General features: G+C 55.0%; 108 protein-coding genes, 12 tRNA genes, 1 other RNA gene and 1 riboswitch (2 of these 122 only partly in view). Of the genes, 65 read left to right on the forward strand and 56 right to left on the reverse strand.

What is annotated here, in order from left to right:
• From lipB to leuS, 12 genes are all read right to left on the reverse strand, one after another.
• Positions 1–491 carry the 5' portion of a lipoyl(octanoyl) transferase LipB gene (gene lipB, locus NYE92_RS20645; RefSeq protein WP_041930726.1) on the reverse strand. It extends 163 nt beyond the left edge of the window, so the window shows 491 of its 654 coding nt (coding positions 1–491); its start codon is at positions 489–491; its stop codon lies beyond the left edge, outside the window.
• A gap of 168 nt (positions 492–659) precedes the next feature.
• The gene (gene ybeD, locus NYE92_RS20650; protein WP_006118404.1) at positions 660–923 is read right to left on the reverse strand and encodes a DUF493 family protein YbeD; all 264 of its coding nucleotides are present in this window, start codon (positions 921–923) and stop codon (positions 660–662) included.
• Positions 924–1,023: 100 nt separating this feature from the next.
• Positions 1,024–2,235, reverse strand: coding sequence for a D-alanyl-D-alanine carboxypeptidase DacA (gene dacA, locus NYE92_RS20655; protein ID WP_116584320.1), 1,212 nt, complete (start codon positions 2,233–2,235; stop codon positions 1,024–1,026).
• 132 nt (positions 2,236–2,367) lie between these two features.
• Positions 2,368–3,531, reverse strand: coding sequence for an endolytic peptidoglycan transglycosylase RlpA (gene rlpA, locus NYE92_RS20660; RefSeq protein WP_029569790.1), 1,164 nt, complete (start codon positions 3,529–3,531; stop codon positions 2,368–2,370).
• A gap of 10 nt (positions 3,532–3,541) precedes the next feature.
• Positions 3,542–4,654: a peptidoglycan glycosyltransferase MrdB gene (gene mrdB, locus NYE92_RS20665; RefSeq protein ID WP_024471157.1), complete on the reverse strand. Its 1,113-nt coding sequence runs from the start codon at positions 4,652–4,654 to the stop codon at positions 3,542–3,544.
• A gap of 8 nt (positions 4,655–4,662) precedes the next feature.
• Entirely contained in the window at positions 4,663–6,567 is a 1,905-nt protein-coding gene (gene mrdA, locus NYE92_RS20670) for a peptidoglycan DD-transpeptidase MrdA (RefSeq protein ID WP_013025013.1), read from the reverse strand.
• A gap of 34 nt (positions 6,568–6,601) precedes the next feature.
• Entirely contained in the window at positions 6,602–7,072 is a 471-nt protein-coding gene (gene rlmH / locus NYE92_RS20675; RefSeq protein ID WP_013025014.1) for a 23S rRNA (pseudouridine(1915)-N(3))-methyltransferase RlmH, read from the reverse strand.
• 3 nt (positions 7,073–7,075) lie between these two features.
• Positions 7,076–7,393 carry a ribosome silencing factor gene (gene rsfS / locus NYE92_RS20680; RefSeq protein ID WP_014606314.1) on the reverse strand — a complete coding sequence of 106 codons (318 nt, stop codon included), beginning with the start codon at positions 7,391–7,393 and terminating at the stop codon, positions 7,076–7,078.
• Positions 7,394–7,482: 89 nt separating this feature from the next.
• Positions 7,483–8,124, reverse strand: coding sequence for a nicotinate-nucleotide adenylyltransferase (nadD, locus tag NYE92_RS20685; protein ID WP_014593165.1), 642 nt, complete (start codon positions 8,122–8,124; stop codon positions 7,483–7,485).
• The gene (gene holA, locus NYE92_RS20690) at positions 8,117–9,148 is read right to left on the reverse strand and encodes a DNA polymerase III subunit delta (RefSeq protein WP_259019408.1); all 1,032 of its coding nucleotides are present in this window, start codon (positions 9,146–9,148) and stop codon (positions 8,117–8,119) included. The genes nadD and holA overlap by 8 nt, the downstream gene beginning before the upstream one ends.
• Positions 9,145–9,744 carry an LPS assembly lipoprotein LptE gene (lptE, locus tag NYE92_RS20695; RefSeq protein WP_013025018.1) on the reverse strand — a complete coding sequence of 200 codons (600 nt, stop codon included), beginning with the start codon at positions 9,742–9,744 and terminating at the stop codon, positions 9,145–9,147. Before lptE ends, holA begins: the two co-directional genes overlap by 4 nt.
• Positions 9,745–9,758: 14 nt before the next feature.
• Positions 9,759–12,341, reverse strand: coding sequence for a leucine--tRNA ligase (gene leuS / locus NYE92_RS20700; RefSeq protein WP_259019409.1), 2,583 nt, complete (start codon positions 12,339–12,341; stop codon positions 9,759–9,761).
• Positions 12,342–12,563: 222 nt separating this feature from the next.
• On the opposite strand from leuS, the gene NYE92_RS20705 reads away from it, so the two are divergent.
• On the forward strand, positions 12,564–13,046 hold the full coding sequence (locus NYE92_RS20705) for a zinc ribbon-containing protein (protein WP_014606311.1): 483 nt from the start codon (positions 12,564–12,566) through the stop codon (positions 13,044–13,046).
• 33 nt (positions 13,047–13,079) lie between these two features.
• Here NYE92_RS20705 and NYE92_RS20710 read toward each other — a convergent pair whose 3' ends face one another.
• From NYE92_RS20710 to miaB, 9 genes are all read right to left on the reverse strand, one after another.
• Positions 13,080–13,805, reverse strand: a complete 726-nt coding sequence (locus NYE92_RS20710; protein WP_013025021.1) for an amino acid ABC transporter ATP-binding protein — start codon at positions 13,803–13,805, stop codon at positions 13,080–13,082.
• Positions 13,806–14,483, reverse strand: coding sequence for a glutamate/aspartate ABC transporter permease GltK (gene gltK, locus NYE92_RS20715; RefSeq protein WP_013025022.1), 678 nt, complete (start codon positions 14,481–14,483; stop codon positions 13,806–13,808).
• Entirely contained in the window at positions 14,483–15,223 is a 741-nt protein-coding gene (locus NYE92_RS20720) for an amino acid ABC transporter permease (RefSeq protein WP_013025023.1), read from the reverse strand. The genes gltK and NYE92_RS20720 overlap by 1 nt, the downstream gene beginning before the upstream one ends.
• 153 nt (positions 15,224–15,376) lie before the next feature.
• A complete protein-coding gene (locus NYE92_RS20725) occupies positions 15,377–16,273 on the reverse strand; it encodes an amino acid ABC transporter substrate-binding protein (RefSeq protein ID WP_013025024.1) in 897 nt (298 codons plus the stop codon).
• Between the two features lie 463 nt (positions 16,274–16,736).
• The gene (gene lnt, locus NYE92_RS20730) at positions 16,737–18,260 is read right to left on the reverse strand and encodes an apolipoprotein N-acyltransferase (RefSeq protein WP_064374275.1); all 1,524 of its coding nucleotides are present in this window, start codon (positions 18,258–18,260) and stop codon (positions 16,737–16,739) included.
• Between the two features lie 4 nt (positions 18,261–18,264).
• The gene (corC, locus tag NYE92_RS20735; protein ID WP_014593173.1) at positions 18,265–19,146 is read right to left on the reverse strand and encodes a CNNM family magnesium/cobalt transport protein CorC; all 882 of its coding nucleotides are present in this window, start codon (positions 19,144–19,146) and stop codon (positions 18,265–18,267) included.
• 81 nt (positions 19,147–19,227) lie between these two features.
• Positions 19,228–19,701, reverse strand: coding sequence for an rRNA maturation RNase YbeY (ybeY, locus tag NYE92_RS20740; RefSeq protein WP_013025028.1), 474 nt, complete (start codon positions 19,699–19,701; stop codon positions 19,228–19,230).
• Positions 19,698–20,759: a PhoH family protein gene (locus NYE92_RS20745; protein ID WP_014606308.1), complete on the reverse strand. Its 1,062-nt coding sequence runs from the start codon at positions 20,757–20,759 to the stop codon at positions 19,698–19,700. The genes ybeY and NYE92_RS20745 overlap by 4 nt, the downstream gene beginning before the upstream one ends.
• Positions 20,760–20,966: 207 nt before the next feature.
• Complete coding sequence (miaB, locus tag NYE92_RS20750; RefSeq protein WP_014606307.1) at positions 20,967–22,391, reverse strand: tRNA (N6-isopentenyl adenosine(37)-C2)-methylthiotransferase MiaB; 1,425 nt, start codon at positions 22,389–22,391, stop codon at positions 20,967–20,969.
• A 168-nt stretch (positions 22,392–22,559) separates the two neighbouring features.
• On the opposite strand from miaB, the gene ubiF reads away from it, so the two are divergent.
• Positions 22,560–23,732: a 3-demethoxyubiquinol 3-hydroxylase gene (gene ubiF, locus NYE92_RS20755; protein WP_019106258.1), complete on the forward strand. Its 1,173-nt coding sequence runs from the start codon at positions 22,560–22,562 to the stop codon at positions 23,730–23,732.
• Between the two features lie 95 nt (positions 23,733–23,827).
• On the opposite strand, the gene NYE92_RS20760 is transcribed toward ubiF, so the two are convergent.
• From NYE92_RS20760 to nagB, 12 genes are all read right to left on the reverse strand, one after another.
• Positions 23,828–23,902, reverse strand: a tRNA-Gln gene (locus tag NYE92_RS20760).
• Between the two features lie 27 nt (positions 23,903–23,929).
• Positions 23,930–24,004: transfer RNA gene (locus NYE92_RS20765), tRNA-Gln, on the reverse strand.
• Between the two features lie 6 nt (positions 24,005–24,010).
• Positions 24,011–24,087 (reverse strand) — tRNA-Met (locus NYE92_RS20770).
• Positions 24,088–24,109: 22 nt separating this feature from the next.
• Positions 24,110–24,184 (reverse strand) — tRNA-Gln (locus NYE92_RS20775).
• A 34-nt stretch (positions 24,185–24,218) separates the two neighbouring features.
• Positions 24,219–24,293, reverse strand: a tRNA-Gln gene (locus tag NYE92_RS20780).
• 22 nt (positions 24,294–24,315) lie between these two features.
• A tRNA-Leu gene (locus NYE92_RS20785) sits at positions 24,316–24,400 on the reverse strand.
• 10 nt (positions 24,401–24,410) lie between these two features.
• A tRNA-Met gene (locus NYE92_RS20790) sits at positions 24,411–24,487 on the reverse strand.
• Between the two features lie 218 nt (positions 24,488–24,705).
• A complete protein-coding gene (gene asnB, locus NYE92_RS20795) occupies positions 24,706–26,373 on the reverse strand; it encodes an asparagine synthase B (protein ID WP_013025032.1) in 1,668 nt (555 codons plus the stop codon).
• Positions 26,374–26,677: 304 nt separating this feature from the next.
• A complete protein-coding gene (locus NYE92_RS20800; protein ID WP_013025033.1) occupies positions 26,678–27,430 on the reverse strand; it encodes an HAD-IIA family hydrolase in 753 nt (250 codons plus the stop codon).
• Positions 27,431–27,470: 40 nt separating this feature from the next.
• Positions 27,471–28,691, reverse strand: a complete 1,221-nt coding sequence (locus NYE92_RS20805) for an N-acetylglucosamine repressor (RefSeq protein ID WP_029569793.1) — start codon at positions 28,689–28,691, stop codon at positions 27,471–27,473.
• A 7-nt stretch (positions 28,692–28,698) separates the two neighbouring features.
• Positions 28,699–29,847, reverse strand: coding sequence for an N-acetylglucosamine-6-phosphate deacetylase (gene nagA, locus NYE92_RS20810; RefSeq protein WP_013025035.1), 1,149 nt, complete (start codon positions 29,845–29,847; stop codon positions 28,699–28,701).
• A 60-nt stretch (positions 29,848–29,907) separates the two neighbouring features.
• Positions 29,908–30,708, reverse strand: coding sequence for a glucosamine-6-phosphate deaminase (gene nagB / locus NYE92_RS20815; RefSeq protein ID WP_014593179.1), 801 nt, complete (start codon positions 30,706–30,708; stop codon positions 29,908–29,910).
• Positions 30,709–31,033: 325 nt separating this feature from the next.
• Here nagB and nagE point away from each other — a divergent pair, with 325 nt between their 5' ends.
• The 3 genes from nagE (at position 31,034) to NYE92_RS20830 (ending at position 35,516) form a co-directional block, all read left to right on the forward strand.
• Positions 31,034–33,070, forward strand: a complete 2,037-nt coding sequence (nagE, locus tag NYE92_RS20820) for an N-acetylglucosamine-specific PTS transporter subunit IIBC (RefSeq protein WP_014593180.1) — start codon at positions 31,034–31,036, stop codon at positions 33,068–33,070.
• Positions 33,071–33,221: 151 nt separating this feature from the next.
• The gene (gene glnS / locus NYE92_RS20825; protein WP_028714941.1) at positions 33,222–34,889 is read left to right on the forward strand and encodes a glutamine--tRNA ligase; all 1,668 of its coding nucleotides are present in this window, start codon (positions 33,222–33,224) and stop codon (positions 34,887–34,889) included.
• 231 nt (positions 34,890–35,120) lie between these two features.
• The gene (locus tag NYE92_RS20830; RefSeq protein ID WP_013025039.1) at positions 35,121–35,516 is read left to right on the forward strand and encodes a hypothetical protein; all 396 of its coding nucleotides are present in this window, start codon (positions 35,121–35,123) and stop codon (positions 35,514–35,516) included.
• A 60-nt stretch (positions 35,517–35,576) separates the two neighbouring features.
• On the opposite strand, the gene fur is transcribed toward NYE92_RS20830, so the two are convergent.
• From fur to ybfF, 4 genes are all read right to left on the reverse strand, one after another.
• Positions 35,577–36,020: a ferric iron uptake transcriptional regulator gene (fur, locus tag NYE92_RS20835; protein WP_013025040.1), complete on the reverse strand. Its 444-nt coding sequence runs from the start codon at positions 36,018–36,020 to the stop codon at positions 35,577–35,579.
• Between the two features lie 335 nt (positions 36,021–36,355).
• Positions 36,356–36,886 (reverse strand): flavodoxin FldA, encoded by a 531-nt coding sequence (fldA, locus tag NYE92_RS20840; RefSeq protein WP_006118431.1) that lies wholly within the window; start codon positions 36,884–36,886, stop codon positions 36,356–36,358.
• 122 nt (positions 36,887–37,008) lie between these two features.
• A complete protein-coding gene (ybfE, locus tag NYE92_RS20845) occupies positions 37,009–37,293 on the reverse strand; it encodes a LexA regulated protein (RefSeq protein ID WP_013025041.1) in 285 nt (94 codons plus the stop codon).
• A 166-nt stretch (positions 37,294–37,459) separates the two neighbouring features.
• Positions 37,460–38,224, reverse strand: a complete 765-nt coding sequence (gene ybfF / locus NYE92_RS20850; RefSeq protein ID WP_015700746.1) for an esterase — start codon at positions 38,222–38,224, stop codon at positions 37,460–37,462.
• A gap of 252 nt (positions 38,225–38,476) precedes the next feature.
• Between ybfF and seqA the strand changes: the two genes are divergently transcribed.
• Positions 38,477–39,028, forward strand: a complete 552-nt coding sequence (gene seqA / locus NYE92_RS20855; protein ID WP_019104980.1) for a replication initiation negative regulator SeqA — start codon at positions 38,477–38,479, stop codon at positions 39,026–39,028.
• 25 nt (positions 39,029–39,053) lie between these two features.
• Positions 39,054–40,694: a phosphoglucomutase (alpha-D-glucose-1,6-bisphosphate-dependent) gene (gene pgm, locus NYE92_RS20860; RefSeq protein ID WP_013025044.1), complete on the forward strand. Its 1,641-nt coding sequence runs from the start codon at positions 39,054–39,056 to the stop codon at positions 40,692–40,694.
• A gap of 41 nt (positions 40,695–40,735) precedes the next feature.
• Here the strand turns inward: pgm and kdpE are convergent, their stop codons facing one another.
• On the reverse strand, positions 40,736–41,410 hold the full coding sequence (gene kdpE / locus NYE92_RS20865) for a two-component system response regulator KdpE (RefSeq protein WP_014606301.1): 675 nt from the start codon (positions 41,408–41,410) through the stop codon (positions 40,736–40,738).
• Between the two features lie 254 nt (positions 41,411–41,664).
• Here kdpE and NYE92_RS20870 point away from each other — a divergent pair, with 254 nt between their 5' ends.
• The 12 genes from NYE92_RS20870 to NYE92_RS20925 all read left to right on the forward strand — a co-directional run bounded on the left by NYE92_RS20870 (position 41,665) and on the right by NYE92_RS20925 (position 51,562).
• Positions 41,665–41,865, forward strand: a complete 201-nt coding sequence (locus NYE92_RS20870) for a DUF2517 family protein (protein ID WP_013025046.1) — start codon at positions 41,665–41,667, stop codon at positions 41,863–41,865.
• A 174-nt stretch (positions 41,866–42,039) separates the two neighbouring features.
• On the forward strand, positions 42,040–42,999 hold the full coding sequence (locus NYE92_RS20875; RefSeq protein WP_013025047.1) for a 2-thiouracil desulfurase family protein: 960 nt from the start codon (positions 42,040–42,042) through the stop codon (positions 42,997–42,999).
• Positions 43,000–43,011: 12 nt separating this feature from the next.
• On the forward strand, positions 43,012–44,439 hold the full coding sequence (gene phrB / locus NYE92_RS20880) for a deoxyribodipyrimidine photo-lyase (protein WP_019104979.1): 1,428 nt from the start codon (positions 43,012–43,014) through the stop codon (positions 44,437–44,439).
• A 17-nt stretch (positions 44,440–44,456) separates the two neighbouring features.
• Positions 44,457–45,200 (forward strand): type 2 GTP cyclohydrolase I, encoded by a 744-nt coding sequence (locus tag NYE92_RS20885; RefSeq protein ID WP_014606299.1) that lies wholly within the window; start codon positions 44,457–44,459, stop codon positions 45,198–45,200.
• A gap of 157 nt (positions 45,201–45,357) precedes the next feature.
• Positions 45,358–46,014: a 5-oxoprolinase subunit PxpB gene (gene pxpB, locus NYE92_RS20890; protein WP_013025050.1), complete on the forward strand. Its 657-nt coding sequence runs from the start codon at positions 45,358–45,360 to the stop codon at positions 46,012–46,014.
• Entirely contained in the window at positions 46,008–46,940 is a 933-nt protein-coding gene (gene pxpC / locus NYE92_RS20895) for a 5-oxoprolinase subunit PxpC (protein ID WP_014606298.1), read from the forward strand. Before pxpB ends, pxpC begins: the two co-directional genes overlap by 7 nt.
• A complete protein-coding gene (gene pxpA / locus NYE92_RS20900; RefSeq protein WP_014606297.1) occupies positions 46,930–47,667 on the forward strand; it encodes a 5-oxoprolinase subunit PxpA in 738 nt (245 codons plus the stop codon). The genes pxpC and pxpA overlap by 11 nt, the downstream gene beginning before the upstream one ends.
• A gap of 58 nt (positions 47,668–47,725) precedes the next feature.
• Positions 47,726–48,454 carry a DUF969 domain-containing protein gene (locus NYE92_RS20905; protein ID WP_013025053.1) on the forward strand — a complete coding sequence of 243 codons (729 nt, stop codon included), beginning with the start codon at positions 47,726–47,728 and terminating at the stop codon, positions 48,452–48,454.
• Positions 48,454–49,470, forward strand: coding sequence for a DUF979 domain-containing protein (locus tag NYE92_RS20910; protein WP_014606296.1), 1,017 nt, complete (start codon positions 48,454–48,456; stop codon positions 49,468–49,470). The genes NYE92_RS20905 and NYE92_RS20910 overlap by 1 nt, the downstream gene beginning before the upstream one ends.
• A 6-nt stretch (positions 49,471–49,476) precedes the next feature.
• Complete coding sequence (gene pcp / locus NYE92_RS20915) at positions 49,477–50,124, forward strand: pyroglutamyl-peptidase I (RefSeq protein ID WP_014593191.1); 648 nt, start codon at positions 49,477–49,479, stop codon at positions 50,122–50,124.
• Between the two features lie 11 nt (positions 50,125–50,135).
• Positions 50,136–50,924 (forward strand): endonuclease VIII, encoded by a 789-nt coding sequence (gene nei / locus NYE92_RS20920; protein WP_022623688.1) that lies wholly within the window; start codon positions 50,136–50,138, stop codon positions 50,922–50,924.
• Between the two features lie 65 nt (positions 50,925–50,989).
• Positions 50,990–51,562 carry a GNAT family N-acetyltransferase gene (locus tag NYE92_RS20925; RefSeq protein WP_088900404.1) on the forward strand — a complete coding sequence of 191 codons (573 nt, stop codon included), beginning with the start codon at positions 50,990–50,992 and terminating at the stop codon, positions 51,560–51,562.
• A 157-nt stretch (positions 51,563–51,719) separates the two neighbouring features.
• On the opposite strand, the gene NYE92_RS20930 is transcribed toward NYE92_RS20925, so the two are convergent.
• The gene (locus NYE92_RS20930) at positions 51,720–53,003 is read right to left on the reverse strand and encodes a citrate synthase (protein ID WP_014606294.1); all 1,284 of its coding nucleotides are present in this window, start codon (positions 53,001–53,003) and stop codon (positions 51,720–51,722) included.
• A 590-nt stretch (positions 53,004–53,593) separates the two neighbouring features.
• Here NYE92_RS20930 and sdhC point away from each other — a divergent pair.
• From sdhC to NYE92_RS21055, 25 genes are all read left to right on the forward strand, one after another.
• Positions 53,594–54,016 carry a succinate dehydrogenase cytochrome b556 subunit gene (gene sdhC / locus NYE92_RS20935; RefSeq protein ID WP_013025059.1) on the forward strand — a complete coding sequence of 141 codons (423 nt, stop codon included), beginning with the start codon at positions 53,594–53,596 and terminating at the stop codon, positions 54,014–54,016.
• A complete protein-coding gene (gene sdhD / locus NYE92_RS20940; RefSeq protein ID WP_013025060.1) occupies positions 54,010–54,357 on the forward strand; it encodes a succinate dehydrogenase membrane anchor subunit in 348 nt (115 codons plus the stop codon). Before sdhC ends, sdhD begins: the two co-directional genes overlap by 7 nt.
• Positions 54,358–56,124 (forward strand): succinate dehydrogenase flavoprotein subunit, encoded by a 1,767-nt coding sequence (gene sdhA, locus NYE92_RS20945; protein WP_013025061.1) that lies wholly within the window; start codon positions 54,358–54,360, stop codon positions 56,122–56,124. It begins immediately after the preceding gene.
• A 14-nt stretch (positions 56,125–56,138) separates the two neighbouring features.
• Complete coding sequence (locus NYE92_RS20950) at positions 56,139–56,855, forward strand: succinate dehydrogenase iron-sulfur subunit (protein ID WP_013025062.1); 717 nt, start codon at positions 56,139–56,141, stop codon at positions 56,853–56,855.
• A gap of 200 nt (positions 56,856–57,055) precedes the next feature.
• On the forward strand, positions 57,056–59,863 hold the full coding sequence (gene sucA, locus NYE92_RS20955) for a 2-oxoglutarate dehydrogenase E1 component (RefSeq protein ID WP_013025063.1): 2,808 nt from the start codon (positions 57,056–57,058) through the stop codon (positions 59,861–59,863).
• 15 nt (positions 59,864–59,878) lie between these two features.
• Positions 59,879–61,102: a 2-oxoglutarate dehydrogenase complex dihydrolipoyllysine-residue succinyltransferase gene (gene odhB / locus NYE92_RS20960; protein WP_064373413.1), complete on the forward strand. Its 1,224-nt coding sequence runs from the start codon at positions 59,879–59,881 to the stop codon at positions 61,100–61,102.
• A gap of 68 nt (positions 61,103–61,170) precedes the next feature.
• Positions 61,171–62,337 (forward strand): ADP-forming succinate--CoA ligase subunit beta, encoded by a 1,167-nt coding sequence (sucC, locus tag NYE92_RS20965; RefSeq protein ID WP_006118458.1) that lies wholly within the window; start codon positions 61,171–61,173, stop codon positions 62,335–62,337.
• Positions 62,337–63,212: a succinate--CoA ligase subunit alpha gene (gene sucD / locus NYE92_RS20970; RefSeq protein ID WP_013025067.1), complete on the forward strand. Its 876-nt coding sequence runs from the start codon at positions 62,337–62,339 to the stop codon at positions 63,210–63,212. Before sucC ends, sucD begins: the two co-directional genes overlap by 1 nt.
• 632 nt (positions 63,213–63,844) lie before the next feature.
• Positions 63,845–65,416, forward strand: coding sequence for a cytochrome ubiquinol oxidase subunit I (cydA, locus tag NYE92_RS20975; protein ID WP_064373414.1), 1,572 nt, complete (start codon positions 63,845–63,847; stop codon positions 65,414–65,416).
• Between the two features lie 11 nt (positions 65,417–65,427).
• Positions 65,428–66,567, forward strand: a complete 1,140-nt coding sequence (gene cydB / locus NYE92_RS20980; protein WP_072136546.1) for a cytochrome d ubiquinol oxidase subunit II — start codon at positions 65,428–65,430, stop codon at positions 66,565–66,567.
• A gap of 14 nt (positions 66,568–66,581) precedes the next feature.
• On the forward strand, positions 66,582–66,695 hold the full coding sequence (gene cydX, locus NYE92_RS20985; RefSeq protein ID WP_013025070.1) for a cytochrome bd-I oxidase subunit CydX: 114 nt from the start codon (positions 66,582–66,584) through the stop codon (positions 66,693–66,695).
• A complete protein-coding gene (ybgE, locus tag NYE92_RS20990; protein ID WP_014606292.1) occupies positions 66,695–66,988 on the forward strand; it encodes a cyd operon protein YbgE in 294 nt (97 codons plus the stop codon). Before cydX ends, ybgE begins: the two co-directional genes overlap by 1 nt.
• A gap of 181 nt (positions 66,989–67,169) precedes the next feature.
• On the forward strand, positions 67,170–67,574 hold the full coding sequence (ybgC, locus tag NYE92_RS20995) for a tol-pal system-associated acyl-CoA thioesterase (RefSeq protein ID WP_013025071.1): 405 nt from the start codon (positions 67,170–67,172) through the stop codon (positions 67,572–67,574).
• Positions 67,571–68,257: a Tol-Pal system protein TolQ gene (gene tolQ, locus NYE92_RS21000; protein WP_013025072.1), complete on the forward strand. Its 687-nt coding sequence runs from the start codon at positions 67,571–67,573 to the stop codon at positions 68,255–68,257. The genes ybgC and tolQ overlap by 4 nt, the downstream gene beginning before the upstream one ends.
• A gap of 13 nt (positions 68,258–68,270) precedes the next feature.
• The gene (gene tolR, locus NYE92_RS21005; protein WP_014606291.1) at positions 68,271–68,699 is read left to right on the forward strand and encodes a colicin uptake protein TolR; all 429 of its coding nucleotides are present in this window, start codon (positions 68,271–68,273) and stop codon (positions 68,697–68,699) included.
• 26 nt (positions 68,700–68,725) lie between these two features.
• A complete protein-coding gene (gene tolA, locus NYE92_RS21010) occupies positions 68,726–70,021 on the forward strand; it encodes a cell envelope integrity protein TolA (RefSeq protein WP_013025074.1) in 1,296 nt (431 codons plus the stop codon).
• A gap of 115 nt (positions 70,022–70,136) precedes the next feature.
• Positions 70,137–71,432 (forward strand): Tol-Pal system beta propeller repeat protein TolB, encoded by a 1,296-nt coding sequence (gene tolB, locus NYE92_RS21015; RefSeq protein WP_014593198.1) that lies wholly within the window; start codon positions 70,137–70,139, stop codon positions 71,430–71,432.
• A 52-nt stretch (positions 71,433–71,484) separates the two neighbouring features.
• Positions 71,485–72,009, forward strand: coding sequence for a peptidoglycan-associated lipoprotein Pal (gene pal, locus NYE92_RS21020; RefSeq protein WP_014593199.1), 525 nt, complete (start codon positions 71,485–71,487; stop codon positions 72,007–72,009).
• 9 nt (positions 72,010–72,018) lie between these two features.
• Positions 72,019–72,825 (forward strand): cell division protein CpoB, encoded by an 807-nt coding sequence (gene cpoB / locus NYE92_RS21025; protein ID WP_064373415.1) that lies wholly within the window; start codon positions 72,019–72,021, stop codon positions 72,823–72,825.
• A 166-nt stretch (positions 72,826–72,991) separates the two neighbouring features.
• Positions 72,992–73,067, forward strand: a tRNA-Lys gene (locus NYE92_RS21030).
• Between the two features lie 59 nt (positions 73,068–73,126).
• A tRNA-Lys gene (locus tag NYE92_RS21035) sits at positions 73,127–73,202 on the forward strand.
• Between the two features lie 59 nt (positions 73,203–73,261).
• Positions 73,262–73,337, forward strand: a tRNA-Lys gene (locus tag NYE92_RS21040).
• Between the two features lie 59 nt (positions 73,338–73,396).
• Positions 73,397–73,472, forward strand: a tRNA-Lys gene (locus NYE92_RS21045).
• Positions 73,473–73,526: 54 nt separating this feature from the next.
• Positions 73,527–73,602 (forward strand) — tRNA-Lys (locus NYE92_RS21050).
• Positions 73,603–73,646: 44 nt separating this feature from the next.
• A non-coding RNA gene (locus NYE92_RS21055) (RtT sRNA) lies at positions 73,647–73,777 on the forward strand.
• A 164-nt stretch (positions 73,778–73,941) separates the two neighbouring features.
• Here NYE92_RS21055 and NYE92_RS21060 read toward each other — a convergent pair.
• The gene (locus NYE92_RS21060) at positions 73,942–75,777 is read right to left on the reverse strand and encodes a methyl-accepting chemotaxis protein (RefSeq protein WP_064373417.1); all 1,836 of its coding nucleotides are present in this window, start codon (positions 75,775–75,777) and stop codon (positions 73,942–73,944) included.
• A 128-nt stretch (positions 75,778–75,905) separates the two neighbouring features.
• Positions 75,906–77,348 carry an AlkA N-terminal domain-containing protein gene (locus tag NYE92_RS21065; RefSeq protein ID WP_014593202.1) on the reverse strand — a complete coding sequence of 481 codons (1,443 nt, stop codon included), beginning with the start codon at positions 77,346–77,348 and terminating at the stop codon, positions 75,906–75,908.
• Positions 77,349–77,506: 158 nt separating this feature from the next.
• Here NYE92_RS21065 and NYE92_RS21070 point away from each other — a divergent pair, with 158 nt between their 5' ends.
• The 3 genes from NYE92_RS21070 to pnuC all read left to right on the forward strand — a co-directional run bounded on the left by NYE92_RS21070 (position 77,507) and on the right by pnuC (position 79,956).
• On the forward strand, positions 77,507–78,013 hold the full coding sequence (locus NYE92_RS21070; protein ID WP_019106133.1) for a methylated-DNA--[protein]-cysteine S-methyltransferase: 507 nt from the start codon (positions 77,507–77,509) through the stop codon (positions 78,011–78,013).
• Between the two features lie 133 nt (positions 78,014–78,146).
• Positions 78,147–79,208, forward strand: coding sequence for a quinolinate synthase NadA (nadA, locus tag NYE92_RS21075; protein WP_014593204.1), 1,062 nt, complete (start codon positions 78,147–78,149; stop codon positions 79,206–79,208).
• Positions 79,209–79,233: 25 nt separating this feature from the next.
• Positions 79,234–79,956: a nicotinamide riboside transporter PnuC gene (gene pnuC / locus NYE92_RS21080; protein ID WP_014593205.1), complete on the forward strand. Its 723-nt coding sequence runs from the start codon at positions 79,234–79,236 to the stop codon at positions 79,954–79,956.
• On the opposite strand, the gene zitB is transcribed toward pnuC, so the two are convergent.
• From zitB to NYE92_RS21100, 4 genes are all read right to left on the reverse strand, one after another.
• Positions 79,950–80,906, reverse strand: a complete 957-nt coding sequence (gene zitB / locus NYE92_RS21085; protein WP_013025083.1) for a CDF family zinc transporter ZitB — start codon at positions 80,904–80,906, stop codon at positions 79,950–79,952. The two genes, pnuC and zitB, sit on opposite strands and share 7 nt — an antisense overlap.
• Positions 80,884–83,958, reverse strand: a complete 3,075-nt coding sequence (locus NYE92_RS21090) for an ATP-binding protein (protein WP_014593207.1) — start codon at positions 83,956–83,958, stop codon at positions 80,884–80,886. Before NYE92_RS21090 ends, zitB begins: the two co-directional genes overlap by 23 nt.
• Positions 83,940–84,521, reverse strand: a complete 582-nt coding sequence (locus NYE92_RS21095; RefSeq protein ID WP_015700728.1) for a response regulator transcription factor — start codon at positions 84,519–84,521, stop codon at positions 83,940–83,942. The genes NYE92_RS21090 and NYE92_RS21095 overlap by 19 nt, the downstream gene beginning before the upstream one ends.
• Before the next feature lie 101 nt (positions 84,522–84,622).
• Complete coding sequence (locus NYE92_RS21100) at positions 84,623–84,976, reverse strand: YbgS-like family protein (RefSeq protein ID WP_013025086.1); 354 nt, start codon at positions 84,974–84,976, stop codon at positions 84,623–84,625.
• Between the two features lie 293 nt (positions 84,977–85,269).
• On the opposite strand from NYE92_RS21100, the gene aroG reads away from it, so the two are divergent.
• Positions 85,270–86,322, forward strand: a complete 1,053-nt coding sequence (gene aroG / locus NYE92_RS21105; protein ID WP_014606285.1) for a 3-deoxy-7-phosphoheptulonate synthase AroG — start codon at positions 85,270–85,272, stop codon at positions 86,320–86,322.
• Between the two features lie 58 nt (positions 86,323–86,380).
• On the opposite strand, the gene gpmA is transcribed toward aroG, so the two are convergent.
• The 6 genes from gpmA to modE form a co-directional block, all read right to left on the reverse strand.
• Positions 86,381–87,133 (reverse strand): 2,3-diphosphoglycerate-dependent phosphoglycerate mutase, encoded by a 753-nt coding sequence (gpmA, locus tag NYE92_RS21110; RefSeq protein WP_013025088.1) that lies wholly within the window; start codon positions 87,131–87,133, stop codon positions 86,381–86,383.
• 149 nt (positions 87,134–87,282) lie between these two features.
• Positions 87,283–88,317 carry a galactose-1-epimerase gene (gene galM, locus NYE92_RS21115; RefSeq protein ID WP_064373419.1) on the reverse strand — a complete coding sequence of 345 codons (1,035 nt, stop codon included), beginning with the start codon at positions 88,315–88,317 and terminating at the stop codon, positions 87,283–87,285.
• Positions 88,311–89,459: a galactokinase gene (gene galK, locus NYE92_RS21120; protein WP_019106139.1), complete on the reverse strand. Its 1,149-nt coding sequence runs from the start codon at positions 89,457–89,459 to the stop codon at positions 88,311–88,313. Before galK ends, galM begins: the two co-directional genes overlap by 7 nt.
• Positions 89,456–90,502 carry a galactose-1-phosphate uridylyltransferase gene (gene galT, locus NYE92_RS21125; protein WP_064373422.1) on the reverse strand — a complete coding sequence of 349 codons (1,047 nt, stop codon included), beginning with the start codon at positions 90,500–90,502 and terminating at the stop codon, positions 89,456–89,458. Before galT ends, galK begins: the two co-directional genes overlap by 4 nt.
• Before the next feature lie 220 nt (positions 90,503–90,722).
• On the reverse strand, positions 90,723–92,195 hold the full coding sequence (gene modF / locus NYE92_RS21130) for a molybdate ABC transporter ATP-binding protein ModF (protein WP_088900408.1): 1,473 nt from the start codon (positions 92,193–92,195) through the stop codon (positions 90,723–90,725).
• A 75-nt stretch (positions 92,196–92,270) separates the two neighbouring features.
• Positions 92,271–93,053 carry a molybdenum-dependent transcriptional regulator gene (gene modE / locus NYE92_RS21135; RefSeq protein ID WP_013025093.1) on the reverse strand — a complete coding sequence of 261 codons (783 nt, stop codon included), beginning with the start codon at positions 93,051–93,053 and terminating at the stop codon, positions 92,271–92,273.
• 142 nt (positions 93,054–93,195) lie between these two features.
• Between modE and NYE92_RS21140 the strand changes: the two genes are divergently transcribed.
• From NYE92_RS21140 to modC, 4 genes are all read left to right on the forward strand, one after another.
• A complete protein-coding gene (locus NYE92_RS21140) occupies positions 93,196–93,351 on the forward strand; it encodes an AcrZ family multidrug efflux pump-associated protein (RefSeq protein WP_014606279.1) in 156 nt (51 codons plus the stop codon).
• A gap of 135 nt (positions 93,352–93,486) precedes the next feature.
• On the forward strand, positions 93,487–94,260 hold the full coding sequence (gene modA / locus NYE92_RS21145) for a molybdate ABC transporter substrate-binding protein (RefSeq protein ID WP_028714954.1): 774 nt from the start codon (positions 93,487–93,489) through the stop codon (positions 94,258–94,260).
• Positions 94,257–94,952, forward strand: coding sequence for a molybdate ABC transporter permease subunit (gene modB / locus NYE92_RS21150; protein ID WP_015700722.1), 696 nt, complete (start codon positions 94,257–94,259; stop codon positions 94,950–94,952). The genes modA and modB overlap by 4 nt, the downstream gene beginning before the upstream one ends.
• A complete protein-coding gene (gene modC / locus NYE92_RS21155; RefSeq protein ID WP_014593216.1) occupies positions 94,946–96,004 on the forward strand; it encodes a molybdenum ABC transporter ATP-binding protein ModC in 1,059 nt (352 codons plus the stop codon). The genes modB and modC overlap by 7 nt, the downstream gene beginning before the upstream one ends.
• Before the next feature lie 34 nt (positions 96,005–96,038).
• On the opposite strand, the gene NYE92_RS21160 is transcribed toward modC, so the two are convergent.
• On the reverse strand, positions 96,039–96,857 hold the full coding sequence (locus NYE92_RS21160) for a pyridoxal phosphatase (RefSeq protein WP_259019410.1): 819 nt from the start codon (positions 96,855–96,857) through the stop codon (positions 96,039–96,041).
• A 155-nt stretch (positions 96,858–97,012) separates the two neighbouring features.
• Between NYE92_RS21160 and pgl the strand changes: the two genes are divergently transcribed.
• Entirely contained in the window at positions 97,013–98,014 is a 1,002-nt protein-coding gene (pgl, locus tag NYE92_RS21165; protein ID WP_013025099.1) for a 6-phosphogluconolactonase, read from the forward strand.
• A gap of 61 nt (positions 98,015–98,075) precedes the next feature.
• Here pgl and NYE92_RS21170 read toward each other — a convergent pair whose 3' ends face one another.
• Positions 98,076–98,552 (reverse strand): kinase inhibitor, encoded by a 477-nt coding sequence (locus NYE92_RS21170; protein ID WP_013025100.1) that lies wholly within the window; start codon positions 98,550–98,552, stop codon positions 98,076–98,078.
• A 74-nt stretch (positions 98,553–98,626) separates the two neighbouring features.
• Complete coding sequence (gene bioA, locus NYE92_RS21175) at positions 98,627–99,919, reverse strand: adenosylmethionine--8-amino-7-oxononanoate transaminase (protein ID WP_110286447.1); 1,293 nt, start codon at positions 99,917–99,919, stop codon at positions 98,627–98,629.
• A gap of 85 nt (positions 99,920–100,004) precedes the next feature.
• Here bioA and bioB point away from each other — a divergent pair, with 85 nt between their 5' ends.
• Genes bioB through bioD form a run of 4 tightly spaced genes read left to right on the forward strand, consistent with a single transcriptional unit; the run spans position 100,005 to position 103,609 of the window.
• Complete coding sequence (bioB, locus tag NYE92_RS21180; protein ID WP_013025102.1) at positions 100,005–101,036, forward strand: biotin synthase BioB; 1,032 nt, start codon at positions 100,005–100,007, stop codon at positions 101,034–101,036.
• On the forward strand, positions 101,036–102,187 hold the full coding sequence (bioF, locus tag NYE92_RS21185) for an 8-amino-7-oxononanoate synthase (protein ID WP_259019411.1): 1,152 nt from the start codon (positions 101,036–101,038) through the stop codon (positions 102,185–102,187). The genes bioB and bioF overlap by 1 nt, the downstream gene beginning before the upstream one ends.
• Positions 102,171–102,926, forward strand: a complete 756-nt coding sequence (gene bioC / locus NYE92_RS21190; protein ID WP_014606273.1) for a malonyl-ACP O-methyltransferase BioC — start codon at positions 102,171–102,173, stop codon at positions 102,924–102,926. Before bioF ends, bioC begins: the two co-directional genes overlap by 17 nt.
• Positions 102,920–103,609 (forward strand): dethiobiotin synthase, encoded by a 690-nt coding sequence (gene bioD / locus NYE92_RS21195; protein ID WP_014593221.1) that lies wholly within the window; start codon positions 102,920–102,922, stop codon positions 103,607–103,609. The genes bioC and bioD overlap by 7 nt, the downstream gene beginning before the upstream one ends.
• Here bioD and NYE92_RS21200 read toward each other — a convergent pair.
• Positions 103,595–104,317: an ABC transporter ATP-binding protein gene (locus NYE92_RS21200; RefSeq protein WP_015700718.1), complete on the reverse strand. Its 723-nt coding sequence runs from the start codon at positions 104,315–104,317 to the stop codon at positions 103,595–103,597. The genes bioD and NYE92_RS21200 overlap by 15 nt on opposite strands.
• An 876-nt stretch (positions 104,318–105,193) precedes the next feature.
• On the opposite strand from NYE92_RS21200, the gene uvrB reads away from it, so the two are divergent.
• Entirely contained in the window at positions 105,194–107,215 is a 2,022-nt protein-coding gene (uvrB, locus tag NYE92_RS21205) for an excinuclease ABC subunit UvrB (RefSeq protein WP_013025107.1), read from the forward strand.
• A gap of 1 nt (position 107,216) precedes the next feature.
• Here uvrB and yvcK read toward each other — a convergent pair whose 3' ends face one another.
• On the reverse strand, positions 107,217–108,122 hold the full coding sequence (gene yvcK / locus NYE92_RS21210) for a uridine diphosphate-N-acetylglucosamine-binding protein YvcK (RefSeq protein ID WP_014593223.1): 906 nt from the start codon (positions 108,120–108,122) through the stop codon (positions 107,217–107,219).
• Positions 108,123–108,322: 200 nt separating this feature from the next.
• Positions 108,323–108,456, forward strand: a riboswitch (molybdenum cofactor riboswitch).
• On the opposite strand from yvcK, the gene moaA reads away from it, so the two are divergent.
• From moaA to NYE92_RS21245, 7 genes are all read left to right on the forward strand, one after another.
• On the forward strand, positions 108,443–109,432 hold the full coding sequence (gene moaA / locus NYE92_RS21215; RefSeq protein WP_259019514.1) for a GTP 3',8-cyclase MoaA: 990 nt from the start codon (positions 108,443–108,445) through the stop codon (positions 109,430–109,432). Its footprint overlaps the riboswitch before it by 14 nt.
• A 14-nt stretch (positions 109,433–109,446) precedes the next feature.
• Complete coding sequence (moaB, locus tag NYE92_RS21220; RefSeq protein WP_259019412.1) at positions 109,447–109,962, forward strand: molybdenum cofactor biosynthesis protein B; 516 nt, start codon at positions 109,447–109,449, stop codon at positions 109,960–109,962.
• Between the two features lie 2 nt (positions 109,963–109,964).
• Positions 109,965–110,450 carry a cyclic pyranopterin monophosphate synthase MoaC gene (moaC, locus tag NYE92_RS21225; protein WP_014593226.1) on the forward strand — a complete coding sequence of 162 codons (486 nt, stop codon included), beginning with the start codon at positions 109,965–109,967 and terminating at the stop codon, positions 110,448–110,450.
• A complete protein-coding gene (gene moaD, locus NYE92_RS21230) occupies positions 110,443–110,688 on the forward strand; it encodes a molybdopterin synthase sulfur carrier subunit (RefSeq protein WP_064373432.1) in 246 nt (81 codons plus the stop codon). Before moaC ends, moaD begins: the two co-directional genes overlap by 8 nt.
• The gene (gene moaE, locus NYE92_RS21235) at positions 110,689–111,141 is read left to right on the forward strand and encodes a molybdopterin synthase catalytic subunit MoaE (protein WP_013025113.1); all 453 of its coding nucleotides are present in this window, start codon (positions 110,689–110,691) and stop codon (positions 111,139–111,141) included. It abuts the gene before it with no gap.
• Positions 111,142–111,364: 223 nt separating this feature from the next.
• Entirely contained in the window at positions 111,365–112,459 is a 1,095-nt protein-coding gene (locus NYE92_RS21240; RefSeq protein WP_259019413.1) for a DUF1615 domain-containing protein, read from the forward strand.
• Between the two features lie 95 nt (positions 112,460–112,554).
• On the forward strand, positions 112,555–113,015 hold the 5' portion of the coding sequence (locus tag NYE92_RS21245) for a Bax inhibitor-1/YccA family protein (protein WP_014593230.1). Its footprint extends 247 nt past the window's final position; the window shows 461 of its 708 coding nt (coding positions 1–461); the start codon lies at positions 112,555–112,557; the stop codon falls past the right edge of the window.

The raw sequence follows: 113,015 nt of genomic DNA on the forward strand, positions 1-113,015 counted from the left end.
AAAAATGGCGACAGGTCCATCGCCACATTTAATGCCAGCCCGTGAAACGAGCAGCCCTTACGAATGCGCAGCCCCAGCGAGCAAATTTTTTCATCCCCAACATAGACGCCTGGCGCATCGGGTCGGGCCCGCGCCGCCACGCCAAAGCGGTCCAGTACTGCAATGACCGTTTCTTCTAAGGCGGTCACCAGCTGACGCACGCCGGTTTTACGGCGTTTCACATCAATCAGAACATACATGATCTGTTGTCCTGGCCCGTGATAGGTCACCTGCCCCCCACGATCGCTTTGTACCACAGGAATATCGCCGGGCATCAGCAGGTGCTCGGCTTTTCCCGCCTGGCCCTGTGTAAAGACCGGATAATGTTCCACCAGCCAGACTTCATCCCGGCTTTCGCTATCGCGCTGATCGGTATAGTGGTGCATGGCGTCTGAGGTCGATTGCCAGTCACATAACCCAAACTGGCGAATAAGAAGCGTGTCTGCAGACAAAACGAGTATCCGTTAAAGAGGGGAGACGCTGAGTATAACGCTGGCGGCGATGAAGTTAAACGCCTTCGGGATGAGAGGATGAGTACAGAGCGGCTGGGTCGGTAAGGCAGAAAATACGGGTCAGCGCGTTATCTGCGCAGCCTGACCCGCTGACCGGTGTTGACAGCGTTACAGCACCATCCGCACGATTTCAATTTTGCCCAGCTCTTCGTACAGGGTTTCGACCTGCTCGATGTGGGTGGCATTGATCGTGACGTTTACCGAGTGATAGTTACCTTTGCTGCTGGGTTTCACTTCTGGGCTGTAATCGCCGGGTGCATGGCGTTGCACGACCTCAAGCACCAAATCAACCAGCTCCGGCTGTGCCAGCCCCATTACTTTGTAGGTAAATGGGGTAGGGAATTCGAGCAGTTCATTCAGTTTGGTTTTCATAATCACTCCGGTACATAAAAAACAGGCTCCCGCCGAAGCGGGAGCATCATATTAACCTGTAATGGGGGCAGAGTGGCGGTTTTTCAACCGCCATGCACCATTAACCGAACCAGTGGTGGAACATCAGTTTGATATAGTCAACGATACGACTGAAGAAGCCGCCTTCAGAGACTTCATTTAACACCACCAGAGGACGCTGATCGATAGTTTTGCCATCGAGCTGGAAATTGATACTGCCAACCACCTGGTTTTTCTTCAGTGGCGCATGCAGCTCGGTATTGGTGAGGACATAGCTGGCTTTCAGATCTTTCATCCGGCCGCGTGGAATGGTCAGATAAGCATCTTTTTCAACGCCCAGTTGGACGCGATCGCTGTTACCAAACCACACGGGCTCAGAGGCAAACTCTTTCCCGGCTTTCAGCGGTGCGACGGTTTCAAAGAAGCGGAAACCCCAGGTCAGCAGCTTTTTACTTTCCGTTTCGCGGCCTTTGAAGGTATGACCGCCCATCACGGCAGAGATCAAACGCATCTGTCCTTCTGTCGCAGAGGCCACCAGGTTATAGCCTGCTGACGCGGTGTGACCGGTTTTGATGCCGTCAACGGTCAGGCTGGTATCCCATAACAGACCATTGCGGTTCATCTGACGAATATTGTTAAAGGTGAACTCTTTCTCTTTATAAACCGCGTACTCTTCAGGAACATCACGGATAAGCGCCTGGCCAATCAGCGCCATGTCGCGTGCTGAGCTGTATTGACCTTCCGCATCCAGGCCATGAACGGTCTGGAAATGCGTGTTTTGCAGACCCAGCGCTTTCACGTAGTTGTTCATCAGGCCAACAAAGGCATCCTGGCTGCCGGCGACATAATCGGCCATCGCCACACAGGCATCATTACCGGACTGCAGAACGATACCGCGCGTTAACTGGGAAACCGGAACGCGGTCGCCAGGCTTCAGGAACATTAAGGATGAACCTTTGAATACCGGATTACCGGTCGCCCACGCATCCTGCCCCACGGTAACGATATCGTCCTGGTGGATTTTTCCTGCTTTAACTGCCTGACCGATGACGTAGCTGGTCATCATCTTCGTCAGGCTCGCCGGGTCGCGGCGTGCGTCCGCGTTTTTCTCAGCCAGCACTTTGCCTGAATTGTAGTCGATGAGGACATAAGCTTCGGCATCAATGTCCGGTACGCCGGGAATCATGGTCTTGAGATTAACATCATCAGCGATGGCAGCATGGCTGAGGGAGAGGGCGATCAGTGATCCCACTGTCAGGCGTTTTAACAAACGAGAAGGTTTCAGCGTGTTCATGTGTGGGACGACAACATCCATGGGTTTAAGGTTTAAAAAAGTCACTCATCATAACAAATGCCTGATTTTCAGACATCCGGCTTAGTGAATGAGTTGTTAGCAGAGGTTACCTGTCACGGTAACCTCTTTCGATTAACGACCTGCGGTGGTAACGAAGGCCGCACTCTGGCCTTCGCTGCTCAGCCGTTGCTGTAAGGCCACGGCTTCTGCACGGGTTTTATAACCACCAAGCTGCACGCGGTACACATTGCCTGCGTTTTCCACAGCGCCAGGAACGCCAAAGCGCTGGCGTAAACTGTTAACTAACTGCCGGGCACGTGCTGCATCATTAATGGCACTCACCTGAACGACATAGCCTGAAAGGGATGAGGCACTCTGGCTGGCGGCGGGCTGGCGGGGTGATGCGGCGGCACTGGCCGCAACCGGCGCAGCGGCAACAGGCGCGGCTGCGACAGGGGGGCTGGCAGCGGGCTCACTGCTTTCCAGCACGCCGCTGGGTAACGGCTGCGGCGCGCCCAGGAAGCCGCTACTTTGCACCGGCGCGCCCATAGCATTATTGCTTTGCAGCGTCGCATTGCTGACGGGTGAAATATCCTGAGCCTCGGGTTCAGCCGCCGGGGCGGTCTGCGGCTGGCTGCTACCGTTCATGATGGGTTGACTGCCACCGCTCATGCCTTGTGGGCTGCTCATGACCGGACCGTTCAGGTCGGGACGCGCAGGCAGGGCGTAGCTCTGTTTTGCCACGACGGTGCCGATGGTGCCGGGCCCGGAAAGCGTGCCATCCGGTGCGACACTAATGTAATCAACCCGCACGCGGGAATTGTTGGAGATATTCAGGCGGTCACCTGCCGCACGGGACAGATCGATAATGCGTCCCGGCGTATACGGGCCGCGATCGTTAACCCGCACCACAATCTGGCGGCCGTTTGCCAGGTTTGTCACGCGAACGTAGCTGGGCAGGGGCAGCGTTGGATGGGCAGCCGTCAGGGCATCGGGATCAAAGGTCTCGCCCGTCGCAGTACGATTACCCTGGGCTTCCTCACCGTACCAGGCGGCCAGCCCCACTTCACTGTAGTTGGCCGGATTTTTGATGATACGGTAGTTTTTACCGTTGACGCTGTAGTCCTGATTGGTCGACGGATTGACCGGCTCATAACGAGGCTCAACGCCAGGAATCTCTACCACCGGGCCGTTATAGGCAGGCTGGGGTGGCGCACTTTGTTGTTGCGGTTCCTGGGTAGAACATGCAGCTAAAACCATTGAAGCCAATACAACGCCAAGCCAGTCCTTACGCATCTGCGACCTCTTAAACACTTTTAGATAACATTTTTCGGTGTGTGTGGATCGACATTACGATGCCAAATCCCGCCATAAGCACAATAAGCGCCGAGCCGCCATAGCTGACCAGCGGCAACGGAACGCCAACCACCGGTAAGATACCACTAACCATGCCAATGTTAACGAAAACATAGACGAATAAAATCAACATTAAACCCCCGGCCATCACCCGGCCAAAGGTGGTTTGCGCACGGGCAGCCACGATGAGTCCACGCATAATCAACAGCAGGTAGAGCACCAGCAGCAACAGTACGCCCACCAGTCCCAGCTCTTCTGCCAGCACGGCGAAAATGAAGTCGGTGTGACGCTCCGGTAAGAACTCCAGCTGTGATTGCGTACCATGCAGCCAGCCTTTACCGCGCAGTCCGCCAGAGCCAATAGCGATTTTAGACTGAATAATGTGGTAACCCGCGCCAAGCGGATCGCTTTCGGGATCGAGCAGCATCATCACGCGGTCTCGCTGATAGTCATGCATCAGGAAGAACCACAATATGGGGATAAAGGCCGCAACTAACAGGACGGCGATACCAATCAGCTTCCAGCTCATGCCAGAGAGGAACAGCACAAATAATCCCGAGGCCGCAACCAGAATCGAGGTTCCGAGGTCAGGCTGCGCGGCCACTAACAGCGTAGGAAGGAAAATCAGCACCAGAGCGATGGCGGTGTTTTTCAGGGTCGGTGGGCACACGTCGCGGTTGATAAAGCGCGCGACCATTAAAGGAACGGCGATTTTAGCGATCTCAGAGGGCTGGAAGCGGATAAAACCCAGGTCCAGCCAACGCTGCGCCCCTTTACTGATTTGGCCAAAGGCATCCACGGCGACGAGCAGGATGACACTGACAATATACAGGTAAGGCGCCCAGCCTTCGTATACCCGGGGCGGGACCTGGGCCAGCACCAGCATAATGATCAGCCCCATGGCGATCTGGCCGAGCTTACGCTCCATCATGCCAGGATCCTGCCCACTGGCGCTCCAGATAACAATGGCGCTAAAGGTCAGCAGCGCGAGGATAATCAGCATAAATAGCGGATCAATATGCATGCGCATCCATATTGACCGCTTCTGCGGGCTGTCATTCATCGACATGATTATTCACCTTCGTAGCCTGGCGGTGTGGGGGCCGCATCCGGCAGGACAGTATTATTGTCACCTAACATGATGTGATCCAGTATCTGACGCATTACCGTGCCTACGGCGGGTCCGGCTCCGCCGTTTTCCAGAATCATGGTCACGGCGACACGCGGTTTATCGTAAGGGGCAAACGCGGTCATCAGCTTGTGGTCACGCAGGCGTTCTGCGATTTTGTGTGCGTTATAGGTTTCGTTCTCTTTCAGACCGAAGACCTGAGCCGTACCCGATTTCGCGGCAATTTTGTATGGCGCATCGGCAAAGCTCTTGTGAGCCGTACCATTGGGGCGATTGGCCACGCCATACATCCCGTCTTTGGCAATTTCCCAGTAGCCCGAGTGGATATCGCCTATCGGCTGGGAAGGCGGTTGACGATAAGGCACCAGGGTGCGGCCTTCGCGCGTGGCGCGCAGCATATGCGGCACTTTGATAACCCCGTCGTTGATGAGGATCATCATCGCTTTGTTCATCTGCAATGGTGTTGCCGTCCAGTAGCCCTGACCGATACCAACAGGAATGGTATCACCCTGATACCAGGGCTTTTTAAAGCGGCGCATTTTCCAGTCACGCGTCGGCATGTTACCCGCGCTCTCCTGGGGTAAATCAATGCCCGTACGTTCACCGTAGCCGAATTTGGTCATCCACTCCGACAGGCGATCGATGCCCATGTCATAGGCGACCTGATAAAAGAAGGTGTCCGCAGACTCTTCCAGCGACCTGGTGACGTTCAGACGACCGTGGCCCCACTTTTTCCAGTCGCGATAGCGTTTTTCAGAGCCGGGCAGTTGCCACCAGCCGGGATCGAACAGGCTGGTATTTCGGTTGATAACGCCTGCGCTGAGCGCGGAAACGGCGACATAGGGTTTGACCGTTGAGGCTGGCGGATAGGCGGCCTGAATAGCGCGGTTATACAGTGGACGGTTTTCATCGCTCAGTAATCCGCGATAGTCTTTGCTGGAAATTCCGTCAACAAACAGGTTCGGATCGTAACTGGGCGTGGACACCATGGCCAGAATTTCTCCGGTGCGGGGATCGCTTACGACCACTGCGGCACGACTGCCGGCTAACAGCGTTTCGATGTACTGCTGCAGTTTCAGATCAATGGTCAGATAGATATCACGCCCGGCCTGCGGGGATTGCTCGTGCAACTGACGAATAACCCGGCCACGGTTGTTTACCTCAACCTCTTCATAACCGGTTTTACCGTGAAGCAGGTCTTCGTAATAGGCTTCGATACCGAGTTTACCGATATCGTGCGTAGCCGCATAGTTTGGCCATTTACCTTCTTTGTCCAGACGCGCCACATCCCGATCGTTGATTTTCGATACGTAGCCCACAACGTGGGTCAGGGTTTGCCCAAAGGGATAGTAGCGGCGCTGGTAGCCTTTGACTTCCACGCCGGGAAAGCGGTACTGGTTCACGGCAAAGCGTGCAACCTGCACCTCATTAAGGCCGGTTTTTACCGGGATAGAGGTAAAGCGACGTGAGCGCTTACGCTCTTTTTCAAACGCCTCAATATCGTCATCGGTGAGTTCGAGCACCGGGCGTAAGTTTTGCAGCGTTTGTTTTAAATCGTCGACCTTTTCCGGCACCAGTTCTGCCTGATAAATCGTACGGTTCAGGGCCAGCGGCGTGCCGGTACGGTCATAAATAATGCCGCGGCTGGGTGCAACCGGCACCAGCTTAATGCGGTTTTCATTTGACCGGGTACTGTAGTCGTCGAAACGTAAAATCTGCAGGTGATAGAGATTAACCACCAGCACGGAGGAGAGCAGTAAGATGCCGACAAAAGCGATAAAAGCCCTGCGGACAAAGACTTTTTGTTCGGCGCTGTAATCGCGAAAGGCGTTGCTTTGTAATTTCATCCGCTACTTGTAATGTCTGGAGTGAGCTTATCGGTTATTCACGATGATAAGGATGATTTGTCGTAATGCTCCATGCACGATAGAGGCTCTCTGCAACCAGCACGCGCACCAGCGGATGAGGCAACGTTAACGTTGAGAGAGACCAGCTTTGTTCCGCCGCCGCTTTACAGGCCGGCGCTAATCCTTCAGGCCCGCCAATCAACAGGCTGACGTCACGGCCGTCCTGCTTCCAGCGTTCCAGCTGCTGCGCCAGCTGTGGGGTTTCCCAGGGTTGTCCGGGGATATCCAGCGTCACAATGCGGTTGCCTTTACCTGTCGCTGCCAGCATCGCTTCGCCTTCCTTTTCCAGAATGCGTTTGATGTCGGCATTTTTCCCCCGTTTCCCCGCAGGGACTTCCGTTAACTCAAACGGCATGTCTTTGGGAAACCGACGCAGGTATTCCATAAAACCGGTCTGAACCCAGTCAGGCATTTTGGTGCCGACGGCAACAAGCTGCAATTTCACCGCTTAACCCCAGAGCTTTTCCAGTTCATACAACTGACGGCTCTCTTCCTGCATGACGTGCACGATCACTTCGCCCAAATCCACAACGACCCAGTCAGCGGCGGCTTTACCTTCCACGCCCAGCGGCATCAGGCCAGCGGCACGGGATTCCTGCTCGACGTGTTCCGCGATAGAGGTCACGTGGCGCGTTGAGGTACCGGTACAAATGATCATGAAATCAGTGATGCTCGATTTGCCCTGAACGTCGAGAGTCACGATGTTCTGGCCTTTCAAATCATCAATCTTATCAACAACGAACTCTTGGAGTGCTTTACCTTGCAAAAGGTTCCCCTTCAAAACTGGTGATAGCGGGCTGGCTGAAACCCGGAAGACAGCCAAAAAATTTAGCGGCGCAGTATATCACGCCCATATCAGTCGCGATATAAGCCGGCGCGGTCGATGTAGGTTATCACAGAGGCGGGCAACAAATCGTCGCAGGCGAGGTGCTGATGGCGGCGCTGTCTGATCTCGGTGGCCGATATCGCATAAAGCGGGGTTTCCGCCAGCCAGATCGCCCCTGCAGGACGTTGGTGAAGCTGCTGGCTGTCTTGTGTTACATGGCTGTCCAGCCAGCGTTGCATTGCTGGAGACGCCATTTCCGTCGGATAGCCCGGTCGCTTGCAGACCAAAAGATGGCACAGGCTAAGCAGCTCCTGCCAGCGATGCCATTTTTCCAGCGACAGCAGAGAGTCCTGACCAATAATAAAACCCAGAGGTTGTTCACCCCGTTCGGCACGCAGCGCTTCTAAGGTATCGACCGTCCACGAGGGCGTATCACGTTGTAATTCCCGCGTGTCGATGTCAAAAAGCGGCAAATCGCGAATAGCGCACTCGAGCATTTCAACCCGCTGCTGCGGACTGGCCTCTGGTTGGGGCCGGTGCGGCGGCACATTATTGGGCAGCAGTGTGATCCTCGACAGGCCAATTTGCCCGGCCAGCGTTTCCACCGGGCGCAGATGACCAAAATGCACAGGATCGAAGGTACCGCCAAACAGCGCGTGTAAATCAGACATGGGCGAGGCTCGCAGGGAAAGCGCGATTGGCAATCAACATCGACAGCGTCTGCAACTGCGGCCAGACCGACTGACCATAATCCTGCTTTAGAGTAAGTTCGATTTGCATCAACAGATGAATGGCCTGCTGTAGCCTGGAGGCATCAAGGCGCTGAAGTGCTTCCGTAAACAGGTTGCGACGGTTTTGCCAGATACGCTGCTGATCCATTAGCGTACGCAGCGGCTGTTGCGACTGATGCCGTTGCAGATGCAGCAGGGTCATCAAATCGCGCTGCAGGGTGCGGAGCAATATCGCCACTTCGCTCTCTTCTCTTTCTAACTGCTGCAGGATGTGCAAGGCGCGGCGGCTTTTGCCGCCGAGTAGCGCATCCACCCAGTGGTAGTGCGTGAAGTGAGCGGCATCGCTGACGGCGGCTTCAACGCGCGGCAGGGTCAGTTTGCCATCGGGCCATTGCAGTGACAGCCGTTCAAGCGCCTGGGCCAGAGCCAGCAGATTACCTTCATAGCAGTAACACAACAGCTGGACGGCCGCATCATCGATATCGAGCTTGAGGGTTTTTGCTCGGCTGACAACCCAGCGGGGGAGCTGAGCCTGTTCGGGTGTCTGGCAGGGGACCAGCACGGCATGAGCGGAAAGCGCTTTAAACCAGGCACTGTTTTCCTGGGCTTTACTGAGCTTCGCCATTCGGCAAATCAGCAAAATATCGGCGTGAAGCAGCGGGGCCAGCTTGATCAACTGCTCGGCAATCGCCGCGTTAGGGCCATTTTCCGGGAACTGCAACGTTAACGTTTGACGCTGGGCAAACAGGCTCAGCGACTGGCAGCTCATAAACAGGCTGTCCCAGTCGGTCTGCGCATCCAGTGTAAAACTCAGATGTTCTTCAAAGCCCTGTGCCAGGGCACTGGCCCGAATCGCATCTGCACTTTCCTGCAACAGTAAGGGTTCATTACCGGTTAATAAATAACAGGCGCGCAGCCCCTCACGGAGTTGCGCGCTGAGTTGTTCCGGATAAATCCTGATCATTTCGACATAGTTGCCGCAGAGGAAGAGACCCCGGCAGCAGGCTGAACCGCTTTTGAAACCGTCGATGTAGAGGGCATCTGCTGATTTTCCATCTGCGCGGCATGCACGGTAAGCAGCTTACGAACCAGCTGTTCGGCAGCGCGCTGACGCATCTCCTGCATAATCATGTCCTGCTCAGCATCTTTCGCCAGCGCCGCGTTCGGGTTATCAAAGAACGAGCGGTAGACGGTTGCGCTGATCGGATAGATCCCTTTATTGGGGATCAGCACCTGAGCAGAAACCGACATCGTCAACTGATATTCCGCTGTGGTACCGCTGATAAACACGGATGCGGTACTGCGGCTTTGTGCTTCTCCACCAAGACGCATCGTCGGGACGGTCAGGCTGTTTTTCTGCGTCGCCTCAACAATATTGACGTTGTTAATCCGCAGCTGTTGGCGCACGGTACGCGTCAGCGGGCCATAAGGGTCACCACTGTCTAAAATCAGCGTTCTCAGTTCGGTTGGCACCTGAGTGGTGCCGCGCGGATGAAAACCACAGCCGGCGGTGATCACCACCGCCAGCATGACAAACAACCTGATAATCGGATGTCGCACAGTTCCTCCTGAACTTAACCCACAACCAGGTTAAGCAGTTTGCCCGGTACATAAATGACTTTACGAATGCTAACACCATCAAGGTATTTCGCCACTAATGGTTCCTCAGCCGCACGAGCCTGAACCTGTTCCTGGGTAGCATCGGCTGCCACGGTAATTTTACCACGGACTTTACCGTTAACCTGCACGACAACCAATAAGGCGTCCTCAACCATCGCGGCGTCATCGGCAACCGGCCATTCTGCATTGTCGATGGTGCCTTGGCCGCCCAGCGTTTGCCACAGTACGAAGCAGGCATGAGGGGTGAACGGATACAGTAAACGCGTCACGGCGAGTAACGCTTCCTGCATCAGTGCACGATCCTGTTCGCTGTCCTGTGGTGCACGCGTCAGCTTGTTCATCAGTTCCATCACGGCGGCAATCGCGGTGTTAAAGGTCTGACGGCGGCCGATATCGTCGGACACTTTGGCAATAGTTTTATGCAGATCGCGACGTAAGCCTTTCTGATCATCGTTCAGGCTGGCAACGTCCAGAGCGACAGTCGCGCCTTTCTGTGAATGGTCATAGGCCAGTTTCCAGACGCGCTTCAGGAAGCGGTTCGCGCCTTCAACACCGGATTCCTGCCACTCCAGCGTCATGTCGGCCGGTGAGGCAAACATCATAAACAGACGTACGGTATCGGCGCCGTAGCGCTCAACCATCAACTGTGGGTCAATGCCGTTGTTTTTCGACTTCGACATTTTGCTCATGCCAGCGTAGATCACCTCACGGCCCTGGGTGTCCACGGCTTTGGTAATGCGGCCTTTCTCATCACGCTCGACGGTGACATCCACCGGGGAAACCCAGTTACGTTCGCCGTTGACGCCCAGATAGTAGAATGCATCCGCCAATACCATGCCCTGACACAGCAGACGTTTGGCAGGCTCATTCGAGTTTACCAGGCCGGCATCGCGCAGCAGCTTATGGAAGAAACGGAAATACATCAGGTGCATGATGGCGTGTTCGATACCGCCCACATACTGATCCACTGGCAGCCAGTAGTTCGCTGCAGCCGGGTCCAGCATGCCATCTTTATAGTCCGCACAGGTGTAGCGCGCGTAATACCATGAAGACTCCATGAAGGTGTCAAAGGTATCGGTTTCGCGCAGCGCAGGCTGACCGTTCACGGTGGTTTTTGCCCACTCGGGATCGGCCTTAATCGGGCTGGTGATGCCGTCCATGACCACATCTTCAGGCAGGATAACCGGAAGCTGATCTTCTGGCGTGGGCATCACGGTGCCGTCTTCCAGCGTCACCATCGGAATGGGCGCGCCCCAGTAGCGCTGACGGGAAACGCCCCAGTCGCGCAGGCGATAATTGACTTTACGTACGCCAACGCCTTTCGCCGCCAGCGCATCCGCAATGGCGTTGAAACCGGCACTGTGATCCAGACCGCTGCACTCGGCGGAGTTAAACAGCGTGCCTTTATCGGTCATTGCGCCAGTGCTTACGTCCGGCTCGTTGCCGTCCAGGTTCAGGATCACCGGCTTGATGGGCAGATCGTATTTCGTGGCAAACTCCCAGTCACGCTGGTCATGTGCCGGAACCGCCATCACGGCACCCGTGCCGTACTCCATCAGCACAAAGTTCGCGACCCAGACAGGAACAGCCTCACCTGTTAACGGGTGCACCGCAGACAGGCCAGTGGCCATGCCTTTCTTTTCCATGGTGGCCATATCGGCTTCGGCCACTTTGGTATTGCGGCATTCGGCAATAAAGTCAGCGAGGGCAGGATTGCTGGCAGCCGCCTGCAGCGCCAGCGGATGACCGGCGGCCACGGCGACATAGGTCGCGCCATAGAAGGTATCTGGACGCGTGGTATAAACCGTGACTTTCTCAAGGCTGTCCGCCACATCAAAAGTGATTTCCACCCCTTCAGAGCGGCCGATCCAGTTACGCTGCATGGTTTTGACCTGCTCAGGCCACTCTTCCAGCGTATCCAGATCGTTTAACAGCTCTTCGGCGTAATCGGTGATCTTGATAAACCACTGTGGGATCTCTTTACGCTCAACTTTGGTGTCACAGCGCCAGCAGCAGCCGTCAATAACCTGCTCATTGGCCAGTACCGTCTGGTCGTTCGGGCACCAGTTCACCGCCGAGGTTTTTTTGTAAACCAGGCCTTTCTCATAGAGTTTGGTAAAGAACCACTGTTCCCAGCGGTAATACTCTGGCTGACAGGTCGCCAGTTCGCGGCTCCAGTCATAGCCAAAGCCCAGCAGTTTAAGCTGGTTTTTCATATACGCGATGTTGTCATAAGTCCAGGGGGCGGGCGCGGTGTTGTTTTTTACCGCCGCGCCTTCCGCAGGCAGACCGAACGCATCCCAACCGATAGGCTGCAGCACATTTTTGCCGAGCATGCGCTGATAACGCGCGATGACGTCGCCGATGGTGTAGTTACGAACGTGACCCATATGAAGGCGGCCAGAAGGATAGGGCAACATGGACAGGCAATAATATTTCTCTTTGCCTTCCTGCTCAGTCACTTTAAACGTTTCGTTTTCATCCCACTGCTGCTGAACGCGGGATTCAATCTCTTCCGGGCGGTATTGCTCTTGCATGGCTGCCTGTGGTCCTTAATAAATGACACTTTGCTGACTTTACGATCCGCATAGCATACCCATAAGGCCGCGCATCAACAACACTTCCCACTTTTGCAGAGGCGATTTATCGTCAAAGCGTCAGTGCTTTCACTCTTTTACCATTCCTTACCCAGGGAACCGGGCAAATGTGACAAAGTAGCTAAACTTAGTACAGGTACCGAGCGCAAAAAGGAGAATAAAATGAATAAAGTGGCACAGGAGTATCATGAGTCGTTGGCGGTATTAACCGAACGTCTTCGCCACGGCGATCGCGATCTGGATACGCTGGTAGAAGATAGACGCAGTCATTTACGTGCGCACTCCGATCTGACACCGGACGAAATCGATCGGGCGCTGGCGTCGGTGCGCCGCGATTTGGCGGAGTTTGGTCGTAACTATGCCGAAGCAGAAGAACCGGTGGCGGACTCGGTCTTTATGCGCGTGATCCGGGAAAGCATCTGGAAAGAGCTGGCGGACATCACCGATAAAAGTCAGCTGGAATGGCGGGAAGTCTTTCAGGATTTGCAACACCACGGCGTTTACCAAAGTGGTGAGGTGGTGGGCCTGGGCAACCTGGTCTGCGAAAAATGCCATTTTACCCGGGCGATTTATACGCCAGAAACCCTGTCGCGCTGCCCGGAATGTCACCACGATCAGTTTTATCGTCAGCCTTTTGAGCCGTAAAAGAAGCAGGCGGGCAGGGTGCCCGCCTGTTTTTTAGTGCAGAATTTTTGCCAGGAAATCCTTCGCCCGTTCTGACTGCGGATTATTAAAGAAGTCGTCTTTATTCGTGTCTTCAATAATTTTGCCTTCATCCATAAAGATGACCCGGTTGGCTACCTTACGGGCAAAGCCCATTTCGTGCGTAACAACCATCATGGTCATGCCTTCCTGCGCCAGTTCCACCATCACGTCCAGCACTTCGTTGATCATTTCAGGATCGAGCGCCGATGTGGGTTCATCGAACAACATGGCAATGGGATCCATGCACAGCGCCCGGGCAATGGCGACACGTTGCTGCTGACCGCCGGAAAGCTGTCCGGGAAACTTTTCCGCATGGGCAGACAGACCGACGCGAGTCAGAAGCTTGAGGCCTTTATCACGGGCGGCGGCTTTATCACGCTTCAGCACTTTGACCTGCGCCAGTACCAGATTGTCGATAATGCTCAGGTGAGGAAACAGTTCGAAATGCTGAAACACCATGCCGACTTTGCTGCGCAGCGTGGCCAGATTGGTTTTTTTATTGTTTACCTCTGTGCCGTTTACCGTAATGCTGCCCTGCTGGATCGGCTCCAGGCCATTGACGGTTTTAATCAGGGTTGATTTGCCGGAACCTGACGGTCCACATACCACCACCACTTCACCGGTCTGAACCTCGGTAGAGCAGTCGGTTAGCACCTGAAATTGACCATACCACTTGGAAACGTTTTTCAGGTTAATCATTTAAACCGTCCTTTTTCTTTTTAGATAGCTGACCAACAGCGATGCGCTCAGGCTGATCACAAAGTAGACCAGACCAGCAAACAAAATCATTTCTACCTGGGTGCCGTCACGCTCGCCAATAGTGGAAGCGGTACGGAAGAAGTCAGCCAGACTCAATACATAAACCAGCGAGGTATCCTGAAACAGGACGATGCCCTGCGTCAGTAACAGCGGCACCATGGCGCGAAACGCCTGAGGAAGAATAACCAGCCTCATCGACTGCCACTGCGTCATTCCCAGCGCCAGCGCAGCGCTGGACTGCCCACGCGCGATACTGATAATCCCGGCACGAATGATTTCAGAATAGTAGGCGGCTTCAAACAGGGAAAAGGCCACCATTGCTGAGATCAGGCGGATGTCGGTCTTGGGCGAAATCCCCAGCACCTGCTGTAAAAAGCTGGGAACGACCAGATAAAACCACAGCAGCACCATCACCAGCGGCACTGAACGGAACAGGTTGACATACAGTTTGGCAAACCAACTGACAGGTTTAAAAGTGGACAGGCGCATCACCGCCAGCAGGGTGCCCCACAGGATGCCAAACACAACGGCCGTCAGGGTGATCTTAAAGGTGATCATCAGGCCACTGAATAGATAAGGCAGGCTGGGAGGAATCGAACTCCAGTCAAATGCGTACATTATTTGCCTCCCACGTTGCCAGGCAGGCGCACTTTGCGTTCGACCAGGCCCATCAGTACCATAATCACCAGGTTAATTCCCACGTAAGCCAGGGTAATCGCCGTAAAGGATTCGTAGGCGTGCGAGGAATAGTCCAGCAGTTTGCCGGCCTGAGCCGCCATATCCACCAGGCCGATCGTCGAGGCAATAGCCGAGTTTTTCACCAGATTAAGCATTTCTGACGTCATTGGCGGCACGATTACCCGGTAAGCATTGGGCAACAGCACATAGCGATAGGTTTGGGGCAGCGTCAGCCCCATGGCCAGCCCGGCATTCTTTTGTCCACGCGGTAAAGACTGAATGGCTGCACGCACCTGCTCGCACACACGGGCAGCGGTGAAGAGTCCCAGACAGACAACAGAGGAGATAAAGAATTGCAGATTGGGATCCAGCTCCGACTTAAACCACATCCCCAGATCCTGTCCTACCAACTCTGGCGCAACCAGATACCAGAAGAAGAACTGAACAATCAGGGGGATATTACGAAACAGTTCTACATAGCAGGTTCCTATCGTTGATAACAGACGATTAGGCACAGTACGCAGAATGCCGAAAAATGAACCCACACAGAAAGCAATAATCCAGGCACAACAGGAGACGGCAATCGTCACCTGAAAACCGGACCACAACCAGCCGAGATAGGTGGTATTACCGAACGGGGCCTGTTCGAGAAATATGCCCCAGTTCCAATCGATACCCATAACGAGCTCCGGTAAAAAAGGGTAGCAGAGCTACCCTGAAGATTGATGAGCGGCTAATTTCGCCTGATTCGGGGGAACGACCCGTTCAGGCTGTCTGTCCACGCCGCGGTTTCAGCAATCGAGAGGGCGACGAGGCCGCCCTTGTTATCGTTGTTAATTCAGTGCCTTGTCATTCGGCGTTTTGAACAGCGTTTTCATGTCGTCAGACAGTTCAAAGTTCATGTTCAGGTTTTTTGGCGGAATAGGCTGTTTAAACCAGGTGTCGAACCATTTCTCTGCCTGACCGGAGGTCTGGGCTTTGGCAATGGTGTCATCGACCAGGGCTTTGAACTGCGGATCGTCTTTACGCAGCATACAGCCATAGGCTTCTTTAGACTGTGGCGTCCCGATGATGACCCAGTCATCCGGCTTTTTCGCTTTGGCGCGTTCGCCTGCCAGCAGGGCATCATCCATCATAAAGGCCACGGCGCGACCGGTTTCCAGCGTGCGGAATGAATCACCATGGTCTTTGGCGCTGATGATGCGCATATCCATCTTTTTCTCGTCGTTCAGTTTGTGCAGCAGCACTTCTGACGTGGTACCCGAGGTCACTACAACGGTTTTGCCTTTCAAATCGTCAAAATCTTTGATCGGGCTGCCTTTCTTAACCAGCAAACGGGTGCCGATAACAAAAATGGTATCGGAGAACGCCGCCTGTTTCTGGCGCTCAAGGTTGTTAGTGGTAGAGCCACATTCGTAATCGTATGTGCCGTTTTGCAGCAGGGGAATACGGTTTTGTGAGGTGATCGGGATCATTTTGATTTGCAGATCGGGCTTATTTAACTTGGCTTTAATGGCTTCTGCGATAGCGTTTGAATACGCCTGAGAATAGCCAACGACTTTTTGCTGGTTGTCGTAATAAGAAAAGGGAACTGATGATTCACGATGCCCGATGACAATGACGCCATTGTCATTGATTTTCTTCAGGGTACCGCTCAGATCTTCCGCCTGGGCCGCTCCCGCCGCTGCGCTTAACAGCAGAAGAGATAATGCCACTTTGCGTAATTGCATGTTCCAACTCCTTCATGTGGAAAGTGCACAGGATCTACCCTGTACTGATTGTGTGATGTTGTGTGTATTTTGCGCTGCTTTTTTTGTTATCCCTTCGCGCGACTGCGCTAAGAATATTCACTAACATAGCGGATTGTTAACTCAATGAAACAAAAAAGTTTCTTTTTTGCGATGTCATTCGCACCAAAAAAAGGCAAATAATCGCCATTGCACGCAAAAGGTGCGCATCTGGACTCTTTTTAGTGCGTTTCGTCCGTTAACTGGCCCGAATGTCGATGAATACAGAAACATTTTGCAATCATCGTGCCAAAACAAAATGACAATTGGGTGAAATGGCCGTTTTACTGCAGAGGCAGAGGCAGAGGCAGAGGCAGAGGCAGAGGCAGAGGCAGAGGCAGAGGCAGAGGCAGAGGCAGAGGCAGACAGATGAAGAGGCGGCGAAACAGCGCTTCGCCGCAGAGGATTAGCGGTTACGCCTGATAAAGGCAATAACGCCGCTCAGTAGCGCGGCTAACCACACCGGCCAGATGCCGGCTTTAGAATAGGGCGTTTCACCGCGGGTGGGCGTCACGTTATCCACTAAAACATCCCGGGTGAACTGGGGCAGCACTTTCTCCACATCGCCATCGGCATTCACCACGGCCGTTACGCCGTTGTTAGTGCCGCGCAGAAGTGGCCTGCCCAGTTCCAGCGCTCGCATACGCGCCATCTGGAAATGCTGCCAGGGGCCAATCGAGTGACCAAACCAGGCGTCGTTAGAAACGGTTAACAGGAAATTGGTATCCGGACGGAAGTTAGCGCGCACCTGTTCACCCAACACGATCTCATAGCAAATGGCCGTGGTCAGATGATAATTCGCCACATTAAGCTGAGGTTGCAGATAAGCGCCGCGGCTAAAGGCGGACATCGGCAAATCAAAGAAAGGGGCCAGCGGACGCAGCAGATCGGCCATGGGCACGAATTCCCCAAACGGTACCAGGTGGTTTTTTTGGTAGCGGTTAGTGCTGTAGTAGTTATAGGGTTTCGGGCCGCCCAGCACGATGACCGTATTGTAGTCGTGGTAACGATTCTGTTCCAGCCGTGAATCGACGATGCCGGTTACCAGCGAGCTGCCGCGCGCGCGCAGTTCATTATCCAGCGAACGCAGGAAAGGCTGCTGGTTGCTTTCCAGATCGGTAATGGCCGACTCAGGCCAGATAATAATGGGGGCTTTGCCCATCAGCGGCTGACTCAAATCGCTGTAGATGCGCAGGGTATTTAGCAGCTGCTGCGGATCCCACTTCATTGACTGGGGAATATCACCCTGTACCAGCGCCACGTTTACCGCCTGCTTCGGCAGCGCCTGATACCAATGCAGATAGCGTAACGGCCAGCATACCGCCAGTAATGCCAACGCGCCCAGCAGGCTTTTAAGATGGCGTTGCTGCAGAGCATAAACCAGTAAGCCCGCAACGATCATCAGCAGGAAGGTGATGGTTTCCACACCGGCCAGGGGCGCAATCCCTTTTAACGGGCCGTTAATCTGGCTGTAGCCGAACTGCAGCCACGGAAAGCCGGTTAATATCCAGCCGCGTAAAAATTCGGTGATCTGCCACAGCGCCGGCGCGGCCAGGGCCAGTCGCCACAGGGTAGTTCGCGGCCAAATGCGGTTGAGCAGTCCGGCAAACAGCGCCGGATAAATAGCCAGATAAGCCGCGAGCAAAACCACCAGGAATACGTTAACCGGGCCTGGCATTCCGCCAAAGGTAGCGATACTGACATAGACCCAGTTGATACCGCTGCCAAAAAGGCCAAACCCCCAGATGAAACCTATGGCGCTGGCCTGCGGGCTGGTGCGGTTTAACGTAAGGATTTGCAACCCACACAGCGAGACGAGGGCAGCAGGCCAAAAATCATAGGGGGAAAACGCCAGCGTGCCGCAGGCACCGCTGAGTAAAGCCAGCAGCAGACGGACCCGCTGCTGCTGGTAAAGTGAGGCTAATGCCATAAATTTATTCGTCATCCAGTTGAGGTTGCGCCGAATTTTCCGGAATTTTTACGTGAACCTGGATGATACGACGGCTGTCAGCCATGGCAACTTTGAACTGGTAACCATCGATGTCGATGCTTTCGCCGCGCGCCGGCAGGTGACCAAAGCCCTGCATCACCAGTCCACCGATGGTATCCACTTCATCGTCGCTGAACTGGGTGCCAAATACCTCGTTGAAATCTTCAATCGGGGTAAGTGCCCGAACGGTATAAGTCTGACGGTTGAGCTGGCGGATATCACGATCTTCTTCATCGTCATATTCGTCTTCGATTTCGCCCACGATCAGTTCCAGAATATCTTCAATCGTGACCAGCCCGGACACACCACCAAACTCATCGATCACAATCGCCATATGATAGCGCTGGGAGCGAAACTCTTTCAGCATGCGGTCAACGCGCTTGCTCTCAGGGACCACGACCGCCGGACGCAGGACTTTTTCCACGCTGAAAGGCTCAGATTCGCTGCTCATAAACGGCAGCAGATCTTTCGCCATCAGGATCCCTTCAACGTGGTCTTTGTCTTCGCTGATGACCGGAAAGCGGGAGTGCGCGGAATCGATAATCACGCTGAGGCACTCTTCCAGGTTCTGATTACGTTTCAGCGTAATCATCTGGGAGCGGGGGATCATGATGTCACGCACGCGCTGTTCTGCAATATCCAGCACGCCCTCGAGCATGTCCCGGGTATCCTGATCAATCAGATCTTTTTGATTGGAGTCACGGATCAGGCCCAGTAGCTCGTCACGGTTTTTAGGTTCACCGTGGAACAGTTGGTTGATGAGAAGGGAAAAAAATCCCTTTTTACTACTGGGTGCATCGCTGTTTTGAGAATGGTCGTCGCTCATGGCGGTTTTTAAAGATCTCTCTGGTAAGGAAATTACGCTGCTGGCCTGTTCACCAGCAGCAGGGTGGCCTGAATCAGATACTCAGGTGTTTTCTTTCTCCGAAATGTACGGATCAGGATAACCAAGAGCAAGCATTATCTCTGTCTCAATACCTTCCATCTCTTCGGCTTCGCTGTCTTCAATGTGATCATAACCCAACAGATGCAGCGTGCCATGGATCACCATGTGCGCCCAGTGGGCTTCTGGGGTTTTTCCCTGCTCCTGCGCTTCCTGCTCAACGACCTGACGACAAATGATCAGATCGCCTAACAGCGGTAATTCAATGCCGGGCGGGGCTTCAAAGGGAAATGACAGCACATTGGTCGGTTTATCTTTGCCCCGATAGGTCAGATTAAGTTCATGACTTTCGGCTTCATCCACCAGACGAATGGTCACTTCACTTTCTGGCTGGAAGGGCGTTACCGCCGCTTCCAGCCAGCGTTGAAACTGGCTTTCAGTCGGTAAATTATCGGTCTGCTCGCAGGCCAGCTGCAGATCGAGGATCACGTCGCTCATGAATTCTCCTGGGCGCTGTGCTGGGCCGCAAGGGCATCACGTTTACGCTCTTCCGCTTGCTGATCGCGGCGTTTTTGATCGGCTTCTTCCCAGGCTTCATAAGCGGTCACAATGCGTGCCACTACGGGATGACGCACAACGTCTTCGCTGTGGAAGAAGTTGAAGCTGATCTCTTCCACTTCAGACAGCACCTCAATGGCATGACGTAAACCGGATTTCGTGTGGCGCGGCAGGTCAATCTGCGTCACGTCACCGGTGATGACCGCTTTAGAGTTAAAGCCAATACGGGTCAGAAACATCTTCATCTGCTCGATAGTGGTGTTCTGACTTTCATCAAGAATAATGAAGGCGTCATTGAGCGTACGGCCGCGCATGTAGGCCAGCGGGGCCACTTCAATGACGTTGCGCTCCATGAGTTTCTCGACCTTCTCGAATCCCAACATCTCAAACAGGGCGTCATAAAGAGGGCGCAGATACGGGTCCACTTTCTGACTCAGGTCGCCCGGCAGAAAGCCCAGTTTTTCCCCCGCTTCGACCGCGGGACGCGTCAGCAGGATACGTCGAATCTCCTGACGCTCCAGCGCATCGACCGCAGCGGCCACGGCCAGATAGGTTTTACCCGTACCGGCCGGACCCACGCCAAAGGTGATGTCATGGTCGAGAACATTTGCAATGTACTGTGCCTGATTCGGCGTACGTGGCTTAATGACGCCACGTTTGGTCTTAATGTTGACCGCCTTACCATAGTCCGGCACGCTTTCCGCCGTTTGTTCCAGCACCCGGCTCTCTTTAATCGCCAGGTGAATCTGTTCAGGCTCAATATCCGGGATCTCCCCGCGCACTGGCGCAGTATCGACATAGAGCGTTTTCAGGATATCAACCGCGGCATTCACACACAGCACCCGACCAACCAGTTTAAACTGGTTGTCACGGCGATTAATCTCAATGCCGAGACGACGTTCCAGCTGTTTCACATTATCGTCGAACGGACCACACAGGCTCATCAGACGGCGGTTATCAGCCGGTTCAAGGGCGATTTCACGGGTTTCAATATTCAAACGAATCCTTTGGGTCACTCAGGGCCAGTTGAAAGGGTTTGCTGCTGCATCAAACGCGTTAAGCGGATGCATCGTAACGAAATTATTTATGCGGTAGCGCCGGGGCGCAAGCTTGTGAAGTGATATTTGGGCGGCACTGGCATAAACCAAGTGCAAAACAGCAGAATGTGCGGCGGCGAATGCTGGGCCGCCGCACAAAACGAAGCATCAGGGCTGGAATACGCCAACGCCGATGTCGTTTTCCTTGCGGGTACGGGCGATAACGGACGCCGGGCTTTCCGCCACACGCAGGCCCAGTTCCTCTTCTGTACGCACCAGCTTGCCGCGCAGTGAGTTGGTATAAACGTCCACGATTTCCACGTCGGCAAATTTACCAATCATCTCCACGGGCCCTTCGAAGTTGACCACACGGTTGTTTTCTGTGCGGCCAGTCAGCTCCATCACGTTTTTACGTGAGATGCCCTCGACCAGAATGCGCTGCACGCTGCCCATCATACGACGGCTGATGGCCATCGCCTGCTGATTGATACGTTCCTGCAGAATGTAGAGACGCTGTTTCTTCTCGTCTTCGCTGACGTCGTCAGGCAGGTCTGCCGCCGGTGTACCGGGACGCGCGGAGTAGATAAAGCTGTAGCTCATATCAAAGTTGATATCGCCAATCAGCTTCATGGTCTGTTCAAAGTCCTGCTGGGTTTCCCCCGGGAAGCCAATGATAAAGTCAGAGCTGATTTCAATATCCGGACGCGCCGCCCGCAGTTTGCGAATGATGGCCTTGTATTCCAGCGCGGTATGCGCACGCTTCATCAGCGTCAGAATACGGTCGGCACCGCTCTGTACGGGCAGATGCAGGAAGCTCACCAACTCTGGCGTATCGCGATAGACCTCAATGATGTCATCAGTGAATTCAATCGGGTGGCTGGTGGTGAAACGAATGCGGTCAATGCCGTCGATGGCCGCGACCAGACGCAACAGCTCAGCAAAGGTGCAAACGTCACCATCGAAGGTCGCGCCGCGATAGGCGTTGACGTTCTGACCGAGCAGGTTGACCTCGCGAACCCCCTGTGCAGCCAGTTGGGCGATCTCCAGCAGAATATCATCTGAGGGACGGCTGACTTCCTCGCCGCGGGTATAAGGCACCACGCAGAACGTACAGTATTTGTTGCAGCCTTCCATGATGGAGACAAACGCGGTTGGCCCTTCAGCACGCGGTTCAGGCAGACGGTCAAACTTTTCGATTTCCGGGAAGCTGATATCCACAACCGGACTTTTGCTGCCGCGCACGGTGTTAATCATTTCGGGCAGACGGTGCAGGGTTTGCGGACCAAAGACGATGTCCACGCACGGCGCACGCTGGCGAATATGATCGCCTTCCTGTGACGCAACGCAGCCGCCGACACCGATAATCAAATCCGGGTTGCGCTCTTTCAGTTTTTTCCAGCGCCCCAACTGGTGGAAGACCTTCTCCTGCGCTTTCTCGCGGATAGAGCAGGTGTTGAGCAGCAGAATATCCGCCTCTTCGGCTTCCTCTGTCAGGGTATAGCCGTGCGTGCTGTTCAGTAGGTCAGACATCTTAGATGAATCGTACTCATTCATCTGACATCCCCAGGTTTTGATATGCAGTTTTTTTGTCATCGAGCTAGCCATTAAATCAGTGCAGTGAAGTGCTGGGGGCGTATTGTAATGCTTTGCTGCGGATGTGACCAGCCTGAGGGCTTTTCTGATCGTGTCTGATTTTTCCGGTACACTTTGCCGTAAGACAACCGCGCTGAAAAGTGACGGCAGATAAGAGGGAAAAAAGTTATGCAGGATAACCGGTTTGATGTGGTGATAGTAGGCGGTGGCATGGTCGGCGCCGCGCTGGCATGTGGTCTGACGCAGCACCAGTTTCGTGTGGCGGTTGTAGAGCGGGCAACACCACCTCCTTTTGATCCACACAGCCTGCCCGATGTGCGTATTTCCGCGGTCGGATCCTCTTCCGTGGCACTCCTGAAACAGCTCAACGTCTGGCAACGTGTTGAGGCGATGCGCTGTGCGCCTTATCGCAAACTTGAAACCTGGGAGTGGCAAACGGCGCAGGTCAATTTCGACGCCGAATCGCTGGGGCTGCCTGAACTCGGTTACATGGTTGAAAATAATGTGTTGCAACGCGCCCTGTGGGAAGAGATGGAACAGCGCGGCATCACCCTACTATGCCCGGCGACGATGGACGATCTCCAGCCCTGCAATGGCGGCTGGACGCTGTCATTGAGCAATGGGACTGCGATCAGCACGGCATTAGTCGTGGGGGCCGATGGTGCCAACTCGCAGGTGCGGCAAATGGCGGGTATCGGCATTCGTGGCTGGCGCTACGCGCAGTCCTGTCTGCTGGTCAGCGTCACCTGTGAACATCCCGCTGGCGATGCCACCTGGCAGCATTTTACGCCGCAGGGGCCACGTGCGTTTCTGCCGCTGTTTGGCAACCATGCTTCTCTGGTGTGGTACGACTCCGCTGCACGCATTCGTCAGCTACAGACTATGCCGATGGCGCAGCTGGAAAAAGAAATTGCCCGGCATTTCCCGGCACGGTTGGGACGCTTTCACGCCCATGCAGCCGGGGGCTTCCCGCTGGTGCGTCGTCACGCCTCGCGCTATGTTATGCCAGGGCTGGCGCTGGTGGGGGATGCCGCGCACACCATTAATCCTCTGGCGGGGCAGGGCGTCAATCTGGGCTATCGGGATATCGATGCATTAATGGACGTATTAATTGAGGCGCGCGATAAAGCAGAGGACTGGTCATCCGAACGCATACTGCTGCGCTATCAACGCCAGCGGCGCAACGATAACCTACTGATGCAGAGTGGCATGGACCTGTTCTATTTTACCTTCAGTAACCAGGTTGGGCCGCTAAAGCTGGTGCGCAATCTGGGGCTCATTGCCGCTGAGCATTCAGGCGTGCTGAAGCGTCAGGTTTTGCGATACGCACTGGGATTGTAAGCATCGGCTGCGCGTTGCCTTGAGGTGATGCGTGGCCTGTTTGACCGAAAGACAAAAACAACAAAGCCCGCAGAAGCGGGCTTTGTTGCTTAATTTGGCTGGGGTGCAGGGATTCGAACCCCGGAATGCTGGTATCAGAAACCAGTGCCTTACCGCTTGGCGACACCCCAATGGTGTCAAATCAAATTGTCTAAAAATGGCTGGGGTGCAGGGATTCGAACCCCGGAATGCTGGTATCAGAAACCAGTGCCTTACCGCTTGGCGACACCCCAAGAAAATGGTGGCTACGACGGGAATCGAACCTGTGACCCCAGCATTATGAGTGCTGTGCTCTAACCAGCTGAGCTACGTAGCCAAATTGTACTGCCTTTCGATGATGGCTGGGATACCTGGATTCGAACCAGGGAATGCCGGTATCAAAAACCGGTGCCTTACCGCTTGGCGATATCCCATTCGTCCACTCGCAGCCGCGAGATACATCGAAATTGGCTGGGGTACCTGGATTCGAACCAGGGAATGCCGGTATCAAAAACCGGTGCCTTACCGCTTGGCGATACCCCATCCATGCTGCCGAATCATGAAATGGTGCGGGAGGCGAGACTTGAACTCGCACACCTTGCGGCGCCAGAACCTAAATCTGGTGCGTCTACCAATTTCGCCACTCCCGCAGAAAAAAGATGGTGGCTACGACGGGAATCGAACCTGTGACCCCAGCATTATGAGTGCTGTGCTCTAACCAGCTGAGCTACGTAGCCATCTTTTTTTCGCGCAACCTTCATCGGCGTTGCGGGGCGCATTATGCGGAGTTGACTACACAGCGTCAACAAGTTTTTTGCCGTTTTTTGCCTTCAAACGCCTGTTTGTCTGGCTTATAACCAGGGTGATGCTTTATTCGGCAATTTTTCAGTGAATACAACGGCAATAACAAAAAAGATGGGCCGTATACGGCCCATATTGTCACTCAGTATAGCACTTATTTGTAGGCAGACTGGTGAACGCCTACGGCACGTCCTGACGGGTCATCCATGTTTTTAAAGGCTTCGTCCCACTCGATGGCTTTTGCCGATGAACAGGCAACAGACGGCCCGCCTGGTACGCACTCGGCAGCGCTCGGCAGTGGGAAGAGTTCTTCAAAGATTTCACGGTACAGGTACGCTTCTTTCGACCCCGGCGTGTTATACGGGAAACGGAAGTGCGCCGTCGCCAGTTGCTGATCGCTGATTTGTTTGGCCGCGACTTCTTTCAGTGTGTCAATCCAGCTGTAACCCACGCCGTCAGAGAACTGCTCTTTCTGGCGCCAGGCCACGCTTTCGGGCAGGTAAGAGGAGAAGCATTCACGCAGAATGTGTTTTTCCATTTTACCGTTGCTGCCGCACATCTTGTCTTGTGGGTTAATACGCATGGCGACATCCAGGAATTTCTTATCCAGGAACGGCACGCGTGCTTCAACGCCCCAGGCAGACATCGCTTTGTTGGCGCGTGCGCAGTCAAACATATGCAGGGCCAGCAGTTTGCGAACGTTCTCCTCATGGAACTCTTTCGCGTTTGGCGCTTTATGGAAATACAGATAACCACCAAAGACTTCGTCAGCCCCTTCGCCCGACAGCACCATTTTGATGCCCATGGCTTTAATCTTACGCGACATCAGGTACATCGGTGTGGAGGCGCGAATCGTGGTCACATCATAGGTTTCAATGTGGTAGATCACGTCACGAATCGCATCCAGGCCTTCCTGCACCGTGAAGTGAATTTCGTGGTGCACCGTACCCAGATGCTCTGCCACCAGTTTGGCCGCTTTCAGATCCGGCGATCCTTCCAGACCGACCGCGAACGAGTGCAGCTGTGGCCACCAGGCATCACTTTTATCCTGATCTTCCACGCGTTTGGCCGCGAAACGTTTGGTTACCGCTGAAATAATTGACGAGTCCAGACCACCAGACAGCAGCACGCCATACGGAACATCGGACATCAGGTGGCTTTTTACTGACTCTTCCAGCGCATGTTTCAGTTCTGCTGCGTCAGTCACGTTGTTCTCAACGTTCTGGTATTCCATCCAGTCACGCTGCCAGTAACGACGAATTTCACCGTCGGTGCTGGAAAGGTAGCTTCCCGGCGGGAATTCTTTGATTGAACGGCACACTGGCACCAGCGCTTTCATTTCTGAGGCGACAAACAGGTTACCGTGCTCATCGTTGCCCATATACAGCGGGATGATACCGATATGGTCACGGCCAATCAGATAGGTGCCTTTGACGCTGTCATACAGGATGAAGGCAAACATGCCTTCCAGTTCGTCAAGAAAATCGACACCTTTCTCCTGGTACAGCGCCAGAATCACTTCGCAGTCAGAACCGGTCTGAAACGCGTAGCGATCGCTTAATTTTGCGCGCAGGGCCTGATGGTTGTAGATCTCACCATTGACTGCCAGTACGTGGGTGTGGTCAGCGTTATACAGCGGCTGTGCACCGTTGTTCACGTCAACAATTGAGAGGCGCTCATGAGCAAGAATGGCGTGGTCATCGGCGTAAACGCCTGACCAGTCCGGCCCACGGTGACGCATCAAACGTGAGCTTTCCAATGCTTTTTTACGTAACTCAACGGGATCGCTTTTCAGATCCAGCACACCAAAAATAGAACACATATCTGACTCCTGAACTCACCTGCGGCGATGTAATTTTACGTTTGTCCGGCAGCCTGTGGCTGCGTGATGTATAAGAAAATGCGTTATTTACGGTCCCCAATGCAAGAGGAATCGTATTTTGCTGATGAAAATGTTGTTGTGTAGCGAGGTGTATTGAATTTTATCTAACAGAATTGGGTTTTTATTGTTGAATCGGCAATGAAATGAAGTTTCAGCACGCTTTTTGAGCGAGGATAACGGGCGCAGAGAGCCATAAAGGTGAGACGCACCACAGAATCTGGCAGTGCGTCATAAGAGAAATGAATCAAAAGAGGTCGATATCGGCAACAGACGGGAAAATCCAGTCAGGACGGAAAGGCATCGCATCAATGTCGGTAAGCGTGGATACGCCAGAAAGCACCAGAATCGTTTCCAGGCCGGCCTGAAAACCAGCGAGGATATCGGTACGAAGATTATCGCCCACGATAACCGTTTCCTCTGAATGGGCCTGCATCTTGTTCAGCGCGGCGCGCATGATGTAGGGGCTGGGCTTGCCAACGTAAAATGGCCTGCGACCTGAAATCTTTTCAATACCGGCACACAGTGCGCCACAGGCGGGCACAAAGCCCCGGGCATGCGTATCGGGATTGGTTGCAATGAACCGCGCGCCGTTTGCCACAAAGAAAGCGGCCTTGTGCATCATGTCCCAGTTGAATGAGCGGGTTTCCCCGACGATAACGAAATCCGGGTTAACGTCAGTGATGGTAAAACCGGCTTTATACAGCTCGTGTACCAGCGCACCTTCGCCAATGACATAGGCTTTTTTGCCTTCCTGGCGGCGTAAAAAGTCCGCGGTGGCCATGGCTGAGGTGTAAAACACCGAATCCGGTATGTCGATTCCCGCTGAGGAAAAACGGTTTGCCAAATCACGCGCCGTTTGTGAAGGATAATTGGTCAGCACCACCAATGGCATGTCTTTCGCCAGGATGCGCTGCAAAAATTCTTTCGCGCCGGGCACTGCGGTATTGTCGTGCATCAGCACGCCATCGATATCACAAATTACATTTTTAATCGTCATAAAGGGGTTCCGATACGCGCCGCGCTGAGTAAGGCCGCGCTTAGTCTTCCAAAAGATGTTGCAGCAGAATGCCGTTTAACATCGCCCGTTTTGCCAGGGCAAAGGCCCCAATCGCGGAGCGGTGATCGAGTTGTGAACGCACCACCGGCAGATGTTTACGGAAGGCCGCCAGCGCCTGGGTATTAATGCAACTTTCTATGGCCGGGAGCAACACGCGTTCAGCTTCCGTAATTTCGCCGGCCAACACAATTTTTTGCGGATTAAACAGGTTAATGGCGATAGCAATGGCTTTACCCAGATAGCGACCCACGTATTCGACAACTTCACTTGCCAGCGCATCGCCCTGGTTCGCCGCCTGACAGATGTGCGGCATCTGGCAGGCATCCTGAGTTAATATGCTGGGGTAGCCTTTATTCAACAGCTCTCTGACGCGCTGTTCAATGGCGCCATTCGCCGCGATGGTTTCAAGGCAGCCAAAGTTACCGCAATGGCAGCGTTCCCCGAGCGGATCGACCTGAATATGGCCGATTTCACCCACGTTGCCATTACTGCCCAGGAATATTTGTCCGTTGGCAATAATCCCTGCGCCCGTTCCCCGATGCAGTCGCACTAATATGGAATCAGCACAATCACGGGTTGCGCCAAAATAGTGCTCTGCCAGCGCCAGACTGCGAATGTCATGACCCACAAAGCTGGTCACCTTAAAGCGTTTTTTCAGGTTGGCCACCAGAGGCCACTGGTCCACCGTAATGTGCGGCATATAACGGATAACGCCATTATGCGGATCGACCAGGCCAGGCAGAATCACCGAAATGGCTATCAGCTCACGAATTTTCGCTTCGCTCTGCTCAATAAAATGCGCAACGGCATCGAACAGCGCCTGCTCCAGCGTGTCCTGCGTGGTTTGCGGCAGGGGATAATCCTGCTGAGCCAGTGATTTGCCGCTTAAATCGAACAGCGTTAAGGTCGCATCGTTGCGGCCGAGGCGCACGCCGATAGTGTGAAAGTGACGGGTTTCAGTGACGATGGAGATCGCGCGGCGTCCGCCAGTGGACGCCTGCTGGTCCACCTCTTTGATCAGGCCGCGCTCTATAAGCTGGCGGGTAATTTTGGTGACACTGGCGGGCGCGAGTTGGCTCAGATCCGCAATCTGAATGCGCGAAATCGGTCCCTGTTGGTCGATTAACCGGTAGACGGCTGCGCTGTTCAGTTGTTTGACAAGATCGACATTTCCAATTTGTGTCTGGCCGCCAGTAGTCATTCAGTGCTTACTCGCTCAGGACGTTATCTCCATTGACTAACGTCTTAATAATTTTAAAGTCGCGTGTAAATACGGTCAGATTGGCGAGTTTTCCTGCCTGGATAGTGCCTGACTGTTTTTCTACGCCCATTGCCCGTGCCGGATAAAGTGATGCCATGCGCAGCGCTTCATCCAGTGGAATGCCTGCATGTTCAACGCTGTTTTGCACGGCTTCGATCATCGTCAGTGCTGAACCGCTCAGCGTGCCATGTTCATCAACACAGAGTCCATCACGATAATATATTGTTTTACCAGCAAAAATAAACTTATCGATTGTGGCACCTGCGGGCGCAGTGGCATCGGTTACCAGGACCAGCTTGTCACCCTTAATGCGTTTGGCATTACGAACGTTAGCGTAATGAACATGTAAACCATCCGCAATGATGCCGCAGTATACATCAGGCGCATCAAACAGCGCACCGATTAGGCCCGGCTCACGCCCTGCAAAGGCCGGCATGGCATTATAAAGGTGCGTCGCAAAGGTGATGCCGGCGGCAAAACCCGCTTTGGCTTCTTCGAAAGTGGCATTGGAATGACCCGCAGACACCACAATACCGGCGTCGCTGAGTTGGCGAATCACGGCGCTTCCGACGCTTTCTGGCGCCAGTGTGACCTTGCTAATCACATCCGCATTCGCACACAGGAAATCGACCATCTTCGGATCGGGCTGGCGAATAAGGGCAGGGTTATGGGTGCCTTTTTTGGCGACGTTCAGCCACGGACCTTCCAGATGTAATCCCAGCAGAAAGTGGGGATACTTCTGCAAAAAGGCGCGCATTGTTTCGACGGCGCGCACCATGAGTTCGTCACTGCTGGTAATCAGCGTTGGCAGAAAGCTGGTGCAGCCGGATTTAACATTGGCGCGGTGCATGGTTTCCAGCGTTTCCACGCTGATGGCATGGATATCGTCATTAAACTGCACGCCTCCACAGCCGTTAAGCTGCAGGTCAATAAAGCCGGGTGCGATAATCGCGCCCCCAACATCCTGCTGTTCTATTTCTGGCGGCAAGGCTGCCAGAGAGCAAACCCGCTCAATTTTGCCGTCAGCGATGACGACAGCATGATGATCGAAAATGTCATCGCCGCTGTAGATACGGCCGTTCACTAATGCGTACATCTTGTTCTCCCGGCTTGCCTGCCGTTAACGCGTCTAACCGCAGGTGACGAAATGATTGTGTTAAACGCCCTGCATATTTTCCGCTTCCATTTCACGGAAGTATTTCACCGTTTTTACTTTTAGCTCCATGGTGGCAGGCTCATCACAGACCACCACGGATTTAGGATGAAGCTGCAGGCAGCTAATCGTCCACATATGGTTCACGTTCCCTTCAACAGCAGCCTGCAACGCCTGGGCTTTTACGTGCCCGGTGACCAGGATCATGACTTCTTCGGCATCCAGCAGCGTACCAACACCGACTGTCAGCGCGTATTTGGGTACCTGATCCACATCACCGTTGAAAAAACGCGAGTTCGCTACGCGCGTGTCGTGCGTCAGGGTTTTAATCCGGGTGCGTGAAGACAGAGAGGAGGCGGGTTCATTAAACGCGATATGCCCATCGTTACCAACGCCGCCCATAAAAAGGTGAATTTTACCCAGTGTCCGAATTTTATCTTCATAACGGCGACATTCTGCGTCAATATCTGGCGCATTACCATTCAGTAAATTGATATTTTCTGGTTGGATATCAACGTGGTCGAAGAAATTGCGGTACATAAAGCTGTGATAGCTTTCCGGATGCTCTTTTGGCAAGCCAACGTATTCGTCCATGTTAAAGGTCACGACATGTTTAAAGCTGACCTGGCCCGCTTTGTGCATGTCAATCAGGTGTTTATAGGCTTCCAGCGGTGTTCCGCCCGTGGGCAGTCCCAGGATAAAAGGCTTGTCAGCACGGGGATTAAACGCATTGATGCGATTGACGATATGGCGTGCCGCCCATTTGCCGACCTGAGTTGGGGTGGATAAAGGAATCAGTCTCATATTGCACCTCGAATGTGAGTTAACGGTCAGACGTGCAGCTAATACGCGGGTCAGGCCTGAAGTGGCAGGCGCAAAGGGTGTTAGAAAGCGCACATCTTGATATTTCGCATCATAAAATAAGTTTGCCTTTATAGCCAGTGAGAGTGACCTTAAAAATCGATTTATGGTGATAATTGTCACAGATAGTAGCTATTAATTTGTGAAGCGAATTAAATTGTTATTACACTCCTCAGCATTGAGTGTAATGCCGTTAGAGGCTTGCTGCTGACATAACAACATTAAGCGGCAGCATAGCTACAGAGTCAGTTCATAGGGGGAAGGGTCAATGTTAAGTTATTTACAACGAGTGGGACGGGCGCTGATGGTGCCGGTCGCCACTTTGCCTGCTGCAGCAATACTTATGGGGATCGGCTACTGGATCGATCCGGACAGCTGGGGCGCGGGCAATGCCTTTGCCGCCCTGCTGATTAAATCCGGTGGCGCGATCATTGAAAACATGTCAGTGCTGTTCGCGATTGGCGTGGCGTACGGTATGTCAAAAGATAAAGACGGCGCGGCCGCACTCACCGGCTTTGTTGGTTTCCTGGTCGTGACGACGTTGTGTTCGCCTGCCGCCGTGGCGATGATTCAGAAAATACCGGTGGCTGACGTCCCTGCGGCCTTTGGGAAAATCAGCAATCAGTTTGTCGGTATTCTGGTTGGGGTTCTGTCAGCCGAAGTCTACAACCGCTTCAGCCATGTTGAACTGCCCAAAGCGTTCTCTTTCTTCAGCGGCCGTCGTCTGGTCCCGATTCTGGTCTCGTTCCTGATGATTCTGGTCGCGTTCATCCTGATGTATATCTGGCCAGTCATCTTTAATGGTCTGGTGAGCTTTGGTGAGCATATCCAGAAGCTGGGATCGGTAGGGGCTGGCGTCTATGCCTTCTTCAACCGATTGCTTATTCCGGTAGGCTTACATCATGCGCTGAACTCCGTGTTCTGGTTCGACGTCGCGGGCATCAACGACATTCCTAAATTCCTCGGCGGTGCGCAGTCGCTGGCGAATGGCACCGCTATTCCGGGCATCACGGGCCGTTATCAGGCGGGCTTCTTCCCTATCATGATGTTCGGTTTACCCGGCGCAGCGCTGGCGATTTACCATTGTGCTCGTCCTGAAAATCGGGCGAAGGTCGGCGGGATCATGTTGGCGGCGGCTTTTGCAGCCTTCTTTACCGGCATTACCGAACCACTGGAATTTTCCTTTATGTTCGTGGCACCGGTACTCTATGTCATCCATGCTGTGTTGACCGGTCTGTCTGTGTTTATTGCTGCCAGCATGCATTGGATTGCCGGCTTTGGTTTCAGCGCGGGGCTGGTGGACATGGTGCTCTCATCCCGCAATCCCCTGGCGACGCACTGGTACATGCTGATTCCGCAAGGGCTGGTGTTCTTCGTTATCTACTATGTTGTGTTCCGTTTCACCATCAAAAAATTCAACCTGATGACGCCGGGCCGTGAGCTGGCGGTTGCTGGCGATGAAACCGATGGCTATGACGTGAATGTGGATACTACCGACAATGGTGAGAGCGCGACCGAATCTCTGGCGCGTCGTTACATTGGCGCGGTGGGCGGTTCAGACAACTTAACCGCGATCGATGCCTGCATTACGCGTCTGCGTCTGAATGTGAAGGATGCCGGGCAGGTTAATGAAGGCGTGGCGAAACGCCTGGGTGCCTCAGGTGTGATCCGCCTGAACAAGCAGAGCGTTCAGATAATCGTCGGCACACAGGCTGAAAGTATCGCCATGGCCATGAAAAAAGTGTTGGTGAAAGGCCCGGTTGCAGCCGCTACCGCCAGCACCGCCAGCGCACCCGCTGCGGCCAGCGACGTGAAACCTCAGGCTGTGTTAAACAGTGAAAAACGCGTTATCGCGACCTTAGTGGCGCCCGTAAGCGGTGAAATTGTGCCGCTGGATGCCGTACCGGATGAGGCTTTTGCCAGTAAAGCGGTCGGCGACGGTGTGGCAATCAAACCCAGCGACAAGCGCGTTGTGGCCCCCATTGCGGGCACAGTGGTGAAAATCTTTAACACTAACCATGCGTTCTGCCTGGAAAGTGAAAACGGGGTGGAGATCGTGGTGCACATGGGGCTGGATACCGTGGCGCTGGGCGGTCAGGGCTTTACCCGTTTAGTGGAAGAGGGCGCTCAGGTCACGGCAGGTCAGCCGGTGCTGGAGATGGATCTTGACTATCTCAACGCCCATGCCCGCTCGATGATAAGTCCGGTGGTGGTCAGCAATATTGAAGACTTCGCAGGATTAACGCTGTTGACGCAGGGCCAGGTGATCGCGGGTGAAACCCCGCTGTATGAAATTAAAGGCTAATTCGCTGTATCAACAACAAAAGGCAGGAAGCGATTCCTGCCTTTTTTATTTTAAACGCCCAACAAACGGTTGTTTCTCTGCAACGCTTTGTGGATCATACCCGGATATTACGTGGTATAAACCACCCTTTCTACGCGTTGAGGATTTTGAGATGAGTGAGGCTGAAGCCCGCCCAACTAACTTTATTCGTCAGATTATTGACGAGGATTTGGCGAGCGGGAAGCACAGCAGTGTGCATACCCGTTTCCCGCCAGAGCCAAATGGTTATCTGCACATCGGTCATGCTAAATCAATCTGCCTGAATTTTGGTATTGCACAAGACTATCAGGGCGAGTGCAATCTGCGTTTTGACGATACCAATCCGGTTAAAGAGGATATGGAATTTGTTGAGTCCATCAAGCGTGATGTGCAGTGGTTGGGTTTTTCGTGGAGTGGCGACGTTCGTTATTCATCTGACTATTTTGATCAGCTTTACCAGTATGCGGTTGAACTGATCGGAAAGGGACTTGCCTATGTTGATGAACTGACCCCTGAAGAAATTCGTGAATACCGGGGAACGTTAACCGCGCCGGGTAAAAACAGCCCATACCGCGATCGCAGCGTGGAAGAGAACCTTGCCCTGTTTGAAAAAATGCGCAACGGTGAATTTGCAGAAGGTAAAGCCTGTCTGCGTGCAAAAATTGATATGGCTTCCAGCTTTATCGTTATGCGCGACCCGGTGCTGTACCGCATTAAGTTTGCTGAGCATCATCAAACCGGCAACAAATGGTGCATCTACCCGATGTACGATTTTACCCACTGCATTTCCGATGCGCTGGAAGGCATTACGCATTCACTCTGTACACTGGAGTTCCAGGATAACCGCCGTCTGTATGACTGGGTGCTGGACAACATCACGATTCCGGTTCATCCACGTCAGTACGAATTTTCGCGCCTGAATCTTGAATATGCGGTGATGTCAAAACGCAAACTCACGCAGCTGGTCAGTGAGAAGCATGTGGAAGGCTGGGACGATCCCCGTATGTTAACCGTGTCCGGCCTGCGTCGCCGTGGTTATACCGCGGCCTCAATCCGTGAGTTTTGCCGGCGTATTGGTATCACCAAGCAGGACAACATTGTTGAAATGGCCTCGCTGGAGTCTTGTATCCGCGACGATCTCAACGAAAATGCGCCACGCGCGATGGCGGTGTTGGATCCGGTTAAGCTGGTGCTGGAAAACCTGCCGGCAGGCCATAACGAAGTGCTTAGCATGCCGAACCATCCTAACAAACCGGAGATGGGGACGCGCGACGTGCCGTTCAGCCGCGAAATCTGGATCGATCGGGCCGATTTCCGTGAAGAAGCTAACAAGCAGTATAAACGCCTGGTGCTGGGTAAAGAGGTGCGCCTGCGTAATGCGTACGTGATCCGAGCCGAGCGCATCGCGAAAGATGAAGAAGGCAATATCACCTGCATCTACTGCACCTGTGATGTGGATACGCTGAGCAAAGATCCTGCTGACGGCCGTAAAGTTAAAGGCGTGATTCACTGGGTGTCCGCTGAACATGCGCTGCCCGCTGAGTTCCGTCTTTACGATCGCCTGTTTAGCGTACCCAATCCTGGCGCGGCAGACGATTTCCTGACCACGATTAATCCCGACTCGCTGGAAGTCAAACAGGGCTTCGTTGAACCCGGCCTGCGTGATGCGGTGGTCAGCGCGCCTTACCAGTTTGAGCGCGAAGGCTACTTCTGTGCCGACAGCGTTTATTCAACCCCTTCACAGTTAGTGTTTAACCGCACGGTAGGTTTACGCGATACCTGGGCGAAAATCGGCGAATAATTTCTCTGTGATGTTGACCGCAGGGTAATCGAAAGGGCGACTTATCGCCCTTTTTTATTGCAGCGATTTTTTTTAATACCGACGTTTCTCCTGAGCAGAGTCAGAGTATTAATTTTATTTTTGTGGAACCGCTCTCAGTTTAATTTTTTTAATAAATTTCCCAGTGTTAATTCTTTTTTTTCAGGTAGGCTAACCCTCTGAAGTATCAGTTTGTGGGTTTAAAAGGAAAAAATGACACTTTTTGCACAGGAAGCCAAACATAGCGTTGTCGTGTTACATCAGCTTATTGAACATATTTTTAATCATGGTCGGGATGGTGGCGACAGTTTTCATCTGCTGCTCTCGCACTTTCATCCCGATTTTAAGATGGTCACGCCGCAGGGAAAACAGCTGAATCTGGATCAGGTTGAAGATCTTTTTCGACGACTGCAGGGGGCAAGGGAAGGGATGCGCATTGCGACCAGTGAGCATGTAATTCTTTCTGAGCATGCGAACGAAGTGACGATTCAGTATCGCGAACTGCAGATGATGAATGGTGAAAATAAAAGCCGTATTTCGCTGGCGATTCTGGACTGCACCACCTCTGTTCCACGCTGGCGCTACCTGCAGGAAACGCTCGTGACCTGAGCGACAGCAATAAAAAAGCCGATGTGAACATCGGCTTTTTTACTTTGTACCCGAAAGCGCTTATTTGTCGTGCAGCGTTTCGTCTTCACGGCAGTCGCCCAGTGCACAGTGACCGTACAGGTACAGGCTGTGGTTGGTGAGCTTAATACCATGACGGGTCGCGATCTCACGTTGACGCGTCTCAATGGATTCGTCACTAAATTCAATCACTTTACCGCAATCCAGACAGATCAGGTGGTCGTGATGGTGCTGCTGCGTCAGCTCAAACACCGATTTACCGCCTTCAAAGTTGTGGCGGGTCACGATGCCTGCATCGTCGAACTGGTTAAGCACACGGTAGACCGTGGCCAGTCCAATCTCTTCGCCCATGTCGATCAGGCGTTTATACAGATCTTCCGCGCTGACGTGATGGCATGCAGGTTCCTGAAGCACTTCCAGAATTTTGAGTCTGGGCAATGTGACTTTCAGGCCAGCCTTCTTTAATGCGGTATTGTTGTCAGTCATGCGGATATTGTCCTGTTACTTTAGTCACTCTTGTGGCACGTAGCCTGTATGTCGATCGACCGCCATTATCATTTGCGTCTCATTATAGAACTGATGCGCTGAAATGAAAACCGATGTCCTTGCGATGCGCCAGCGGCGATGTTCGCTACGCATGGCATGGAAAGCGGACGAGTCGCATTTCGCGTTTTGTCATCTCAGTTCCAGGGAAATAAGCAGATGATCGATGCGGGTATTCTACAGATTAAATGGGGAAAGTTACAAAAATGTAGCTATTATTTTTATAGGAAAAGCCGTTTGCCCAGTGTGAACCTGCGTCCACACTGAGCTCAGCGCGATCAGGCTTCAATGATTTCTTTGAGCTGCAGCTCATCAAAAATTTGCTTAACCCATTTATCAACGCGTTCGTTGGTCAGCTCTGGCTGGCGATCTTCATCAATAGCCAGACCCAGGAAGTGGTTGTCATCAGCCAGGCCTTTTGACGCTTCGAAGTGGTAACCCTCGGTCGGCCAGTGGCCCACGATGATGGCGCCGTTAGGTTCGATGATGTCACGAATGGTTCCCATGGCATCACAGAAGTACTCTGCGTAATCTTCCTGATCGCCACAGCCAAACAGCGCAACCAGCTTGCCGTTAAAGTCGATCTCTTCCAGCGTCGGGAAGAAGTCATCCCAGTCGCACTGGGCTTCACCGTAATACCAGGTGGGGATGCCCAGCAGCAGAATGTCAAAGGCTTCTAAGTCTTCTTTAGTGCTTTTCGCGATGTCGTGAACTTCTGCAACGTCTTTACCCAGTTGTTTCTGGATCATTTTTGCAATGTTTTCGGTGTTACCGGTATCGCTGCCAAAGAAGATGCCTACGATTGCCATGGGTAAAATAACCTCTTAAATCCTGATGATAGAATGAATGCCGGAGCCTGTTCAGCAAATGATAGCAGACCGTGCAAAAGGGCGGAATGTGTAAAGCCGCGACATTTGTTTCTGTGTGCGGTTTACCCGCGTGAGTCCAGTTTGAGTTGTGCCAGCAGCATTTGTTCAATTAATTCGCTGCGGCTGAGATTGCGCTGCTCAGCCAGCATATTCAGCGCTTCAACGGCTTCACTGTTCATTTTGAGTTCGACACGACGAAGTCCGCGCCCTTTGTCGCGTTTCAGTTGATTGCGTTTGTTGATACGCAGTTGTTCATCACGCGTAAGCGGACTGGTTTTTGGGCGACCCGGGCGACGCTCGTTAGCGAACAGATCGAGCGTCGTACGGTCAGTGTGTTCTTTTGCCATGACTTAGTACAACTGAGTGGGCGCGAACGAGACGTTTCCGCTGCGCAGATTAAAGTATTGACTCTTCCCGCGGGCAACCGCGCCCACGGCAAAAATTTAGCGCGCCATCATACTCCAGGCTAACCGCGGACGCCAATCTTAAACTTTTACAGCCAGTTAAGATGTTTTAAAGCGCAAAAAAGCGTCGAATACTGCGTAAAACGGCATCAGGTTTTTCAGCATGGACCCAGTGACCAGCACCGCCGATCACATGTGCATGCGCGGCCGGGAACTGCCTGAGTAACGCGTCACGATACTGATTATCCAGATAAGGTGAGTCGCCACCGCGAATAAACAGCGCGGGATGTGGCCAGGCAGGCACCTCCTGCCAGCCGGAGATCAGCGCATAGTTGTCCCATAACACCGGGACATTAAAGCGCCATTCGCCCTGACTGAATGATTTCAGGATGAACTGAATGACGCCGTCCTCATCAATGTGGTTGCGCATGATCTCTGCGGCTTCAGTGCGCGAGGTGACGCCAGCGGCCGTGACGGCCCGGATAGCGGCGAAAATCTCGTCATGCCGACGTGTCTGATAGTCAACGGGCGCGATGTCGATCATCACCATCTGTTCGATACGTTCTGGTGCCAGCGCGCTCATTGTCATGGCGATCTTACCGCCCATGGAATGACCAATGACCGCGATCCGCTCAATCCCCTGAGCATCCAGCGTATCCAGCATGTCCTGAGCCATCACCCTGTAGTTCATCTCGTCTGCGCGCGGCGATAGCCCGTGGTTGCGCACATCAACCTGAATAAGCGGTCGATCGTCTTTAAGCCCTCGGGCCAGAATGCCAAGGTTATCAAGACTGCCAAACAGACCATGAATCAGCAGGACAGGTGTGGAATCAGAAGAAGATTGTTCAGTTTGCAGGCGCGCATTCAAAATCATAGCAAAGTTCTTAAGTGTGAGACCTGAGCTTAGGTTATCATGGTTTCACCTTTTCAGGCGCGCTGCTTCCGGCGGCATTAGGACATATTCTGACTTTTGCCCATAAACCGTTTGAATGCTATCAGCCTGTCTGAATTTAACTTTATAATCTTCATGTTAGAACCTGCCTCCTTTTTGAAATGCCGATCAGCAGCTCGGGGTATTCAGAAAATCGCGGGTTCTGTCGTGAGTAAAAAAACCGTACGGAATAAGATGAAAACGATCGAAGTTGACGAAGAGCTCTACCGTTATATTGCCAGCCACACGCAACACATTGGCGAAAGTGCATCCGATATTCTGCGCCGTATGTTGAAGTTCACTGCCGGTCAGCCCGCGGCGGTCAATGACACGCAGCCCGTCTCCGCACCGGCCCCGTCTAAAGCGGCACCGTCGGCAGGTAATGAATCGCGTCCTCAGGATCGTGTTCGCGCGGTGCGTGAGCTAATGCTGTCGGATGAATATGCGGAGCAGAAGCGGGCGGTTAACCGCTTTATGCTAATCTTGTCAACGCTCTATCGTCTGGATACCGCAGCGTTTGCCGAGGCGACAACGTCGCTGCAGGGCCGCACGCGCATCTATTTCGCGGGCGATGAACATACGTTGCTGCAAAGCGGTACCCATACCAAGCCGAAGCACGTTCCCGGCACGCCGTACTGGGTTATTACCAATACCAATACCGGTCGCAAACGCAGCATGGTTGAACACATTATGCTGTCGATGCAGTTCCCGTCGGAACTGGCAGAGAAAGTTTGCGGCACCATTTAAACTGAAGCGTCAGGGAGAAGCGCCAATGGCCAATCACCCCCGTGCCGGGCAGCCTGCCCAGCAGAGCGATTTGATTAACGTTGCACAATTAACTTCACAATATTATGTCCTGCAGCCCGATGTGGCTAACCCAGAACATGCGGTGAAATTTGGCACATCAGGCCATCGCGGTAGCGCAGGACGCCACAGCTTTAACGAAAAGCACATCCTGGCGATAGCTCAGGCGATTGCCGAAGAGCGTAAAAAGAACGGGATTACCGGTCCGTGCTACGTAGGTAAAGATACGCATGCGCTTTCTGAACCTGCGCTGTTGTCCGTGCTGGAAGTGCTGGCCGCAAACGGCGTTGACGTGATTGTTCAACAGGACAATGGCTATACGCCAACGCCGGCGATTTCAAACGCCATCCTTGAGCACAATAAATCGGGCGATCAGCTGGCGGATGGCATCGTTATTACGCCTTCGCACAACCCACCTGAAGACGGCGGGATTAAATACAATCCGCCGAACGGTGGCCCTGCCGATACCAACGTCACCAAAGTGGTTGAAGATCGCGCGAATCAGCTGTTGAAAGAGGGCCTGAAAGGCGTGAAGCGTCTGCCACTGGACCAGGCCTGGGCCAGCGGTCACGTGGTTGAGAAAGATTTGATCCAGCCTTATGTTGAAGGCCTTTCACAGATCATCGATTTCCCGGCGATTCAAAAAGCGGGCCTGAAAATCGGCGTCGATCCGCTTGGCGGTTCCGGCATCGCTTACTGGCAGCGCATTGCTGAGCACTACAAACTCGATCTGACCCTGGTGAATGACGCCGTTGATCAGACGTTCCGCTTTATGCATCTGGATAAAGACGGCGTGGTGCGCATGGACTGCTCGTCCGAATCTGCCATGGCGGGCCTGCTGGCCTATAAGGACAAATTTGACCTGGCGTTTGGCAACGATCCCGATTATGACCGCCACGGTATCGTCACGCCTGCCGGCCTGATGAACCCGAACCACTATCTGGCCGTTGCTATCAACTATCTGTTCCAGCATCGTCCACAATGGGGCAAAGACGTTGCCGTGGGGAAAACCCTGGTGTCCAGTGCCATGATTGACCGCGTCGTTAACGACATCGGCCGCAAGCTGGTGGAAGTGCCGGTGGGCTTTAAGTGGTTCGTGGATGGCCTGTTCGACGGCAGTTTTGGCTTCGGTGGGGAAGAGAGTGCGGGCGCTTCATTCCTGCGCTTTGACGGTACGCCTTGGTCCACCGATAAAGACGGGATCATCATGTGTCTGCTGGCAGCGGAGATTACCGCGGTCACCGGCAAGAACCCGCAGGAGCACTATGATGAGCTGGCCGCGCGTTTTGGTGCACCCAGCTACAATCGCCTGCAGGCGTCAGCCAGTTCCGCACAGAAAGCGGCGCTGTCTAAGCTGTCACCTGAAATGGTGAGTGCTGACACGCTGGCGGGCGATCCGATCACCGCGCGTCTGACCGCTGCGCCGGGCAATGGCGCGTCTATCGGCGGCCTGAAAGTGATGACGGAAAACGGCTGGTTTGCTGCCCGTCCTTCAGGCACCGAAGATGCATACAAAATCTATTGTGAAAGTTTCCTGGGCGCAGAACACCGCGCGCAGATAGAAAAAGAAGCGGTAGAGATTGTCAGCGAAGTGCTGAAAAACGCCTGATTTGCCTGTTAAATGAAAAAAGCGCCTAAGTGGCGCTTTTTTTATGGCATAAACCGGTAGCCGATGCCGGTTTCCGTGAGCAGATGTACCGGCTGGGTAGGATTCGCCTCCAGCTTTTGCCGCAGGTGCCCCATATAGATCCGCAGATAGTGGCTGTGTTCAACGGCGTTTGGTCCCCACACCTGGCTCAACAGCTGCCGCTGGGTCAGCACTTTGCCCGCGTTGTTCAGCAGCGTCGTCAGCAAACGAAACTCTATCGGCGTAAGGTGCACTTCCTCGCCAGCGCGCAGCACTCTGCGGGCCGCAATATCCACGGTAACGTCGGCGAAGCTGACCTTGGGATCGGTATGTTGTCCGGCATGACGGCGCAAGGCGACGCGAACGCGTGCCAGCAGTTCACCAATACCGAAGGGTTTCGTCAGGTAGTCGTCGGCCCCTGCATCCAGCGCGTCAATTTTATCCTGTTCGTCGATTCGGGCCGACAGCACAATCACGGGCAGCGTGCTCCACTGACGCAGCTCGCCAATAAAGGTTTTGCCATCGCCATCGGGCAGGCCGAGATCGAGAATGACCAGATCGGGTTTTCGCGTCGCCGCCTCAATCAACCCACGTTGTAGCGTTTCGGCATCGAAAACCTTCAGGCCTTCGCTTTCCAACGCGATGCGCACGAAGCGGCGAATTTCTTTCTCATCTTCAATGATTAAAACCGTGGTCACGCCAATCCTGCCATTGCCTGAAAAGGGAAAACACACTGTATCAACTTTTCAGCCTTTCGTCCGTGTTGCCATCGAATCGCGCTAAAGATCATCGTCAAAACCATTATTTAACCAAAATGTAACTAATTTTCAGATTGTCATTAACAGTGCAAAAAAGCGTCAAATTTAGTGGTCAGATGAGTAGTAAAATTACACAATCAGGCGTAATATTGGACGCAGATCACATTTAACCGACTTTTCGTCAGGAGGAATCCATGTACCGGACTTATTCTCGTCATAAAATCATTTTGCGCCGTACGCTGGTTATCCTGTTGGGCCTGCTGGCTCTGCCGGTCATGCTGTTTCGCAAGGATCGTGCCCGCTTTTACAGCTATCTGCATCGTATGTGGTGCAAAACTAGCACCAAGCCGGTCTGGCTGGCACAGTCTGAAGCCGCTGCCGGTGTCTTTTGGTAATCAGACTGCATTAAAACGCCTCAGCCCCTGAATTTCTGGCCCGTTCCCTGAATCTTATTACGGGGAACGGGCTTTTTTTGAGCATTATCGTCATCTGCAAAGCCCCGCAGGCTGATTTCCCCACTATTTTGCGCTACACTTAAACCTCTACAAGTTTTCGGAGGTTGTACAAGTATGAGTGAGAAAATTCCGGTTGGAATCAGCGCTTGTCTGCTTGGTGAGAGCGTCAGATTTGATGGCGGCCATAAGCGCCTGGCTTTCGCTACTGATCAACTCACCCCTTTTGTACGTTTTGAACCTGTCTGCCCCGAAATGGCGATTGGCCTTCCTACGCCTCGCCCGGCCTTACGCCTCGTTAAAATGGGCGATGATGACGCTCTGCACCTGTGCTTCAGCAAAGAGGGCGGAGAGGACATCACCGATAAAATGCGCGACTGGTCCGAAAACCGCGTTAAATCCCTTCATCATCTCTGTGGCTACATCCTGTGCGCAAAATCACCCAGCTGCGGCATGGAACGGGTCAGGATTTATGAACCCGCCACCAACAATAACCGCAAAGCAGGCACCGGCATTTTTACCGCCTTTTTGCAGCGTGAAATGCCCTGGCTACCGCTTGAAGAAGATGGTCGCCTTAACGATCCCACCCTGCGCGAAAATTTTATTGGCCGGATTTGTGCCCTGCATGAGTTTAATCAGATGTGGAAACAGGGCCTGACTCGTCACAACCTGATGGCTTTTCACAGCCGCTACAAGCTGCTGCTGTTGGCGCATTCCCAGAAGAAATACCGTGAGCTGGGGCCGTTTGTTGCCTCAATGAACCAGTGGGAATCGTTGGAGGCTTTTGCCTTTGAATACCGCAGCCGACTGATGGATTTGATGTCACAGCCCGCGTCCCGCACGAATCACACTAACGTTTTGATGCACGTTCAGGGTTATTTCCGTAGTCAGTTAAGCTCTCCTCAGCGTAAAGAGCTGACGTCGCTGATTGACTGCTACCGGCAGGGAACGCAACCGCTGTTAGCACCCATTACGATTCTTAAGCACTATATGGCGGAATATCCGCACCCCTGGCTGACGCAGCAGCGTTACTTCGATCCTTACCCCGAAGCCCTGCGCCTGCGATACGGACAATGATTCAGGAGTACTATGACCACGCATTTAGTCTGGCTGCGAAACGACCTGCGTATTAACGATAATCTGGCGCTGCACGCGGCCTGCACCCAACCCGATGCCAGGGTGATTGCGCTGTTTATCGCAACGCCCGGGCAGTGGCAGCAACATGAGATGGCGGCCCGCCAGGTCGCATTTATTCATCAGAGTCTGGATATGCTGCAGTCCTCCCTCGCGGAGCGGGGCATTCCGCTTCACTTTCATCAGTGTGATGATTTCGCGGCCAGCATCGATTTTCTGGTCGGCTTCTGCCAAAAGCAGCAGGTCGATAAGCTTTTCTACAATTACCAGTACGAAGTCAATGAGCGTGAACGGGATGCCAGCGCAGAAAAACGCCTGCATGAGGCGAACGTAGTCTGCCAGGGCTTTGATGACAGCCTGCTGCTGCCACCGGGCAGTATTCAAACCGGCGATGGCGAGATGTATAAAGTGTTTACGCCGTTCAGCAAGGCCTTCTTACGGCGGCTACAACAGGGTTTACCCGAGTGTGTGCCGGCTCCCAAAGCCCGTGAAGGTACGCCGCTTAAAGAGCCAAAAAGCCTTCCGCCTTTTGATTATCCAAAAGCGGATATCGACACGTCGCTGTTTCCGCCCGGTGAACAGGCGGCCGTTAAGCGGTTACGTGAGTTTGCCAAACAGGCGGTGCTCGATTACGCAAAGCAGCGCGATTTGCCCGCGCTGGACAGCACCAGTCGTTTATCGGTCTATCTCTCTACCGGCGTGCTCTCACCGCGGCAATGCCTGCATCGAATCCTGCATGAACAACCCAAAGCGCTGGATAGCGGTCCGGCTGCCGTATGGATCAACGAACTGATATGGCGTGAATTTTACCGTCACCTCATCGTGGCGCATCCGCGCCTGTGCAAACATCAGCCTTTTGTTCACTGGACACGCAACGTGGCGTGGCAACGTAACAGCGCGCACTTCGACGCCTGGAAGGCGGGGAAAACCGGTTATCCCATTGTGGATGCCGCTATGCGTCAGATGCAGACCATCGGCTGGATGCACAACCGACTTCGCATGATTACCGCCAGCTTTCTGGTGAAAGACCTGCTTATCGACTGGCGAGAAGGCGAGCGGTACTTCATGCAGCAGTTGATCGATGGCGACCTGGCTGCCAACAATGGCGGCTGGCAATGGGCGGCGTCAACCGGCACCGATGCCGCGCCTTATTTCCGCATCTTCAACCCGACCACGCAGGGCGAGCGCTTCGATAAAGAGGGGGAGTTTATTCGCCGCTATCTGCCAGAGTTGAAAGAGGTGCCTGACAGCGATATCCATCAGCCTCACCAATGGGCTCAGAAAAATAACAAGAAACTCGATTATCCGGCGCCAATCGTGGAACATAAGGACGCACGTAAAAAGACACTCGACGCCTTTGAGCGCGCGAAGAACGCGGCCTGAGGCGGCAAGGAGCAGAAATGAATCACTACGAGTTAGAAAAAATCGTCAACCAGCAGCTCAATACCGCTGCCTTCAGCGACTATGCGCCAAACGGCCTTCAGGTTGAAGGCCGCGCCAGGGTAAAAACGGTGATTACGGGCGTGACCGCCTGCCAGGCATTACTGGATGAAGCGGTGGCCCGCCAGGCCGATGCCGTGCTGGTCCATCACGGTTATTTCTGGAAAAGCGAGCCTGCGGTCATTAAAGGGATGAAGCGCCAGCGGCTGCGCACCCTGTTGGCTAACGATATTAACCTCTATGGCTGGCACCTGCCGCTCGATGCGCACCCGCAGTTAGGGAATAATGCGCAACTGGCCAGGCTGTTGGGGATCGATGTGGTAGGCGAGATCATGCCGCTGGTGCCGTGGGGCGAGTTCGCTCAGCCCATTACCGGTGAGCAGCTGGCACAGCGTATTACCGAGGTATTAGGGCGCCAACCGCTGCACTGCGGTGATAATGCACCTGCTGCAATTCGTCGTGTAGCCTGGTGCAGCGGCGGTGGGCAAGGATTTATCGACGCTGCGGCTGGCTTTGGGGTAGACGCTTTTATTACTGGCGAAGTGTCAGAGCAGACGATTCACAGCGCACGTGAGCAGGGTCTGCACTTTTTTGCTGCGGGTCATCATGCCACCGAACGCTGCGGCATTCAGGCGCTGGGCGAGTGGCTGGCAGCAGAGCATGGCCTTGATGTGACCTTTATTGATATTCCCAATCCTGCCTGATCCTCCGGGTTCTGTATCACGCGGCAGAACCCAAATCTATTGACACATCTCTGTCACTTTCGCATAACTACCTTCTTAAGGCCGCAATACCAGTGCCTGCTTTTGGACGCCAGCATACTGCCTGAGCGCAACCATTTTTTTAACCGGGAGGTGCGCGTTGCAAGAAACACGATGTTACATGCTGGGCGAACGCGCGGTGGTGCTGGAGCTGGCTCCGCCGGTTTCCCTCACCAGTCAGCAGCGAATATGGCAGTTGAGCGAGCGCTTACAGTCACATGGCGCGATACGGGACGTGATTCCCGGCATGAACAACCTCACGTTGTTGCTGGAGGAGGCGCCCTCTGACGCGCAGCAGGCCACAGCGCAGCTTCAGCAGTGGTGGCTGGAAAGCGAAGCGCAGGCCACCGGGTCTCGTCTGGTAAAAGTGCCGGTTATCTACGGCGGTGAAGCAGGCCCCGATCTGCTTCAGGTGGCGGATCATGCTGGACTGTCAGCAAAGCAGGTGGTCGAGTTACACAGCAGTAGCGAGTACGACGTCTTTTTTATTGGTTTTCAGCCGGGATTCCCCTATCTGGCCGGGCTTGATCCCCGCCTGCACATGCCGCGCCGCGCGGAACCTCGCGTAGCCGTACCGGCAGGTTCGGTGGGAATAGGCGGGAGCCAGACGGGCGTGTATCCGCTGGCTTCTCCGGGCGGCTGGCAGTTGATTGGTCAAACCCCGGTGGCGCTTTTCACTCCGCAACAGCAGCCACCGACGTTGCTGCAACCCGGCGACAAAGTCCGGTTTGTGCCGCAAAAGGAAGGTATATGTTAACAATTCTTCGGGCGGGGCTGGCCACCAGCATTCAGGATCTGGGCCGCAACCGCTGGCGTCAGTACGGTATCGGCGTCAGTGGCGTTCTGGATCAGCCTGCCATGATCACGGCAAATTTACTGGTCGGTAATCCGCCGGGCAGCGCCGTTCTGGAAATTGTCCTGGGCCAGTTTAAAGCCGAGTTCAGACGCGATGGCTGGTTCGCCCTGACGGGCGCCGGCTGTCAGGCCGAACTGGACGGGAAACCCGTCTGGACCGGCTGGCGGTTGCCGGTTAAAAAAGGCCAGGTGCTGGTGTTAAAGAAACCGGTTCACGGTATGCGCAGTTATCTGGCGATACAGGGAGGATTCGATGTCCCAGAGGTACTGGGCTCATGCAGCACAGATATCAAAGCCGGGTTTGGCGGCTTCCAGGGGCGCACGTTGCAGGATGGCGATCGTATTCCTCTGGGCAAACCGGGGCAGCCCTTTACGCATAAGAAAGGGGTAAAGCAGTTGCTGTGGGGCAATCGCATTAGGGCACTGCCGGGGCCGGAATATCATGAGTTTAGTGAAGAGGCACAGCAAAAGCTGTGGCGAGCGGCATGGACACTCAATCCGCAAAGCAACCGCATGGGCTACCGTTTGCAGGGGCCAACCTTGCAGCGTGAGGCCTCACGCGAGCTGTTATCTCACGGACTGGTACCCGGCGTTATTCAGGTGCCGGGAAACGGACAACCCATTGTATTGCTGGCGGATGCACAAACCACCGGGGGCTATCCGCGCATCGCCTGTGTGATAGAGAGCGATCTCTACCATCTGGCGCAGATCCGTCTGGGGGAACCGATCCATTTTATTCTCTGCACGACTCAGGAAGCGCAGGCGGCAAAGCGGCAGCAACAGCTCGCCCTGGATCAAATGGCATGGGGACTGGCTAATGAAAATTGATTTAAACGCCGATTTGGGCGAGGGCGGCAGTAGCGATCGTGCGCTATTGCAACTGGTAAGCTCCGCCAATATCGCCTGCGGGTTTCACGCGGGCGATGCAGAAATGATGCTGCAGTCCGTTCGCTGGGCCAAAGCGTTTGGTGTGGCGATTGGTGCGCATCCCAGCTTCCCTGACCGTGAAAACTTTGGCCGCAGCGCCATGCAACTGCCGCCAGAAACCCTTTACGCACAAATCATCTATCAGGTCGGCGCATTGAAAAGCCTGGCGGAGAGCGAAGGGCAATCGTTGGTCCATGTAAAGCCGCATGGGATGTTGTATAACCAGGCTGCCGCCGACGCGGGCCTGGCGGACACCATTGCGCGTGCCGTTAAGGCCGTCGATGCCGGACTGATCGTCGTGGGGCTGGCGAACAGCGAATCGATTCGTGCGGCGGCGCACCATGGCCTGAAAACCCGCGAGGAAGTTTTTGCCGATCGCGGTTATCTCAGCAGCGGTGCTCTGGTGCCTCGCGGTCAACCCGGCGCATTAATTGAAGAGGAAGCTCAGGCAATCGATCAGACGTTGATGATGGTGCAGCAGGGGCGGGTAAAAAGCGTAAGTGGTGAGTGGGTAGCGGTTAACGCGCAGACCGTCTGCGTGCATGGTGACGGCGCACACGCGCTGCAGTTCGCTCAACGATTACGTGCCAGCTTCGCGAATAACAATATTGCTGTAACCAGTCAATAAAACAGCACCGCCGGGCTGATAAGCTCAGGCTTTTTTTGGTCTATCACAAGGGGAAAATATGGACAGCGTAGTGAATCTCTGGCCACTACTGGGCATTGCTGCCATCGTCGCAGGCTTCGTTTTACGCTTTAATCCGGTGCTGGTGGTGATCGTTGCGGGCTTCGTCACCGGGATTGCCGCCATGATGCCGCTGGGCGATATTCTGCAAAAACTGGGCGAGGGCTTCTTGAATACCCGCAATCTGCCGCTTATTTTGCTGTTGCCGCTGGCGGTCATTGGCCTGCTGGAGCGCCATGGTCTGAAACAGCGCGCCCAGACGTGGATCGCACAGATTAAAACGGCGACGGCAGGGCGACTGCTCATCATCTACCTGTTTGTACGCGAGATCACTGCGGCGCTGGGGCTGACCAGCCTGGGTGGTCACCCGCAAATGGTGCGACCGCTGCTGGCACCGATGGCCGAAGGGGCCAGCGAAAGCCGTTACGGTGAACTGTCGCCTGAGATTCGCCATCGCCTGCGAGCCATGTCCGCTGCGACGGATAACGTCGGCCTGTTCTTTGGCGAAGATATCTTTGTCGCCTTTGGCGCCATCATCTTTATGCACAACTTTATGCAGGAGTCCGCCGGTATTCAGACCGAGCCGCTACATATCGCGCTGTGGGGCATTCCGACGGCCATTGCGGCTTTTCTGATTCACTCCGCGCGCCTGATAAGGCTGGACCGTCAGCTCGCGCGTGAACTGAGTGCCATCAACAGCCAGGCCATCAACGCCAGAGGAGATCGCTAATGTTCCAGCAACAATATTTGATGTGGCTGGCTGGCGTGATTCTGCTGGTTGTGGCTTTTTTATCCTGGCGTGACAGCGGGAACCCACGTCGCTTTACCACCGGCCTGTTTTGGGGCTTATACGGTCTGATTTTTTTGGTGGGGGACTGGACAACGCAGCTGATGTCACAGCTGATGGGATCAACACAGAGCGGCACGCGCACCCTGCATATTACCGTGGGCGTGGCAGTTGTGCTGATGGGCTTAATTGCCGGCTGTGGTGGCGTAAAGCTTGGTCGCTACCATCAACGTAGCGAAGAGGAAAAAGAGGCCAGCGCACAACGCCTTAAAAATAAACTCTTTCTGCCTGCGTTAGCGATTCCTGTCGTAACGGTGATTGGCGTTCTGGCCTTTAATAATATTCCCGGTTTGCAGAGCGGGGTATTTGGACCCGGCAATCATTCCACCCTGGTCACGCTGTTTTCCATGACGGTTGGCTGCCTGCTGGGCTGGCTAATCGCCATGAAACTGACGCATGAGAAGCCGGTTCAGTCGATGCAGGAAACCCGGCGTCTGCTGGATTGTGTGGGCTGGGCTTTCCTGCTACCGCAAATTCTGGCCACGCTGGGGCTGTTGTTCACCGCTGCGGGCGTGGGCGGCGCCATCTCGCATCTGACCGAACATTATCTGGCGGTCGATAACCGCTTTATTGCCGTGACCGTTTACGCTGTTGGCATGGCGCTGTTAACTATGGTCATGGGCAACGCCTTTGCCGCTTTCCCGATTATTACCGCCGGTGTGGGCATTCCCATTCTGGTGCTACAACATGGTGGTAATCCGGCTGTCATGGCGGCAATCGGCATGTTTTCCGGCTACTGCGGAACCTTAATGACACCAATGGCCGCGAACTTTAATATCGTGCCCGCCGCGCTGCTGGAGTTGCCGGATCGTAACGCGGTCATCAAAGCTCAGGTCCCAACCGGTGTGCTACTGTTAATTGTTAACGTGTTTTTACTCTATTTCCTGATGTTTCTGTGAGGCAGCATGAAAACGGTATTGATGACGGCGTTTGAGCCCTTTGGTGGCGAATCCATTAATCCCTCGTGGCAGGCGGTTAGCGCGCTTGAAGGCCAGCAGATTGGCGGGGCACGTATCGTGACGCGCCAACTGCCGGTGGTCTTTAGCGAGGTGCTGGACGTGTTGTATCAGGCGCTGGAAGAGATTAAGCCGGATGCCATTATTGCTGTGGGGCAGGCGGGCGGGCGCAGCGATATCACCGTCGAGCGCATCGGCATTAACGTCGATGACGCCCGCATTCCCGATAACGCGGGCCATCAACCCGTGGATGAGCCGATTGCGCAGGATGGCCCGGCCGCCTACTTTTCACGCCTGCCGATCAAAGCCATTGTGGCCGCCGTGCGCAAAGCCGGTATTCCGGCTTCGGTGTCGCAAACCGCCGGCACCTTTACCTGTAACCGGGTGATGTATGGTCTGCTGCACTGGCTGCATCAACATGACAGCGCGGCGCGTGGCGGATTTATTCATATCCCTTACCTGCCAGAGCAGGCGGTCCACCATCCTGGCGCACCCAGCATGCCCGCCGCAACCGTGATCGAGGCGCTGAAAATTGCGGTGCAGACCACGCTGGAAACCGCCAACGATCTCAAGGAAGCGGGTGGCGCAACCCATTAAGAGGACGAGAGATGCCAGAAGGACCGGAGATTCGCCGTGTGGCGGATCAGCTTGAAATGGCCATTGTCGGGCAGCCTTTGGCCGACGTCTGGTTTGCTTTCCCTGCATTAAAAACTTACGAGCCCACATTAGTGGGGGAAAAGGTAGAGTCGATTGAAACGCGCGGCAAAGCGTTGCTGACACATTTCAGCAATGGTCTGACGCTCTATTCGCATAATCAACTTTACGGCGTCTGGCGCATCGTGTCGCCAGACGTGCAGCCTGAGACTAAACGGCAGTTACGTGTGCGCCTGGCAACGGCAGACCAGGCCATCCTGCTGTACAGCGCTTCGGATATTGAATTGCTGAATGCGGAAACCCTGGCCAGTCATCCCTTCCTGAATCGCATTGGGCCTGATGTGTTAAGCCCCGCGCTGACGCCGGAGGAGGTAAAGCAGCGCCTGCTCTCAGCGCGCTTCCGCCGTCGCCAGTTCAGCGGTTTATTACTGGACCAGGCTTTTTTGGCCGGATTAGGCAACTATCTGCGCGTGGAGATCCTCTGGCTGGCACAGCTGCTTCCACACCATAATGCGCAGTCACTGAGCGAGTCACAGCTTGACGCCTTCAGCGACGCGCTGCTGTCCGTACCGCGTCATGCCTACCGCATGCGTGGCACGATGAAAAAGTATCACAGCGAAGCTGCCTTTCGTTTTGAAGTCTTTCATCGTCAGGGCAAGACGTGTCGGCGCTGCGGCACGGTGATTGAGAAGGGCGTTTTATCCTCACGGCCATTTTACTGGTGTCCTGGCTGTCAGGTATAAAAGACAGGCGGGCCTGACGGGCAGGCTCCGTTAATCATTCCGTTTTCTGCTGCAGGGAGATCATCATGACGCCTGAAATCCTGACCGAACGGCTGGTTTTAAAACCGCTCACCCTGCAGGACGCGGATGCGATTCAGTTGGCGTTTCCCCAATGGGAAATTGTCCGTTACCTGATCGATTCGGTGCCCTGGCCCTATCCGGACGGCGCCGCCAGAGACTATATCGCCAATGTGGCATTACCCGCCGTCGCCGCGGGAAAAGGCTGGTACTGGACGATACGACGCAGGGAAGCGGAGACGATGCTGATCGGGGTCATCAGCCTGATGGACACGCCGGACAACCATCGCGGCTTCTGGTTAGTACCCCACTGGCAGGGGCAGGGTTACATGTCGGAGGCCAGCAATGCCGTTACCGATTACTGGTTCAATGTGCTGAATAAACCGGTATTAAGAACGCCCAAAGCCGCAGCAAACGTGCGTTCGGTCGCGATCTCGGTTAAAAGCGGTATGCGTTGTATCAGAACGGGAAAGCAACGCTATGTTTCAGGCGAACATGACTCCGAGCTCTGGGAGGTGACGCGGGATGAGTGGCGCAAATTCAGAGCGGCTCAGGCTGGCGAAACAGCCGCGAAAAAGTAACATTTTGCCGTGATCCGACAGCATCTTTAGCGATAAGGTTAAACCTGTCCGGCCTCAACGGAACCGGCATCCTTCGGGCAAAAAAAACGGCTATGCCTTGTCAGCATAGCCGTTTTGTCGTCGATGGCCCGGTGCGATATTCGCCCAGGCGACAGGCTTATTTATCCAGCTGTGACGTAAAGTCGCGCTCGGTATAACCGGTATACAGCTGACGCGGACGGGCAATTTTCATGCCTTCGTCGTGCATCTCTTTCCAGTGGGCGATCCAGCCAACGGTACGTGCCATGGCAAAAATCACGGTAAACATGGAAGACGGAATGCCCATGGCTTTCAGGATAATACCGGAGTAGAAGTCCACGTTTGGATAGAGTTTACGCTCGATGAAGTACGGGTCGTTCAGCGCAATGTGTTCCAGTTCCAGCGCCACTTCCAGCAGGTCATCTTTCATGCCCAGCTCGTTCAGCACTTCATGACAGGTCTCACGCATGACGGTCGCGCGTGGGTCATAGTTTTTGTAAACGCGATGACCAAAGCCCATCAGGCGGAAGGAGTCGTTTTTGTCTTTAGCACGGCGCACGAACTCAGGAATGTGTTCAACGGTGCTGATCTCTTCCAGCATGCGCAGACAGGCTTCGTTTGCGCCACCGTGCGCCGGTCCCCACAGGGAGGCGATACCGGCCGCGATACAGGCAAACGGGTTAGCGCCTGATGAACCTGCCGTACGGACGGTTGAGGTTGAGGCGTTCTGCTCGTGATCGGCATGCAGAATCAGAATGCGATCCATGGCGCGTTCAAGCACAGGGTTGACCTTGTATTCTTCACAAGGCGTTGCAAACATCATGTGCAGGAAGTTACCGGCGTAGGAAAGGTCGTTACGTGGATAAACGAACGGCTGGCCGATTGAATACTTGTAACACATCGCTGCCATGGTAGGCATTTTAGACAGCAGGCGGAAAGCGGCGATTTCACGATGGCGCTCAATGTTCACATCCAGCGAGTCGTGATAAAACGCGGCCAGGGCGCCAGTCACGCCGCACATCACAGCCATTGGATGTGAGTCGCGACGGAAGCCGTGGAACAGACGCGTGATCTGCTCATGAATCATGGTGTGGCGGGTAACGGTGACTTTGAACTCTTCAAACTGTTTCTGCGTCGGGGCTTCACCATTCAGCAGGATATAGCACACTTCCAGGTAGTTAGAGTGGGTGGCCAACTGATCGATGGGAAAACCACGGTGAAGCAGGATACCTTCATCGCCATCGATAAAGGTGATTTTTGACTCGCAGGACGCGGTAGACGTGAAACCAGGATCGAAGGTAAACAGGCCGTTAGAACCCAGTTCGCGGACATCGACGACATCCTGGCCCAGCGTGCCTTGCAGCACTTTCAGTTCAATAGGCTTTTCGTCGGGTAGGGTTAGCGTCACTTTTTTATCTGTCATTTTCGTCTCCATAGCGCCTTGGGCAGGTAAGGATCTTTCGACACCTGAAACGCGCGCATGTTGCATTTAGGCAGTACTTCACGATGTCACTCTGCATTATAAGCAGTGAAGGGTACAGAGTGAGAGGCGCGTTCCACTGGAAATGTAAAGCCGTGACATGTGCATATCGCGGTTGTTAAAGATCCGGTCAGGACATAACTTCTTTGTAACCAATAACCTGATGGTTTTAAAAGCTGTTAGTGGCAATGTTACATAACTTGAGCTTAGGAGAAAGTGTATCCCCATAACTTTTGTGCATCATAGGATTTTATCGGGATAGTTTGTAACTGAATTGTTGAACTATTGTCAAATCAGATAATTAAATTTGTATGAATTGTGAAAAACGTGAGAATGATCACTGTTCCACCCAAAATTCTCCAAAGAGTTTGTAGGGGAATTGTAATCAGAATGTGATCGTCCTATACTTCCGGCCAGGTCTCCGGAATACCCTGACACCAGGAGCCACCCAGCGTTTGTAACACGTCATTTAACACTGGATGTTGCTATTTTGGTGACGGATAAAGTCTGAACACGTTTAGGGTTCAGGTCTTATGTCCGGAGGAAGCAAAATAAAAAAGAGCTGTGTGGGCAAAACCGTGAAAAAACAAAGACCTGTCAACTTGGATCTCTCGACGATCCGGTTTCCCGTTACTGCAATATCGTCCATTCTTCACCGCGTCTCCGGCGTCATCACCCTGGTTGCTCTCGGCATCCTGTTATGGCTTCTCGGTCTTTCCCTCTCTTCTCCTGAAGGTTTCCAGCACGCTGCATCTGTCATGAATGGCTTCTTTGCGAAGTTCATCATGTGGGGCATTTTGACTGCGCTGGCCTATCATGCAGTGGGCGGGATACGTCATATGTTAATGGATTTTGGTTATCTGGCCGAAACGCTCGAAGCAGGTAAGCGTTCTGCGCAGGTGACGTTTGGTATTACTGTCGTGCTTTCAATTTTAGCAGGAGTCCTCGTATGGTAAGCAATGCATCCGCGTTGGGTCGCAATGGCATTCAGGACTGGCTGCTGCTGCGCGCGACGGCAATCCTCATCACGCTTTACATCATCTATCTCCTCGGTTTCGTGGTGATGACAGACACGCTGACGTATGACATCTGGCGTGGCTTCTTCGCTTCTGCATTTACAAAAGTGTTCACGCTCCTGACGCTGTTTTCCATTCTGATCCACGGCTGGATCGGTATGTGGCAGGTCTTAACGGACTACGTTAAACCGCTGGCAACGCGTCTGCTGTTGCAGTTGGTCATCGTAGTGGCGCTGTTGTCATATGCGATTTATGGATTTGTTGTGGTGTGGGGTGTGTAAATGAGTTTACCAGTAAGAGAATTTGATGCCGTGGTGATCGGCGCAGGCGGCGCGGGTATGCGCGCGGCGTTGCAAATCTCCCAGTCGGGCCAGACCTGTGCCCTGTTGTCCAAAGTCTTCCCGACCCGTTCCCATACTGTCTCCGCGCAGGGCGGAATCACCGTTGCGCTGGGTAACACCCATGACGATAACTGGGAATGGCATATGTATGACACCGTCAAAGGTTCCGACTACATCGGTGACCAGGACGCGATTGAATACATGTGTCACGTCGGTCCGGAAGCGATTCTGGAACTGGAGCACATGGGCTTGCCCTTCTCCCGTCTTGATGACGGCCGCGTTTATCAGCGTCCGTTTGGTGGTCAGTCGAAAAACTTCGGCGGTGAGCAGGCGGCGCGTACTGCCGCAGCGGCCGACCGTACCGGCCACGCACTACTGCATACGCTGTATCAGCAGAACCTGAAAAATAAAACTACTATCTTCTCCGAATGGTATGCACTGGATCTGGTCAAAAATGACGACGGTGCCATCGTAGGCTGTACGGCAATCTGCATGGAAACCGGCGAAACGGTTTACTTCAAAGCCAAGGCCACCATTCTGGCGACGGGCGGTGCAGGACGTATTTATCAGTCCACGACGAACGCCCACATCAATACCGGCGACGGTGTTGGCATGGCGCTGCGCGCGGGCGTGCCCGTGCAGGATATGGAAATGTGGCAGTTCCACCCAACCGGTATCGCCGGTGCTGGTGTACTGGTCACCGAAGGCTGTCGTGGTGAAGGCGGTTATCTGCTGAACAAACACGGTGAGCGTTTCATGGAGCGCTATGCGCCTAACGCCAAAGACCTTGCCGGTCGTGACGTTGTGGCCCGTTCGATGATGGTGGAGATCCGTGAAGGTCGTGGTTGCGACGGTCCATGGGGCCCGCACATCAAGCTGAAACTCGATCACCTGGGTGCGGAAGTGCTGGAATCGCGCCTGCCGGGCATCCTTGAGCTGTCCCGTACCTTTGCTCACGTTGACCCGATTAAAGAGCCGATTCCGGTTATCCCAACCTGTCACTACATGATGGGCGGCGTGCCAACCAAAGTCACCGGTCAGGCGCTGCGTGTGAATGAGCAGGGCGAAGACGAAGTGATTCCTGGCCTGTTCGCGGTGGGTGAAATCGCCTGCGTATCGGTACACGGGGCGAACCGTCTGGGTGGCAACTCGCTGCTGGACCTGGTGGTCTTCGGTCGTGCGGCTGGCGTGCATCTGCTTGAATGTCTGGAAGAGCAGGGTGAGCTGCGTGAAGCCAGCCAGGAAAACATTGATGCCGCGATGGCGCGTTTCAACCGCTGGGAAAATAACACCACGGGTGAAGATCCGGTTGAAATCCGCAAGGCGTTGCAACGCTGCATGCAGAACAACTTCTCGGTATTCCGTGAAGGCGATGCGATGCGTGAAGGGCTTGCTGAACTGAAAGAGATCCGTGAGCGTCTGAAGTCCGCGCGCCTGGATGACCGCTCACCTGACTTCAATACACAGCGTATTGAGTGCCTTGAGCTGGATAACCTGATGGAAACCGCTTATGCCACCGCAGTGGCGGCCAACTACCGCACTGAGAGCCGTGGCGCACACAGTCGCTTCGACTATCCGGAACGTGATGATGCCAACTGGCTGTGCCATAGCCTCTATGTTCCGCAAACGGAAAGCATGACGCGCCGTGAGGTGAACATGCAACCGAAACTGCGTGCGGCCTTCCCGCCGAAAGCGCGTACCTACTAATTGCGGAGATCATCATGAGACTTGAATTTTCGATCTATCGTTACAACCCGGACGTCGATGACAAACCGCGCATGCAGGACTATACCCTGGAAGCGGAAGACGGCCGTGACATGATGCTGCTGGATGCGCTGATCCGTCTGAAAGAGAAGGATCCTACCCTGGCGTTTCGTCGCTCATGCCGTGAAGGCGTGTGCGGTTCAGACGGCCTGAACATGAACGGGAAAAACGGCCTGGCCTGTATCACGCCGGTCTCGGCGTTAGGCAACGGCAAGCAGAAAATCGTTATCCGTCCTCTACCGGGCCTGCCGGTCGTGCGCGACCTGGTGGTGGACATGGGCCAGTTTTATGCCCAGTATGAGAAAATTAAGCCTTTCTTATTGAATAACGGTGAAAACCCGCCAGCGCGTGAGCATCTGCAGTCGCCGGGCGAGCGTGAGCATCTGGACGGATTGTATGAGTGTATTCTCTGCGCCTGTTGCTCAACCTCTTGCCCGTCGTTCTGGTGGAACCCGGACAAGTTTATTGGTCCTGCAGGCCTGCTGGCCGCTTACCGCTTCCTGATTGACAGCCGTGATACGGAAACGGATGCGCGTCTGGATAATCTGAGCGATGCATTCAGCGTTTTCCGCTGTCACAGCATCATGAACTGTGTAAGTGTTTGTCCTAAAGGGCTAAACCCGACGCGCGCTATCGGCCACATTAAGTCGATGCTGCTGCAACGCAGCGCGTAGTTGTACCACCGGGAACCTCAGGTTCCCGGTATTTTACGGAAGCCTTTGTAAACGCGGTCCCGACCACGTTTACAAAGGTTCCCTTACGGGCCGGGCGCGCGCTGCGCACAGTGCTCGTATCGCTGAACTCACTACGGCAAACCGCGAAAGCGGCAACAAATGAAACCTCAAAAAAGCATAACATTGCTTAAGGGATCACAATGCAGAACAGCGCGATGAAGCCCTGGCTGGACTCCTCCTGGCTGGCCGGCGCGAATCAGTCTTACATAGAGCAACTCTATGAGGATTTCCTGACCGATCCTGACTCTGTGGATGCAGTGTGGCGCTCGATGTTCCAACAGTTACCAGGCACGGGAGTGAAACCTGAGCAGTTCCACTCCGCAACTCGCGAATATTTCCGTCGCCTGGCGAAAGACGCATCTCGTTACACCTCCTCAGTTACCGATCCGGCAACCAACTCCAAACAAGTGAAAGTGCTGCAGCTGATTAACGCGTTTCGTTTCCGCGGACATCAGGAAGCAAATCTCGATCCGCTTGGCCTGTGGAAACAGGACCGCGTTGCCGATCTCGATCCTGCCTTTCACGATCTGACCGACGCCGATTTTCAGGAAAGCTTTAACGTAGGTTCTTTTGCCATTGGCAAAGAAACCATGAAGCTGGCCGATCTGTTCGACGCGCTGAAGCAGACCTACTGTGGCTCGATTGGTGCAGAGTATATGCACATCAATAACACCGAAGAGAAACGCTGGATCCAGCAGCGTATCGAATCCGGTGCGAGCCAGACGTCATTCAGTGGCGAAGAGAAAAAAGGTTTCCTGAAAGAGCTGACCGCGGCAGAAGGGCTGGAAAAATATCTGGGCGCGAAATTTCCGGGTGCAAAACGTTTCTCGCTGGAAGGCGGTGATGCGCTGGTGCCGATGCTGCGCGAGATGATTCGTCATGCGGGCAAAAGCGGCACACGTGAAGTGGTACTGGGGATGGCGCACCGTGGCCGTCTTAACGTACTGATTAACGTACTGGGTAAAAAGCCACAGGATCTGTTCGACGAATTCTCCGGTAAACACAAAGAGCATCTGGGCACCGGTGATGTGAAGTATCACATGGGCTTCTCTTCGGATATTGAAACCGAAGGTGGTCTGGTGCATCTGGCGCTGGCGTTTAACCCGTCTCACCTGGAAATTGTCAGCCCGGTGGTCATGGGATCGGTACGTGCACGTCTCGATCGTCTGGCCGAACCGGTCAGCAATAAAGTGCTGCCTATCACCATTCACGGTGATGCGGCGGTGATTGGTCAGGGCGTGGTTCAGGAAACCCTGAACATGTCTCAGGCGCGCGGCTACGAAGTGGGCGGCACGGTACGTATCGTCATTAACAACCAGGTTGGTTTTACCACCTCCAACCCGAAAGATGCGCGTTCAACCCCGTACTGTACTGACATCGGCAAGATGGTGCTGGCACCGATTTTCCACGTCAATGCTGACGATCCGGAAGCGGTAGCCTTTGTTACCCGCCTGGCGCTGGACTATCGCAACACCTTCAAACGCGATGTGTTTATCGATCTGGTGTGCTATCGCCGTCATGGTCACAACGAGGCGGATGAGCCAAGTGCTACCCAGCCGTTGATGTACCAGAAAATCAAAAAGCATCCGACGCCGCGTAAAATTTACGCCGATCGTCTGGAAGGCGAAGGTGTCGCGTCGCAGGAAGATGCCACCGAGATGGTGAACCTTTACCGCGATGCGCTCGATGCGGGCGAATGCGTGGTGCCGGAATGGCGTCCGATGAGCCTGCACTCCTTCACGTGGTCGCCTTATCTGAACCACGAATGGGATGAGCCTTATCCGGCACAGGTTGACATGAAACGCCTGAAGGAACTGGCATTGCGTATCAGCCAGGTCCCTGAGCAGATTGAAGTGCAGTCGCGCGTGGCCAAGATCTATAACGATCGCAAGCTGATGGCCGAAGGCGAGAAAGCGTTCGACTGGGGCGGTGCCGAGAATCTGGCGTACGCCACGCTGGTGGATGAAGGTATTCCGGTTCGCCTCTCGGGTGAAGACTCCGGTCGTGGAACCTTCTTCCATCGCCACGCGGTCGTGCACAACCAGGCTAACGGTTCAACCTATACGCCGCTGCACCATATTCATAACAGCCAGGGCGAGTTTAAAGTCTGGGATTCGGTGCTGTCTGAAGAAGCGGTGCTGGCGTTTGAATACGGTTACGCCACGGCTGAGCCGCGCGTGCTGACCATCTGGGAAGCGCAGTTTGGTGACTTTGCCAACGGTGCTCAGGTGGTGATTGACCAGTTCATCAGCTCTGGCGAACAGAAGTGGGGCCGTATGTGTGGCCTGGTGATGTTGCTGCCGCATGGCTACGAAGGTCAGGGCCCGGAACACTCCTCTGCCCGTCTGGAACGCTATCTGCAACTTTGCGCCGAGCAGAACATGCAGGTTTGCGTCCCGTCGACGCCGGCTCAGGTGTATCACATGCTGCGCCGTCAGGCGCTGCGCGGGATGCGCCGTCCGCTGGTGGTGATGTCGCCGAAGTCGCTGTTGCGCCATCCGCTGGCGATCTCGTCGCTGGATGAACTGGCAAACGGCAGTTTCCAGCCGGCCATTGGTGAGATCGACGATCTGGATCCGCAGGGCGTGAAACGCGTCGTGCTGTGCTCCGGTAAGGTTTACTACGATCTGCTGGAACAGCGTCGTAAAGACGAGAAAACCGATGTTGCCATCGTGCGCATCGAACAGCTTTACCCGTTCCCGCATCAGGCGGTACAGGAAGCATTGAAAGCCTATTCTCACGTACAGGACTTTGTCTGGTGCCAGGAAGAGCCACTGAACCAGGGCGCCTGGTACTGTAGCCAGCATCATTTCCGTGATGTCGTGCCGTTTGGCGCCACCCTGCGTTATGCAGGTCGCCCGGCATCGGCTTCTCCGGCCGTGGGTTATATGTCCGTACACCAACAACAGCAGCAAGACCTGGTTAATGACGCACTGAACGTCAATTAATTAAAAGGAAAGATAATGAGTAGCGTAGATATTCTCGTTCCCGACCTGCCTGAATCGGTTGCAGATGCCACAGTAGCAACCTGGCACAAGAAACCAGGCGATGCAGTCAGCCGCGATGAAGTCATCGTCGAAATTGAAACTGACAAAGTCGTGCTGGAAGTGCCGGCATCTGCCGATGGCGTGCTGGAAGCCGTGCTGGAAGACGAAGGGGCAACCGTTACGTCCCGCCAGATCCTGGGTCGCCTGAAAGAAGGCAACAGTGCGGGTAAAGAAAGCAGTGCCAAAGCGGAAAGCAATGACACCACGCCAGCCCAGCGTCAGACAGCGTCGCTTGAAGAAGAGAGCAGCGATGCGCTCAGCCCGGCGATCCGTCGCCTGATTGCGGAGCATAATCTTGACGCTGCGCAGATCAAAGGCACCGGCGTGGGCGGACGTTTAACACGTGAAGACGTTGAAAAACATCTGGCGAACAAACCGCAGGCTGAGAAAGCCGCCGCGCCAGTGGCGGGTGCAGCAACGGCTCAGCAGCCTGTTGCCAACCGCAGCGAAAAACGTGTTCCGATGACGCGTTTACGTAAGCGCGTCGCGGAGCGTCTGCTGGAAGCCAAGAACAGCACCGCCATGTTGACGACCTTCAACGAAATCAACATGAAGCCGATTATGGATCTGCGTAAGCAGTACGGCGATGCGTTCGAGAAACGTCATGGTGTGCGTCTGGGCTTTATGTCTTTCTACATCAAGGCCGTGGTCGAAGCGCTGAAGCGTTATCCAGAAGTCAACGCCTCTATCGATGGCGAAGACGTGGTGTACCACAACTATTTCGATGTGAGTATTGCCGTCTCTACGCCACGCGGACTGGTGACGCCTGTCCTGCGTGACGTTGATGCGCTGAGCATGGCTGACATCGAGAAGAAAATTAAAGAACTGGCAGTGAAAGGCCGTGACGGCAAGCTGACGGTTGACGATCTGACGGGCGGTAACTTTACCATCACCAACGGTGGTGTGTTCGGTTCGCTGATGTCTACGCCAATCATCAACCCGCCACAGAGCGCGATTCTGGGCATGCACGCCATTAAAGATCGTCCTATGGCGGTCAATGGTCAGGTTGTGATCCTGCCAATGATGTACCTGGCTCTCTCCTACGATCACCGTTTAATCGATGGTCGTGAATCTGTCGGCTATCTGGTCGCGGTGAAAGAGATGCTGGAAGATCCCGCGCGTCTGCTGCTGGATGTCTGATTCATCACTGGGCACGCGTTGCGTGCCCAATCTCAATACTCTTTTCAGATCTGAATGGATAGAACATCATGAACTTACACGAATACCAGGCTAAACAGCTGTTTGCACGGTATGGCATGCCAGCACCGACCGGCTACGCCTGTACTACACCACGTGAAGCAGAAGAAGCGGCATCGAAAATCGGTGCAGGCCCGTGGGTAGTTAAATGTCAGGTTCATGCCGGTGGCCGCGGTAAAGCGGGCGGTGTGAAAGTGGTTAACAGCAAAGAAGACATCCGTGCTTTCGCTGAAAACTGGCTGGGCAAACGTCTGGTGACCTACCAAACTGACGCCAATGGTCAGCCGGTAAACCAGATTCTGGTTGAAGCGGCAACCGATATCGATCAGGAGCTGTACCTGGGTGCCGTGGTTGACCGTGCAACCCGTCGCGTCATCTTTATGGCATCGACCGAAGGCGGCGTGGAAATCGAGAAAGTGGCAGAAGAAACGCCACACCTGATCCACAAAATGGCGCTTGATCCACTGACCGGTCCACAGCCTTATCAGGGCCGTGAGTTAGCCTTTAAACTGGGCCTGACCGGTAAGCAAGTCAGCCAGTTCACCAAAATTTTCATGGGTCTGGCCACCATGTTCCTGGAGCGCGATCTGGCGATGGTTGAGATCAACCCGCTGGTGATCACCAAGCAGGGCGACCTGATCTGTCTGGATGGCAAACTGGGTGCTGATGGCAATGCCCTGTTCCGTCAGCCAGAGCTGCGTGAAATGCGCGATCCAAGCCAGGAAGATCCTCGTGAAGCGCACGCGACACAGTGGGAACTGAACTATGTTGCGCTGGAAGGCAACATCGGTTGTATGGTTAACGGCGCAGGCCTCGCGATGGGTACGATGGACATCGTTAAGCACCACGGTGGCCAGCCAGCGAACTTCCTGGATGTCGGCGGCGGCGCGACCAAAGAGCGCGTAACCGAAGCCTTTAAAATCATCCTGTCTGACGACGCGGTGAAAGCGGTATTCGTTAACATCTTCGGCGGCATCGTGCGTTGCGACCTGATCGCAGACGGCATCATCGGTGCAGTAGCAGAAGTCGGTGTTAACGTACCGGTCGTGGTACGTCTGGAAGGTAACAACGCTGAACTGGGCGCTAAGAAACTGGCGGACAGTGGTCTGAACATCATTGCAGCAACCAGTCTGACAGACGCGGCACAGCGTGTTGTTGCTGCTGCGGAGGGTAAATAATGTCCATTTTGATCGACAAAAACACCAAAGTCATTTGCCAGGGATTCACCGGCGGACAGGGAACTTTCCACTCTGAGCAGGCGCTGGCATACGGCACGCAGCTGGTTGGTGGCGTAACACCGGGCAAAGGCGGCACGACCCATCTGGGCCTGCCGGTGTTCAACACCGTGCGTGAAGCCGTTGAAGCCACAGGCGCGACCGCAACCGTTATCTATGTGCCAGCTCCGTTCTGCAAAGACGGTATCCTGGAAGCTATCGATGCCGGTATCAAGCTGATCATCACCATCACCGAAGGCATTCCAACGCTGGATATGCTGACCGTGAAGATGAAGCTGGATGAAGCAGGCGTGCGCATGATCGGGCCAAACTGCCCGGGTGTGATCACCCCTGGCGAATGTAAGATCGGCATCATGCCGGGCCACATTCACCAGCCTGGCCGTGTCGGTATCGTTTCGCGTTCCGGTACCCTGACCTATGAAGCCGTTAAGCAAACCACCGATATCGGTTACGGTCAGTCTACCTGTGTCGGCATCGGCGGTGACCCGATCCCGGGCTCTAACTTCATCGACATCCTGAAAATGTTCCAGGACGATCCACAGACTGAAGCGATCGTCATGATCGGTGAAATCGGTGGTAGTGCGGAAGAAGAAGCTGCTGCGTTCATCAAAGAGCACGTGACCAAGCCGGTTGTCGGCTACATTGCGGGCGTAACGGCACCGAAGGGCAAACGTATGGGCCACGCTGGCGCCATCATTGCCGGTGGTAAAGGAACGGCAGACGAGAAGTTTGCTGCGCTGGAAGCCGCAGGTGTGAAAACCGTACGCAGCCTGGCTGACATCGGCGATGCCGTGAAAGCGGTTCTGCCAGCCAAATAAGCGGTCTGAGCGGAATGCATTAAGCCACCTTCGGGTGGCTTTTTTTATCGCTTAAACCTGAGCACGCCCTTTTGCCGCATAACTGATTGGCGTCGTGCCTTAAATAACATAAAATAATCTTAAGTATTTCCGTGGTGTTTGCTATGCTTTATCTGACCTGGCTTTTGGGGCGCAAAAAGAATGGGCGTTATTAAACACGCTATAAAGTTAAATATTTATATAAAATTAAATTGCCCGGTGACACATTTTTAACAAAGCTTCCGTTTAAACATATTCCCCACATTATTTCCTTATTCCAAATCAATTTCCCGCCATATATAACAAACTTTACTGCTAGCAAAGGGCGCGGTTAAGCGCTTAAATTGCGCTGCATCAATCCAGCCTTTTAAAAAAATAATCAAACGTTTGTTCAAATACGGGAAAGCATCAATTTTTAAATTATGCCCCGTTAAACGTCTGAACCACGCGGCTGCATTGGTGTTTCACAGGTTACCGCTAACGGTTACGCCCTCATCCCAGGCCGCACACAGAACTGTCCTGTCGATGACAAAACTGGAATCAATAATCAGTCGTTCCTGACTCTTATTCAGTCTGTACGGATACAGAGTTAAGGTGAGGAGCAAGGAGTCATTATGCTAGATATTGTCGAGCTGTCGCGTTTACAGTTTGCCTTAACAGCCATGTACCATTTCCTTTTCGTACCTTTAACGCTCGGTATGGCGTTTTTGCTGGCGATAATGGAAACGGTCTATGTGCTGAGTGGCAAACAAGTTTATAAGGATATGACAAAATTCTGGGGCAAGTTATTTGGTATTAACTTTGCGCTGGGCGTGGCGACCGGACTGACCATGGAGTTTCAGTTCGGCACCAACTGGTCTTACTATTCTCATTATGTCGGCGATATTTTTGGCGCGCCGTTAGCTATTGAAGGATTAATGGCTTTCTTTCTTGAGTCCACCTTTGTTGGCCTGTTCTTTTTCGGTTGGGATCGGCTGGGCAAAGTTCAGCACCTGGCCGTGACCTGGCTGGTGGCGCTGGGATCCAATATGTCGGCGCTGTGGATTCTGGTGGCAAACGGCTGGATGCAAAACCCAATTGCCTCTGAGTTTAACTTTGAAACCATGCGCATGGAGATGCTGAGCTTCTCTGAGCTGGTCTTAAATCCGGTCGCCCAGGTGAAATTTGTTCACACCGTCGCGGCAGGGTACACCACCGGTGCCATGTTTATTTTGGGTATCAGCGCCTGGTATTTACTGAAAGGCCGCGACACGGCGTTTGCCAAACGCTCTTTTGCTATCGCGGCAAGTTTCGGTATGGCAGCCGTATTGTCAGTCATCGTGTTGGGTGACGAGTCCGGTTACGAAATGGGCGATGTGCAGAAAACCAAGCTGGCGGCCATTGAAGCCGAATGGGAAACCCAGCCCGCACCGGCTGCGTTTACGCTGTTCGGTTTGCCCGATCAGGCATCACAAGAGAACCACTACGCCATTCAAATTCCTTATCTGCTGGGACTAATCGCCACCCGTTCTACGGATACGCCTGTAACGGGCCTGAAAGAGCTCATGACCCAACATGAAGTTCGCATTCGTAACGGGATGAAAGCCTACGCACTGTTAAATGAACTGCGCAGCGGGAATACCGATCCGGCCGTGCGTGATGCCTTTAATCACAGCAAAAAAGATCTGGGTTATGGTCTGTTGTTGAAGCGCTATACGCCAAACCTCTCAGATGCCAGCGAGGCGCAAATCAAGCAGGCAACACAGGATTCCATTCCACGCGTGGCGCCGCTGTATTTTGCCTTCCGCATCATGGTGCTCTGCGGCGTGCTGTTACTCGGCGTTATCACGCTGTCGTTCTGGAGCGTCATTCGTAATCGTATCGGCAAACATCGCTGGTTACTCAAGGCCGCGCTGTATGGCATTCCGCTGCCGTGGATTGCGGTTGAAGCAGGCTGGTTTGTGGCGGAGTACGGCCGTCAACCCTGGGCGATAGGCGAAGTGCTGCCAACGGCCGTGGCGAACTCGTCGCTCACCGTTGGGGATATCCTGTTCTCCATGGGGCTGATCTGCGGTCTGTATACCCTGTTCCTGGTCGCCGAGATGTACCTGATGTTTAAATTTGCCCGGTTGGGTCCAAGTAGCCTGAAAACGGGTCGTTATCACCATGAGCAGATGGCGAAAACCGTTCAGCCGGCACGTGGATAAGGAGAACCGCCATGTTTGATTACGAAGTTCTGCGCTTTGTCTGGTGGCTGCTGATCGGCATTTTGCTGGTGGGCTTTGCCGTCACTGATGGCTTTGATATGGGCGTGGGCATGCTGACGCGCCTGCTGGGACGCACCGATACCGAGCGTCGGGTAATGATTAACACCATTGCGCCGCACTGGGACGGTAACCAGGTCTGGTTAATTACTGCGGGTGGTGCGCTGTTTGCCGCCTGGCCGATGGTTTATGCGGCAGCGTTTTCAGGATTTTATGTGGCAATGATTCTGGTGCTGGCGTCGCTGTTCTTTCGTCCGGTGGGCTTTGATTACCGCTCTAAGATTGAAGACAAGCGCTGGCGCGGTGCCTGGGACTGGGGCATTTTCATCGGCAGCTTCGTCCCTCCTTTGGTGATTGGCGTGGCCTTTGGCAACCTGCTCCAGGGCGTGCCGTTTCGTGCTGATGAGTATATGCGCCTGTATTACACCGGTAACTTCTTCCAGTTACTTAATCCCTTTGGCCTGCTGGCAGGGGTGGTGAGCGTCGCCATGATACTGGCGCAGGGCGCAACCTACCTGCAGATGCGCACGAACGGCGAACTGTACCTGCGCGCACGCGCCACGACCCAGATTTCCACGCTGGTGATGATGGTGTGCTTCGCACTGGCGGGCGTGTGGGTGAAGTACGGCATTGACGGTTATGTGGTGACCAGTACGCTTGATCACTATGCGGCCTCGAATCCGCTGGGTAAAACCGTGGTGCGCGAAGCCGGTGCCTGGATGGTGAATTTCCAGCAGCATCCCGTGCTGTGGTTGTTCCCACTGCTGGGCGTTGTGCTGCCTCTGCTGACGGTGCTGTGCTCACGTATGCACAAAAGCGCATGGGCGTTTGTGTTCTCTTCACTGACGCTTGCCTGCGTCATTATGACGGCCGGTATTGCCATGTTTCCGTTTATTATGCCTTCCAGCACGGTACCGGGCACCAGTCTGACCATGTGGGATGCAACCTCCAGTCTGCTGACGCTGAAAACCATGACCTTTGCCGCGATTATTTTTGTGCCCATCATCCTGCTTTACACCAGCTGGTGTTACTGGAAGATGTTTGGCCGTATTACCAAAGAGCATGTTGAGAGCAACAGCAACTCACTGTACTGATAAGGAGTCAACACATGTGGTATTTTGCCTGGATTCTTGGCACCTTGCTGGCCTGCGCCTTTGGTATCATCACGGCGCTGGCCATAGAGCATATCGAAGACAGCGCCGCATCGGATCGACAATCCTGATGAGCGGATGGCTACAGACGACCTGTCGTCTGATGGATAAGGGCCCGTTCCGGGCCCTTTCACTGGTGCTGGCACTCTGGCTGGCGGGATGTCTGCTGTGGAATCCCGCACGTTATGCCAGCGGTGCTGGCGGCATTCTGCTGTGGCAGGGCGTGTTGCTCATCTGGGCGGTATGCACCGGCGTGATTTACGGTGTTGGGTTTCGTCCGCGACGATTACGCTGGCGTGCTCTGTTTACCCCTTTACCCGCATTAGTGATACTCTTGTGGGGCGTAAGCCGGTTTTATCTCTGACAGCCCGTCAGCATTTTACGCTGAAGCGTGAGTTTACTTCAGCGTCTGGTCAAGAAACCTCCACTAAAGCCTTCCGGTTGTAACCAACTGATAATTATTTTCTCCTGGCCCTGGCAGCCCATTCCCAACCCCAATTGTCTTGCGTATAGTAGCAACGTTTAAAACGAGGCCGGGATGTAGAGTGAGTACAACGCTGTTTCGCTGGCCGGTTCGGGTCTACTATGAAGATACCGATGCCGGTGGTGTGGTTTATCACGCCAGCTATATCGCTTTTTATGAACGAGCACGTACCGAAATGTTGCGTCAGCATCATTTCAATCAGCAGACGCTGTTAGAACAGCAGATTGCTTTTGTGGTGCGGCGCATGACGGTGGACTATCTTTCGGCGGCGCGTCTTGACGATCTTCTGGAAATTCAGAGTGAAGTGACTTCAATGACCCGGGCGACGATGACATTTACCCAGCGTATCGTGAATGCAGAAGGCAAAGTGCTCAATGAGGCAGAAGTCCTGATTGCCTGCATCAACCCACACCTAATGAAGCCGATTGCGCTTCCCAAGTCTATTGTCGCGGAGTTCAAGCAGTGACTGACATGAACGTTCTTGATTTGTTCCTGAAGGCGAGCCTTCTGGTCAAACTTATCATGTTGATTTTGATCGGCTTTTCGATTGCTTCATGGGCAATCATTATCCAGCGCACGCGTATTCTGAATGCGGCGGGAAGGGAAGCTGATGCCTTTGAAGACAAATTCTGGTCCGGCGTTGAGCTTTCTCGCCTGTATCAGGAAAGTCAGGCGCGTCGCGAAGAGCTGGCAGGCTCGGAGCAAATCTTTTACGCCGGCTTCAAAGAGTTCGCACGTCTGCATCGGGTCAACAACCATGCGCCTGAGGCGGCAGTGGAAGGGGCGAGCAGGGCGATGCGCATTTCCATGAATCGTGAGCTGGAAGCGTTGGAAAATCACATTCCCTTCCTTGGCACCGTGGGGTCCATCAGCCCGTATATTGGTCTGTTTGGTACGGTGTGGGGGATTATGCATGCCTTTATTGCCCTGGGGGCCGTAAAGCAGGCCACGCTACAGATGGTTGCGCCGGGTATCGCAGAAGCGTTGATCGCGACCGCTATCGGTTTATTCGCGGCAATTCCTGCGGTAATGGCTTATAACCGACTGAACCAGCGCGTCAATAAACTGGAACAGGGCTATGACAACTTCATGGAAGAGTTCACGGCTATCCTGCATCGTCAGGCTTTTTCCAGCGACAGCGCTAAGTAAACAGAGGTAAATGATGGCCCGAGTGCGTGGTCGCGGTCGCCGCGAGCTAAAGTCGGAAATCAACATTGTTCCACTGCTGGACGTCTTGCTGGTGCTGTTGCTGATTTTTATGGCGACGGCCCCGATCATTACCCAAAGCGTGGAAGTGGATTTGCCGGATGCGACGGATTCGAAGACGGTTTCCAGTGATGATAATCCGCCTGTAATTGTAGAAGTGTCCGGTGTGGGCCAATACAGCATGGTGGTGGATCACGATCGTTTATCGCAGCTACCCCCTGAACAGGTGATTAGCGAAGCGCAACGTCGTCTGGAAGCCAATCCGAAAACTGTCTTTCTGATCGGCGGTGCCAAAGAGGTCCCTTATGATGAAATCATTAAGGCGCTGAACCTGCTGCATCAGGCTGGAGTTAAATCTGTCGGTTTGATGACGCAGCCGATTTAAAGTCGAACCGTTTTTGGGAACCGAGTGTGTCGAAGGCAACCGAGCAAAACGAAAAATTAAAGCGCGCGATAATCATTTCGGTGATTCTGCATATCGTGCTGATTGCGCTGCTGATATGGAGCTCATTTAATGAGCACATTGAAGCCAGCGGAGGCGGCGGCGGGAGCGATATCGAGGCAGTTATGGTCGATCCCGGTGCGGTGGTTGAGCAATATAATCGTCAGCAGAATCAGCAAAGCGACAGTCAGCGTGCCGAGCAGCAGCGCCAGAAACAGTCACAACAGCAGGCCGAAGAGCTCCAGCAGAAGCAGGCGGCTGAACAACAGCGGCTGAAAGAGCTGGAAAAAGAACGCCTGCAGGCCCAGGAAGACGCGAAGCAGCAGGCGAAAGCCCAGGCTGAACAGCAGAAAGCAGCCGAAGCGGCGGCGAAACAGGCTGAATCTCAGCAGAAAGCGGCCGAGGCGGCCGCCGCGAAAGCCAAAGCGGATGCTAAAGCGGAAGCCGATGCCCAGGCCAAAGCCGCCGCTGACGCGAAAATAAAGGCTCAGGAAGACGCGAAGCAGGCTGCGGCCGAGGCGAAGAAGCAGGCTGAGCAACAGGCGAAAGCCGCCGCGGCCGAAGCAAAGAAACAGGCTGAACAACAGGCGAAAGCCGAGGCTGCCGAGGCTGCGAAACAGGCCAAGGCTGAAGCCGCGAAGCAGGCTAAAGCGGAAGCCGCTAAAGAAGCCAAAGCGGCAGAAGCGAAAGCCGCCGCCGAAGCTAAAGCCGCGGCCGCGCAGGAAGCTAAAGAGAAAGCTGCGGCTGAAGCCAAAGAGAAAGCCGCAAAAGAAAAAGCCGAAGCCGCAGCAAAAGCCAAGGCCGATGCTGCCGCAAAAGCCAAAGCAGACGCGAAGGCAAAAGCGGAAGCAAAAGCGAAAGCGGCGGCTGAGGCAGCGAACGACAGCGACGTCGACGATCTGCTGGGCGGCTTAGCGTCCGGTAAGAATGCACCGAAAAGCGGCGCCTCTGGCGGTGCTGCAGGGCAGGGCAACCAGAAGAAAGCGGGTGCCTCTGGCGCAGATGTGAACGCGTACCTTGGCCAGATTACCAGTGCTATCCAGAGCCGTTTTTACGATGCGGACCTGTATAGCGGCAAAAGCTGTGACTTACGTATTAAACTTGCTCCTGACGGTATGCTGATTGATGTGAAATCAGAAGGGGGCGATCCGGCGCTCTGTCAGGCTGCCATCGCGGCAGCGAAGCAGGCACGTATTCCGAAACCGCCTTCACAAGCGGTGTACGAAGTGTTTAAAAACGCGCCGATGCGTTTCAGACCGCAATAATGCAGTAACCGGCGGCAGGTTGATCTATGGTTAGCTTGCCGTACTCTAGTTGTACTCGTGGTTTTCAGGAACAGTGCCAATTATCGCGGACTCAGGTTCAGATAAGGGAGATAAAATGAAGCAAGCTCTTCGCGTAACGTTAGGCTTTTTTATCCTGTTGTGGGCAGCAGTGCTGCACGCAGAGGTTCGCATTGAAATCACCCAGGGCGTCAACAGCGCGCGTCCCATTGGTGTGGTTCCGTTCAAGTGGGCAGGCCCTGGCGCGGCACCGGAAGATATCGGTGGCATCGTCGCGGCTGACCTGCGTAACAGCGGTAAGTTTAATCCGCTCGATCGTTCTCGCCTGCCACAGCAGCCGACCAGCGCGCAGGAAGTTCAGCCTGCTGCATGGAGTGCACTGGGCATTGATGCTGTCGTCGTAGGACAGATTCAGCCTAACGCCGACGGCAGCTATCAGGTATCTTACCAGCTGGTCGATACGGCAGGTGCTCCGGGTACCGTGCTGGCGCAGAACTCTTACAAAATCACGAAACAGTGGCTGCGTTACGCGGCGCATACCGTGAGTGATGAAGCGTTCCAGAAACTGACGGGCATCAAAGGGGCATTCCGTACTCGTATCGCCTATGTGGTGCAGACCAACGGCGGTCAGTTCCCTTACGAACTGCGCGTGGCGGACTACGACGGCTATAACCAGTTCGTCGTGCATCGTTCACCACAGCCACTGATGTCGCCGGCCTGGTCGCCAGACGGCAGCAAAGTGGCCTACGTAACCTTTGAAAGCGGCAAGTCGGCGCTGGTTATTCAGACGCTCTCCAACGGCGCGGTGCGTCAGGTGGCTTCATTCCCACGTCATAACGGTGCACCGGCGTTCTCGCCTGACGGCACCAAACTGGCGTTCGCCTTATCGAAAACCGGTAGCCTGAATCTTTACGTAATGGACCTGGCTTCTGGTCAGATTCGTCAGATCACCGACGGCCGTTATAACAGTACTGAACCGACCTGGTTCCCGGACAGCCAGACGCTGGCTTACACCTCTGACCAGGCTGGCGCACCACAAATTTATAAGATTGGTATCAATGGTGGTTCACCACAGCGTATTACCTGGGAAGGGGCTCAGAACCAGGATGCTGATGTGGCCAGCGATGGTAAATCAATGGTGATGATTAGCACCAGTGGCGGTGCTCAACACGTCGCCAAACAGGATCTGGTAACGGGAGCCGTTCAAACGTTAACGGACACGTTCCTGGATGAAACGCCGAGCCTGGCACCAAACGGCACTATGGTGATCTACAGCTCTACTCAGGGCATGGGTTCCGTGTTGCAGTTGGTCTCGACTGACGGTCGTTTCAAAGCGCGTCTTCCGGCAACTGATGGACAGGTCAAATTTCCTGCCTGGTCGCCGTACCTGTAATGTTTGAGCTTTCTGACATTACAAAAAAATAAACAATAATGGGAATTTTCAAATGCAACTGAACAAAGTACTGAAGGGTTTAATGCTGGCTCTGCCAATCATGGCAGTTGCGGCGTGTAGCTCACACAAAAATAACAACAATGACCAGTCTGGCGCAGGTGCTGATGGCGCTTACGGTGCTAACTCTGGCATGAACGGCAACGGTAACATGTCTTCTGATGAGCAGGCGCGTCTGCAGATGCAACAGCTGCAACAGAACAACATCGTTTACTTCGGTCTGGACAAATATGACGTTCAGTCTGACTACGCTCAGATGCTGGATCAGCACGCTAACTTCCTGCGTAGCAATCCATCATACAAAGTGACCATCGAAGGTCATGCGGATGAGCGCGGTACGCCAGAATACAATATCGCCCTGGGCGAGCGTCGTGCTAACGCCGTTAAGATGTATCTGCAAGGTAAAGGCGTGTCAGCTGACCAGATGTCTATCGTTTCTTACGGTAAAGAGAAGCCGGCCGTTCTGGGCCACGACGAAGCGGCTTACGCTAAAAACCGTCGTGCCGTACTGGTATACTAAGAGAATCATATGGTTAGTAACTTCAGACATCACCTGTTGAGTCTGTCGTTACTGATTGGCGTAGCGGCCCCCTGGGCCGCTAATGCCCAAGCGTCAATCAGTAGCGTTGGCTCCGGCTCGGTCGAAGACCGCGTCACCAGTCTAGAAAGAATCTCAAACGCCCAGGCACAGCTGATGCAGCAACTGCAGCAGCAGATGAGTGATAACCAGCGGGATATCGACTCGTTGCGTGGGGAAATCCAGCAAAATACCTATCAGCTGAACCAGGTTGTTGAGCGCCAGAAGCAGATCTATCAGCAGATCGACAGTCTGAGCAGCAATAACAGCAACGCCAGCCAGCCAGCGGCAGGTGCCGGTGATAGCGCCGGTGTGGGCGCGGCAGCAGCCTCTGGCACGGATTCCGGTGCCGCAGCAGCCGGCGGCAGTGCGCCAGTGCAGAGTGGCGATGCCAACAGCGATTACAATGCTGCTGTCGCGCTCATTCTGGAGAAAAAACAGTATGACCAGGCGATCGCTGCGCTACAGGCGTGGGTGAAACGCTATCCGGATTCGACGTATCAGCCGAATGCCAATTACTGGCTGGGGCAGCTGTTTTATAACAAAGGCAAGAAAGACGACGCCGCGTATTATTACGCCACGGTGGTGAAGCAGTATCCAAAATCCCCCAAGGCTGCTGAAGCGTTGTTAAAGGTTGGCGTGATCATGCAGGAGAAAAACGACACGGCGAAAGCCAAAGCCGTTTATCAACAGGTGATCAAACTTTATCCTGATACCGAATCTGCTAAGCAGGCGCAAAAACGGTTGTCTGGTATGTAATTTGTGCAGGTTTGACCGGATATCGAGTGATTTCTGGTCTTGCCGCATGAAAGGTAGGCAATTGAACCCTTTAACAGAAAATAAGGGTTGCGCTACCTCGGTAAATCAGTAATATATGCCGCCGTTGCCGGGACACATTGCAGATGTGTCTGGCAAGCCTGAAGATGGGTCGTTAGCTCAGTTGGTAGAGCAGTTGACTTTTAATCAATTGGTCGCAGGTTCGAATCCTGCACGACCCACCATCTCCCGCAGGACGTTGTTCCCCAAGAGAACCTTCAGTATTGCTTCACAACCTTAAGATGGGTCGTTAGCTCAGTTGGTAGAGCAGTTGACTTTTAATCAATTGGTCGCAGGTTCGAATCCTGCACGACCCACCATCTCCCGCAGGACGTTGTTCCCCAAGAGAACCTTCAGTATTGCTTCACAACCTTAAGATGGGTCGTTAGCTCAGTTGGTAGAGCAGTTGACTTTTAATCAATTGGTCGCAGGTTCGAATCCTGCACGACCCACCATCTCCCGCAGGACGTTGTTCCCCAAGAGAACCTTCAGTATTGCTTCACAACCTTAAGATGGGTCGTTAGCTCAGTTGGTAGAGCAGTTGACTTTTAATCAATTGGTCGCAGGTTCGAATCCTGCACGACCCACCATCTTAACCTCAGGCATTATTGGTGAATGTGTTTGAGCGGTTGTCAGCCCCGAGCGGGTCGTTAGCTCAGTTGGTAGAGCAGTTGACTTTTAATCAATTGGTCGCAGGTTCGAATCCTGCACGACCCACCAATTCAGAAAAGAGCGCCCAGTGGGCGCTCTTTTCGTTTGTCGCGCCGCGTAGTTAAACGTGCGGGATGAGAACCTGCAGCAGGTTCGACTGAATCGCGCAGCGATTCAGGCTGATGTGTCAGCATTACCCGGAGGGCGAGGCCCGCCCGCTGAGGCAATCCTGCACGACCCACCCATTCAGAAAAGCACGCCCACCGGGCATTTCGTCAGGCGTGCAGTGCGGTTAAACGTGCGATAAGCGCCCGCCACAGGCCGACTGAATCATCCGCCTCCTTGCTAGCCATCTGCCATAAAAAAAGCGCCCTGTGGGCGCTTGTGTGGCGTGAGGCATCAGCAGGATTAGCGTGCGGCGGTCTGGCCCGGTTCGAGATTGAACTGTTTCAGCAGCGTTTCGAGCCGCAGCGCCTGATCTTCCAGGGCATTGGCGGACAGGGCAGAGGCGGAGACCAGCGAGGCGTTTTGCTGCGTGGTGCTGTCCAGCTCCGATACCGCCCGGGCGATCTGCTCAATACCGCGGCTTTGCTCGTCAGAAGCCGAAGAGATCTCACCCACAATATGATTGACGCGGGAAATGGCATTCACCACCTGTCCCATTCTCTCGCCCGCACGCGCAACGCGGTTATTGCCTTCGGCAATCTGACCAACGGATGCACTGATGAGCTGCTCAATGTCTTTCGCCGCCTGAGCGCTGCGCTGAGACAGATTACGCACTTCGCTGGCGACCACCGCAAATCCGCGCCCCTGTTCGCCCGCCCGCGCCGCTTCAACCGCCGCATTCAGTGCCAGGATATTGGTCTGAAACGCGATGCTGTTAATGACGGCAGTGATCTCGGCAATTTTTTTGGAACTGGCAGAGATGTCCCCCATGGTTTGCACCACTTCACTCACCGCAGCACCGCCTTGCTCAGCCTGCAAAGAGGCTTCCGCCGCTATCTGGCTGGCATGGCGAGCGTTATCCGCGTTGTGCTTCACCGTCACGGTGAGCTGCTCCATGCTGGCAGCAGTCTGCACGACAGCCGCTGCCTGTTGCTCAGTCCGTGAGGAAAGGTTGTGGTTGTCGCTGTTAATACTGCTCGCCGCCTGGGAGACGGTGAAGACGCTGTCGCGGACTTCCTGAATCATCGTCCGCAGGCGGTGATTCATTGCGCCCATTGCACCGGCCAGCTTGCTAAGCTCATCACGGCCGCCCGGTTTGATATCGGCACTTAAATCCCCGCTGGCGATGCGCTCGGCCAGCAGCAGGTTGTTTCGGACAGGGGCGGTGATCTGACGGCTGATCAGCCAGGCGATGAGAATACCCAGCAGAACCGCAATGCTGACCGTCAGCAGCGTCAGATTAATTGAACCGTGGGTCAGGTTGCTGTTTTCCGCTTTCATCTGCTGCAGAAGCATTTTAATGATGGCACTGCTTTTATCACCGTCCGTTTTAACGGCGCTTTCCGCAACGCTGAGTTCGCGAAAGCCTGCCGCGTAACGCTCACTGAGTTGTTTCACGTCAAGCGTTGCGCTCCACAGTGCGTTCAACTGCGTCTGTGCCTCCGGGGGCAACTGCGGTAATAAGGCGGAGAGGCTGGACTGAATCGTCCTGGCTTGTTGTTCAAGCTGCACCTGAAGCGTAGCGGCATTAACCGGGTCGTAGCGCAGTAACTGAAGCTGATCGCGTAGCTGGCTGATGGCGAGAAGCTGCTGGAACAGTACGCTGGCATCGGTCATCTGCGTTTTAATTAACGCTTCGTACAGGGTTGACTGGCTTTGCATGTTGCGCTGCTCGAGCTGTTTACCCGTGGCGGCCAACGTCTGGACTGCCTGGGTCATGGTGGTGATGCTGCTTTGAAAGTGACTGAGTTGACTGGCGATAGCCTGAAGTTCAGCCTGCTGTTCAGGCTGCCATGTGAACTGCTGAGCATCCTGAGTGAGCTGAGAGGCGTGGGCAATGTAATCTGCCATCACTTTGCCGGCTTTTTCATCCCCATAAAGCAGTTTGAGCCGGTTGACTTTGGCCTGAAAGACATCAATGTTGATATCGTAAATCAGGGTGCTTTGTTCATAAACATCACGAATATTTTTAAAGCGTAATACGCTGATACTGCCCGAGCCCACCACTAACAATAAAACGAGTCCAAATCCTAAACTGAGTTTGTGCGCAATTTTTGTATTTTCTAACCGCAACCCCATGACTTCTGCCTCCTGCCCATGTCAACGATGTTAAGCCAAATTGGTTATCGGTTGCACAGGGCAGGAGTTTAGTAAGAACGCGGTTATTTTTTTGATAATGCAGAAATTATGAGCGCGCCGCGTAAGGCTTACAGGCTTTTCCAGATATGCATCACGGCATAGCTGCGCCACGGGCGCCACTGCTGCGAACGAACTTCTGCGGCCTTAGGCGTCAGGCCTCCCAGCTTATTGCGTATAGCAATATCCTCTTTGGGAAAAGCATCAGGCCAGCGCAGTGCGCGCATGGCGATGTAATGCGCGGTCCAGGGGCCAATGCCCGGCAGCGCGACCAGCCGCGTCATAATCTCATCGGGCGTGAGCGTAGCGTTAAAACGCAGGCTGCCCTCAACACAGGCACCTGCAAACGCCAGAATCGCTCTGGCTCGCGCGCTGACAATCCCAAGGCTGGCAATCTCATCGACCGTCGCCTGTGCGATGCGCTGTGGCTGGACAGTATAGCGGGACAGGTCCGGGAATGGCGTCGAGCAGGGCTCACCAAACGCCTGGGCAAAACGGCTGCTGAGGGTGGTCGCTGCTTTCACGGTGACCTGCTGACCCAGAATGGCACGGACGCCCATTTCAACGCTGTCAAACGCGCCAGGCACGCGCAGGCCGGGAGCGTCATGAAGGCTTTGTGCCAGCAGAGGATCCTGCTGCAGGTGAGCCGCAATTCGCTGCGGCTGCGCGTTCAGGTCGAACAGATCGCGCAGGCGGCGCAGGAGTGCAGGTAATACCGGCGTCAGGGACAGCGTGAACTCAACGCGGAGCGCATGCCTGGCCGGGAGCGGTGAAACGCTGACCCAGCCGCGATACTGACCCAGCGCCACGGTTCTGCGGTAGGTTTGGCCCTCAACGGCTTCAATCTCTTTCATCAACCGCAACTGCAGAAAATCCAGCATTGCCTGCCAGTCATAGGGCGGGCGATAGCTGAGCTGTAGTTGCATGGTATCGCCTGGCTGCTGTGTGGGTTGCGGCGCGGTTTTTCGCAAGGCGCCGGGTGTCATGCGATAGCGGGCCTGGAACACGTCATTAAAGCGCCGTAAACTGCCGAAGCCGCTGGCGTAGGCAACATCGGTAACCGGGAGCGTGGTTTCAGTCAGTAGCTGCTTGGCCAGCAACATGCGCCGTGTCTGTTTCAGCTCCAGCGGGGTGACGCCTAACTCCTGCTGCACAATCCGCCGCAGCTGACGGGCACTCATGCCAAACTCGGTGGCGATGTCGTCCAGTCCTGCGTGCTCTTCAAGCAACCCCTCTTCAATGCGCTGCACCAGACGGTCGGCCACTCTGTGGGCATTGTCGACGGGCGCATTACCGGGTGCCAGTTCAGGACGACAGCGCAGGCAGGGGCGAAAACGCGCTTTCTCCGCGGCCTCAGCACTGCTAAAGAACACGCAGTTTTTTTGCATCGGCGGCTTAACCGGACATATCGGACGACAATAAATGCCGGTTGAGGTCACGCCAACAAAAAACACGCCGTCAAAACGCGTATCCCGCGACGTTAACGCCTGGTAAGCCGTATCTGGATCAAACATGGTTGCTCTCCGGCAAATAGCGACAGCGTAGCGCTGGCGGATGAGATTGACTGGCTGTTTTCGGACAGCACATCAGTTTATTGTAATGACCGAAAACAGCCAGTTTGACGCTAAAAAAGTGCGATAATGCCCGACAGAATGATGATGGGAGGAACAGCATGTATTACTGCAAACCTGTGACAACCCCGGTCGGCGAACTCACGCTTATCGCCAGCGATCGCGGTCTGGCGGCCATTTTATGGCAGGACGAAGTGCGCAGACATCCCCGCTTATCGCCGGTAGAACGCGACGATAACCATCCGGTGCTGCGCGAAACCGAAACCCAGCTGCACGAGTATTTCGCGGGGACGCGCCAGCGTTTTACCTTACCGCTGGATTTCGCCGGAACCGACTTTCAGATAAAAGTGTGGCAGGCGCTGCTCACCATTCCCTTTGGCGAAACGCGCAGTTATCGACAAATTGCCGAGGCGATTGGTCATCCTGCCGCGGTGCGCGCGGTGGGCGCGGCGAATGGCCGAAACCCGCTGTCGATTGTGGCGCCCTGTCATCGAGTGATTGGGACGAATGGCAAACTGACCGGCTTTGCGGGCGGGCTGGCGGTCAAAGCCTTCTTACTCAAGCTGGAAGCGCCCCAGCAGGGGCTTGTCGGCCTCTCTTCATCGTAGCGAACAAATAAAACACGACACTCTGCCGCTTTTCCGCTATCGTGTTTAGCATATAAAACACGATGGCAATATTTACGTCCTGTTAAGCCATAACTGGCGATTTTCGTTAATTTTACAGAACGAGAGCGGTGTCATGAGCGCAATCTTTGATCCAGAAAATGCTGTTTATCCTTTTCCGCCGAAGCCTGCCCGGCTGAACGACGAGCAAAAAACCTTTTATCGGGAAAAAATTAAAGCGCTGCTTAAGGCTCGCAATGCCGTGATGGTGGCGCATTACTACACCGATCCTGAGATTCAGGCCCTGGCGGAAGAAACCGGTGGCTGCGTCTCTGACTCGCTCGAAATGGCGCGCTTCGGCAGCCAGCATGCGGCCGGTACGCTGCTGGTGGCCGGCGTCCGGTTTATGGGGGAAACGGCCAAAATCCTCAGCCCGGAAAAAACCGTCCTGATGCCCACGCTTGAAGCCGAATGCTCGCTGGATCTTGGCTGTCCGATTGAGGAATTTAACGCCTTTTGCGATGCCCATCCCGATCGTACAGTCGTGGTTTACGCGAATACCTCGGCGGCGGTGAAAGCGCGCGCCGACTGGGTGGTCACCTCCAGTATCGCGGTGGAATTAATCGAGCATCTGGATAGCCTGGGTGAGAAGATTATCTGGGCACCCGATCGGCATCTGGGGCGCTACGTCAGTCAAAAAAGCGGGGCCGATGTGTTGTGCTGGCAGGGCGCCTGCATCGTCCATGATGAGTTCAAAACCCAGGCACTGCAGCGGATGAAGGCGCTTTATCCGGATGCGGCGGTGCTGGTTCATCCCGAATCGCCCCAGGCGATTGTGGATCTGGCCGATGCGGTAGGCTCGACCAGCCAGCTGATTCAGGCTGCCAAAAGCCTGCCGCATCCGCAGATGATCGTGGCGACCGATCGCGGTATCTTTTACAAGATGCAGCAGGCGGTGCCCGACAAAATATTGCTGGAAGCGCCGACGGCAGGCGAAGGTGCGACCTGCCGAAGCTGTGCGCACTGCCCCTGGATGGCCATGAACGGACTGCAAGCCATTGCCGAGGCGCTGGAGTCAGGTGGGCAGGCACATGAAATTCACGTGGATGCGGCGCTGCGTGAAGCCGCACTGGTACCGCTGAACCGTATGCTATCCTTTGCTGCAAATCTCAAACATAACGTGAAAGGAAACGCGTAACGCGCGTCTTTGACAGGTGGCTGATATGGATTTTTTTAGCACACAAAATATTTTAGTACACATCCCCCTGGGGGCCACGGGCTACGATCTGTCATGGATTGAAGCCATTGGGACACTGGCGGGCCTGCTGTGTATCTGGCTCGCCAGTCTGGAAAAGATCGTCAACTATGCGTTTGGTCTGCTAAACGTCACGTTGTTTGCGGTGATCTTTTTTCAAATTCAGCTTTATGCCAGCCTGCTGTTACAGCTGTTCTTTTTTGCGGCTAACGTTTATGGCTGGTACGCCTGGAGTCGGCAAACGTCTGATCATCAGGCCGAGTTAACTATACGCTGGTTACCGCGCGCAAAAGCCATTGGCTGGGCGGTTGGCTGCGTGATCGCGATTGCGTTTATGACGGTGTATATCGATCCGGTCTTTGCCTTTCTCACTCAAATGGCGGTGAGCCTCATGAATGCGGCGGGCTTTGCCGTGGCGATGCCCACGCTGCAGCCGGATGCGTTTCCCTTCTGGGACGCCTGCCTGATGGTGCTGTCGATTGTGGCCATGGTGCTGATGACGCGTAAGTACGTCGAGAACTGGCTGCTTTGGGTGATTATCAACGTCATCAGCGTGATGATATTTGCCCGTCAGGGGGTTTACGCGATGGCGCTGGAGTACGCTATTTTGACGTTGATTGCGCTCAATGGCTCAAGGATGTGGATAATCAGCGCACGAAAACAGGGTTCTCGTGCGCTGTCTGCTCAGTGATGATGTGCGTGCTCACCGTGCTCGTGATGGTGGTGAGCACCCTCAATCACCGGCGTGTTAAGCGCGCAGTCCGGTCCCACACAGGGCTGAAACTCCATCTGCACCGTCGCGTGTTCAATTTGATAATGGTCGTGCAGATAGGTGTGAATGCGGCGCAGTAAACCATCGTGATCGCGCGGCGGGATCACCTGAACATGCAGCGTTAAAATCGGCTTCTCGCCCACCTGCCAGACATGCACATGATGAACATCGCGCACCTCTGCAATATTACGCTTCAGATCGCGTCTGAGCTTAGTCACATCCAGCGAATCAGGCGCGCCTTCCAGTAGCTCATGAAAACTCTCCCGCAGCAGCGCCCAGGCGTTACGCAGTATCAGCAGTGATACCAGAATCGACAAAATAGGGTCAGCAGGCGTCCAGTTCGTCAACAGAATGATGACCGCCGCGACGATGGCACCTACCGAACCCAGCAGGTCGCCCATCACATGCAAGGCGGCCGCCCGCACGTTGAGGTTCTTCTCTTCACTGCCGTGATGCAGCAGCCAGAATGAGAGAATATTCGCCAGCAGCCCGCCAATCGCAATGCCCAGCATCAGGCCGCCGGTGATGGGCTGCGGATGGGAGAAGCGTTCAATGGCTTCCCAGACAATCAGGAAGGTAATCAGGATCAGGGCAATGGCGTTAACGAAGGCGGCCAGCGTGGTAAGCCGCAGCAAACCAAAGGTATGACGATCGTTGGGTTTACGTTTGGCAAACTGTACGGCCAGTAATGCCATCAGCAGCGCGGCGGCGTCGGTCAGCATATGACCTGCATCCGCCAGCAGGGCCAGTGAGCCTGAAATCCAGCCGCCAATCACTTCCGCGACCATAAAGAGCGCCGTCACGGCAAAGGCCGCCATCAGGCGCTTACGGTTGGTGTCCTGACCGCTATGAGAGTGGGTGTGTGCCATAAGTATCCAGTTTGAGTAATAACCTGTCGGTCAATGATATCAGCAATTGCCATTCTGCTGAGCTGTCCTGCTGGTGCTTCGCCTTGTCAGACAGCTGCTGACAGAGCCTTGCCCCTTCTTCAATGCCAATCAACAGCCAGCTTCCTTTCATACGGTGTGCTGACTCGGCCAGCTGCGTCGCGTCACCGGTCTGGTGCGCGGCATACAGCTGTGCCCGATCTTTCTCCAGGGTATCACGTAATGTTTTACCCAGTCGGTTAAGAAATTTCTCGTTTTGCTGTGCCAGCTGCCACAGATTGTCCTCCACTGACGCCAGCGGATCGTCGCGGAAGTCTGCCAGTATCTCGCCGATATCCTGTAGCTGAACCGGTTTAATCAGCACGCGCTCGTTCGCAGCCAGCTGCACGTTAAGTAACTGCGCATCGGCGGAACACAGCACCCGTCGCTGCCTGCCGCCACGCTGTCGTTGCCGACGGCGTAACAGGCGCAGCAGCAGCGTGCCATCAGGACGCGGCATCATCTGATCGATAAACAGCAGGTCGTAAGGGCAGCGCGCATCGGCCAGCAGCAGATCGCGGCCATGCTCAAAACAGTCAGCCTGAACAGCAAAGCGGGCAAGCTGCTGCTCCATGACGATCAGGTTGGTGGGATGATCGTCAACCACCGCCACGCGCAGCCCCGGAAAGCCCGGCAGGGCCGTCGGGTCGCTGTCAGGAACGGGATCACAGGGGATCAGTGGCAGCACGATCGTGACATCCGTGCCTTTGCCGGGTACGGAATGGAGTGCAATATCGCCGCCCATCCGCTGCACCATCTCCCGACAGATAAACAACCCCAGTCCGCTGCCCTGGACCGATACGGCTTTTCCCGACGGTGCCTGGTACCAGGGATCGAACAGTTTACGCTGCTCCTCTGCCGGGATGCCGCTGCCGTTGTCGCTCACGGTTAACTGCAACCTGTCCGTGGCCGACAGCGTCAGGCGAATCAGGCCCTGCCGGGTAAATTTAAACGCGTTGGTGATGAGATTATTCACGACCTGCTGCAGGCGATCGGCATCCATCATAATCGCGTCAGGCAGCGGGGTCAGGGCTTCAACCTGCAGCCGCGGCCCCTCCGGGCGCATCAACGGGTGGTAGAAATGGCGCTGCTGCGCCAGCCAGGGGGCTAGCGCCAGCGGACGGGGCGACAGGGCAAAACTGTTGTTTTCAATTCGCGCATGATCCTGCAGATCGTTAAGCAGCGTCATCAGTGACTGCGCGCTGCGGTGCAGCAGTTGCAGGTTGTCACTGGAACGCTGCTGTTTTTCCAGCTCCAGCAAGCCCAGTATCGCCTGCATGGGCGTGCGCAGTTCGTGACTGACCGTCGCTAAAAACTGGCTTTTCATCGCGTTGGCGCGTTCGGCCTGCTCACGCTGTTGACGGTCACGTCGCTGTTGCCAGTAACGTCGGGCAAGCAGCACCAGCAAAATCACGATGGCGACGCCGCCCGTCAACAATACGGCCACCGGCAGGACGCGCATCGCCGCAACGCTGCCAGGTTGCGGTGGCATCGACCAGCGATCGCGCATCTGGTTTTGCGTATCGGCGGGGATCTGCTGCAATGCGCGATCCAGAAGGGAACGCAGCTCGGGCCGATCGGGCGCGATGCCCACCGCGATGGGCCACGCAATATCGCTGGCGGCAAAAGCCAGATGAATCTGCGGATCGTTACGGCTGGCAATCCGCCAGCGCGCGGACAACACGTTATCGACTAAGGCGTCAATCTGCCCGGTTGCCAGCGCATCGTACAGGCTGTTTCGGTCGCTGTAGCGTTGAACCTGCGCGTTCTCAGGAATAAGGCGTTGCGCCAGGTCATTCTGCAGAATTCCGATGCGCTTGCCTGCCAGATCGCTCCAGTGTGACCAGTCAGCTGGCTGGCGGATATAAATGCCCCACAGCGCGCGCCAGACCGGCAGGCTGGTACTTTGCGTTTCGCCGTTAAGCGGCTGCATCAGCTGTAACATCACCTGGTGCTGAGCGATCAGACTGGCGGCCTCCTGAGGGTTACTAACCCAGCGCGGGGTAAAACGTAATCCTGTGCTTTGGGCCACCGCGTTGAGCAGATCAATACCGTAGCCCCGCGCGGTGCCGTTGCTGTCACGGTAACTCCAGGGATAGTTATCCGCTTCAGCCGCGTAGGCCACAACCGGGTGGGCCGTTATCCACTCGCGCTCGCTGGCGCTAAGCATCAGCGTCTGCGTGTCCTGATAGCGGGGAAGACTGCTGCTCCAGCGCGCCTGCAGGGTACTCATCAGCTCGGCGGGGAGCTGGCGCAGACTCTCGTTCAGCCACGCGATAAGCGCCGGATCGCGTGCCACGGCGCGCAGGTTGAGCTGACCGGCATCGATGCCGGAAGCGATTTGGTAGATTTGTCCCTGTTGCAACTGACTCAACAGAAAACCCGCGCTGGTTTCATCCGCCACAACGTAATCGTTCTGCTGATTCAACAACGTATAGAGCGCCTGAAGATCGCTGCCGTAGGTTCGCCACTGATGACGGGCCGCCAAGGCCGGGGGCAGCTGGGCCAGCGTGAGATGACTGATAGCCAACTGAGCATTATGACTATTGAACATCACGGCACGCTGGTTCTGCTGATTGCGATAAATACGCAACGGACTGCTAAACCAGCTGTCGCTGGCGACCGTATTGGCTGGCAGGGGCGGGGCAATCATTCCCAAAGCAAAATCTATCCGGCCGTCCGTTAGTGCGCCTAATAAGTCAGCCTGAGTGGCATACAGACTGAGCGTGAACTGCGCCCCGGTTAACTGGTGCAGCGCGGCCAGGTAATCGGCATCGATGCCGTAGAGATCGTTACCCACCCGCATTGTCCAGGGCGCATTATTCTCCTCCAGCAGGCCGACCCGCAAGACTTTGCCCTGCATCAGCTCGGCGCCTTTGACCGGCATCATCATGGGCAGACTGATGCTGCTGACCGGGCGCACATCGGCCTGCGCTAGCGTGGTAAACATCAGCAGGAACAGGAGCAGCCAGCGTCTCACTGCTGTGCTTTCCATAAATCAGCCAGCTCAACGACGGAGCGGGTGCCGGTTTTTTCCAGAATATTCTTTTTGTGAGTGCTGACGGTTTTGTTACTGATATGCAGCCGCTCGGCAATTTGCAGATTGGATAAGCCACTGGCCAGCAAAGCCAGTATCTGGCGCTCTTTACTGGTCAACGGCAGTTCCGGCTCGTCAGGACAGTCGGGGAAGGCGACGTGTCCACCGAGTACCGCCAGAATCGCGCTGAGTAACTGCTCCATGCGTTGGCTCTTCACCACATAGCCTGCCGCGCCCAGGGCCTGAGCGCGCCTGACGTAGTGGCTAGTTTGCTGGGCAGAATAAATCAGCACCGGGCAGTCGGGTAAATGGATCTTCAGGCGACGCAGGATCTCCAGCCCATCACCATCGGGCAAGCCGATGTCCAGCACGATGATATCGGGCGGAAGCGAGAGAAAAGCGCGGGCAGACTGTTCGCTGCAGGCGGAATAAAGTTGAAGAGGAATGGGGGATTTAGCCAATGCAGCTTCGAGTGCTACTTCAACCAGTGGATGATCGTCTATCAGAAGCAGTGAGGCCATGAACATTTCCCTGTCAAGTTAACAGGCTCAGCATAGCGGAAGTTGCGGCGGGATAAAATAAAGGAGAGCCAGGCTCTCCTTATCAGCTCAACAGTCAATGATTACTGCGTGGTGCCGTCAGTTTTGGTATTAACGTGACCGCCACCTTTTTTGGTATGCACTTTTTTATTCATGTCAGGGCATTTGCCATCTTTACACTGCGTGTTCTTGTCAATTTCATCGGCAGTCATGTGTTTGCTGCTGGAGGTGCTGTCTCGGGTTGGAGAAGACATCTCAGTGCCGGTGTTATTAATTTTGCTGTTATCCACTTTGTTCGGTGGCAGATTCTCATTCGCGCCGCCGGCGACTGCGCCTGCTGCTGCGGCCTGGTTAGAGTTTCCGTTGGCAGCCATTGCTGCGCCACTGCCCAGAGTCATTGCTGCCGTCAGAAAAATTATTGCAAACTTATTCATCATTATGCTCCCGTTAATAAATGATATTTGCTGTCTCTAACCGCTGCCAGATAAGGTTCAGAGAAAAAGCGCCCTGAGCGAAATAAAATTTCGCTGGTTAGCTTAAAGACAGGTGTTAATAAAAGTAAGCCACCGTTCCTCAGTGATTACCTTTAAAAGTCTAGACGCATAACCCATTTATGCAAATTTCACGCATACATTATGCGCTCATCAGGAATTTACACCCTGTGCGCTTCGGGCTACATTGGCTGGGTTGTGTCCGGCGGGCGCCGGGCCAGAAATTATATGGAATGAGTATGAATTACCAGAACGATGACTTACGCATCAAAGAGATCAAAGAGCTCCTGCCCCCCGTAGCCTTACTGGAAAAATTTCCTGCCACCGAACGTGCAGCGCAGACCGTGTCTCAGGCTCGCCAGGCCATTCACCAGATTCTGACCGGCCAGGACGATCGCCTGCTGGTGGTCATTGGGCCCTGCTCAATTCACGATACGGAAGCCGCACAAGAGTACGCGGCGCGCCTGTTAACCCTGCGTGAGCAGCTTAAAGGCGAGCTGGAAGTGGTCATGCGCGTTTATTTTGAAAAACCGCGTACCACCGTTGGCTGGAAAGGGCTGATCAACGACCCTTACATGGATGGCTCCTTTCAGCTAAACGACGGCCTGCGCCTCGCGCGTAAGCTGCTGCTGGAGATCAACGATTCCGGCCTGCCTGCCGCTGGCGAATTCCTGGATATGATTACGCCGCAGTACGTGGCGGATTTGATGAGCTGGGGGGCCATCGGTGCCCGTACCACCGAGTCACAGGTTCACCGCGAGCTGGCTTCCGGCCTTTCCTGCCCGGTAGGGTTTAAAAACGGTACGGACGGCACCATTAAAGTGGCGATTGATGCCATCAACGCAGCCGGTTCACCGCACTGTTTCCTGTCAGTGACCAAATACGGTCACTCCGCGATTGTGGAAACCCGCGGTAACGGCGACTGCCATATCATCCTGCGCGGCGGTAAAGAGCCGAACTACAGCGCCAGTCATGTCAGCGCGGTGAAAGCCGGTCTGGAAAAAGCCGGGTTGCCTCAGCAGGTAATGATCGACTTCAGCCATGCTAACAGCAGCAAGCAGTTTCAGAAGCAGATGCAGGTGGCGGACGATGTGGCACAGCAGATGATCAACGGTGAGCGCGGTATTATCGGCGTGATGATTGAAAGCCATCTGGTTGAAGGGAATCAGAGCCTGGAAAGCGGCGAGCCGCTGGTTTACGGCAAGAGCGTCACGGATGCCTGTATTGGCTGGGCCGATACCGAAAAGGTGCTGCGTCAGCTGGCCGATGCGGTTATAAAGCGTCGCAGGTAAGCAGGGCGCAATAAAAAAGGGCCAGACATTGTCTGGCCCTTTTTGCACGGAAGCAAAATTACTTCGCTTTACCCTGATTGGCAACGGCCGCGGCTTTCGCTGCGATCTCGTCAGCATCACCCAGGTAGTAATGTTTGATCGGTTTGAAGTTTTCATCGAACTCGTACACCAGCGGAACGCCGGTCGGGATATTCAGTTCAAGAATCTCTTCTTCGCTCATGTTGTCCAGGTATTTCACCAGCGCACGCAGTGAGTTACCGTGGGCCGCCACGATCACTTTCTCACCACTTTTGATACGTGGCAGAATGGATTCGTTCCAGTAAGGGATCACGCGTTCGATGGTCAGCGCCAGGCTTTCGGTGGTGGGCAGCTGCTCAGGCTTCAGCGAAGCATAACGCGGGTCGTGTCCAGGAAAACGCTCATCGCTGCGGTCCAGCTCTGGCGGAGTCACCGCGAAGCCACGACGCCACTGTTTAACCTGCTCGTCGCCGTATTTTGCGGCGGTTTCAGCTTTGTCCAGGCCCTGCAGCGCGCCATAGTGACGTTCGTTCAGACGCCAGGATTTCTCAACGGGCAGCCAGGCCTGATCCAGCTCATCCAGCACATTCCACAGGGTGTGAATGGCGCGTTTCAGCACAGAGGTGTAGGCGAAATCAAACACGAAACCTTCTTTCTTCAGCAGCTGTCCGGCTGCTTTAGCTTCGGTACGGCCCTTGTCAGAAAGGTCTACATCATACCATCCGGTGAAGCGGTTTTCGTTGTTCCACTGGCTTTCGCCGTGTCGCACCAGAACCAGCTTAGTTACAGCCATAGCTTAACTCCTTAATACTTGATGTTTCTGAGATAATGGAAACCTGCTGTCGCCAGCCCGTTGGCTGACCAATTGCGTTCTACCATAGCGGAAAACGGCGCACTGCGTAAGTCTGTCTGTGACGCACTGCGCGTTTTTCACACGGTGGCTCAGCGTGGTGTAAAGCGATAGCGCGTGACGGATTCCCAACGATCTCCCGGCTGCAGCCAGCAATCATCCTGTGGCCACTCGGGATGATTAGGCGAATCCGGTAAAAATTCACTCTCCAGCGCGATCCCCTGAAAAGCAGTATAGCTTTCCTGCTCCCGGGCGCGCGTGCCGGCCAGATAGTTACCGCTGTAGAACTGTAACGCGGGCGCTGACGTGGTCACGCTCAACTGGAGCTTGCCGTCCTCTGACCAGAGTTCAGCGGCAGGCTGGCTGCTATCGCCTGCACTGTTCAGCAGGTAAGCATGGTCATAGCCTTTAACTGCCTTCTGATCGTCATCGGCAAGAAAATCCTGCTCAATGCGTTTGGCCTGACGGAAATCGAAGCTGGTGCCGTCCACTGCCTTCAGTGGGCCGTTGGGAATCCCCTCGCTATCCACGGGCAGGTAACGATCGGCGTGCAGTTGTAACCGATGCTGGCGCGCATCACCATGATGCGCATCAAGATTAAAGTAAGCATGGTTGGTGAGACCGACCGGGCAGGGCTGGTCGCACTGCGCCTGATAGTGAATGGACAGGCAGTTATCGTCATCCAGCACATAGCGTAAATCAGCAATAAGGTTGCCCGGGTAGCCCTGATCGCCATCGGGCGAATCAAGACGATAACGCACTTCCGTTTCTGACTGACTGACAATTTGCCAGCGGCGTTTATCAAACCCTTCTGGGCCGCCGTGTAACTGATGTTCGCCCTGATTGGCGCTCAACGGGCGGCTGATTTTATTCAGTTTCGCGCCGGCAATACGGTTCGCATAACGGCCTACCGTGGCACCCAGATAGGCATCCTGATGCAGATAGTCGGAAGGGGTTGCACAGCCCAGCAGGGCTTCACGCACGTGACCGTCCTGCAGTGGGACCCGCGCCGACAGCCAGGTTGCGCCCCAGTCCATAAAGGTGGCAATCATGCCATTGGCATTACGTAATACGGTGATGCGCCACGGCTGACCGTCCGGCGCATGGGAGTTCACATCGTTTAGCATTGGCCCGCTCCTTCTGATGCTTTGCACACGTAGAAGGTCTCCTTGATGCCCGTTTTGGCTTCATACTGGCTGGCGACGGCGGCCTGAACCCGATCCACCAGATCAAGCGGCATCAGAGCGACAATACAGCCACCGAAGCCACCGCCGGTCATGCGAACACCGCCACGATCGCCGATCTCGGCTTTAACAATCTCGACCAGGGTATCCACCGGCGGCACGGTAATTTCGAAGTCATCACGCATGGAGGCGTGAGATTCCGCCATCAGTTCGCCCATGCGGGCTAAATCGCCGCGAGACAGCGCCTCGGCGGCCTCCAGCGTACGGGCGTTTTCAGTGATGACGTGACGTACGCGTTTGGCAACCTGCGGATCTAACTGAGACTCAGCCGCGTTGAACTCGGCCAGGTCGACATCCCGCAGCGCCTTTTTGTTAAAGAAGCGTGCGCCGGTTTCACACTGCTCACGGCGAACGTTGTATTCGCTTCCCACCAGGCTGCGACGGAAGTTGGAATTGATGATGACCACGGCAATATCGTCCGGCATCGAAACCGGTGTCGTGCCCAGCGTCCGGCAGTCCAGCAGCATGGCATGATCTTTCTGGCCCAGCGCGGAAATCAGCTGATCCATAATGCCGCAGTTACAGCCCACGAACTGGTTTTCTGCTTCCTGACCGTTGACCGCGATGGCGGCGCCGTCCAGTGCCAGGTTAAACAGCTGCTGGAAAACCGTTCCGACCGCCACTTCCAGCGAGGCGGAAGAGCTAAGGCCCGCGCCCTGAGGCACGTTGCCGCTAATCACCATATCGACGCCGCCAAAATCCGGTGCGCGTTGCTGAAGGTGCTTGACGACGCCGCGCACATAGTTCGCCCACATGGGTTCTTTTACGCTGGTAATCGGGGCATCCAGTGAAAAGATGTCCTGCGCCTGATCGTAATCCACGGCAACCACGCGTACCTGCCGATCGTCGCGTTTTGCACAGGCGATAACCGTTTGATAATCAATAGCGCAAGGCAGCACGAAACCGTCGTTGTAATCGGTGTGCTCGCCAATCAAATTAACGCGGCCTGGGGCCTGAATCGCGTGGGTAGGCGCATAGCCAAAAGTCTCAGTAAACACCTGCTGCGTGATGGTTTTTAAGCTCATTGTTTTGCCTCACGGAAATGAATATCGCTCACGGAACGCAGGCGTTCGGCTGCCTGTTCTGCGGTTAAATCGCGTTGGGTTTCAGCCAGCATCTCGTAGCCGACCATAAATTTGCGCACCGTTGCGGAACGCAGCAGCGGCGGATAAAAGTGGGCGTGCAGCTGCCAGTGTTCATTGTCGTCACCGTTGAACGGCGCGCCGTGCCAGCCCATGGAGTAGGGGAAAGAGCACTGAAACAGGTTGTCGTAACGGCTGGTCAGGCGCTTGATGGCACAAGCCAGATCGTCACGCTGCGCATCGGTCAAATCGGTCAGGCGCTTAACATGGGTTTTTGGCAGCAGCAGGGTTTCAAACGGCCACGCCGCCCACCAGGGCACCACGGCCAGCCAGTGTTCGGTTTCAACAACGGTGCGGCTGCCATCCTGCTGTTCACGCGCAAGGTAATCCACCAGCATCGGCGAGCCCTTTTGGGCAAAATAGCGGCGCTGCAGATCGTCTTCGCGCTGGGCTTCATTAGGCAGAAAGCTGTTGGCCCACACTTGTCCATGGGGATGAGGATTAGAACAGCCCATCGCGGCGCCCTTGTTCTCAAAGACCTGCACCCAGGGATAGTGCTGACCCAGTTCAGCTGTCTGTTCTTGCCAGGTGCGGACGACGTCCTGTAACGCGCTCAGTGACATTTCGGGCAGGGTTTTACTGTGGTCGGGCGAAAAGCAGATGACGCGGCTGGTACCGCGCGCGCTTTCGCAACGCATCAACATGTCATCGCTTTCTGGCGCGTCGGGCGTATCCGTCATTAACGCGGCAAAATCATTCGTAAAAACGTAGGTGCCTTGATAATCAGGATTCACATCGCCCGTGATGCGCGTGTTGCCTGCGCACAGGAAACAGTCAGGATCGTGTGACGGCAGCGTATTCACTGCGGGCGTTTCCTGAGCCCCCTGCCAGGGACGTTTGGCACGATGAGGAGAAACCAAAATCCACTGATCGGTCAGGGGATTGTAACGGCGATGAGGATGATCGGCCGGGTTAAATTTTTCCATGTTGCATCCTGGTAAGCGTCAAAATTAAAAAGTCATCAAGAAAAAATAGCACATCGGGTGAGTCAAAAACGTGATCCAGTCTGGATAAGTGGTATCGTTTACACAAGCTGAATATTCTTATTTAAAGGCGGATCCGCACATCGCATCGCTAAAAAACAGGTTTAAATGGTAGCGTTTACATCTGGTGGTAAACAACGCCGCTGGCACGGCGTCAGGGCACTCAAATCCTGTCCTGTTGGTAGCGATAGCCGCCGTCAGGCTGGGCCACAAAATGCAGACGGTGGGTAATACACTGGGGCGCGTCCTCAGCATGATGTGAAACGAACAGGAGTTGAGTACGGCCTTCACCAATCAAAATATCGATGAAACGTCTTACCAGCTGGCGGTTGAGTGGATCAAGCCCCTGCAAGGGTTCATCCAGTATCAACAGCGTAGGATGCTTAACCAGCGCCCGGGCGATCAACACCAGCCGTTGCTGGCCCCAGGATAAACCGTGAAAGGGCATATCCCCCATTCTGCTATCCATGCCCAGCAGCGCCAGCCACTGACGCGCCAGCGCCATTTGGCGATCGGAGACGGCCTGATAAAGACCAATCGAGTCAAAAAAGCCGGACAGGATCACGGTCCGGACGTTGACGCTTACGCGGTAATCAAGATGCAGGCTGCTGCTGACATAGCCAATATGCTGTTTGATATCCCAGATGGTCTCGCCGCTGCCACGGCGCCGGCCAAACAGGGTTAAATCGTTGCTGTAGCCCTGGGGATGGTCGCCCGTGACCAGGCTGAGTAATGTGGATTTGCCCGCGCCGTTTGGCCCGAGAATATGCCAGTGCTCCCCGGTATTAACCTGCCAGTCGAGGCCGTCGATAATACGCTGGTCGTTATAGGATACGATGCCGTTACGCAGAAGCACTCGCGGCGCGTCATCTGCCAGCGGCGGTAGCGCATCCGGGACGTCGGCTTCCGGCAGCGCCATGCCAGCCAGTTGCTCACTGCGCGCCAGCTGGGCCACCAGCGCCTGCGCCAGAATCTCCTCACGGGGTCCGACATGCGTCAGGCTGCATTCTGCCAGTACGCCGACCCGGTCAACGTAGTCCGGAATATCATCAAAGCGGTTCAGCACCAGCACCAGGGTAAAATCCGCCTGCGGCAACTGGTGCAGCGTGGCGGTCAGATTCGCGCGCGATTCGACATCCAGGCCGTCGAAAGGCTCATCCAGAATCAGCAGGTCGGGCTGCTTCATCAGCGCCTGGCACAGTAATGTTTTGCGCGTTTCACCGGTAGAGAGGTATTTAAAACGGCGGTTAAGCAGGCCGGTGATACCAAACTGCGTGGCCAGCTGCTCGCAGCGCACCCTGTCTTTAACCTCATCCTGAATGATTTCAGCCGTTGTGCGGCCGGTATCATCCTCACCTTCGCTCAGCAGGTCGGTGTTATTCCGTTGCCACTCATCGGCGACCAGCTTCTGCAACTGCTCCAGCGACAGGCGGCTGGGACGTTGAAAATCACAGGTTACCTGACCTGACAGCGGTGCCAGTTCCCCCGAGAGGGCGCGCGCCAGTGAGGATTTACCACTGCCGTTGGCTCCGACAAACGCCCAGCGCTCGCCGGGCTGTAGGTGTACATCGGTCAGCGACAACACTCGCGCATCATTAAGATGAAATATGCCTTGCGAAATATGCAATGAAGCCATGATTCGTTCCATTTTTTGCAGCGTTAACCGTTGTTGTAGCCACTGCTTCGAACGAAGTCAAACCCGAATGATAAATCAACGCAAAGCGGCGACGATGGCGTGGCTGGCGCTAAAGCTGGCGATCACGGCGTGACCCGGTTGCCACTGCCGACGCGCAATTTCCGCGTTTTCCAGCGTGGCACACAGCGTTTCACCGCCCGGCAGGCGCATCAGGACTTCACTGACCTGCTCACCGGTTTCGATAGCGCTTATGGTGGCGGCCAGCTGATTATCCGCCCCGGTTGCATCAGTATGAAGGCTGATCCACGGGGCTTTAATCAGAACCAGCACCTCTTTGCCTGCCTTGAGATGCAGGCGTTCTGCGCTGCGCGCGGTCAGGGCGACGTTGAGCCGGGTTACGCCATCCGAGAGCAGAATGGTCAGGTGCTGCTGGATATGCTGCGCGTCGTTATCCACCACGGTGCCGAACAGTTGATTACGTGCGCTGGTTTGCAATGAAGAGCGGGCGATAGCGGCCAGCAGGCTGTCCAGCGGCAGCGAGTCCTGTTGCAGAGCATCAAAGGCGTGCTGTTGAATCTTTTCCATCAGGCCGAACAGCTGTACCAGACGTTCGCCATAGCGGGTTAACTGCGCGCCACCGCCGCCTTTGCCACCGGTTGCCCGCGTCACCATTTCCTGTTCAGCCAGCTGGTTCATCTCGTTGATGGCATCCCAGGCGCTTTTGTAACTGATGCCCGCCAGCTTCGCGCCCTGGCTAATCGAACCGGTTTGCTGCACGCGCTTTAACAGTTCAATGCGGCGTGGATCGGCAAACAGCTTTTGCTGCAGGCGGATGTGAAGGGTGAGTTCGGCTTGCATGGTGGCTCCTGCAAAGAATGAATCGCGTAATCAGGCAGATGATAACGAGCTTTCAGCCTCAAAGTAAAAGCACGAAAAGGTCTGCGCAAAGTTTTACTAAGCCGTTACAATCTCTTTTTTTACACGCAAAGTGGGACTCTTCATGCTGGAACTCATCAAAAGCCTCGCCGTGGCAGTGATCATGGTACCTGTGGTAATGGCGATTATGTTAGGCCTGATCTACGGCCTGGGTGAAGTGTTTAACCTCATCTCTAAAACGGGTCGCCGCGACAACAACAACGCCCGCTCACAGAACTAATCCCCACACAACGTCCGCCTCAGTGCGGACGTTGTCCTCGCCCTGAACGCCTCTTTTTACTTTTTTGCTAATTTGACGCCGCTGTCAGATAATGCGTTGTATTATTCAATATATAACGATCACTGGAGAAAAATCATGCGTTTACCCTTTCGTCGTCTGAGCATTGCGCTGGTAATGAGCGTTTCACTGGCAGGCCAGGCGCTGGCGGCCGATAAGGTCACCGTGTTTGCGGCGGCGTCACTCACTAACGCGCTGGAAGAGATTGCAGCACAGTACAAAAAAACGCACGGCACTGACGTTGTCTCATCCTTTGCGTCGTCCTCGGTACTGGCGCGTCAGATTGAGCAGGGCGCACCTGCCGATCTGTTTATCTCAGCCGATCAACAGTGGATGGACGATGCCGTTGCTAAAAAAAGCATGATCGACAGCACCCGCTATACGTTGTTGGGCAATGACCTGGTGCTGATTGCACCGCGCAGCGACAGCGCCAAACCGGTGACGATCAACGATCAAACCAACTGGAAAAGCCTGTTGAAGGGCGAACGTCTGGCCGTGGGCGATCCCGATCATGTGCCGGCGGGCATCTATGCTAAAGAAGCGCTGCAAAAGCTGGGTGCCTGGTCTTCTGTTTCCCCGGCGCTGGCGCGTGCCAGTAATGTGCGCGCCGCCCTGGCGCTGGTGGAACGTAATGAAACGCCTTATGGCATTGTGTACGGCTCAGATGCTGTAGCCAGTAAAAAAGTTCAGGTGGTGGGCACCTTTCCGGAAGACAGCCACAAGCCGGTCGAATATCCTGTCGCAATCGTTAACGATCGCGACAACGCTGCCGTTAAGGCTTTCTATAACTACCTGAAAGGGCCGGAAGCGGCCGCAGTGTTCAAACAATACGGATTCTCGCCTAAAAAATGATACTCAGTGATGTTGAATGGCAGGCGGTCCTGCTCAGCCTGCAGGTGTCAGGCATTGCCGTACTGTGCAGTCTGCCATTCGGTATCCTGATGGCATGGGTGCTGGTACGTTGCCGCTTCCCCGGTAAAGCCATCCTCGACAGTGTGATCCACTTGCCTCTGGTACTGCCGCCGGTGGTGGTGGGTTACCTGTTGCTGATTGGCCTGGGCCGGCGCGGCATCATCGGTGAAAAACTGTATGAATGGTTTGGCTTCAGCTTCGCCTTTAGCTGGCGCGGCGCGGCGCTGGCCTCTGCGGTGATCGCCTTTCCCCTCATGGTGCGGGCCATTCGTCTGGCGCTGGAGGCGGTGGATAGCCGGCTGGAGCAGGCTGCGCGCACCTTAGGTGCCGGACGCTGGCGGGTCTTTTTTACCATTACGCTGCCGTTAACGCTGCCCGGTATTATTGTCGGCACCGTACTGGCCTTTGCCCGTTCCCTTGGCGAGTTCGGTGCCACTATTACCTTCGTTTCCAATATTCCCGGCGAAACCCGCACCATTCCTCTGGCGATGTATACGTTGATTGAAACGCCCGGGGCGGAAGGGGCCGCCGCACGTTTGTGCGTTATCGCGATCGTTCTGGCACTGGCTTCCTTACTGGCGTCTGAATGGCTGGCGCAGTGGGGGCGTAAACGGATGGGGGCTTCATGCTGACGCTGAACATGGCTCAACGCCTGGGCGAGCATCAGCTTGAGGTTGATGTGACGATCCCCGCCAGCGGTATCACCGCGATATTCGGCGTGTCGGGCGCGGGCAAAACCTCACTGATTAACGCCATTGGCGGCTTAACCCAACCTCAGCGCGGACGCATTCAGCTGAATGAGCGAATACTGTTTGATGCCGATCAGCAGATCGCCTTGCCGCCGGAAAAGCGCCGCATCGGCTACGTTTTCCAGGACGCACGGCTGTTTCCGCACTACCGGGTTCGGGGGAATTTACGTTACGGCCTCTCGGCCAGCATGAAGGGCCAGTTTGATTCGCTGGTGGCGTTACTGGGCCTTGAGCCGCTGCTGGATCGTTTTCCGCTGTCGCTGTCGGGCGGAGAAAAGCAGCGTGTTGCTATTGGCCGCGCCCTGCTCAGTGCGCCCGATATTCTGTTAATGGATGAGCCGCTGGCGTCGCTGGATTTACCGCGCAAGCGTGAGCTGATGCCTTATCTGCAGAAGTTGGCGAAGCAGGTTGATATTCCCGTGTTGTACGTCTCCCATAGCCTGGAGGAGATTCTGCAACTGGCCGATAACGTGCTGGTGCTGGATCAGGGTAAGGTTAAAGCCTTTGGCCCGCTGGAGCGCGTCTGGAGCAGCAGCGCAATGCGGCCATGGCTGCCCGCCAGCGATCTGACCAGCGTGCTGCGTGTGCAGGTGCTGGAGCACCATCCTGATTATCCTATGTCGGCGCTGTCTCTGGGCGATCAACATATTTGGGTCAGTCGGGTGAATTTGCCCGTTAAATCGGCATTGCGGATCCGTATTGCCTCGGCGGACGTCTCCCTGACGCTGCAACCGGCTCAGCACAGCTCTATCCGCAATATCCTGCCTGCGCAGGTCGTCGAACTCATTGAGGTGGGCGATCAGGTTGAGGTCAGGTTGCGCATTGGCGTAAGCGAACTGTGGGCGCGCATCTCGCCCTGGGCGCGCGACGAGCTCAATATCCGGCCGTCACAGTGGCTGTATGCCCAGATTAAAAGCGTGTCGGTGACGGCCTGAACCCGGCAGGCGTGCCTTGCCGGGTTGGGCAGGATTACAGGACGTACTGGTAAAGCGTGTCGGCGATACTGGTTTCCAGGTTGGTGCCAGTGACCATTTTTGCCCGGGATTTAATCACGTCATCCGCATTCCCCATTGCCACGCCCAGCCCCACCGTTTCCAGCATGCTCAGGTCGTTATAGTTGTCACCAAAGGCAATGACGTCCTGCAGGCTCAGCCCCACGGATTCTACCCACTGCGCCAGGCGCTTGCCTTTGCTGTTGCCGCCGCGGGCTACATCGACCTGATCGTGCCATGACCATTCACAGGCCAGCCCGAGTTCGGTTTCCGCGCGCTGCGCAAACTGCTGCAGTTCGGTGGTGTTCTCATGAGACAGGGCAAACTTCCAGATCGACCCGGCCTCTCTGGCCGCCTGCGCCAGGCTGTCCACCTGCTTAAACACAGGACGCTGGTGCGGCGGAAGCGACTCACTCCACTTCAGTGTGCGAATCACATGGCCGGTTGGCGTTTGATACAGCATTGCATCGTCTACATACAGCAGGCCGTGAATCTGATGTTCGTCCAGCATCTCAATGACGCGCACCGCGCTGCCGACGTCCAGCGGGTCAGCGGCCAGCACTTTTTTGGCCGGATAGTCATACAAATAGGTACCATTACAGCAGATTGCAGGCGTATCCAGGGCTAACGTCTGGTAGAAAGGATGGATAGCGCAGTGATGACGGCCGGTCACGATAATCACCTTGACGCCAGACTGACGCGCTTGAGTAATCGCTTCCACGGATTGGGGCAGAATGGTTTTCGTCGGGGTTAACAGCGTGCCGTCAAGGTCGAGGGCGATTACACGATAGCTCATTAATCCTCTCATCGGGATGGGTTAGCAGAACAGTAAGTCTACACCTGACCGTGGTACAGAAACAAAAATCAGGGCACAAATCATTCCAGCGAGACAGAAAAAAACGCGCTACAGTGACCCTCAGAACAACATGAGTCAGCGAAAAAGGAGAATACATGAAGCAGGTTGTCTACACCGCCAGTCCCGAGAGTCAACAAATCCATGTCTGGCAGTTGAATGAAGATGGCACCTTGACGCTCCTGCAGGTTACGGACGTCGCCGGTCAGGTTCAGCCTATGGTGGTGAGTCCAAAAAAAGATTTCTTGTATGTAGGCGTGCGCCCCGACTTCCGTGTACTGGCGTTTCGCATCGCCTCAGACGGCACCTTGACCGAAGCCGGACAGGCGCCTCTGCCGGGCAGCCCGACCCATATTTCCACCGATCATGCCGGCCGTTTCCTGTTTTGCGGCTCTTACAACGATGCGTGCGTCAGTATCAGCCCAATAGGGGATGACGGCGTGCCACAGGCACCGAGCCAGGTCATTAACGGCCTGGCGGGATGCCACTCCGCCAATATCGACAATGCCGATCGGACGCTGTACGTGCCTGCCCTGAAGCAGGATCGCATTTGCCTGTTTACCCTCGGCGCAGACGGTCAGTTAACCCCGCATTCGCAGGAGCAGGTTACCACGGCGGAAGGCGCCGGGCCTCGCCACATGGCGTTTCATGCCAACGGACAGTACGCCTACAGCGTCAATGAGCTGAACAGCACGGTAGAGGTCTGGGCGCTGAACAATGCGCAGGGCAAGGTCGAGTCGGTACAGACGCTGGATATGATGCCGCCTGATTTTACCGGTACCCGCTGGGCTGCCGATATTCATCTGACGCCAGACGGACGTTTCCTGTACGCCTGCGATCGCACCAGCAGCACCTTAACAGTGTTTAGCGTCAGCGAAGACGGTGCCGTGCTGACAGTCGAAGGGTTTCAGCCGACCGAAACGCAGCCGCGCGGATTCAATATCGATCACGCGGGCCAGTTCCTGGTGGCGGCGGGGCAGAAGTCACACCACATTGAAGTCTACAATATCACTCAGCCACAGGGCTTACTGAAGCCGGTGGGCCGTTACGCCGTTGGACAGGGTCCGATGTGGGTAGTGGTACATCAGCTGGCAGGATAACCTGCAAATTGCCGCTTCCGGAATCGTTCGACAGGCCGGAAGCGGCATTTTTATGCGGCGATCAGACGTAATGAACGGTCAGCGATGCGCTGGCTAGCACGTGAAAATGCACGTTAAACCCGACCATGGCGCCGCTGGCCCCCTCATCGACGTCGATTTTGTCCACATCCAGCGCATGAACGCTGAAAATATAACGATGGGTTTCACCGGCAGGCGGTGCTGCGCCGCCGTATCCGGCCTGACCGAAATCCGTGCGTGTTTGTAGCGCCCCGGCGGGCAGTGCGGCTTTACCCGAACCGGCACCCTGAGGCAGCGATGTGGTCTCGGCCGGAATATTCGCCACCACCCAGTGCCACCAGCCTGAGCCGGTAGGCGCATCCGGATCGAAGCAGGTGATGACAAAACTTTTGGTGCCTTCTGGCGCATCTTCCCAGGCAAGGTGAGGGGAAAGATTATCGCCCTGATAACCCATTCCGTTAAAAACGTGTTTCTCCGGCATCTTGTCGCCGTCGTGTAAATCCTGGCTGTAAACTCGCATTACATCTCCTTGCGTTAATGGTCACTGCCTTTTCATCTTAACCAAAAGCCGGTTTACGTCCAGCCGTTGCAACATTAAGAAAGAAAGTGAGCGGGCTGCTCCAGCGCCGCCCCAATCGCATTGACCAGCTTATCCAGCGCCTCAGGGGAGATGATATAAGGCGGCATCAGATAAATCAGGCGGCCAAAAGGGCGAATCCAGACGCCCTGACTGACAAAGAACTGTTGCAGCGCCGCCATATTGACCGGTTGATGCGTTTCCACCACGCCAATGGCTCCCAGCACGCGCACGTCAGCCACCGCGGGCGCGTGACGCAGGGGCAGCAGCGCGCCACGCAGCTGACGCTCGATCGCCGCAACCTGCTGACGCCAGTCACCTTCCTGCACCATTGCCAGGCTTTCTGACGCCACCGCGCACGCCAGCGGATTGCCCATAAAGGTGGGGCCGTGCATAAAGCAGCCCGCCGGACTGAGGCTGATGGTATCGGCCACGTCACGGGTGGTGAGGGTAGCGGCGAGGCTCATCGTGCCGCCGGTCAGGGCTTTGCCTACGCACATGATGTCCGGTGAAATCGCCGCATGTTCGCAGGCGAACAGCGTACCGGTGCGGCCAAAGCCGGTTGCGATCTCATCGGCGATCAGCAGAATGCCGTCGCGATCACAGGCTTCACGTACACACTGCAAATAGCGCGGATGGTAGAAACGCATTCCCCCGGCACCCTGAACGATGGGTTCCAGAATCACCGCGGCCAGCTGCCCCCGATGCTGCTGGATCAGCCGGATAAAATCCTCTGCATCACGCGCATCCCACTCGTCATCAAAACCGCACTGCGGCGCTGCGGCGAAATGGTGTTCCGGCAGGTAGCCGCGCCACAGGCTGTGCATGGAATTATCCGGATCGCATACCGACATCGCGGCAAAGGTATCGCCGTGATAACCGCGTTTGAGCGTCAAAAATTGCTGACGCGTCTCGCCTCGCCCAAGCCAGTATTGCAGCGCCATTTTCATCGCGACTTCAACGGCGACCGAGCCGGAATCGGCCAGAAATACACATTCCAGCGCGTCTGGCGTCATCGAGACCAGCTGACGACACAACGCCACCGCGGCAGGATGGGTAATGCCGCCAAACATCACGTGGGACATCTGCCCCATCTGCTGTTGCAGGGCGCGATTCAGGCGCGGATGGTTATAGCCATGTATCGCCGCCCACCAGGACGACATTCCGTCCACCAGGGTACGACCATCTGCCAGCTGCAGATGATAATCCTTTGCCGCAACAACCGGATAGCAGGGCAGCGGCTGCTGCATTGAGGTGTAGGGATGCCAGATATGCTGGCGATCAAATTCAGCGTCCTGAGAAGTAAACATCGGAGTTGTAAACCAAAATAAAAAGATTTAGTTTACAAGTATAACCACGTTAACTGTCGGGATGACACCTTTTTTGGAGTAAGTAATGTCACAACGTTGGACTCTGGCTCAGGCCCAGGCGCTGTTTGATCGGCCATTTCTTGAACTGATGTTTGAAGCGCAACAGGTGCACCGCCAGCACTTCGATCCACGTCAGGTGCAGGTCAGCACACTGCTGTCGATTAAAACCGGTGCCTGCCCGGAAGACTGCAAATATTGCCCGCAAAGCGCCCGCTACAAGACGGGCCTGGAATCTGAGCGACTGATGGAAGTGGATGAGGTACTGCGTTCCGCGCAAAAAGCCAAAGCCGCAGGCTCCAGCCGCTTCTGCATGGGGGCGGCATGGAAAAACCCCAGCGATCGCGATATGCCCTACCTGGAAAAGATGGTCGAAGGCGTCAAAGCGATGGGCATGGAAACCTGCATGACGCTTGGCACGTTGAGCGACAGTCAGGCGCAGCGTTTAGGCAGTGCCGGACTGGATTTCTACAATCACAATCTGGACACCTCACCGGAGTTTTACGGCAATATCATCACCACGCGCAGCTATCAGGAACGACTGGATACGCTGGGGAAAGTGCGTGACGCCGGCATCAAGGTCTGTTCGGGCGGGATTGTGGGCCTGGGTGAAACCGTAAACGACCGTGCCGGACTGCTGGTACAGCTGGCTAACCTGCCGACGCCGCCTGAAAGTGTGCCCATCAACATGCTGGTGAAGGTGAAAGGCACGCCGCTGGCAGACAATGATGACGTTGAACCGTTCGACTTTATCCGCACCATCGCCGTGGCGCGCATCATGATGCCCACCTCGCATGTTCGCCTGTCCGCAGGCCGTGAGCAGATGAACGAGCAAACCCAGGCGATGTGCTTTATGGCCGGGGCAAACTCCATTTTTTACGGTTGCAAGCTGCTGACGACGCCGAACCCGGAAGAAGACAAAGATATGCTGCTGTTCCGTAAGCTGGGGCTGAATCCTGAGCATACGCAGACCGCAAACGGCGACAATGCCCAGCAGCAGCAGTTAAGTGAGCAACTGCTTCATGCCGATACAGAAACATTCTATAACGCGGCGCTGTAATGAGCTGGCAGCAACGCATCCAGCAGGCGCTGATACAGCGCCGTGCTGAAGATGGCTGGCGCGAACGGCGCGTGATTGAAGAGAATCAGACGCGCCTGATCCGCCATGCCGGTCAGACCTTTCGCCATTTCTCAAGTAACGATTATCTTGGGCTGAGCCAGCATCCCGCCGTCATGGCGGGCTGGCAACAAGGCGTGGACGAGGCCGGTGCCGGTGCTGGTGCATCGGGCCATGTAACCGGTTTTCATCGTTTACATGCCGAGCTGGAAGCACAGCTGGCAGACTGGCTGGGCTATTCGCGCGCGCTGCTGTTTATTTCCGGCTTTGCGGCGAATCAGGCGGTGATTCACCTGCTGGCAGAGAAAAATGACCGCATTCTGGCCGACAAACTGACGCATGCTTCGCTGCTGGAGGCCGCCAGCCAAAGCCCTGCTCAGCTGCGCCGCTTTACCCATAACGATCCTCTCAGTCTGGCTAAGCGCCTGGATGCGCCCTGCGAAGGGCAAACGCTGGTGGTAACCGAAGGGGTTTTCAGTATGGACGGCGACAGCGCGCCCCTTCAGGCGATCGCCGACCGGGCGAAACATGCCGGTGCCTGTTTGCTGGTCGATGATGCGCACGGCATAGGGGTGACGGGCGAGCAGGGACGTGGCAGCTGTTGGGCACAGGGCATGAAACCCGACCTGCTGGTGGTGACCTTTGGCAAAGCCTTTGGCGTAAGCGGGGCCGCGCTGTTGTGTGATGAGGCGACCGCCGATTACTTTGTGCAATTTTCCCGTCATCTGATTTACTCCACGGCGATGCCGCCAGCCCAGGCCAGTGCGCTGTTAGCGTCGCTGAAACAGGTGCAGGCGGGTGATGACCGCCGTCAACGTCTCGCGCGTAATATCGCCCATTTCCGGCACGGCGCTGCCTCGTTGCCCTGGAAACTTATGGCGTCGTCCAGCGCCATTCAGCCATTAATCGTCGGGGATAACGGCGAGGCGCTGGCGCTGTCTGCGCGCCTGGCCAGGGCGGGCTGCTGGGTCAGTGCGATCCGTCCGCCGACCGTGCCGCCGGGCACGGCCCGTCTGCGCATCACGCTTACCGCCGTCCATGAGCCAGAGGATATTGATGCCCTGCTGGAGGCGCTGTATGACGCTGCAGGTTGATAAAGGCGCGGTTGCACGGGCATTTGGCCGCGCCGCATCTCAGTATGATCACTATGCTGAACTCCAGCGGCTGAGCGGGGACGCGCTGCTGGCGCAGGTGCCAGCGCACAGCGGTTTGCAACTGCTGGATGCCGGATGCGGAACCGGCTGGTACAGCCGGATATGGCGCGATCGGGGTAAAGAGGTCACGGCGCTGGATCTTTCCCCGCAGATGCTGCAACAGGCCCGGCAAAACGGGGCCGCGCATCACTATCTGGCTGGCGATATTGATGCTCTGCCACTGGCAGATCAGTCTGTTGACCTCGTATGGAGCAATCTGGTGGTGCAGTGGAGCGAGAATCTTCAGGCGGCGCTAATGCAGTTTAACCGGGTACTCAGGCCTGGCGGCTGCCTGCTGTTTTCCACCCTGAGCGCGGGCTCTCTGCACGAAGTTCATCAGGCCTGGTCACAGGTGGATGGCCGTCTCCATGCGAACCGCTTTTTGCCTGCACAGGAGATTGCTGCCGCCTGTGAAACACAGCGTCTGCGCTGCCATGCGCAAACCCTTACCCTGCATTTTCCCGATGCGCTGAGTGCAATGCGCTCCCTGAAGGGCATCGGGGCAACGCATCTGCATACCGGACGGTCTGGCTGCGTGTTAACGCGCCAGCGTCTTGCTCAGCTCGAAGCCCACTGGCCGCGGGATGAGCAGGGTTTCCGCCTCAGTTACCATCTTATGTTTGGAGTGACACAATGTTGAATCGCTGGTTTGTTACCGGCACCGACACCGAAGTCGGTAAAACGGTTGCCAGCGCGGCGCTGCTGCAGGCTGCCACCGCCGCAGGCTACCGCAGTGCGGGCTATAAACCTGTGGCCTCAGGCTGCGAGCTCACCGCAGCAGGCGTGCGCAACAGTGATGCGCTGACCTTACAGCGTTACAGCAACGTCCCGCTGCGCTACGAGCAGGTCAATCCACTGGCGTTTATGGAGCCGACTTCACCTCATATCGCCAGCGCGGATGAGGGCAGACCGATTGAGTTTGCCACGCTGTCGGCGGGGCTGCGGGAACTTGAGCCGCTGGCAGAATGGATTTTGGTGGAAGGTGCGGGCGGCTGGTACACGCCGCTTTCTGAGACGCAAACCTATGCAGACTGGGTTGAGGAGGAGCAGCTACCGGTCATTTTGGTGGTGGGCGTCAAGCTGGGATGTATCAATCATGCCATGCTGACTGCCGATGCGATTCGCGCACGCGGCCTGCACCTGGCGGGCTGGATCGCCAATACGGTACAGCCACCCGGCCAGCGTTATCAGGCCTACCTGGCGGCCTTAACGCAGCGGCTTCCTGCACCTTGCCTGGGCGTGATCCCCTGGCTAACCCAGGAAGACCAGCAGGCAAACTGTGGACATTATCTGACGCTGCCGGATCGATCAGGCCACCGTTAACCACTTCTCCAGGGTCGCGTCATCCAGCTGGGCGACGTTGCCCTGTGCCACATTGCGCCCGCGATGCAGCAGGAGAAAGTTGTCAGCCACGCGGCGAATCAGCGAGACGCGCTGTTCAAGCAGCAGAATCGTCAGGCCGTAGTCACGATTAAGGCGACGAATCAGATTCCCCATCTCTTCTTCCAGCCAGGGCGCCATGCCGTCGGCGGGCTCATCCAGAATCAACAGGCGGGGCTGCAGCACCAGCGCACGGGCCAGAGCCAACTGCTGCTGCTGATAGACCGGCAGGTCGCCGCTGCGCTGCTGACGCAGCGAATAGAGGGCGGGTAACAGATCAAAGATCATTTCCGGGATCGCCCGATAACCGTCATTCGCCTGTGCGCCTGCCAGTAAGGCAATGAGTAAATTATCCTCAACGCTCATCTGAGTAAAAATGTGGCGCCCCTGCGGAACAAACCCGATCCCCTGTCGGGCCCGCAGCTCAGCAGGCTGCGAGAGCAGGTCTTCCGGCGGCGAGCCATCCTGCTGCCAACTGATCGTCCCGCTGTTAATCGGTAGCTTGCCCATAATGCAGTTCACCAGCGTGGTTTTTCCCATACCGGGGCGTCCCAGTATGCCGGTGCAGGTGCCGGGAGGCAGATCAAGATCCACATTCCAGAGAATATGATTTTTACCGTAAAACTGATTCACCGACCGTAAACTTAGCATCTGACGCGCTCCTTCCAGATAATTAACCTGAATGCTTTCGCCGTTCATTTCTGGTAAATCGCTCTAATGAGATAGCGGCGCATTTCACGCGGCTACTGCCTGTAACACTCAGATGAGAGAGCATGCAATTACCAGGCCAGAGTCTCAACGGTGAGTGGAGTCGGGGCTAACCAGCGAAAATCACCCTGTTTAAAGATAAATAAAAGTTAACAATTCCACGTCAGGACGCTTACGCGGTACAGCGTTGGTGCAGGTTCATGAAGCCGGGAAGTGCACCTGCTCGTTAATGGGGCAATGAAAAAAAGAAAAGTGAGACGCACTTGTCGCCGATCAAGGCACGGATTGCGCTGATAGCTAAATCACTACCCGTTAGCGTCAGAAAATAAGCGAAAAAAAATATTTTTTTATCGCCCAAAGGAGAGTGAAAAAAATTATACACAGCCGATGTGCAAAGGGCTGTCATTAGTTATCCACTATTCCTGTGGATAACCTTGTGCATTAGGTAATGAAAACAGGTTGGAAGCGAGGAAATACGGGGCCTGGTAACCCGATGATGAGAATCTGGGCTTTTTAAAGTAACGACATTAATTCAGTGACTTAGCAAAAAACAAGCCTGCCGGATTGGGGCCGATTCATCAAACTGCAATTTTATGACACATGCTTGACAAATGTTAAATCAATATCGGGCTTGGGGATAACCTTGCGCAACAGAATCCGGTTAGCGCGCGCGATAATGTCAAAGAGTCAAGCGTAAAGTGGTTGCCGTTACTGTGCATCAATACTGTTATTATATCCAGTATTTTTTTCTGGCAAAATCGCCATAGCAGAGTAAAATAATGGGCTGCCCGCCGTCTTTCATCTGCAGGAACCGCATTCATGAGTAAAGATTTTAAACTGAACTCCGCTTTCAAGCCTTCCGGCGATCAGCCAGAGGCGATCCGTCGTCTTGAAGCCGGACTGGAAGATGGCCTGGCGCACCAGACGCTATTAGGCGTTACCGGATCGGGTAAAACCTTTACCGTGGCTAACGTGATCGCCGATCTTAACCGGCCCACCATGGTGCTGGCACCGAACAAAACGCTGGCGGCCCAGCTGTATGGTGAGATGAAGGAGTTTTTCCCGGACAACGCGGTGGAGTTTTTTGTCTCCTATTACGATTACTACCAGCCTGAAGCCTATGTCCCAAGCTCTGACACCTTTATCGAAAAAGACGCCTCGGTTAACGAACACATCGAGCAGATGCGTCTTTCCGCCACTAAAGCATTACTGGAGCGGCGTGATGTTATCGTCGTTGCCTCAGTGTCGGCCATTTACGGTCTGGGCGATCCCGATCTTTATCTGAAAATGATGCTGCACCTGACGCGCGGTATGATCATCGACCAGCGCAGCATTCTGCGTCGCTTGTCAGAGCTGCAGTACACGCGCAACGACCAGGCGTTTCAGCGCGGCACCTTCCGAGTGCGTGGCGAGGTCATCGATATTTTTCCGGCAGAGTCCGATGATATGGCACTGCGGGTGGAGTTATTTGACGAAGAGGTCGAGCGCCTGTCCCTGTTTGATCCGCTCACCGGGCAGGTTGAATCGGTTGTACCGCGTTTTACCATCTATCCGAAAACGCACTACGTTACGCCGCGTGAGCGCATTCTGCAGGCCATGGAAGACATCAAGGTTGAGCTGGCCGACCGGCGTAAAACCCTGCTGGAAAACAACAAACTGCTGGAAGAGCAGCGCATCACTCAGCGCACCCAGTTTGATCTGGAGATGATGGGCGAGCTGGGCTACTGCTCCGGCATCGAAAACTACTCGCGTTACCTGTCGGGCCGTGGGCCGGGAGAGGCGCCGCCTACGCTGTTTGACTATCTCCCCGCAGATGGCCTGCTGGTGGTGGATGAGTCCCACGTCACGATTCCCCAAATTGGCGGCATGTACCGTGGCGACCGTGCACGTAAAGAGACGTTGGTAGAGTACGGTTTCCGACTGCCTTCGGCGCTTGATAACCGTCCGATGAAGTTCGAAGAGTTTGAAGCGCTGGCCCCTCAGACGATCTATGTGTCGGCAACGCCGGGCAAATATGAGCTGGAGAAATCCGGCGACGAGGTCATCGATCAGGTGGTGCGTCCAACCGGCCTGCTGGATCCGATTCTTGAGGTCCGCCCCGTGGCGACGCAGGTTGATGATTTACTGTCTGAGATCCGCCAGCGCGTTACGATCAACGAGCGCGTCCTGGTGACCGTCCTGACTAAACGCATGGCGGAAGATCTGACAGAGTACCTTGAAGAGCACGGTGAAAAGGTGCGCTATCTGCACTCGGATATCGACACGGTGGAAAGGATGGAAATCATTCGTGACCTGCGTCTGGGCAAATTTGACGTACTGGTTGGGATCAACCTGTTGCGAGAAGGGCTGGACATGCCTGAGGTATCGCTGGTGGCCATTCTGGATGCGGACAAAGAGGGCTTCCTGCGTTCGGAGCGTTCGCTGATTCAGACCATTGGCCGTGCGGCACGTAATATTAACGGTAAAGCGATTCTGTATGGCGACAAGATCACGCCTTCAATGGCCAGAGCGATTGAAGAAACGGAACGCCGCCGTGAGAAGCAGCAGCGGCATAACGAAGAAAACGGCATCGTGCCTCAGGGCCTGAACAAGAAAATCACCGATATTCTGGAACTGGGCAATAACGTGGTGAAAACGCGTGGTAAAGCCAAGCCCGCTAAGCGCAATGCCGCTGAGGCAGACGCCGATTACCTGGCGTTGTCCCCCCAGGCGTTGCAGAAAAAGATCCACGAGCTGGAAGGGCAGATGCAGCAACATGCGCAAAACCTGGAGTTCGAACAGGCGGCTGGCCTGCGCGATCAGCTGCAGGAATTGCGCACATTGTTTATTGCGGTGTCCTGATTCAGTTGAATCCCTGAACGGCGTGCTCCAGCGCGGCGCGCAGCAGTTGGCGGTCGTGGCGGTACTTGATATCGGCGGCCTCCAGCGGTTCACGAATAATCAGGCGGTTTTCCACCCGGCTGACGTCCGTGGACGGGCCAACTACGATCGCGTCGATCACCCGCTTGCCAATGTAGTGCTCCATCATCGCCAGTTTGTCGGCCACGGTAAGCGTTGCCGCCGCAGGACTCAACTCGCGGCCCAGGTTGCCGATAAACACCATGTTAGCGGGCGTCCGGCGTAATGCCTGCGCCATCTCTTTCATGAGCAGAATGGGCATCAGGCTGGTGTAAAAGCTGCCCGGTCCAATCAGAATGAGATCGGCTTCTGCAACGGCATCGAGCGCCTCGCGGGTGGGCTGCACGGCGGGATGCAGCATCAGTTCCTGCGGTGGAAGCTGCATGGCGTCGATAGCGGTTTCCCCATACACCGCGTTGCCTTCGCTATCGGTTGCAACTAAATCAACCGGATGCTCTGACATGGGGATTAAAAAGGCGTCAACTTTCAACAGGTTTCTGATGATGTTGACCACTTCCAGCGGCCGCACGCTAAGGTGATCCAGCGCTTTCAGTATCAGGTTACCCAGATTGTGTCCGGCCAGTTCACCGTTGCCGGTAAAGCGATATTCGAACATGGCGGAGGCCACGCTCGGCTCCGTGATCAGCTGGTTAATACAGTTACGCAGGTCGCCCCAGGCGATGCCACCTTCTGCGCGACGAATGCGGCCCGTGGAGCCACCGTTGTCTGTCGTGGTCACAATGCCTGTGAGGCGTGAACCCAGAGGGGACAGGGCCGACATCACGCGTCCTAATCCGTGTCCGCCACCTAAGGCCACCACGCGATCCAGGTCCGCCAGTGTTCGATTCATACTTCTCCTTTTCACGTCTGCGCCGGCCAGCGGCCCGGTTGATGCAGACGGGGGTAATTTACGTCAATGCTTACCGGGTATTTTAACTTATCCTGTGAGCGAAATACGGTGAAAGTTAACGTTATGCAGCACACAGAGTAAAAGCCGTGGATGGCGCATCACCACTAATCGCGCTACCATCTGTATACCGCGTTGACCAGCCGGTTAACGTACACTCAAGCCTGAATGCCTACGTCGGTGGATAGGGGATTCAGGCCGTAGCCTACGCGCTGCCAGGGTGCAGGAAGAAATGACTGCATCTCCCGAATTGGAAAGGTGTTCTGGTGTCACAATTTACTGATGCATTTGCGCGCAAATTTTACTATTTGCGCCTGTCGGTCACGGATGTATGCAACTTCCGTTGTACCTATTGCCTGCCCGATGGCTATCAGCCAAACGGTATCCGCAATAAAAGTTTTCTCTCGCTGGATGAAATTCGTCGGGTCACGCGCGCCTTCGCGGCGGCGGGCACGGAGAAAGTGCGCCTGACCGGCGGTGAACCTTCATTACGTCGCGATTTTACCGACATCATTGCGGCGGTCAGAGAAAACGCGGCTATCCGCCATATCGCCGTCACCACCAATGGTTACCGGCTGGCGCGTGACGTTAAGCAGTGGCGCGATGCCGGACTCACCGCCCTGAACGTCAGCGTGGACAGCCTTGATGCACGCCAGTTTCATGCCATAACCGGTCAGGATAAATTCCACCAGGTGATGGCCGGGATTGATGCGGCCTTTGAGGCCGGCTTCAGCCAGGTCAAAGTGAACAGCGTGCTGATGCGCGACGTCAACAGCCACAACCTCACGACCTTTCTTGACTGGATCCGTACGCGCCCCATTCAACTGCGTTTTATTGAGCTGATGGAAACCGGTGAGGGCGGTGCGCTGTTTCGCGAGCAGCACGTGTCGGGCGAGGTGATCCGCGATCGACTTCTCGCGCAGGGCTGGCAGCGCCGTATCAGCGGCCGCAGCGATGGCCCGGCGCAGGTGTTTTATCATCCGGATTACGTGGGTGAAATCGGACTGATCATGCCGTATTCCAAAGATTTTTGCGCCAGCTGTAACCGCCTGCGGGTTTCCGCTCGGGGTAACCTGCACCTGTGTCTGTTTGGCGATGGCGGCATTCCGCTGCGTGATTTACTGGCGTCCGACGATCAGCAAGATGAATTGCAGGCGCGCATTGCCAGCAGCCTGGGCCAGAAGAAACAGACGCATTTCCTGTTGCAGGGCAATACCGGTATCACACAGAATCTTTCTTACATTGGCGGTTAATTGCAGGAGCAAATATGGGTAAACCAGCCAGCGCGTTTCAACCGTTACAGCTTGCCACGCTGACGGTCTCAGACAGCCGTGATGCCAGTAATGATACGTCCGGGGATTATCTGCGTGAGGCCGCGGCCGAAGCCGGACACAGCGTCATCGACCACGCCATCGTGCCCGACAATCTTTACCGCATTCGCGCCATTGTCTCACGCTGGATTGCCAGCGAGGATGTGCAGGTGGTTATCGTCAACGGCGGCACCGGCTTTAACCTGAAAAACAACACCCCTGAGGCGCTCCTGCCGCTGTTCGATCGGGAAATCGAAGGCTTTGGCGAGCTGTTTCGCATGATTTCCTATGAAGACATCGGCGGTTCGACGTTACAGTCCCGCGCGGTCGCCGGTCTGGCAAACCAGACGTTAATTTTCGCGGTTCCCGGCTCGACATCGGCCTGTACCAGCGCCTGGGAGCGCATCATCGCCGAGCAACTGGATGCCCGTACGCGTCCCTGCAACTTTGTTACCCATTTAAAGAAGCTTTGAGCATGTCACAACTTACCCACATTAACGCCGCTGGCGAAGCCCATATGGTGGATGTTTCCGCTAAAAACGACACCGTGCGCGAGGCACAGGCTGAAGTGCTGGTGCTGATGAAGCCGGAAACCTTACAGATGATTATTGAGGGCAGTCACCACAAAGGTGACGTGTTCGCGACGGCGCGCATCGCCGGTATTCAGGCGGCAAAACGCACGTGGGAGCTGATTCCCCTTTGCCATCCGCTGATGCTGAGCAAAGTGGAAGTCGCGCTGGTGGCTGAGCCAGCGTGGAACCGGGTACGCATTACGTCACTGTGTCGGCTCACCGGGAAAACCGGGGTAGAAATGGAAGCCCTGACGGCGGCCTCCGTAGCCGCGCTGACCATCTATGACATGTGCAAGGCGGTACAAAAAGACATTGTCATCGACCAACTACGCCTGCTGCATAAAAGCGGCGGCAAAAGCGGCGATTTTCAGGCGGTTGCCCATGATTAAGGTGCTGTTTTTTGCTCAGGTGCGGGAACTGGTGGGCACCGATTCGCTCACCCTGGCTCCGGATTACCCCGATGTGGCGGCGCTGCGGGCTGCTCTGGCGCAGCGGGGCGAACGCTGGGCGTTGGCCTTGGACAGCGAACGTTTACTCGCCGCAGTTAACCAGACGCTCACCGCACTTCATCATCCCCTAAAGGACGGCGATGAAGTGGCCTTTTTTCCGCCGGTGACGGGAGGATAAATGGACACGCAAATTCGGGTGGGCCCGGCTGCCTTTGATATGGCTCAGGAGTACCAGTGGCTGGCAGGATGTCCAGAAGACGGCGCTGTGGTGACCTTTACCGGCAAAGTGCGCAATCATAATCTGGGAGATGATGTGGCGGCCCTGACGCTGGAGCATTATCCCGGCATGACGGAAAAGGCGCTGCAGGAAATCATTGATGACGCACGCCAGCGCTGGCCGCTGCAGCGGGTTTCCGTGATTCACCGCATTGGTGAACTCTTCCCCGGCGATGAAATTGTGTTTGTTGGCGTCACCAGCGCACACCGCAGCAGCGCGTTTGCCGCCGCGGAGTTTATTATGGACTACCTGAAAACCCGCGCTCCGTTCTGGAAACGTGAAACCACCGAACAGGGCGACCGCTGGGTGGATGCGCGCAACAGCGATCATGAGGCCGCTCAGCGCTGGGATTAGGGGCGAGCGTTGCGCTGCGGGGGCAAACCGGATCTTTCCCTACGCGTGCTCGCCGCCGCCCTCGTCGCGTTGCAACGGCATCACGTCACCGTCCAGCGCGTTGACATCACCGATCCCTTTTCCGCCAGTTGCGCGAAAAGCGATAACCTGAGTTCAGATAATCCACCCTGCTCCGCGAAGCGGGGCAGTGTTAAGCTACTCTTTTTCCCCTCAGAGGACAGGTATGTCATTCACTTCTTTACCCAAACGCCTGACGCTGCTTGCCGTGCTGATCCTGGCGGGCTGTAGCAGTAAAAAAACGCCGGAAGCGCCTGCAAAGCAGCCTGAGGATGTAAAAGCGCAGATCCAACGCCTGCTGCCTGCCAACGTCAGTAACAAATCAGGCTGGGCGGAGGATATCTATACCTCATTCCGCACCCAGGGGCTTGAGGCCAGCGACAGCAACCTGTGCGCGGCCATTGCCGTAGCGGGACAGGAGTCGGGTTTTGACGCCAGCGGTAACGTGCCCGGCATGTCAAAAATCGCCTGGGACGAGATTGACCGCCGCGCGGCGAAGGTTCACGTGCCGGCGTTTTTAGTGCGCACAGCGCTGCTCATCAAATCCAGCAACGGCGAAAGCTATGCCGCGCGGCTGGATAAAGCCAAAAGTGAAAAAGACCTGAGCGATATTTTCGACGACTTTATCGAGATGGTGCCCATGGGGCAGACATTGTTTGGCAACCTTAACCCCGTGCATACCGGCGGGCCGATGCAGGTGAGCATCGCGTTTGCCGAAGCCCATGCCAAAGGCTACCCATGGCCGGTTGACGGCTCCATCCGCCGTGAGGTCTTCACCCGCCATGGCGGCGTTTATTTCGGCACGATGCACCTGCTCGGTTATCCCACCGATTACAGCAAGCCACTTTACCGCTTTGCGGACTATAACGCGGGCTGGTACGCCAGCCGCAATGCCGCTTTCCAGGCGGCAGTCTCTCGTGCGACAGGCATGAAACTGGCGCTGGATGGCGATCTCATTCAGTACGGCTCAGACAAGGCGGGATCGACGGAGCTGGCGGTGCGCACCCTGGCGAAACGCCTGGATATGAGCAACAGCGAAATTCGCGACGATCTTGAGCAGGGCGAAAAGGCCGAATTCAGCAACAGCGACGTGTGGAAGCAGGTCTTTGCGCTGGCAGATAAAATGGCCGGACGGCGCCTGCCCCGTGAAATGTTGCCAGGCATTAAGCTTGAAAGTCCTAAAATCACCCGCAATTTAACCACCGCGTGGTTCGCTCAGCGCGTGGACGGTCGTTATCAGCAGTGCATGTCACGTCAATAAGCACGGCGTTGTGGCGCAGTTGAACAGAGCTGTGCCACACTTAACCAGGCTCCCCTGTCAGGGGAATAACCCATTTGTTCAACAAGAGGTGCATCATGGACCGATATCCACAAAATGATTCAATAGTTCAGCCTGCATCTCGCGGGTTGCAGGCTTACATGGCACAGGTTTATGGCTGGATGACCTGTGGTTTATTACTCACCGCGTTTGTCTCCTGGTTTGCCGCCCGCACGCCGGCGGTGATGGAGCTGGTGTTTGCAAACCGCATTACCTTCTTCGGCCTGATTATCGTGCAGCTGGCGCTGGTGTTCTTCCTCTCTGGCATGGTCCATCGCCTGAGCGGTGCCGTAGCGACCGGGTTATTTATGCTCTACTCGGCCCTGACCGGGTTAACCATGGCCAGCATCTTCCTGGTGTACACCTATTCCTCCATTGCCAGTACGTTCTTTGTCACGGCGGGGATGTTTGGTGCCATGAGCTTCTATGGCTATACCACCAAGCGCGATCTGAGCCGCCTGGGCAGCCTGCTGTTTATGGCGCTGATCGGTATTCTGCT

It is taken from the genome of Pantoea sp. B566 (genome assembly GCF_024793925.1).
GTDB lineage: Bacteria > Pseudomonadota > Gammaproteobacteria > Enterobacterales > Enterobacteriaceae > Pantoea > Pantoea ananatis.

Excerpts from the sequence above, each read along its gene's own strand:
- NYE92_RS21090 (WP_014593207.1), bottom strand. The coding sequence starts at position 83,958 with ATGGAAAGCACAGCAGTGAGACGCTGGCTGCTCCTGTTCCTGCTGATG.
- NYE92_RS21170 (WP_013025100.1), bottom strand. The coding sequence starts at position 98,552 with ATGCGAGTTTACAGCCAGGATTTACACGACGGCGACAAGATGCCGGAG.
- NYE92_RS20950 (WP_013025062.1), top strand. The coding sequence starts at position 56,139 with ATGAGACTTGAATTTTCGATCTATCGTTACAACCCGGACGTCGATGAC.
- tolB (WP_014593198.1), top strand. The coding sequence starts at position 70,137 with ATGAAGCAAGCTCTTCGCGTAACGTTAGGCTTTTTTATCCTGTTGTGG.
- modE (WP_013025093.1), bottom strand. The coding sequence starts at position 93,053 with ATGCAAGCCGAACTCACCCTTCACATCCGCCTGCAGCAAAAGCTGTTT.
- NYE92_RS20800 (WP_013025033.1), bottom strand. The coding sequence starts at position 27,430 with ATGACGATTAAAAATGTAATTTGTGATATCGATGGCGTGCTGATGCAC.
- modC (WP_014593216.1), top strand. The coding sequence starts at position 94,946 with ATGCTGACGCTGAACATGGCTCAACGCCTGGGCGAGCATCAGCTTGAG.
- seqA (WP_019104980.1), top strand. The coding sequence starts at position 38,477 with ATGAAAACGATCGAAGTTGACGAAGAGCTCTACCGTTATATTGCCAGC.
- dacA (WP_116584320.1), bottom strand. The coding sequence starts at position 2,235 with ATGAACACGCTGAAACCTTCTCGTTTGTTAAAACGCCTGACAGTGGGA.
- ybgE (WP_014606292.1), top strand. The coding sequence starts at position 66,695 with ATGAGCGGATGGCTACAGACGACCTGTCGTCTGATGGATAAGGGCCCG.
- NYE92_RS21095 (WP_015700728.1), bottom strand. The coding sequence starts at position 84,521 with ATGGCCTCACTGCTTCTGATAGACGATCATCCACTGGTTGAAGTAGCA.
- NYE92_RS21140 (WP_014606279.1), top strand. The coding sequence starts at position 93,196 with ATGCTGGAACTCATCAAAAGCCTCGCCGTGGCAGTGATCATGGTACCT.
- sucA (WP_013025063.1), top strand. The coding sequence starts at position 57,056 with ATGCAGAACAGCGCGATGAAGCCCTGGCTGGACTCCTCCTGGCTGGCC.
- NYE92_RS21200 (WP_015700718.1), bottom strand. The coding sequence starts at position 104,317 with ATGCTAAGTTTACGGTCGGTGAATCAGTTTTACGGTAAAAATCATATT.
- nei (WP_022623688.1), top strand. The coding sequence starts at position 50,136 with ATGCCAGAAGGACCGGAGATTCGCCGTGTGGCGGATCAGCTTGAAATG.
- nadD (WP_014593165.1), bottom strand. The coding sequence starts at position 8,124 with ATGTCTGATTTACACGCGCTGTTTGGCGGTACCTTCGATCCTGTGCAT.
- NYE92_RS20925 (WP_088900404.1), top strand. The coding sequence starts at position 50,990 with ATGACGCCTGAAATCCTGACCGAACGGCTGGTTTTAAAACCGCTCACC.
- NYE92_RS20710 (WP_013025021.1), bottom strand. The coding sequence starts at position 13,805 with ATGATTAACCTGAAAAACGTTTCCAAGTGGTATGGTCAATTTCAGGTG.
- ubiF (WP_019106258.1), top strand. The coding sequence starts at position 22,560 with ATGCAGGATAACCGGTTTGATGTGGTGATAGTAGGCGGTGGCATGGTC.
- pxpC (WP_014606298.1), top strand. The coding sequence starts at position 46,008 with ATGTTAACAATTCTTCGGGCGGGGCTGGCCACCAGCATTCAGGATCTG.
- NYE92_RS20930 (WP_014606294.1), bottom strand. The coding sequence starts at position 53,003 with ATGACAGATAAAAAAGTGACGCTAACCCTACCCGACGAAAAGCCTATT.
- NYE92_RS21065 (WP_014593202.1), bottom strand. The coding sequence starts at position 77,348 with ATGTTTGATCCAGATACGGCTTACCAGGCGTTAACGTCGCGGGATACG.
- nagA (WP_013025035.1), bottom strand. The coding sequence starts at position 29,847 with ATGTACGCATTAGTGAACGGCCGTATCTACAGCGGCGATGACATTTTC.
- NYE92_RS20885 (WP_014606299.1), top strand. The coding sequence starts at position 44,457 with ATGAATCACTACGAGTTAGAAAAAATCGTCAACCAGCAGCTCAATACC.
- NYE92_RS21240 (WP_259019413.1), top strand. The coding sequence starts at position 111,365 with ATGTCATTCACTTCTTTACCCAAACGCCTGACGCTGCTTGCCGTGCTG.
- leuS (WP_259019409.1), bottom strand. The coding sequence starts at position 12,341 with ATGCAAGAGCAATACCGCCCGGAAGAGATTGAATCCCGCGTTCAGCAG.
- NYE92_RS21060 (WP_064373417.1), bottom strand. The coding sequence starts at position 75,777 with ATGGGGTTGCGGTTAGAAAATACAAAAATTGCGCACAAACTCAGTTTA.
- gltK (WP_013025022.1), bottom strand. The coding sequence starts at position 14,483 with ATGTACGCATTTGACTGGAGTTCGATTCCTCCCAGCCTGCCTTATCTA.
- galM (WP_064373419.1), bottom strand. The coding sequence starts at position 88,317 with ATGCTAAACGATGTGAACTCCCATGCGCCGGACGGTCAGCCGTGGCGC.
- NYE92_RS21070 (WP_019106133.1), top strand. The coding sequence starts at position 77,507 with ATGTATTACTGCAAACCTGTGACAACCCCGGTCGGCGAACTCACGCTT.
- modB (WP_015700722.1), top strand. The coding sequence starts at position 94,257 with ATGATACTCAGTGATGTTGAATGGCAGGCGGTCCTGCTCAGCCTGCAG.
- NYE92_RS20705 (WP_014606311.1), top strand. The coding sequence starts at position 12,564 with ATGAATAAAGTGGCACAGGAGTATCATGAGTCGTTGGCGGTATTAACC.
- moaD (WP_064373432.1), top strand. The coding sequence starts at position 110,443 with ATGATTAAGGTGCTGTTTTTTGCTCAGGTGCGGGAACTGGTGGGCACC.
- NYE92_RS20720 (WP_013025023.1), bottom strand. The coding sequence starts at position 15,223 with ATGGGTATCGATTGGAACTGGGGCATATTTCTCGAACAGGCCCCGTTC.
- modA (WP_028714954.1), top strand. The coding sequence starts at position 93,487 with ATGCGTTTACCCTTTCGTCGTCTGAGCATTGCGCTGGTAATGAGCGTT.
- nadA (WP_014593204.1), top strand. The coding sequence starts at position 78,147 with ATGAGCGCAATCTTTGATCCAGAAAATGCTGTTTATCCTTTTCCGCCG.
- tolR (WP_014606291.1), top strand. The coding sequence starts at position 68,271 with ATGGCCCGAGTGCGTGGTCGCGGTCGCCGCGAGCTAAAGTCGGAAATC.
- pxpA (WP_014606297.1), top strand. The coding sequence starts at position 46,930 with ATGAAAATTGATTTAAACGCCGATTTGGGCGAGGGCGGCAGTAGCGAT.
- miaB (WP_014606307.1), bottom strand. The coding sequence starts at position 22,391 with ATGACAAAAAAACTGCATATCAAAACCTGGGGATGTCAGATGAATGAG.
- fur (WP_013025040.1), bottom strand. The coding sequence starts at position 36,020 with ATGACTGACAACAATACCGCATTAAAGAAGGCTGGCCTGAAAGTCACA.
- ybeY (WP_013025028.1), bottom strand. The coding sequence starts at position 19,701 with ATGAGCGACGTGATCCTCGATCTGCAGCTGGCCTGCGAGCAGACCGAT.
- sdhA (WP_013025061.1), top strand. The coding sequence starts at position 54,358 with ATGAGTTTACCAGTAAGAGAATTTGATGCCGTGGTGATCGGCGCAGGC.
- sucC (WP_006118458.1), top strand. The coding sequence starts at position 61,171 with ATGAACTTACACGAATACCAGGCTAAACAGCTGTTTGCACGGTATGGC.
- galT (WP_064373422.1), bottom strand. The coding sequence starts at position 90,502 with ATGGAAAAATTTAACCCGGCCGATCATCCTCATCGCCGTTACAATCCC.
- bioB (WP_013025102.1), top strand. The coding sequence starts at position 100,005 with ATGTCACAACGTTGGACTCTGGCTCAGGCCCAGGCGCTGTTTGATCGG.
- rlpA (WP_029569790.1), bottom strand. The coding sequence starts at position 3,531 with ATGCGTAAGGACTGGCTTGGCGTTGTATTGGCTTCAATGGTTTTAGCT.
- NYE92_RS20910 (WP_014606296.1), top strand. The coding sequence starts at position 48,454 with ATGTTCCAGCAACAATATTTGATGTGGCTGGCTGGCGTGATTCTGCTG.
- NYE92_RS21160 (WP_259019410.1), bottom strand. The coding sequence starts at position 96,857 with ATGAGCTATCGTGTAATCGCCCTCGACCTTGACGGCACGCTGTTAACC.
- mrdA (WP_013025013.1), bottom strand. The coding sequence starts at position 6,567 with ATGAAATTACAAAGCAACGCCTTTCGCGATTACAGCGCCGAACAAAAA.
- NYE92_RS20725 (WP_013025024.1), bottom strand. The coding sequence starts at position 16,273 with ATGCAATTACGCAAAGTGGCATTATCTCTTCTGCTGTTAAGCGCAGCG.
- sdhC (WP_013025059.1), top strand. The coding sequence starts at position 53,594 with ATGTCCGGAGGAAGCAAAATAAAAAAGAGCTGTGTGGGCAAAACCGTG.
- aroG (WP_014606285.1), top strand. The coding sequence starts at position 85,270 with ATGAATTACCAGAACGATGACTTACGCATCAAAGAGATCAAAGAGCTC.
- asnB (WP_013025032.1), bottom strand. The coding sequence starts at position 26,373 with ATGTGTTCTATTTTTGGTGTGCTGGATCTGAAAAGCGATCCCGTTGAG.
- nagE (WP_014593180.1), top strand. The coding sequence starts at position 31,034 with ATGTTAAGTTATTTACAACGAGTGGGACGGGCGCTGATGGTGCCGGTC.
- yvcK (WP_014593223.1), bottom strand. The coding sequence starts at position 108,122 with ATGAATCGAACACTGGCGGACCTGGATCGCGTGGTGGCCTTAGGTGGC.
- ybfE (WP_013025041.1), bottom strand. The coding sequence starts at position 37,293 with ATGGCAAAAGAACACACTGACCGTACGACGCTCGATCTGTTCGCTAAC.
- cpoB (WP_064373415.1), top strand. The coding sequence starts at position 72,019 with ATGGTTAGTAACTTCAGACATCACCTGTTGAGTCTGTCGTTACTGATT.
- bioF (WP_259019411.1), top strand. The coding sequence starts at position 101,036 with ATGAGCTGGCAGCAACGCATCCAGCAGGCGCTGATACAGCGCCGTGCT.
- NYE92_RS20905 (WP_013025053.1), top strand. The coding sequence starts at position 47,726 with ATGGACAGCGTAGTGAATCTCTGGCCACTACTGGGCATTGCTGCCATC.
- NYE92_RS20830 (WP_013025039.1), top strand. The coding sequence starts at position 35,121 with ATGACACTTTTTGCACAGGAAGCCAAACATAGCGTTGTCGTGTTACAT.
- fldA (WP_006118431.1), bottom strand. The coding sequence starts at position 36,886 with ATGGCAATCGTAGGCATCTTCTTTGGCAGCGATACCGGTAACACCGAA.
- moaC (WP_014593226.1), top strand. The coding sequence starts at position 109,965 with ATGTCACAACTTACCCACATTAACGCCGCTGGCGAAGCCCATATGGTG.
- cydX (WP_013025070.1), top strand. The coding sequence starts at position 66,582 with ATGTGGTATTTTGCCTGGATTCTTGGCACCTTGCTGGCCTGCGCCTTT.
- corC (WP_014593173.1), bottom strand. The coding sequence starts at position 19,146 with ATGAGCGACGACCATTCTCAAAACAGCGATGCACCCAGTAGTAAAAAG.
- NYE92_RS20870 (WP_013025046.1), top strand. The coding sequence starts at position 41,665 with ATGTACCGGACTTATTCTCGTCATAAAATCATTTTGCGCCGTACGCTG.
- modF (WP_088900408.1), bottom strand. The coding sequence starts at position 92,195 with ATGGCTTCATTGCATATTTCGCAAGGCATATTTCATCTTAATGATGCG.
- gpmA (WP_013025088.1), bottom strand. The coding sequence starts at position 87,133 with ATGGCTGTAACTAAGCTGGTTCTGGTGCGACACGGCGAAAGCCAGTGG.
- bioD (WP_014593221.1), top strand. The coding sequence starts at position 102,920 with ATGTTGAATCGCTGGTTTGTTACCGGCACCGACACCGAAGTCGGTAAA.
- galK (WP_019106139.1), bottom strand. The coding sequence starts at position 89,459 with ATGAGCTTAAAAACCATCACGCAGCAGGTGTTTACTGAGACTTTTGGC.
- zitB (WP_013025083.1), bottom strand. The coding sequence starts at position 80,906 with ATGGCACACACCCACTCTCATAGCGGTCAGGACACCAACCGTAAGCGC.
- bioA (WP_110286447.1), bottom strand. The coding sequence starts at position 99,919 with ATGTTTACTTCTCAGGACGCTGAATTTGATCGCCAGCATATCTGGCAT.
- moaB (WP_259019412.1), top strand. The coding sequence starts at position 109,447 with ATGGGTAAACCAGCCAGCGCGTTTCAACCGTTACAGCTTGCCACGCTG.
- ybeD (WP_006118404.1), bottom strand. The coding sequence starts at position 923 with ATGAAAACCAAACTGAATGAACTGCTCGAATTCCCTACCCCATTTACC.
- sucD (WP_013025067.1), top strand. The coding sequence starts at position 62,337 with ATGTCCATTTTGATCGACAAAAACACCAAAGTCATTTGCCAGGGATTC.
- cydA (WP_064373414.1), top strand. The coding sequence starts at position 63,845 with ATGCTAGATATTGTCGAGCTGTCGCGTTTACAGTTTGCCTTAACAGCC.
- mrdB (WP_024471157.1), bottom strand. The coding sequence starts at position 4,654 with ATGAATGACAGCCCGCAGAAGCGGTCAATATGGATGCGCATGCATATT.
- odhB (WP_064373413.1), top strand. The coding sequence starts at position 59,879 with ATGAGTAGCGTAGATATTCTCGTTCCCGACCTGCCTGAATCGGTTGCA.
- pnuC (WP_014593205.1), top strand. The coding sequence starts at position 79,234 with ATGGATTTTTTTAGCACACAAAATATTTTAGTACACATCCCCCTGGGG.
- ybfF (WP_015700746.1), bottom strand. The coding sequence starts at position 38,224 with ATGATTTTGAATGCGCGCCTGCAAACTGAACAATCTTCTTCTGATTCC.
- glnS (WP_028714941.1), top strand. The coding sequence starts at position 33,222 with ATGAGTGAGGCTGAAGCCCGCCCAACTAACTTTATTCGTCAGATTATT.
- pgm (WP_013025044.1), top strand. The coding sequence starts at position 39,054 with ATGGCCAATCACCCCCGTGCCGGGCAGCCTGCCCAGCAGAGCGATTTG.
- holA (WP_259019408.1), bottom strand. The coding sequence starts at position 9,148 with ATGATCAGGATTTATCCGGAACAACTCAGCGCGCAACTCCGTGAGGGG.
- lnt (WP_064374275.1), bottom strand. The coding sequence starts at position 18,260 with ATGGCATTAGCCTCACTTTACCAGCAGCAGCGGGTCCGTCTGCTGCTG.
- pgl (WP_013025099.1), top strand. The coding sequence starts at position 97,013 with ATGAAGCAGGTTGTCTACACCGCCAGTCCCGAGAGTCAACAAATCCAT.
- sdhD (WP_013025060.1), top strand. The coding sequence starts at position 54,010 with ATGGTAAGCAATGCATCCGCGTTGGGTCGCAATGGCATTCAGGACTGG.
- uvrB (WP_013025107.1), top strand. The coding sequence starts at position 105,194 with ATGAGTAAAGATTTTAAACTGAACTCCGCTTTCAAGCCTTCCGGCGAT.
- moaE (WP_013025113.1), top strand. The coding sequence starts at position 110,689 with ATGGACACGCAAATTCGGGTGGGCCCGGCTGCCTTTGATATGGCTCAG.
- bioC (WP_014606273.1), top strand. The coding sequence starts at position 102,171 with ATGACGCTGCAGGTTGATAAAGGCGCGGTTGCACGGGCATTTGGCCGC.
- NYE92_RS21100 (WP_013025086.1), bottom strand. The coding sequence starts at position 84,976 with ATGATGAATAAGTTTGCAATAATTTTTCTGACGGCAGCAATGACTCTG.
- pcp (WP_014593191.1), top strand. The coding sequence starts at position 49,477 with ATGAAAACGGTATTGATGACGGCGTTTGAGCCCTTTGGTGGCGAATCC.
- NYE92_RS20875 (WP_013025047.1), top strand. The coding sequence starts at position 42,040 with ATGAGTGAGAAAATTCCGGTTGGAATCAGCGCTTGTCTGCTTGGTGAG.
- pal (WP_014593199.1), top strand. The coding sequence starts at position 71,485 with ATGCAACTGAACAAAGTACTGAAGGGTTTAATGCTGGCTCTGCCAATC.
- NYE92_RS20805 (WP_029569793.1), bottom strand. The coding sequence starts at position 28,691 with ATGACTACTGGCGGCCAGACACAAATTGGAAATGTCGATCTTGTCAAA.
- nagB (WP_014593179.1), bottom strand. The coding sequence starts at position 30,708 with ATGAGACTGATTCCTTTATCCACCCCAACTCAGGTCGGCAAATGGGCG.
- cydB (WP_072136546.1), top strand. The coding sequence starts at position 65,428 with ATGTTTGATTACGAAGTTCTGCGCTTTGTCTGGTGGCTGCTGATCGGC.
- phrB (WP_019104979.1), top strand. The coding sequence starts at position 43,012 with ATGACCACGCATTTAGTCTGGCTGCGAAACGACCTGCGTATTAACGAT.